Genomic DNA, 93,193 nt, shown 5'->3' with positions numbered 1-93,193 from the left:
CGCCCCGGACGCCGCGGTGCCCGCCGCGCAGCCCCGGGCCGGCGTCGCGGCGGTGACCGTCAGCGGCGCGGTGCCGAACCGGTTGGTCAGGCGCACCCGCACCTGCGCGTTCGCGCCGCTGCCGTAGGTCGTCGGGTGCACGGTCTGGCGCACCGTCTGCCCCGGGAACAGGGAGCCGCCGCCGGAGGCCGTCGCACCGACCGTGGGCGTCGCCGCCCACGCGCCGAGCCATGCCCGCCCGAAGTCGTTCAGCGGCCACACGCCCACCGCGCCCGACGGCGCCCCGCCGCCGAACAGGGAGCTGACATCGGCGGCCGACAACGCCCGCTGATAAGCCCGCACCCCGCTGATCTCACCGCTGAACTGCGCGTTGAACGCGCCGCTGAGCTTGTCCCGGCCCAGGGCGAACGGGCCGGTGGCCGACCACGGGTTCGCGTGCGCCTGCGTCCCGATGAGGGTGCCGTTCACGTACAGGGCCATCGTCGAGGTGCCCGCGTCGTACACGGCCACCAGGTGCGCCCAGGCGTTGCCGGCCGCCGGGGTGGACGACTCGACCGCGTCGGCGTTCCAGCCGCTCGCGTCCGCGGTCGGCATCGCGAACTTCCAGGTACCGGTGCTGCTGACGTACAGCATGAACGCGCCGGTCGTGGTGCCGTCCTGCGTCGCCACGACGCCGTTCACCGCGCCCGGGGCGGGCTTGGCCCACGCCGAGACGGAGAAGCTCTTCGTGGTGTCCAGGACCGCCGCGCCGGTCTTCGCGACCTGACCGGCCTGCCCGGAGAACACCGCGGCGCCGCCCCGGTCGGTGCTGAACCCGAGGTTGCCGGCCAGCGTCAGCGGGTGGCCGCCGCCGGAGGTGTCGGCGCTGGTGGCGAGGTTCGCCGTGGCCGCCGGGCGCACGCCGACGGCCAGCACGTGCAGCGCCGCCGGGCAGGTGCCCGGGACCATCGTCGGGCCCGGATACGGCAGGGTCACGCTGTCCAGCACGCCGCCGGGGTCGGCCGGCAGCACCAGCAGGTACAGCCGGGTCGGCGTCGGGTCCTTCCCGCTCGTGGTGTTGCGGTACGGCAGCGTGTAGGCCGCGGTCTGCGCCGTGCCGGTGATCCAGTCCGGGATGCCCGACGTCGCCGGGCTGTCCGGCGCGGGCAGGCCGTCGGCGTAGCCGATCGTCGCGCCGGAGGGCGGGGTCGCGCCACAGGTGCTCGCCACCAGCAGCCCGACCGCGTCGGCCTGGATCCGCTGGGCCGGGTCCAGCGTGATGGTCTGGCCCATCGCGACCACGTTGTCCGCGACCGTGGCGCCGCTTCCGTCCTTCACGGCGTCCGGCATCGTGAAGTTCATGCCGGACAGCGTGAACGCGGTCCCCGGGGCCAGCCCGGCCGCGGCGAGCGCCTGCTTGGACAGCGAGGCGCCGGAGCCGACCGCGCCGCCGACGTCGCCGTTGGGGTTGCGGCCGCCGAAGTCCATGTCCGCCGCGGCCGTGGCGGTGTCGTCGCTGATGCCGTGGTTGTTCATGGCCGCCGCGAAGCTGGGGAACGCGACGCCGTTGACCGGGGTGGCGCTGAGATAGTCCACGCCGCCCTGGTATTGGAGCTTGGTGGAGCTGTTCGCGGTCGCCGGGTCCGTGCCGGTCACGGTCAGCGTCAGCTTGTGCTTGCCGGGCTTGAGCCGCGTTCCGCCGAGGGAGACGTGGGCCGTGGCGAGCGCGGAGGCGTAGCCGTTGAACGGCGCGGCGTCGGCGCGCAGCGGTGTGCCGTCGACGTCGAACGTCAGCTTGCCGTAGTCGGTAGCCTTCGAAAGTCCGACCCCCAGCGCGTAGTAGGCGTCCAGGCCGGTGGTGAAGGAGAGGCTGAACTTGTCGCCGACCTCACGGCCCGCCAACAGCACCTGCTTGCCGCCGGACCAGGAGTCGGGCGAGAAGTTCTGCACCGAGGTGGCCGGGGCGGGGGCCGGGGACGGGGCGGAGGTGGTGATGGTCACCGCCGCCGTGTCCTCGGCCTCGAACTTCACCGGTCCGGCGTTGTAGTTCGGGGCGATGAAGAACTCGTACCGGGTCGCGGTCGCGGACATGTTGTGGGCCGCGTCGAAACTCTTCACCCACAGCGTGTGGTGGCCGACGGCCAGGCCCGCCGGGACGGTGAGCGCGGCCTTGCCGCCGCTGTCGGAGATCAGGCCGTACCAGGCGCCGCCGGCACTGCGCTGGCTGTCGTAGGAGCAGGTGTCGTTGGTCAGGGCGTCCATCGCGCCGCCGGAGTCGATCGCGTAGGCGTAGCCGACGGTGTTGCCGTTGCCCGCGTTACCGAGGACGAGCTGCCCGTTCACGCCCTGCGGCGGGCCCCAGACCGGGTTGCCGCCGGTGTCCTTCGGGTAGTCGAAGCTCTTCACGGTCGGCGAGGGCATGGCCTCGTTCAGCACGGTGAAGGCGTGGGTCGGCGCGTTGCCGATGGAGGCGGTGTAGTTGCCGTCGTTCTCGCCGGCGGCGTTGGTGTAGGCCCAGGACGGCGGCGCCGGGTCGTTCTGCGGCACGTTCTCCACGGTGGTGCGGAAGCTGTAATCGCCGTTGGGATAGGTGCCGTAATTGGTCTGCCAGGATCCGTAGGCGCCCGAGGAGGTCTGCACCGGGGCGTAGTTCCAGTTCCACGAGATCCTGGTGCCGCTGGAGTTGAGGACCTCGAACCAGTACTTCAGGGGCAGCGGGCTCGGGTTGTTGTCCCAGGCCACGGCGTTGACGGTGAAGTTCGTGTTGTTCGTGACGTAGGTCTTGTTGTTGCAGGTGAACTCACCGGACACGTACTGCCCGCTCGGGGCGCCCGGAGGGTAGTCGTAGTCGATGTCGATGTGCGGGTTGTTCCAGAACTTCTTCCACTGGTTCTTGTCCCCCTCGTTCGGCGCGTGCAGGCCGAAGGAGATGGCCGGCCAGTTGTACCAGATGGCGTCCTGGATGCCACTGGTCACGTTGAACCCGATCTGGGCCGCCGACTTCGGGCACGACGAGTTGCCGCCGGCGTCCGAGCTCTGCGTGTCCAGGTCCCGGTCCAGCGGACCGGGCCACGTGGTGCTTCCGGTCACCCAGCCGGCCTCGCTGATCGTCGTGGGCTGCGCGGTGCAGCCGCCGACGTGGTCCTGCGTGAGGTAGAACCAGGCGCTCGTCAGGTTGGGCTTGACGCCGTTGCGCGGTTGGACCCCGTCGATGTTCATGTCGAAGTAGGTCCGGAAGACGTCGTTGTTGCAGTCGCTCCAGCCGCAGTAGCCGACCCGGGTCTCCGAGCCGCTGTTGTAGGTGCTGTCGAAGCCCTTGGTGGAGATGCTGATCCAGTAGCTGTTCCAGCCGGTGAACCAGGGGTCGATGAACACCGGGTACTTCACGCCGGGGCCGGTGAGGGCGCCGTCCGGGGCGGTGAGGGTGACGTCGACCTCCGAGGAACCCGCCTTGGCGGCGGCCGCCTTGGGGGTTTCGGCCGACGTCTTCAGCTTCGCGACCTTCCCAGAACCCTGGTTCATCGGGGACGGCTTGTCGGAGGCTTCGCCGGACGAGGTCGAGTCCCACATGGTGGCCGCCGGGGCGTGGAAGGCTTCCCGGCCTCGGGCATCGAGCGCGGTCAGCCCTCCGTCGGCGTCGGTGCGGACCGTCACGTCGGTGCCGGTGACGCGCAGGCGCACCGCCTTCAGCGCCGGGTTCGTGGCGGCGGTGGCGTCGTGGACGACCAGGACCTCGCTGTAGGCGGTGTCGGTCGCGGTCAGGACCAGGTCCACGCCGGGCAGAACGTTCGGGTATGTGGCGGCCGGACCGTCGAGGACCGGCGCCGGCAGGGGAGCGGGCCAGGAGACGGAGATCTTCTCGTCCCCCTTGGCGATCGTGACCGCGGGCCCCGAGCCGCCGCCGGAGAAGACCGCGCCGCCGGACGCGGCCTTCGGGCCGACGGTGCCGTCGGCACGGCGGACCAGGGTCGTGTCGACGGCGGTCCATGCGCCGTTCTGTTTCACCCGCACCGGGCGCGCGTAGGTCTCGTAGCGGTAGCTGCCGTCCGGCTTGACCAGCACCTGGCCGGTCTCCGTGGTCAGCGAAAGGATCGGCTGCTCCTTGCCGCTGGACTTCGCCGCGGCGGCGGCCGCCGGCTCGTCGGGGGCGAGGGGCTTGGTGTTCGGCGCCGAGGGCGCCTTCGGCGCCGTGGCGGACGCCGGGGCGGAGGCGGGAGCGGACTCGTGGGCGGACCCGGGAGAGGGCGGGGCGGCGTGCGCGGACGGAGCCGCGACCGCGACGGCCGTGACCGCCGCGAGCAGGCCCAGACTGGCGCGCACGCGCGCCCCCGTGCGGGAACGTCTCATCTTCAACAAATTCCTCGGATATAGGCCGGGCCAGCCGTGGTCCGGCTGGCGCGGGGTCAGGCTAGCGGCGCGTAATTCGGCCGAACAAATATCGCGCAAATGTCACCAACAAAGCTCTAACAAATCACCAAGATCACGGCGTGGGCCTGGGGGTTTTCCGTGTTAAAGGCGTTCTGTGGGGCGTTGTCGGCTGCTGTTCGCGTAGCTAGTATCGGCCTCGCCGAAGTGGCGAAAGTGTCCTTTTTATCCCCAACGATCGGGAAACTCTCGTGATTTCTCCAGGAAGTCGGCCCGCACATTCCCGCGGGGTGCGGGCGGCGGCCGTGCTGACCGCCGCGGCCCTCGCGGCGGTGCTCGGCCAGCAGACCGGCGCCCAGGCGGCGCCCGGCGGTGGATGGCGGCCGCAGCCGCCGCCGGACCACCGGATCCCCAGCACGCCGTTCGTGCCGCAGCGGGCCCCGGTGGTCCGGGGCGGACTGCCGGGCGGCGGCGCGGTGCCGGCGCCGGTGTGGCCGGCGGCGGCGACGGCCGACCTGACGGTCGGGGCGCCCGACTCGGCGACCGCGCGGACGGCGGGCCCCGATCAGCCTGCGAAGACGCCGCTCACCCTGCGCGCCGCCACCGGATCCGCCGCGGGCCGGCCGGCCCGGCCGGCCCCGGCCGGTGGCACGACGGTTCACGTCCGCGTGCTCGATCACGCCGCGGCCGCCCGCGCCGGGGTGACCGGTGTCCTGCTGGCGATGACACCGGCCACCGCGGCGCCGGTCGACGCCACCGTCGACTACTCCGCCTTCCGCACCGCCGCCGGTGCCGACTTCGGCAGCAGGCTGACGCTGGTCCGGCTGCCGGAGTGCGCGCTGACCACCCCCGACCGGCCCGAGTGCCGTACTCAGACCCCGGTGCCCGGAACAGCCAACGACACCGGTCGCCACACCCTGACCGCGAGCCTCCCCCTCACCGCCTCCACGACCCTGCTCGCCGCGACCACCCAGGCCTCCGGCCCCGGCGGCTCCTTCACCGCCACCTCGCTAAGCCCGACCGGCACCTGGGCGGCCGGCGGCTCGACCGGCGGCTTCACCTGGACCTACCCCGTCGCCGTGCCCGCCGTCGCGGGCGGTGTGGCGCCGCAGGTCGCACTGTCCTACTCGTCCAACGTGGTGGACGGGCGGACCGGCACCACCAACAACCAGTCCTCGTGGATCGGTGAGGGCTGGGACTACTCGCCCGGCTTCGTCGAGCGGACCTACCGCACCTGCTCGTCGCTGACCGATCTGCCGGTCGCCTCGCAGACCGGCGACCAGTGCTGGGCCGGGCAGATCCTGACCATGAGCCTCGGCGGCCGCTCCACCGTCCTCGTCTACGACGACGGCACCCACACGCTGCACGAGCAGAACGAGTCCGGCGACCGCGTCGAACTGCTCACCGGGGCGTCGAACGGTGCCCGCGACGGGGAGTACTTCAAGGTCACGACGCCCGACGGCACCCAGTACTTCTTCGGCCGGAACGGCGGCCCCGGCGCGGGCGCGCAGAACGCCACCAACTCCACCTGGACCGTTCCGGTCTACGGCGCGCACTCCGGCGACCCGTGCTACTCGTCCTCAGGGTTCGGATCCTCCTCCTGCACCCAGGGGTGGCGCTGGAACCTCGACTACGTCGAGGACGTGCACGGCAACGCGATGCTGTACACGTACACCCCCGAGACCAACTACTACGGGGCGAACGGCGCCACCACCGGCACCGCCTACACCCGCGGCGGCACCCTCACTCGCATCGACTACGGCCTGCGCGTGTCCGGCGGTTCCGTCTACGGCGACCCCGCCGCCGGCCAGATCGTGTTCACCGTCGCCGAGCGCTGCACCCCGGACGCCTCGTTCACGTGCGACCCCGCGCAGATGGCGGCGAACCCGACCAAGTGGCCGGACGTCCCGGTCGACCAGCTGTGCGCCGCCGGCGCCACGTGTTCCACGCACGCCCCCACCTTCTGGTCCACCAAGCGCCTGGCGAACATCACGACCCAGTACCGGAACGCCGCCGGGGCCTCGGTCAAGGTCGATTCCTACGACCTCGCTCAGGCCTTCCCCTCCGACGCCGATCCCGAACTGTGGCTCTCGGGCGTCAGCCGCACCGGCTATGACGCCGCCGGCACCGCGCTGGCCGCCCCGCTGCCGACCACGTTCTACGGCCAGGCCATGGTGAACCGGGTGCCGAACGTCAACGGCCTGTCCGGCATGCCGCACTGGCGGCTGACCTCCGTGTCGACCGACATGGGCGGCGTCGTGAACGTGTACTACAACACCACCTGCGCCCAGGCGTCCTTCCCGCAGGACCCGTCGCAGAACACGTCGATGTGCATGCCGACCTACTGGTCCCCGCCGCACTACTCCGACCCGATCCTCGACTACTTCGCGAAGTACGTCGTCTCCGAGGTGGACGAGCAGGACCCGAACGGCCTGACCCCGGTCAAGAAGACGTTCTACACCTACACCGGCGATCCGGCCTGGCACTACGACGACAACGAGGTCGTCAAGCCCGAGAACCGCACCTGGGGCCAGTTCCGCGGCTACGGCGAGGTGCACATCAAGACCGGCAACCCGTCCAACGGCGAACAGCTCACCGACACCGCGACCAAGTTCCTGCGCGGCATGGACGGCGACACCCTGCCCGGCAACGGCAAGCGCAGCGTCAGCGTCACGAACTCGCTGAACGAGACGCTCACCGACGACAACGCCCTCGCGGGATCCGAATACGAGAAGACGCAGTACAACGGTGACGGCGGCGCGCGCCTGAGCCGCACCCTGACCACTCCGTCGGTGCTGGCGACCACGGCGACGCGGGCCCGCAGCGGCCTGCCCGCCCTGACCGCCACCGTCGTGCGCCCGGTGAAGGCCCGCACCATCGCCGACCTGGCGGCCGGAGGCGTGCGCACCGCGACCCGCGTGAGCGGGTACGACGCCGTGGGCCGCGTCATCAGCGTCGACGACAGCGGCGACGGCGTCCCGGAGCTGTGCACGACCACGGCGTACGCGGACAACACGACCACCTGGGTGCGGAACCGCGTCTCGGAGACGGTCACCGCGCAGCAGGCGTGCCCCGCGCCCGGGACCGCGCTGGGCACGGCGCTGTCGGATTCCCGAACGTACTTCGACGGCTCCTCCACCCTGGGCGCGCTGCCGGGGGCGGGCGACCCGACGCGCGCCGACCAGCTGAACAACGGCGCGTTCTTCACCTCCGCGACGACGACGTACGACGCCCTCGGCCGGGTGCTGACCGTCGCGGACGCCCTGGGCCGTACCACGTCCACGGCCTACACCCCGGCCGGCGGCGGTGTGCTCACGCAGAAGGTCGTCACCAACCCCCTGGGGCAGAAGACGACGACGGTCCTCAACCCGGGCCGGGGCACGACCGCGTCCGTGACCGACATCGCCGGCCACGTCAGCAGCGCGACCTACGACCCGCTCGGCCGGACCACGCAGGTGTGGCAGCCGGGGCGGACGCAGGGGCAGGCGACGCCGAACCTGACGTTCACGTACGCGATCCAGGCCAAGTCGCCGCAGGCCGTCATCACGAACCAGTTGGTGGACTACGGGACCGGCACGAACTACGTGACCTCGGCGCAGCTGTACGACGGTCTGGGCCGCACGGTCCAGACACAGAAGGCGGCGGCGGGCGGCGGTTCGCAGGTCTCCGACACGTTCTACGACGGCCACGGCTGGACCGTCGACTCCTACGACCACTACCTCATCCAGGACGTGCCGAGCACGACGCGCCGCCAGGTGCAGCCGTCGGCCGTGGACAGCCGCACGGTCACCGGGCACGACGGGAGCGGCCGGGTCACGGCCACGACCACGTACCGGGGCAACGTGAAGGTGAAGTCCGGTTCGACGGTCTACGGCGGTGACCGGGTCACGGTGTTCGCGCCGACCGGCGGCACCACGCAGACAGTGGTCACCGATGTGCGCGGGCACACCCAGGAGCTGGATCAGTACACGAGCCAGCCGACGGTCTCCGGCACCGTGGTCAGCGGCGGCGTCGCGCAGGCGACGAAGTACACGAACGACGCCTTCGGGCGGCCGCTGAGCATGACGTCGGGCGGCGGGACGTGGACGTTCACGCTGGACACGCTCGGCCACCAGATCGCGAACACGACTCCCGACGCCGGGCGAACCAGCACGGTGTACGACAACGCGGGGCAGGTCCTGTCGACCACGGATGCGCGCGGGCAGACGCTGGCGTACACGTATGACGCGGTCGGCCGGCGGACGGCGGAGTACGCCGGTTCCACCTCGGGGACGAAGCTGGCGTCGTGGCTGTACGACACTCTGCAGGCGGGCAAGGAGACGAACGAGACCCGGTACACCGCGCAGGGGAACTACGTCACCGGCGTGAGCTCCTATGACGGCCAGGGCAACGCGCTGGGGCAGGTCACGTCGATCCCGACGACGGAGACCGGGCTCGGCAAGAACTACCTCACCCGCTACACCTACAGCAGCACCGGGCTCAACCTGACGGTGACTCCGGCGGTCGTCTCGGGCATGCCCGGGGAGACCGTGACGAACAGCTACGACAACCTGGGGAACCCGATCGGCGTGCGCGGCACGTCGGTCGTCGCCACGCAGGCGCTGTTCGGGTACGGGAACCCGTCGCAGATCACGTACGGCGGGGCCACGAACAACGCGTACCTGGGCCTGACCTACGACCAGCAGTCGCTGCGGGTCGTCGAGGCGGCTCTGAGCGCGCAGCTGCCGGTGCCGCAGCTGGACGACACCAAGTACGGGTTCGACGACTACGGGCACCTGACCTCCGTCGTCGACACCCGCGGCCCGGCCGGCAGCAGCCCGGTGGACGCGCAGTGCTTCGGCTACGACGCCTTGGAGCGGCTGGGCCAGGCCTGGACCAGCGCGGCGGCCGACTGCACGAAGGACCCGGCGGTGCAGGGCAACGCCGTCGTCGGCGGGCCCGACGCGTACTGGACCACGTGGACGTTCGACGGGGCGGGCGACCGTGCGTCGCAGACCTCGCACCTGCTGCCCGGCGCCACCGGGTCGGACCGGACCACCGCCTATACCTACAACACCACCAACGGCGGCCACACCCTGACCTCGACCTCCGGCGACGCCGCCGGACCGACCTCCTACACCTACGACAAGGCGGGCAACACCCTCACCCGCGTCCTCCCCTCCGGACAGCAGACGCTGGACTGGAACGAGGAGGGCAAGCCGGTCAAGGCCACGACCCCGACCGGTATCACCTCCTGGGTCTACACCGCCTCCGGCTCGGAGCTGCTCCGCCGCGACCCGGCCTCGGTGACCCTGTACCTGCCCGGCCAGGAGGTGACCCGCGACACCGCGACCGGCACGCTGACCACCAAGCGCTACTACCAGCTGGGTGCGACGCTGGTGGCGGTCTCCGACGGCACCGCCGCCGGCACCGACTACCTGACCGGCGACCAGCACGGCACCCAGCAACTGGCGGTCAACACCACCACGCTCGCCCTGACCCGCCGCTCCCTGGACCCCTACGGCAACCAGCGCGGCACCGTCTCCGGCGGCGCCTGGCCGGACAACCACGGGTTCCTGAACAAGGCGGTCAGCACCGGCACCGGCCTGGTCGACGTCGGCGCCCGCGAGTACGACCCGACCACCGGGCGCTTCATCAGCGCCGACCCGAAGCTCGACTCCAACGACCCGCAGTCGATGACCGGCTACGCCTACGCCGACAACCGGCCGACGGCCGACAGCGATCCCAGCGGCCTGATGCTGGCGCCGGTCGGCGACGGCAGCGACTGGTCGGACTCGGCGGACAGCTCGATGCGGGACAGCTGGTGGGACGATCCGGGGTCGAACCCGCAGGTGATCCCGACGTGGCACGACACGAGCGGGTCGGGGAACAACTTCCCCGGGGACCGGTGGATGGACGAGGACAGACCGCGCCACTACTGCGACGGCTGCGAAGAGCTGCCGCGGCGGGTCCTCTCGGGCGACGAGCAGGACAAGGTCCAGCCTCCGGACGACACCAGCGGCAACAAGGACCTGGTCAGCCGGCTGACCGTGGTCCTCAGCGAAGGTGCTGAGACGGATACGACCACCGTCTGGGGGATGTTCATGAACAACACCAACACCCCTTACAGCGAGGGCGTCGCGACATCGGAGAGTCTGAGCCACACGTTCGCGAAGATGATGGGGGCGGGCTTCAACGCCGACGGCAAGATCTTCAAGGTCAGCGTCAACGGCAACCTCCAGTGGAGCGACACGGACTCGTCCACCACGACGAAGAGCCTGACCGTCAACGTCGAACCGACCAAACCCGATGAATACATCGGCTTCTCGCCCGCGGGCTGGAGAACGAACTACCGCACGTACTACACGTACAAGGACGGAACGACCACCTCCAAGGACTGGACCACCTTCGACATCAGGGGAGTCACGAAGAACTACTACAAGCTCAGTTACAAGCCGGCGTCGTGGGACACCGCGCTGCAGATCATCCCGCCCGACCCGTCGGCGCCCGCGGTCGGGGGCGGCGACCCCGCCACCACCATCGTGCCGGGTCTGTGAGCATCAGCGAACAGTGACCGGTCACGGGCCGGGCGAATGAAGAGGGCGCCTTCCCTCCGGAAGGCCCCCTCCTTCCACCGACCGGATCCGCCGACCGGCCTCAAGACGTTTTCAGAAGCTAACATCGAACATCTGCTCGGCGCGTGTGACGGCCGCCGACTCGGTGCAGCAGTCCCCTCCTCGTTCTCCAGGAGTAGTCAGAGTGTTGCGATTCGGCGTTCTCGGTCCCATCGAAGTGCACGCCGAGGGGCGTCGTGTCGACGTTCCGGGGGCGAAGCTGCGGGCGCTGCTGGCCGTGCTGCTGTTCCACGCCGGGGAGGCGGTGCCGCCCGGGACGCTGCGGCAGGCGCTGTGGGGCGACCGGCCGCCGGCCAGCGCGACCGCGTCGTTGCAGAACCATGTGGCGCGGCTGCGGCGGCTGCTGGACGCGGCGGAGAGCGGACAAGCGCCGCAGGACGGGGCGGGCGGGGAGGACTGCGCCGCCCGCATCGACGCCGTCGGCTCGGCCTACCGCATCCGGGTCGCCGAAGGGGAACTGGACGCCGCGGTGTTCACGCGGCTGGCCGGGTACGCGCGCCGGGCGCGGCAGGCCGACGACTGGCCCGCGGTGAGCCGGTGGACCGCGGAGGCCCTGGTGCTGTGGCGGGGGACGCCGCTGGCCGACACGCCGGTGGAGCTGCTCGGGCCGGCGGTGCGGGAGCTGGTCGAGATCCGGCTGGAGACGCTGGAGTGGTACTTCGACGCGGCGCTGAGGTCGGGGCGGCAGGAAGGGCTGGTGTCCCGGCTGACCAAGGCCGCCAGCGAACACCCGCTGCGCGAGGGGCTCCACGTCCAACTGATGGAGGCGTTGCACCGGGCCGGGGGCCGTGCCGAGGCGCTGGACGTCTTCCGGCGGCTGCGGCGCGCGCTGGTCGACGAGTTGGGGATCGAGCCGTCGGCGGTGGCGCGGGAGATGCAGCGGCGGATTCTGGCCGCCGACTGTGACGCTGACTGTGACGCTGACGGTGGCGCGAGAGGGGAGGCGAAAGGGGAGGCGGAAGGCCCCGAGCCGGAGGATCCCCTCACCCCGGAAGCCGCCGCGAACGCCGGCCCGCCGGGCGAACCGGAGCCGGAACTCGCGGATCAAGATGCTGCGAGCCCCAGTCCCGGGAGCGGAGGCCCGGGAACGGTCGGCTCGCAGAACACTGTCGCCGGGCCTGTGGGCGAAGCCACCGAAGAACCGCCCGTGCCGGCGCACCTGCCCCGCGACGTCTCCGGCTTCACCGGACGCGACGCGGAGACCGCGCGGCTGCTCACGGCGGTGCGGGAGACGACCCCCTCCGCCTCCCCGCTGATCTTCAGCGTCGACGGCATGCCCGGTGTCGGCAAGAGCGCGTTCGCCGTCCACCTGGCGCACCGCCTCGCGCCGCACTACCCGGACGGGCAGGTCTATCTCACGTTCCAGGGCCACACGCCCGGCGCGCAGCCCATCGCGCCCGCCGACGCCGCGGCCGCGCTGCTGCTCCAGGTCGGCGTGCCGCCCGAACGGATCCCGGCCGATCCGGCGGCGCGCGCCGGGCTGTGGCGTGCGCGGCTGGTCGGCAAGCGGATGCTGCTGCTGCTCGACGACGCCGTGAGCAGCGAGCAGGTGCGTCCGCTGCTGCCCGGCGCCGGGGCCGGCGGCTGTCTGGTGCTGCTGACGAGCCGGCGGCGGCTGATGGCGCTCGACGACGCCGTGCCGGTCACCCTCGACGTGCTCAGCGCCGCCGACGCGGCCCGGCTGTTCGCGACGCGGGCCGCGCGCCCCGGGGTCGACGCCGAGGATCCGGACGTGCGCGAGGTGGTGCGGCTGTGCGGGCGGCTGCCGCTGGCGGTGCGCCTGATGGCCTCGCGCCTGCGGCACTACCCGGCGTGCAGCGCCGCGGATCTGGTCGCCGACCTGGCGGCGGCCAACCGGCGGCGGATGACCGCGCTCAGCGCCGAGGACGTCTCGGTGTCGGCGGCGTTCGACTGTTCCTACCGCGACCTGGCACCCGAGCGGCAGCGCCTGTTCCGGCTGCTCGGGCTGCCGCCGGGCGACGACATCGAGCCCTACGCCGCCGCGGCGCTGAGCGGCTTGGAGCCCGCCGACGCCTGGCGGGCCCTGCGCGACCTGGAGGAGCGGCATCTGGTCGAGGAGCCGGTCCGCGGCCGCTACCGCATGCACGACCTGATCCGGGAGCACGCCCGCGGCCTGGCCGCCGCGGACGAGCCGGACGTGCGGGACAGCGCCGTCCGGCGCCTGCTGCACCACTATCTGATCACGGCCGTCGCCGCCGACCGGATCCTCGTCCCCGGCGGCCACGGCGACCGCCCGCAGCTCCCCGGCGACCACCCCGGCTGCGCCCCGCCCCTGTGCGACGAGCACGAAGCAGTGGCCTGGTTCAGCGCCGAGGCGGCCAACATCGTGGCGCTGGCCGAGACCGCCGCCGCCGACCACCCGGCGGAGACGGTCGCGTTGGCGACCGTGTTCCACGAGTTCTTCCGCGGACGCAGCCAGTGGGGACCGGCCTGGACCCTCAACCGGCTGGCGCTGACGGCGGCACGGCGGATCGGCGACGTCCGCGGCGAGGCCGCGACGCTGCTGCGGGCCGGCGTCCTGCGGCGCTACACCGGCGCCTTCCGTGACAGCCAGAAGGACCTGATGCGGGCCCGGGAGATGTACCAGGCGCTGGACGAGCCGGCGGCGCAGGCCTGGGCGCTGGCCGAGCTCGGCGACGTCCGGCGGGTCCTGGGCGAGTACACGGCCGCCGAGGCGGACCTGGAGGAGGCGCACGCGCTGTACGAGCGCCTGGGGGACAGGACCGGCCGGGCGAAGACCCTCGTCACCCGCGCGCACATCCAGCAGATGCTCGGCGAGTACGCGGCCGCCACCGACAACCTCGGCACGGCCCTGCGCCTCTACCGCGAGGTGGACCACCGACCCGGCCAGGCCACGGCTCTGGCCCACCTCGGCGACCTGAACCAGTCGATGGGCCGCTACTTCGCCGCCGAGGAGATGCACCTGCGCGCCATCGATCTGTTCAAGGCGATCGACAGCCCGCTCGGCCAGGCCAACTCCCTGATCGACATGGCCTACGTGCAACGCATCACCGGCCGCTACTCGGCCGCCGAGGAGGCCCTGACCACCGCCGTCGACCTGTTGCGCGCCGACTCCACTCCGCTGGCCACCGCGACCGCGTTGCTGCACCTGGCGTGCGTCCGGCTGGCCACCGGCGATCCGGCCGCCGCCACCGCGCTGCTCGCCGAGTCGCTGGTGGTGTGCCGCGCGGTGGGCAGCCGTCCCGGCGAGGCGCGGGTGCTGCTGCACTGGGGCGAGGTCGACCGGACGCTCGGCAGGCTCGGGGAGGCGCGTGGGCACATGACGCGGGCGCTGGAGATGTTCACCGAGCTCGATGACCGGGCGGGGCAGGCGGAGGCCCACAACATGCTCGGCTTCTTGCTCCTGGCCGGGGACGCGGAGGAAGCCGGCGGCGCCGGTGCCGCCGCCGACGGCGATCCGGAACGCGCCCGCACGCACCACGCGCGAGCGCTGGCCCTGGCCGAAGCCATCGGCGCCCCGCTGGAGGAGGCCAGGGCATTGGAGGGCATCGGTATGTGTCACTGGCGGCAGGGAAGGCCGGAGCTGGCACGGCCGGTACTGCGGGCGTCGCTGGGGATCCACCGGAGGCTGCGGGACGCGGAGGTGGCGCGCGTCGAGAAGCGGGTGCGGGAGGTGGGGTGAATCCTGCTCCGGCCAGATGAGTCCCGGCGGTTCCAGACGTCCGTGGCCGGATGGCGCTGCCTGGTCCGGCGCTGTCGGCCAGGGCCGGAAGCACTGGACGGGAACTCAGACCCCGCCGACGAACCGGTCTGAACAACCGGAAGCCATCAGAACCACCACCGCCGCCGAGAGCGATGCGGCTGTGCGCGCACCGCCGCGTCGAGCCGGAACGCCGGCCATTCGCGACCCCCGTTTCGCGGCCTCGGCGGCCGCGTTCGTCTGGAAAACGCGGCCCAACCTGTCAGCGGCGTCGGAGATCCCGGGAGCTTCACCGCTCGATAGCATGCCGAGGTGATCGACTACACGGGGTTCGCTGATCGCCTGGCCGCTTGTCCGGATCGTGCGGCGCGGTGGGATCTGCTTCGGGACGTGCAGCGGGAGTGGGGATTCGTCGGGGCCGGGAACGTGTGGACGCCGCGTACCGAACCCGTGACCGAGACCTTCGAAGACCTCTACGACGAGTTCGAGGGCTTCGACGAGGCCGACGACGACCACGGCTACGCCGCGGTCGTGCCGGCGGCCGTCAACGAGTACTTCGCCATGGCGGAGAACTCGTTCCGGCAGGCGCCGCGGCTGTACTGGACGCATCCCATGGACCGTCCATGCCGTTGGCCCACCGCGCGCGACGTGTTCAGGTTGCGGAAACACGGCATCGCCGAGGCGTCGATCCCCCCGTTCCACGGCGAGTTCATGAGCGAATACGAGGCCTGCTTCTCCTGGGGGTACCGCGAGTCCGAGGCGGCCGCCGACGACGACCCGCCGGTCTACGTCCTGAATTCCTCCCGCCTGACCGGGGAGCTCATCGAGGACCTCGCCGAGGGGCCCGACGACCCCGAGAACCAGCTGCGGGTGGCGCGCTCCGTCACCGAGTGGGCCCTGGCCTTCGTCCTGACACGCCTTCCGTTCTCGTCGCAGTACCTGCTGGGCAAGCTCGAGGACGAACCGAACGCCGTCGACCCGAGCCTGTTCGACCACGCCGCCGTCGCCCGGCATCGCGTCAAGGACATCGGCGCGCTGACGGAGCGGCAGCGCTCGGTTCTGGAGTCCTCGTTCCCCGAACTGGGCCTGCTGTTCTGGCACGACGCCGGCGGCGGGCGCCTGCGCGGCGGTCGCGACGTGATCCTGCGGCAATGGAAGGACGGCGACTTGTTCGGCTCCGACTACGAGCTCAGCATCGCCGCCCGGACCCCCGAGGCGATGGACGCGGCGCTCGCCACAATCGGCCTGGAGGAATGAGCACGCGCCTCTCGAGACCGGATGTCCCGCGAGGGGACGGTTCGGAGACGGATTCCGCTCCTGGGCTTTCGCCTGGTTAGCACGAGCCGAAGCTCTCAGGCCCGGGCCGGAGCGCCGAAGCGGTCCAGCCTTGCCCTACCTTAGGGACGTTATAGTTACGAAGTATCCGTTTCCTGCGCACCGAGAGGCGCGTGGGAAAGCATTCCGGACCGAAGTCATGGCGTCCAGCGATTTCCGCCTTCGCCGGCGAGTCGGCGCTCCAGGTCCGCCAGGATCGACGCGGTGGTCGTGGCCCCGAAGCGGGTCGCGCCGAGGTGGTGCAGCGCCAGCAAGGCGTCCAGGGTGCGTACGCCCCCGGCGGCCTTGACCTGCACCGCGCGGGAAACCGTGCGCCGCATCAGGGCGATGTCGGCGGCGGTCGCCCCACCGCCGGCGAACCCGGTGCTGGTCTTGACGAACGCCGCGCCGGCTGCCTCCGCGGCCTGGTAACCGGCGACCTTCTCCTGGTCCGTCAGGTAACAGTTCTCGAAGATGACCTTCACCGGACGTCCTTGCGCGGCGTGGACGACGGCGGCGATCTCGTCCTGGGTGAAGGCGACGTCACCCCCGCGCAGCCGGCCGATGTCGATCACCATGTCGATCTCCTGCGCGCCCGACGAGACCAGGTCCCCGGTCTCGAAGACCTTCGTCGCGGTGGTGCCGCCGCCGTGCGGGAAGCCGACGACCGTGCCGACGGCCACGTCGCTGCCGCGCAGCGCCGCCGCGGCCGCCGCCACGTCGGCGGGGCGCACGCACACGGACGCCGTCCGGTGCTCCAGGGCGACCGCCAGACCCGCCGCCACGTCGGCCGGGGTCAGCTCGGGCCGCAGCAGCGAATGGTCGATCATCTTCGCCACCTGGTCGCGGGTGGGCAGCGGGCCGGTCCAGCGCGGGACGTCGATCGTCGCGGCGGCCATGGGCTCTCCTCGGGGGTAGAATGGATCTGTCTATACAGTCTATACAGATGGGGGATGGAGCTGGTCATGGCAGCCTCGCAACCGCTGTACGAGCGCATCGAGAGGCACCTGCGCCGCCGCTTGGACGCCGCCGTCGACGGCGACCCGTTCCCCTCCGAACCGCGCCTGGCCGAGGAGTTCGGCGTCTCCCGGATGACAGTGCGCGCCGCCTTGGCGCGCCTGGAACGTGACGGCCTGCTGGAGCGGGTGCCGGGCCGCGGCAGCTTCGTGCGCAAAGCCGCCGCCGAGAGGCCGGTCGGCACCCTGCTCAGCTTCCACGACCAAGCCGTGGCCGCCGGGCGCACGCCCCGGTCCCGCGTGTTGCTGGCCCACGTGCGCCCCGCCTCGCCGCACGAAGCCGCCGCCTTGTGGCCGGACGGCGCGCCGCAGCCGGCGGAGGTGGTCGCCATCAGCCGGATTCGGCTGTTCGACGACCTGCCGATGGCCGTCGAACACGCCACGTTCCCGCCGCGGCTGGACGCGCTGCTCACCACCGACCTGGAAACCGGGTCGCTGCACAACGCCCTGCGTCGCCTGGGGGTCCAGCCGACTCTCGGCTCCTCGGTCCTCACCGCGCGCATCGCCGGCGACGACGCCGCCGAACTGGGCGTCACCCCCGACACGCCGATGCTCGTCGAGACCCGGTCCGTCCGCGATCAGAACGGTGATCCGGTCGAGTACACGGTCAGCTCCTACGTTGCGGACCGCTTTGCGTTGAGAGTCGAGTTCGCGGTCGTCAGCCGTTAAGCCAGTCCTCTTCCGTTCCCTAAGGGTTCAACCTCCGAAGGCGCGGACGTCACGTCATCTGCCTACGTTCCTCAAGGCTGACCGAAAGAGGAGCGCATGGAGACGACCGCCGCGGTACGGGGACAAGGGATCACCAAGTGCTTCGGGGACGTCGTCGCACTCGACAACGTCGACCTCGACGTGGCGCGGGGCCAGATCCACGGGCTGGTCGGGCCGAACGGGGCGGGGAAGACGACGCTGCTCGGTCTGCTTCTGGGGCTGGCGGTCGCCGACGAGGGCCGGTTGGAGATCCTCGGGACGCCGGTCGGGCGGGCGCTCGCGGCGCCGGACGGCATCGCGGGCTTCGTGGACGGCCCGGGGCTGTACCCCTCGCTCACCGCTCGGGGCAACCTGACCGCGCTGGCCGGACTCCGCTCCCGCGACGTGCGGGCGGCGGGCGTCGATGAAGCGCTTGAGCAAGTCGGGCTGACCGAGGTCGCCGACGACAAGGTCCGCGGATTCTCGCTCGGGATGCGGCAGCGGCTCGGGCTGGCCGCCGCGCTGCTCACCAAGCCACGGCTGCTGATCCTCGACGAGCCTTCGAACGGATTGGATCCGGCCGGCAAGAAGCATGTGCACGGCGTTCTCAACCGCCTGGCCGCCGAGGGTGCCACGGTCGTGCTGTCCAGTCACCGTATGGACGATCTCGAAGCCCTGTGCTCGGAGGTGACGATCCTCGCCACCGGCCGTGTCGTCTTCTCCGGGCCGCTGGCCAAGCTCTCCGCGGAGAACCGCGAACTCGACTACCGGGTCCGCACCCCCGATCCGCGGGCCGCCCGCCGAACCGCTCAAGGAACGCCCGGTGTGACCGTCGTCGAGCCCTCGGGAACCGGGATGCGACAGGACCCTGAGGTGGTCGTGGTCCGCGCCCTCGTCCCCGCGCTGGACGAGCTCGTGGTGCGGCTCGTGCGCGACGGCGTCGCAGTGCGCGAACTCGCCCCTGTGGTCTCGCCGCTGGAGGCCGCGTTCCTGGCCCTCACCGAGCAGCCCGAGCAGGAGCGGGCCCACCAGCCGGAGCGAACCAAGGAGCAGGCCGCCTCATGACCGCGACCCTCGACCAGACCCCCGTCGCCGCCGAGCCCGCACCGGCCCGCCCGGTCGCCGTCTCCCGCGCCTACCGCTTCGAGCTGGTCAAGCTCTTCTCGCCCTGGCGGGTCCGCCTCCTGGTCCTGGCCTGCCTCCTCGGTCCCGGCGTCGCGGTCTTCGGCATCAAGCAGCAGAGCACGCTGCCCTCGGACACCCTGTTCGGCCGGTGGGCGCACGCCTCCGGCTGGGCCGGTCCGCTGGTGACCCTCGGCTTCGCCGGCACGTGGGCGCTGCCGCTGCTGACCTCACTGGTCGCCGGCGACGTCTTCGCGGCCGAGGATCGGCTCGGCACCTGGCGCCACCTGCTGGTGGCCGTGCGCTCGCCGCGGCGGATCTTCGCGGCGAAGGCGCTGGCCTCGGTCACCGTCATCCTGCTGCTGGTCGTGGCGCTGGCCGCCTCGGGCGTCGCCGGCGGTCTGCTGGCCGTCGGGAACAAGACCCTGATCGGCCTGGACGGCCATCCGCTGTCCGGCGGTGACGCCGCCGGGAAGGTGCTGCTGGCCTGGGCCTGCGTGGTCGCGCCGACGCTGGCGCTGGCCGCCATCGGCCTGCTCGGGTCGGTCGCCCTGGGCCGCTCGCCGATGGGGTTGCTGCTGCCGGTGGTCGCCGCGCTGGCGATGCAGCTCGCACAGATGCTGCCCCTGCCGGTGCCGGTGCGCCTGGCCCTGCCGGGCTACGCCTTCATCGCCTGGAACGGGCTGTTCACCGATCCGCAGCAACTCAGCCCACTGCTGATCGGCATCGCCGTCAGCCTGGTCTGGGCGGTCGTCGCGACCGTGCTGGCGTACCTGTTGTTCCTGCGCCGCGACTTCACCAACCTCACCGTCGACAACGCCGGGCGCCGGGTGCTGACCCTCGGCGTCGCGCCGCTGGCCGCGCTGTTCGCGGTGACGGTCGGCGTGGTCGCCGCCGCTTCCGGGACCACCGGCTCCGGCATCACCCAGGAGAAGCTTCAGAGCTCGCTGGCGGTCGAGTTCGCCCATCTGTACCGGCTGCAGGAACAGGAACTGCACCGGCCGCCGGTCACCGAGGCGCAGTTGCACACCACCGCGGCCTGTAACAAGGGCGACGGCCTGGCCGCGCCCGACGGGCCCGGCAACGACTGGCGCTGCACCGTGACCTGGCACGTCCCGGGAGTCGCGATCACCGGCTCCGCCGTCTACCAGCTCGACGTCACCGCGAACGGCCGCTACATCGCCGACGGCGACGGACCCAAGGAAGTGAACGGCTACTTCCTGCTGCACACCCCCGACGGGGACGCCCCTAACCCGTTGTGGCAGTTCGACGGCAACGTCGACCTTCTTCCTTCGCACTAGGTCCCAACCCACAACAAGAAGGAACGCCTCCATGCAAGTGCAACGCCGCAGAAAGTCCGCCGGCCGGGGCCTCGCCCAGACCGCGGTGTACGGTGGCAGGGGACGGCTGGCCAAGGCGGGCGTGGCCACGGTCACGCTGGTCTTCACCGGCGCCAGCATCGGCTCCGCCTCCACCCGGCAGCTCGGCACCCAGCACGTCGGCGAGTTGACCGCCAAGGGCCAGGTCATCTCCAGCGACCAGTACATCAACCCGATCGGCACCCGCCTGGTGATCAACCAGGGCAAGATCATGTCCTCGGTGGTCAGCCCGGACGGCACGCACGTGGCGGCGATGGTCGCCGACGGCGGCGTCGCCATGGTGATCGTCGACCTGCGCAGCTGGCAGGTCCAGCAGGTGATCGGCAAGAACGCCGCCGCCACGCTGAAGATCGACGGCAACGACGTCGGCCAGGCCGGTCCGGCCTACTCGCCGGACGGCAAGACCCTGATCCTGGGCCGGCAGGACGGCGTCACCAGGTTCACGGTGAACGCCGACGGCACGCTGGCCAACCCGGTCACCATCGCGATCCCGGCTCAGGGCGGCGCGCACGCGCTGACCGCCGGCGCGGCGTTCTCCGCCGACGGCTCCCGGGTCTACGTGGCCGTCAACGGCCAGAACCGGGTCGTCGCCATCGACCTGGCGTCGAACACGGTGACGCAGAGCTGGAACACCGGAGTGGCGCCGCGCGGCGTGCTCCTGGTCGGCGGCAAGCTCTACGTGAGCAACGAGGGCGGCCGCACCGCCGTCGCCGGCGACGCGACGCTGAACTCGTACGGCACCCAGGTGCCGGCCAGCCCGGACACCGGCGCCACCACGACCGGCACGGTCAGCGTCATCGACACCGCCGACGCGGCCGCCGCCGTCGGCAGCATCGACGTCGGCCTGCACCCGACCGCCGTCTACGCCGCGGGCTCCACGGTGTTCGTGACCAACACCAACAGCAACTCGGTCTCGGTCATCGACACCGCCCAGGACAAGGTGGTCCAGACCATCCAGACCCAGCCCTGGCCCCAGGCCGCGGTCGGGTACGAGCCGGACGCGGTCACCCTGACCAAGGACGGCCGCCTGCTGGTCACCCTGGGCCGGGCCAACGCGGTCGCCGTCTACCGCTTCACCTCGGCGCAGCAGCCGGCCCGGTACGTCGGCCTGCTGCCGACCGACTACTTCCCGACCGAGATCACCACGGTCGGCGACCAGGTGCTGGTGTCCAACACCCGCGGCGTCGACGCGCTGCGCCCGGTGGTGGCGGCCGGCCACGGTACCCACGACACCACGTCCAGCCTGCAGAAGTTCACGCTGCCGGACGACCGCGCCATCAAGGCGTACACCGACAAGGTCTTCCAGTACAACGGCTGGACCGACAACTCGGTGACCTACGCCAAGGGCAAGGGCGCCAAGACCCCGGTGCCGGTCCCGGCCCGGATCGGCGACCCGTCGACGATCAAGCACGTGTTCCTGATCGTCAAGGAGAACCGGACCTACGACCAGGTGTTCGGCGACGACCCGCGCGGCAACGGCGACTCGACGCTGACCCAGTTCGGCCAGGCCGTGACCCCGAACCAGCACGCGCTGGCGCAGCAGTTCGGGCTCTACGACAACACCTACGACACCGGCACCAACTCCGCCGAGGGCCACAACTGGCTGATGCAGGCGGACAACCCCGAGTACACCGAGTCCTCGGCCGGCGAGTACCAGCGCAGCTACGACACCGAGGACGACGCGCTGGGCCACCAGAGCTCGGGCACCCTGTGGTCCGGCGCCCAGGCCGCGGGCCAGTCGGTGCGCGACTTCGGCGAGTTCCACCAGTTCCTGGACAAGCCCGCGGACGCGACCTGGCAGAACCTGTACTGCGACGCCAAGACCATGGCCTCGACCCCCGGCGCCACGACCCAGTACCCGCTGGTGTCCTCCTCGCCGATCCCGTCGCTGAACAACGTCTCGGTGCCCGGGTTCCCGAAGTTCGACACCTCGGTGCCGGACATCTACCGCGCCCAGATCTGGAAGCAGGACTTCGAGAAGAACGGCCCGGCCAACCTGAACATGTTCTGGCTGTCCAGCGACCACACCGGCGGCCCGGCCAGCCCCGCCGCCCAGGTCGCCGACAACGACCTCGCGGTCGGCCAGATCGTCGACACCATCACCCACAGCCCGTACTGGAAGGACTCGGCGATCTTCGTCGTCGAGGACGACTCCCAGGCCGGCCTGGACCACGTCGACGGCCACCGCGCGCCGATCCAGATCATCAGCCCCTACGCCCAGCACGGCGTGGTGGACAGCCGCTACTACTCGCAGATCACGATGATCCGCACCATCGAGCAGATCCTCGGCATCCACCCGATGAACCAGATGGACGCCGCGGCCACCCCGATGACGACCGCGTTCACGAACACGCCGGACTACACCCCGTTCACGGCGCTGCCGAACCAGACGTCGCTGACCGGCGGCGTGAAGGTCCCGCCGACCTGCGGCGTGGACACCCCGGCCCCGGCGGCCGCGGGCGCCACCACCACGGCCGCCCCGGCCACCACCACCGCGGCCGCCTCGCCGGCCGTCCCGGCCGGCGAGAAGGCCGTGGCGGACCAGTGGCAGGCGTGGCTGGCCCAGCAGCACACCACCGGCGGGAACGCCCAGCCGGACTACGCCAACCCGCAGCAGATGAACCACTTCACGTGGTACGAGGCCAGCGGCTGGACGAAGCCCTACCCGGGCGAGGACAAGATCTACGCTCCGGACCAGGTGCCGGGCGCGTTCATCCCCTCGTCGGACTCGGACGGCTGACAGCGGTACCAGTTCGTCGAGCCAAGGCGAGGCGACGCGAGGTGAGGTGAGGCGGGGCGCCCGGCCGGATCATCGGCCGGGCGCCGCGCCGCGTTGTGCAGAGGTTTTACTCGCCCTTTGCCGACATGTCCGGATCCGGGTGCCAGACTTCGAAAGGTATAGACCAATCAGAGAGGGCATCCGATGCACACGACAAGGCTGATCGGCTACCGAGCGGCACGGTTGTCGCGGCTGCATCAACCGGCTGCGGCACTGGCGCTGCATCGCCACTCGCTTCGACAAGACCCCGCAAAGCTACGAGGCCGGATTACATCTGTGCGGCCAAGGATTTCATGACCCGGAACGAGCTGGCAGCTCGCGACGGACCACCAAGACCCTGACCGGGAAGTCGGTCATAGCCAGCCGTTGATGGCTGCGATGGTGACGGTGGCCTGGTAGCGGCAAGCGAGTCTGTCGTATCGGGTCGCGACGGCGCGGTGGCCCTTGAGCCGGTTGATTCCGCATTCCGCTGCGTGGCGCTGCTTGTAGCGTTCGGGATCGAAGGCTGGGGGTCGTCCGCGTGCCGATCCGCGTTCGCGGCGGCGGGCGGCTTGGTCTGTCTTGATCGGGATGGTGGCGGGGATCCCGCGCCGACGCAGCAGGTCCCGGTTGGCTACGACGGCGTCCGGCACCTGTTCGCCGCCTACAATCTGATCGACGACAAACTGTTCGGGCACGTCAAGTCGCGCAAGAAGCGCATGCAGTCCTGGAGTCTTGCCGCTACCTGCGCTCCCTGCACCCGCTCGACACCCGGACAGCGATCATCTGTGACAACTACAGCCCGCATCTGGCCACGAAGAAGGACCGCCGGGTCGGAGACTGGGCGGCGGCGAACAACGTCGAGACCGCCTATGCACCGACCGACAGCTCCTGGCTGAACCGCATAGAAGCGCAGTTCACCGCGCTGCGCTACTTCGCTCTCGACGGAACGGACCACCCCGGCCACAAGGCGCAGGCCAGTATGGTCCGCCGCTACATCATCTGGCGGAACAGCCACCCCGCCGACGAACGCCTACGCCAGGTCGTCGCCCAAGCGAACGCCGCCTGACATAGCAATGGCAGCATTCTCGGACGGGACTTGGACAGCCGCCGCTACGGCACGTTCCACCCGAGCACGACCGGCAGCCCGTGCTCATAACCCAGCGTGTTGATCGTTCCCGGATGCGGGTGCCCGAACTGCCGCGCGCCTGACGCGTCGAGCCCGAGCCAGCGCGCGGTGAGGATACGTGATAGGTGGCCGTGCGCGACGACGGCGACGTCGCCCTTGTCCAGCAGCGGCCGGACCCGGTCGAGGAAGGCGTCAGCCCGTACCGTCACGTGCCCGAGGTCCTCGCCGGCCTCGACGCCGTCGCGCCACAACTCCCAGCCAGGCGTGAGCTCCTGAATCTGCTCGGCGGTCAGCCCCTCGTACCGGCCGTAGTCCCACTCGATCAGGTCAGCGTCAGGCTCAGCGTGGCCCAGCCCCGCCAGCTCCGCAGTCCGCACGGCGCGCGTCAGCGGGCTGCTGAAGACGGCTACGAACTCCCGTCCTGCCAGCCGAGACACGAGCGCACGGGCCGCGTCCTCGCCCGCCTCGGTCAGCGGCAGGTCGGTGCGGCCAGCATGCTGGCCGGTCCGGCTCCACGCGGTCTCGCCATGCCGTATCAATATCAACTCGCCCATGGCCGAGGACCATATCTCACGTCGAACACAGGGCGAACGTTGCCTGATACGGCACTAGGACGGTTTCACCACCAGCATGCGTTCTTCGCTGAATCCACTCGGCGTGGCACCGGTGTGGTCGGCTGCTGCGGTCACCATCCACAGATAGACGCCGGGCACGGTCGGAGTGAACGTGTAAGTCGTCGAGGTCTGCCAGGAATTCTGCGTACGGTGGCCGTCGGGGGTTTCCAGCCACAGAGCTGACTTGAAGCCGGTTGTCGTCCATGTAAAGGTCACGGGCTGCCCGACGGTGATTGTCGTCTGGTCCGTGGGTGATACGGGCGTCGGGGGATGAGGGGCGTCCGACAACGGGTTGGCTGTCGCTGCGGCGTCGGGTTCGGCGATCAGCCCACGCTGCTCGCTCCAGCTGCTCGCGATGCCATTCGCCGAGGAGGCGCTCGCCACCATCCAGGTGTAGACACCCGCCGTGGTCGGAGTGAAGCAGAAGGAGCTTTCGGGCGCCCACGGATAGAACTTGAAGTCCCCGTTGTTGAAGCTGATGGCGACCTCGGAGATCTTGCTCGCACCCGTCCACCGGAACTGGACGGGCTGTCCGACCTGTACCTTGGCCTGATCGGCGGGGAACGTCGCGGTCGGGGGATGCGGCGTGGTCGCAGGCGGCGCGCTGGATCCCGGCGCACCCGGTGTCAGATCTACCGGGGATGCCCCCACGCCGGCTGCGCCGGGGCCGCAAGCAGCACCGTCGGTGGTGCCTTTGCTGCTGCCGTGGTGGTGGGTGAACACGACGGGAATGCTCACCCCGAGCCCAGCAGCAATGAGTACCAGGACGCCGGTGACGGCCATCCATCGACGACGTGGCCGGTCGGCACGCCCCTCGCGCTCGTCGGCGGATCCGGGGGCGACTATCGGCGCGGTGACCGTGTCATGCCAGGGTGCGGATATGCCGACCGGCCCCTTGCCGCCGGTCTGGGCGGCCGGTGCCGGGCCGGAATGGGAAGCGGCCTCGATCATGCCGAGTGCCGTCCGGGCGTCGGGCCGCTGCGCGGGATCATTCATCGTCAGGGCTCTGATGAGCTGTCCGATGGTGTCGTCCGGCCGGCACCGGCGCATTTCGGGCAGTCGCGCCGTGAGGACCGCGGCGATCGTCTCGGACCGAGTGTCCTCGGCGAAGGGGTTGTATCTCTCGACCACCTCGAACAGCACTACGCCCAGACTCCACATGTCTGAGGCGGGACCGGCATCCCGGCCCTGAAGCCGCTCCGGGGCCATGTACGAAGCTGTCCCGAGGACGCCGCCGGCGACCGTCAGCGACTGGTCCCCGGCCGCCAGGTCCTTGGCGATGCCGAAGTCGGTGAGCAGGACCCGGCCGTCCGCCGCCCGGACCATGATGTTGGCCGGCTTGATGTCGCGGTGGACGATGCCGGCGGCGTGCGCGAACGCCACAGCCTCCAGCAGCTGCCGTGCCACCTGGACGACATCCGGGACAGCCGCCGCCTGCGCCAGGGACTCGCCCTCGACGTACTGCATCACCGTCCAGGGCACACCGTTCTCAATGACCACGTCGTAGACGGTGACGATGTTCGGGTGGTCGGCGAGCCTCGCGGCGTTGCGGCCCTCGTTGACGGCGCGCGTGATGTATTCGTCCAGGTGCTTCGGCGCGATCAGCTCCAAGGAGACCTCCTTGATGGCGACCGTGCGGTGCAGCGTGGTGTCGAAGCCCTTCCACACCGTGCCCATGCCACCGGATGCCACCGGCTGCACGAGGGCGTACCGGCCGTTGCCGATGGTCCGCTGCATGTGCTCCCCGTTCCTTAGGCACCCCACTACCTGCGACAGGGTAAGGGTACGCATGTGGAACGTGGAGACCACCAGGTTGTTATCCCATGGAGTCGCTCGATCAGGTGGCCACTGCCCCGATCGGCGCTGTCAGCCGGATCCGGCGTTGGGCTTACCGTTGTGTGTTCACTCCCGATGTCGCAGCGCTCTCTCTCGTCCCGCTCGCCGTGGTCGCGTTTTGCCGGGAGTGGTGGGCGACAGCGGCCGTCGTTGCGCGGTCGTGCTCCTCGCCGGTGTCCTTCCTCGCGCGATCGGCGGCGGTCCGGTATGACAGGCCCCGCAGAGCTACGAGGCCGGGCTCCACCTCCGAGGCTCGATCATGTGACTGAAGCTCCTCACCCCAGCCACATGATCCGAACCCCGAACAGCTCCTACCGGCAGACGGTCCCCGACGCCGGCAGCGTCCCGTCGGCCAGATACGCGTCGATCGCGGACGCGGCACAAGGCGAGTTGTCGAACGCGCCGTGGCCGTCGACGTTCGCGATCAGGGTCCTGCTTCCCACGAGGTGCGCGGCCACGTCCAGGGACCAGGGCGCCGGGCTGATCGGGTCACCGGTCGTCGCGGTGACCAGGACGGTCGAGGCCGGCTTCGCGGGCCCGGGCGGCGGCGGGACGGCGGCGATGCTCCAGCCGACGCAGCCGGCCATCGCCTCCCAGGCCAGCGACACCCCGCCGGTGTGCGGGGCGATGCGCGCGACCTCGCGGCTCAGGGAACGTAGACGGACACCGCCCGGCGCGAGGGAGTCGGTGCAGGTCTGGGCGCGGCTGGCCGTGTAGTCAGGGTCTGCGTACGTCATCGCCGCGATGGCCGCCAGTGTCGATCCGTCGCCGGCGGCCGCGTCGGCGATGCCGTGCGACAGTCCGGTCCAGGCGAAGGGGTAGCCGACCAGGAACTGTCCGACCGCGATGCGGACCTCGGCGCCGGTCAGGGAGCGGGGCTCGGTGGATGGGTTGTGCGGGGAGCCGTCAGACACGCCACCGGCATCGGCGAGGGCGACCGCCTGGTCCAGGACCTGGCCCGGGTCTCGGCCGGACAGGGCGCAGGCGTCGGGGCCGGCCTGGGCGCACCAAGCGGTGAAGTGTGCGAACGCTGTCTCCTCGGCGGTGGCGGCGTCGCGGGCCCGGTCGGCGGCCGAGCGGTAGGGGTCGACCGAGGAGTCCAGGACGATCCGTCCGGTGGTGGCGGGGAAGGTGGCGGCGTAGGCGGCGCCGAGTTCGCCGCCGGCCACCTGGCCCAGCCAGTCGAGGTGGGGGCTGCCGAGTGCGGTGCGCAGGGCGTCGAGGTCGCGGACCTGGTCGTGGAGGCCCATGTGGGCGGGCAGGCGCGGTGTCCCGTGGCAGGCGGCGGCCACGGCGGTGTTGTGGGCGAGCAGGTCGGCGTATCCGGGCCGGGAGACGGGGAAGCTGGAGACCTTCGGGTCGTGGCCGGGGACGGTGCAGGCCAGCGGGGCGCTTGCGCCCAGCCCGCGTGGGTCGAAGACCACGATGTCCTTCGTGGCGTGGGTGCGGGGCAGGCGCGACAGGTAGTTCGAGCCGTGCTGGAGGAAGAAGGAGATCTGCGAGCCGCCGAAGCCGGTCAGGTCCTCGGAGTCGGCGACGACGGTGCCCGTGGCCGTGCCGGTGGCCGGGATGCGGAGCAGGGCCAGGCCGATCGTCGGGCCGGCGGGGTCGGCCCAGTCGACGGGGACTGTCAGGGTCCCGCATCGCGCCCCGTAGCGAGCCGCTTCCGGCTGGGGGCAGGGGCCCCAGGTGATCGTCGGTGGTGGAGTCGGTGGCCCGATGACCGCGGCGGCGGAGAGCAGGGCTACTACCATGTTGGCAATCACTTGGTACTTCCTGGCCGCGAAACCCGGGGGCGAAACCCCGCGGCAGCGGCTACGGTCGGGCCCATGCCTGATGTGTCCGACGCGTTGAGCGTCGCCGAAGTCGACCGGAAGTGGGATCCCCTGACGCCTTGGGAGGACCCCGCGTGGCGGGCCCGGGCGCTGGCGTGGGTCCAGGAGCGGCTGGCCGAGCTCGGGCGGCGGGCCGCGCCGGACGGCTGGTGGGTCCGGGTCCGGCCGTGGTCCGTGATCTTCCGGATCCCCCTGGCCGACAGCGACGTGCTCTGGTTCAAAGCGAACCCGCCGGCCTCGGCCTATGAGCCGTCCCTGCTCCGCCTCCTCGCCGAGCACCATCCCGACCGTGTCGTCGCCCCTCTCGCTCTCGACGCCGAACGTGGCTGGTCCCTGCAACCGCACGGCGGCACGGTTTTCCGCACCTACCTGGACCACGATCCCGCCGCCTCGATCCGGGACTGGGAAGCCGCGGTCGGACAGTACGCGGCGTTCCAGCGCGACCTCCTCCCGCACACAGAGGCCATCGCCGCGCTCGGCATCCCACGCTGCCCCACCGCCGCCCTGCCGAAGCTGGTCGAGGAGCTGATCGGCGCCGTCTCCCTCGCCGACGGCGAACACGCCGAGCTCAGGGCCCGCCTGCCGCGCTACGCCGCCTGGTGCGCCGAACTCGCCTCCCTCGGCATCCCGGACGGTCTCGACCACGCGGACCTGCACGACAACCAGATCCTCGGCCCCGACGCCTCCGGCGGCTACCGCTTCTTCGACTGGGGCGACGCCATCGTCGGCCACCCCTTCGCCAGCCTGCGCGTCACCTTCGGCGTGGTCCGCGACCGTTTCGGCCCGGACACCGACCTCACCCGCCTGCGCGACGCGTACCTCGAACCGTGGACCGACGCCGGTCCGTCCCCGGCCGAGCTGCGCCGCGCCGTCACCCTCGCACGCCGTGTCGGCCTTCTGGGCCGCGCCCTGGCCTGGGGCCGGGTGTTCGAGGAACACCGTGCCCGGCTGGGGGGCACGCTGGACCGGAACCTGGCCGAGACCCTGCGGTCGGTGGGGACCGAGGGCGACTAGATCAGAATCCGTGTTCGAAGGTAGGCTGCGTAGCCTTGATCATCGTGACCCGCCGAGGTGATAGCCGTGTCCGCTTCCGTCCAGATCGGCGTTCTCGTCCCGCTGTCCCGGCCCGGCTGGGCCGAGTCGGGCCGGCACCTGCTCGCCGGGCTCGAGCTGGCCGCGCGGGAGGTCAACGCGGACGGCGGGATCGCCGGCAAGCCGCTGGAGCTGATCGTCCGGGACACCGCGGCGGATCCGCGGAAGGCTGAGACGGCCGTCGACGAGCTGGCCGGCCTGGGTGTCGTGGCGCTGGCGGGGGAGTACCACAGCGTCGTCGCCCGCACCGCCGCCGCCCGCGCCGACGCCCTCGGCGTGCCGTTCCTCTGCTCGTCGGCGGTCCTCGACGCGCTCACCGAGGGACCGACGGACTGGGTCGCGCGCATCCCCCCGGCCCAGTCCCGCGGCTGGCGGATCTACGCGGACTTCCTCCTGAAAGAGGGCCACAGCCGGATCGCCGTGGCGGCGCAGGCGAACGTCTACTGGGCCTCCGGGACCCGTATCCTGCGAGAACACCTCGCGGCCCACGGCGGCACCGTCATCGACCTCGACCTGAGCACCCTCACTCCCGAAGCCGTGGGCGACGAACTCGCCGAGAACGGTGCGACCGCCCTTCTCCTGCTGGCCGGCTACCCCGAGCCCGCGGTGTCGATCGTCAGGGCGGTCCGCGGTGATCGGCGCGTCGCCGGGATCCTGATCGGCGCCCCGGCCGGGCAGCCCGAACTCGCGGAGTGGGCGGCGCAGCTGGGCGCCGACGCCGCCGGCATCCCGTTCCTGCGCTACCTGCCGGACCGGTTCGGCCCGCTCGGCGCACGCGTCGGGACCGCCCTGCGCGAGCAGCTCGCCGAAGCCCCCTCCTTCGTCGCCTTCGAGGGCTACGACACCATCGCGGTGCTCGCCGAAGCGCTGCGTGCGCACGGCACCGACCGGGCGCGCGTCGCCGCGTCGTGGCCGCATCTCGCCGTCGAGGGCACGCGCGGCCTGATCCGGTTCTCCCGCGTGCCCGGCATCGGCGTCTGGCAGTGGGCGTGGGCGCCGATCCAGGTCGTCGACCGCGATCCGGTGGAGCCGGCCCGCTTCCGGGTCCGGCACGCGCCCTAGGCGGCGGCCCGTTCGGCCGGCTCGCCGGCCGCCGCGTCGCAGACCACTGACACGTCGCACAGGGACACGTAGAACGCCGTCCCGCCGTCGGCGACCACCTTCACAGCGGCCTGGCACACCTTCTCCGGATGCGGGAGCGACTCGAACACGGGCGGCTGGACCGGACGCGCTATCAGACCTTCAGCGGTCAGGAGCCGCAGGTCCGGGTCGGTGCAGATCCGCTCGACGAGGCGGCGGATGGGTCCGGGGTCGAAGCCCGCCATGGTGGGGTGTCCTCACTCTCCTGTTACCCCCTGCACCATAGCGGCCGCTGTCCTGCGCCGGAGATACTCAGACCATTTATTCACGCGGTCCGGGGAGTTCCTGGGTGGCTCAGGGCTTGCGCGCCGCGCCCGCGTACAGCCAGATCCGGTCGGCGTCGTCCGGGACCGGGCCGTCGGGCCGCCAGCGCTGAACCAGCACGACGCCCGGTTCCATGACCTCCAGCCCGTCGAAGAAGCCGGTGACCTCCTTCAGCGAGCGCAGGGCCACACGCGCGGTCGACTTGTCGTACGCCTTCGCCGCGGCGTCCATCGGCGCGAAGTCGAAGTCGCCGGTGACGTGCGAGATCACCAGCGCGCTGCCGGGTGCGACGGCGTCCATCAGGGTGCGGACCGCTTCGGCCGGCTCGTCGGCGTCCTCGACGAAGTGCAGCACCGCGACCAGCAGGACCGCCACCGGCCGGTCGAAGTCCAGGCGCGCGCGGATCTCCGGGTGCTCCACGATCGCCTCCGGCCGCCGCACGTCGCCGGCCACGACCACCGCCGGGGCCGGGTCGTCGCCGGCGGGGCGGGCGCGGGCGTGCGCCAGCACGATCGGGTCGTTGTCGACGCCGACGATCCGCGCGTCCGGGTGCACGGCCAGCGCGGTCTGCGCGGTGCCGCCCGGGGCCGGCAGCCCGATGCCGATGTCCAGGAACTGGGAGATGCCGTCCTCGGCCAGGTGCCGTACGGCACGGGTGAGGAACCGGCGGTTGGCGCGCGCGAACTCCCGCGCCTGGGGCATGGACTCCAGCACCTGCTCGGCGGCCTCGCGGTCGGCCCGGAAGTGGTCCTTGCCGCCGAGATAGTAGGCGTACATCCGCGCGGGGGTCGCCACCCCGGTGTCCGGCACCGGGGGTACCCAGCCAGGGGAGACCAGATCGCCGCCGAGCGCCTCCGGATCCGACATGCGCGACCTCCACCCTGCCCCGGACAACCGGTCGAACCGAGCAGCCGCATCCTAGCCGACGATCGTCGAGCCCTGAGACGCGGTCTGAGGTCCGGGTCCGCTTCGAGTCCCCTCGCCGATCAGCCGCGCGGATCGTAAAACGCTGAGAAATGTTCACCCGCTGACCCCTTTGCGGGTGATGGGTGCGGTGCTGTCATGACAGGCGATCCCGGGCGAGCGACCCGGGCCCCTATCCGCAGGAGACCTCCATGCGCATGCTGTCCCGCACCGGCGCCGCCGGTTCCGCGTTCGCCCTGGCTGTCAGTGGCCTGATCCTGTCCTCGGCGGCCACCGCCCACGCCGGCACCTGCTCGCACGCCTTCCTGCCGCTTCCGGACTCCGCCTGCACCCCCGGCGCCTACAACCCGAACGTCACCCAGTCCACGATCGGCTCCACGATCTGCGTCTCCGGCTGGACCACCACCGTCCGGCCGCCGACGTCCTACACCAACGCGCTCAAGGCACAGGGCATCATCGACTACGGCTACAGCGACACCTCCATGGCCGACTACGAAGAGGACCACCTGGTGCCGCTGGAACTCGGCGGCGACCCGCGCGACCCGGCCAACCTGTGGCCCGAACCGCACTACGGCACCCCGAACTCCAGCACCAAGGACGGCGTGGAGACGAAGCTGAAGAACGCGGTCTGCGCCGGCCGGATAACCCTGGCCTCGGCGCGGTCGGCGATCAAGACGAACTGGACGACCGCGCTGCAGGTGACCGGCATCGGCTGAGGCCGGGCGGGACGTGGCCCCAGCCGGTCGCGGCCCGGCGCCGTCAGCGCGCCGGGCCGCGCACCATCCGATAAGCGGTGACGAGCCCGGCCGCCGCCGCGGACAGCGTGCCCACCGTGAGCGTGGCCTTGCGGTGGCGGTCGCGGCGCGCGTTGCGGGCCGTCTCGGCCTTGAGGCTCGCGCGGCTCGGATGGCGGTACCGGCTCTGCGCGAGTGCTTCCTGGCGCGACATCTTCACGGTCCCAGCATCACCACCCGCGCTCGGCGGGCGCACGGCCCGCGGACCGGCGCCTACGCCGACCGGGTGACGGACTCCTGATGCCCGCTACCCGCGCGGGAAGATCTCCTGACCCGGGGTGAGGATGCCGTGCGGGTCGAAGCGCCGCTTCGCGGCCTGGAAGACAGACCACTGATCCCCGTACTGGAGACGCCAGTCGTCGCCGGTCATCGGAATCGCCCCTCCCGGATACACCGTCCCGCCGACCGCCTGGCCCTTGAGGAGCAGGGCGCGGTTGGCCGCCAGCATCTCCGCCGCCGACCGCGCGTCGGCGTCCGGCGCCGCCGTCCGCAGCACCGCGAACAGGAACGCCAGCTCCGAGTCCGGCACGCGCAGCATCGGCGCCCGCAGCCGGGCCGTCGGCACCGGATACAGCAGGATGAGTCCGCTCGCGCCGATGTCGGCGGGCGTCAGCGTGGCCAGCGTCGCCCCGACGGAGGACTCCACGGCCTCGTCGGACAGGAACATCTCGAACCACGGGTGCGGGTCGTACCACTCACCGGTCGACTTCAGGTAGGCGATCGCCGGGGCGAGGTCGTCGACGAAGCCCTGATAATCGAACTCCTCGATCCGCGGAGAGCCCTCGCCACCGAGGTCGCCGATCAACGCCTGGTCGTCCGGTGCCGTCGCGTCGAAGTAGACGGCGCCTTCGAGCTGGAACTGCCAGCCGCCGCCGGCCGCCGCGGCCACCGCGCCCTCCAGCCAGTCGAACCGGCCGTCGCGCACCGTCCGCCGCTGGGCCGCGACGAAGGCGGAGAGCGTGGTGTAGGTGAGCGTGTACTTGCGCACGCCGGCGTGCGCCGGCACGAGTGTCAGCACCGCGCGCGTGATGACCCCGACCTGGCCCAGTCCGGCGCGCGCGGCGTGGAACAGGTCGGCGTGGCGGGTCGGCGAGCAGGTCACGACGTCGCCGGTACCGGTCACGACGTCGAGCTCGACGACCGTGTCGACCTGCGCGCCGTGGTGGTGCGCCGCGCCGCCCAGCCCGCCGAGGGACAGCGTGCCGCCGACGGAGAGCTCGATGTAGTCGGTGAACACCGGCGGTGTCAGTCCGTGCGCCAGGCACGCGGTCAGGACCGCGCTCCAGACCGCCCCGGCCTGGACGCTGACCGTGCGGCCGCCGGGGTCGACCGTGATCGCGTTCAGGGGCCCCATGTCGATCACCAATCCGGCCTCGACCTGCGCCTGCCCGTAGCCCTGGTGGCCCTGTCCGCGCGGCGCGACCTCGATGCCGCGGGGGCCGCAGAAGCGGATCATGGCGGCGATGTCCGCGACCGAGCCGGGAAGGAGGACGGCGCGGGGTGTCCGGCCGGTGACGAGGTGGCCGAAGTCCTCGGCGTAGGGGGCGAGGGCCGCCGGATCGGTGAGCAGCGTCCCGTCCAGCCGGGGTAACCCATCGGCTGCCTCGGCCGTGTCGCTCTCCGTGGCCCACGCTCGCGAACCCGCGTCGAAGCCGACGACTGCGGCTCCGATCCCCACGGCTCGAAGGAACACGCGCCGTCCGTGTGCGCCACCGTGGTCCATGCCGGATTCCCCTCGCCGCAGAGTTGACAGACCTCTGATGGTAGAACCGATCCGGCGATCGGGAAGGGGTTACGCGGGCATCGGCAGCAGCATTATCGGTGCGGTCGTGGGCTGTGCCGAGCCGCCGGACGGCTCCACGGTCAGCCCGATCGTCCGCGCGTCGCCGAGGTCGTGGGCGAGCACCGATCCGGAGGTGCCGCCGGATCCGGTGGGCAGCAGCCCTCCGGAGCGGGCGCCGGAGGGCCCCATCATCCACAACTGATACGCCTGCCCCGACGGCAGCCTGGTGAGGCCGGTGAGGGTGATCGCGGCCTCGTCGTGGCTGCGGGACACCAGGACCATGCCCTTGCCGCCGGTGGTGACGGTCACCGAGCCGGTGCGGGTGTCCGGGGCGGCGAGCAGCGCGGCGATCGTGGTGTCTCGCTGGTGCGCCTGGTCGAGCTGGTTCTGCTGGTCGGCGACGCGGACACCGAGGACGGCGACCGTGGCGGCCAGGCCGGTGGCCAGACCCCAGCCCAGGCCGGTGAGCCAGCGGCGGCGGGTGCCGCCGCGGACCGCGGTCCCGGCGGCGGGCTCAGCCTCCGCGGCGGAGCGCTCGACGATCGGCGGGAGCTGCCGGGTCACCGCGATCCGCGCGTCGACCGCGGCCTTCAGGCGTGCCGGCGGCGGCTCGGAGGCAGCCGAGGCCAGCAGCGCCGCGGTCTCGCGCAGCTCGGCGACCTCCTGGCGGCAGGTGGGGCACTGTTCGAGGTGCCCTTCGAACGCCTCCCGCTCGGCCGGCTCCAGGGCGTGGCTGACATACGCGCCGGTCAGCGCGTGGACTTCCGGGTCCATCGTGGTCATCCTCCCACCCCCAGGCAGTCGCGCAGCCGGGCCAGGCCGTCGCGCATACGGGTCTTCACGGTGCCCAGCGGCGTCTCCAGCAGCCGTGCCACCTGCGCATAGGTGTAGCCACCGTAGTAGGCCAGTGTCACCGACTGCCGCTGGAGCTCGGTGAGGGTCTCCAGACAGTGCCGGACCCGTTGCCGGTCCAGGTGCGCCTCGACGGTCTCGACCACGTCGTCGTACGGGGCCTCGGTCATCATCTCGGCCACCCGCGCCTCGCGACGGGCGCCGGCGTCGACGGAGCGGACCCGGTCCACGGCGCGGCCGTGCGCCATCGTCAGCGCCCAGGCCCGGACCGAGCCGCGCGCCGGATCGTAGCGGCCGGCGGTGCGCCAGATCTCCACCAGCACCTCCTGCGCCACCTCCTCGGCCTGCGCCGGATCGCGCAGCACCCGGCGTGCCACGCCGAAGACCGGCCCGGCCAGCTGCTCGTAGACGGCGTCGAAGGCGTCGCGGTCGCCGAGCGCCACCCGGTGCAGACAGGACTCCAGGGTGGGCGCGGGCCGGCCGGCGGCGTCCTTCGAGCTGGAACGTCCGAGCATTGGCTGTCGTCTCCAGTGGTCGATGCCCACGGCGGCGGGATGCCGGACCGAGTCTTCCAGGTCTTTCCTCACGTAGGGGGTTCGACGCACCGGGGGCTTTCGGATTGGTCCGGCGGGCCACCGGTTCGGGCCACCGGTTCGGGCCACCGGTTCGGGCGACGAATCGGATGGCCGGCTCGGATCGTCGCGCTCGTACTTGCGGGTGAAAACGCGGCCCTCGGCGCGGCGATCGGGCGATCCCGGGACGGCGGCGTGCCGAATAGCGGACATGAGGCGTTTCGGCACGGCGGTGCTCCATGCGTTCCGGGCAGTGGGAGGCGCGGCGCGGCGGGCGGCGCCCGGCGCGGTCGTCGGGATGGTCACCGCCGCGGCGGCGGTCGCCGTCGGCGAACTGGCCGCGGTGCTGACCGGGCCCCGGACCGCGCCGGCGATCGCCGTGGGCTCGGCGGCGATCGACCTGACGCCGACCCCGCTGAAGGAGTTCGCCATCCGGAACTTCGGGACGAACGACAAGCTCGTCCTGCTCATCGGCATCTACACGACGCTGGCCGTGATCGCCGTCGTCGCCGGGGTCCTCGCCCTGCGGCGCCTGGCCTACGGGCTCGTACTGGTGGCGTTGTTCGGACTGGTCGGAGCATGGGCGGCGCTGTCGAGGCCGACGGGAAGCTTCCAGGACGTGTGGCCGTCGGTGCTCGCGGCGCTCGCGGGGGCGGCGGTGATGACGCTGATGGCGGCCAGTGCGCGGGCCGCGGGGATGGCGGCTCCGTCATCGAGGGCGCAGGACGTCGGCCCGGGTCCCGTCGACGCGTTCCTCCCGCCGTGGGCCCGTGATCGCCGGGGCTTCCTGACCCTCGCCGCGGGGACCGCCGGAGCGGCCGCGGTGACCGGACTGGCCGGGCGGGTCGCGGTGGACAAGCGGTATGACGTGACCCTGAAACGGTCCCGCGTGCGGATCCCCGCCCCGGCCGTCCCCGCGCCGCCGCTTCCGGCCGGCGTCCACCCGGACGTCGCCGGCTTGTCCGGCTTCATCACAGCGAACCCCGACTTCTACCGCGTCGACACCGCCCTGGTCCTGCCGCAGGTCGACCCGGACGCCTGGCGGCTGCGGATCCGCGGCATGGTCGACCACCCCCTGGAGCTGACCTTCGCCGACCTGCTGGCCCGGCCCCTGATCGAGCACGACCAGACGCTGTCCTGCGTGTCGAACGAGGTCGGCGGTTCCCTCGTCGGCACCGCGCGCTGGATCGGCGCCTCGCTCGCCGACCTGCTGCGCGAGGCCGGGGTCCGGCGCGGCGCGGACCAGCTGGTCGGTCGCTCGGTCGACGGCATGACCATCGGCGCCCCGGTGGAGTCGGTGCTCGACGGCCGCACCGGGCTGCTGGCCGTGGCCATGAACGGGGAACCGCTGCCGGTCGCCCACGGCTTCCCCTGCCGGATGCTGATCCCCGGCTTCTACGGCTACGTATCGGCGACCAAGTGGCTGGTGGACCTCGAACTCACCACGTTCGCCGACTACGACGCCTACTGGGTCCGGCGCGGCTGGGCCCGGCTCGGGCCGGTGAAGACCGCCTCCCGGATCGACGTGCCCCGGCCCTTCGCCCGCGTCGCGGCCGGAACGGTGACCGTCGCGGGCGTCGCCTGGGCCACGCACCGCGGCGTCGACGCCGTCGAGATCCGCGCCGACGGCGGCCCCTGGCGGCCGGCCGGCCTGGCCGCGTCCGACGGCCCGGACACGTGGCGTCAGTGGACCGGCGACCTGACCCTCGCCGCGGGCCCGCACCGGATCGAGGTCCGCGCGACCGACGGCACCGGCGCGGTCCAGACCGAGCAGCGTACTGACACCTTCCCCAGCGGCTCCACCGGATGGCACTCGGTCGTGATCACAGTGGTCTGAGGGACGGGATCCCGACCGATCCGGATCTGCCCGGGACGTGCTGACGCCCCCGGCGAGCTGAGCCCGCGCGCCGCGGGGGAGCCGGCCGGCGGGCCGGGCACCGAAGCCTCGGAGCCCGGCCCGCCGGCGTCCGGCTAGGCCCCGGACTCACTCAGCATCATCGCCAGGTCGGAGGCCAGGTCCTGGTCCTGAGTGAGGGCCGCGGTGACGGCGGCGTGTAACGCCTCGCCCCCGTCGCCCGCGTCCCCGTCGGCTATGGCGCCGCCGACGGCCGCGACGATCGCGGCACCGTGGTCGGGGCTGATCCGGAGCCGGGCGACCAGGTTGCGGGCCAGGCGCAGGGCGTCGTCCGCGCCGCTCGGAGTGGTGGCGGCCAGCACGTCCGAGCCGTATTCGGCGGCGGCCCCCGCGATGGCGGCGGTCGTCGGATCGATGATCGAATTGTTCATGATTACCCCTGTTCGTCGGAACGAGAGGCCCATCGTAGAGTCGGGACGGCCAGGCGCGCGGGCGTTCGTTCAGTCCTTTGCTTTGGGCCGCCGGGGCAGAAAGGAGCTGGTCCTGGCGGCGTAGTCGGCGTACCCGGGGCGCGTCTCTGACAGGTGCGCCTCCACCAGGGGCTTGCCGCTGCCGGCGACCAGCAGCCACGTCATCAGCACCGGCGACGCCACGGTCAGCGCGGCGGGCCACGCGCCCGCGGCGATCAGGAACAGCCCCCACCACACGCAGGCGTCGCCGAAGTAGTTCGGATGCCGGGTGTAGCGCCACAGGCCGGAGGCCATCAGACGGCCGCGGTTGGCCGGGTCGGCCTTGAAGCGGGCCAGCTGCCAGTCGCCGACGGACTCGAAGCCGAGGCCGAGAAGCCAGAGGCCGAAACCGGCGGCGAGCAGCACGGTGCCCACGGCCGATCGCCCCGAGGCGAACATCCCGGCCTGCACCGGCAGCGAGATGAACCAGACCAGGAGGGCCTGAAGCAGGTACACGCGCGTGTATGCGGCCCATGCCGGGTTGCCGCCGGCTCGCGAGAGCATCGCCGCATACCGCGGGTCCTCGGGCGCCCCGCGGCCCCGCCACGCGATGTGCACCGACAACCGCAGACCCCAGATGACGGTGCAAGCGGTCAGCAGAACTTTCCGCGCCGTATCGCCGTGGCCGCCGGACAGCGTCAATGTCACGACGGCGACGAGCGCGAAGGCGCTGCCCCAGACGGCGTCGACATACCGGTGGCGGGCGCGCGCCCACCCGACCAGGAAGACGCCGCTGAACAGCGCGAGCAGGACTGCGGCGTCCAGTGCCGACGTCGCTGGAAACGACCAGCCGGAATCACCGTGCACGCTTACCGCCTCCTCAAGTTGGCCTCGCCGCCGCGGGGCACGACCCGCAGCCCGCGCAAGAACAACCCGACGCCCTGCCGCCGGATCCGCGCCGCCACGGCCCACGGCGCCAGCGGATGACGCGCCGCCATGCGCACGAGCCCCGCGGCGGTGCCTGCGCTCCGCACGCCGTGCACGCTCGCGACGAACGGCGCGGCGCCCGGCACGTCCAGCCGCACCGCCAGGCTCAGCCGCTCACCCGGCTCCGGCAGCCGCATCTGATAGACCCCGCCCTCGACCGGCAGGAAGGGGGAGACGTAGAAGTCCTTCGCGGTCCGGGCCCGGCCCTCGGCGTCGGGGAACAGCAGGTAGGCATGGCGCTGGCCGTACGTGTTGTGGACCTCGGCGATGACACACACCGGACGATCGTCGGCGTCATGGCACCAGTAGACGGTGAGCGGGTTGAACACGTACCCGAAGACCCGGGCCGCGGTGAGCATCAGGATCCTGCCGTCGCCGACGCTGACTCCGCGCTCGGCCAGGAAGCGCTCCACGCCGGCCCGGATCGAGCCCTCGTCACCTGTGAAGTGATCGGCGGCCCGGAACCCGGCGAGCGTCCGCAACGGCCCGGGCAACCGCGGCATGGCGTCGAGGTCGACCAGCCACAAATACGAGCTGTACGTGAAGTCGTTCGCGACCGGACCGTGCCGCACATGCCGGATCCGGCACTCGTACAAAGCCGGCGCGTTCACCACGTCACCCCGAAGGCCGCGGCGGCCGCGACACCCGAGGCGCAGCCGTCCTCGTGGAAACCCCAGCCGTGGTAGGCGCCGGCGAAGGCGGTGGTCGCCGTCGTCAGTTCCGGCAGCCGGGCCTGCGCCGCCACCGACTCCGGTGTGTAAACCGGATGCTCGTACACCATGCGTTCGATCACGGCGGCGGGGTCGATGCGATCCGCGGCGTTCATCGTGACGAGATATTCGGTGGGGGAGTCGAACCGGTGGAGACGGTTCATCGCGTAGGTCACGACCGCCCGATCCGGAACGGCGGGCTTCGTGGAACCACCCGTTGCCGTCGTGCTTCCCCGGCGCGCGTCGCTCCGCGCGCACGACGGCAGCAGGTAGTTCCACGAACCGCGTGCCCGACGCGCTGAGGGCAGCAGGCGAGCGTCCGTGTGCAGCACCGTTTCGTTCGTCGTGTAGCCGATCGCTCCCAGCACCTCCCGCTCGGCCGGGCCGGCGTCGGCGAGGAGTCGCAGCGCCTGGTCCGAGTGCGTGGCGACGACGACGCGCGAAACGGTGTGCACCTCGTCGGCGTCGTCGCGCACCAGGACGCCCTCTCCCGTGCGGTGCACCGCCCGGACCGGCGTGCTCAGGTGCACGGCGTGCAGGTTCTTCACCGCGCGGTCCACATACGTCTTCGACCCGCCGCTGACCGTGCGCCACCGTGGGGATCCGGTGACGGCCAGCATCCCGTGGTGGTTGAGGAACTCGAACAAGTACGCCGCCGGATACCGCTCGGCGGTCTCGCGGCCGGACGACCACACCGCGGACACCAGCGGCAGGATGAAGTGGTCGGTGAAGAAGCGGGAGTAGCCTCCGGCGTCGAGGAAATCCCGCAATGTTCCCCCGGATGCCGCCGACGGTCGGGGAGTCCCGGCCAGCAGGGCGCGCGCGTCGTGATGGAAACGGCGCACCTCCAGCAGCATCCGGAGGAACGGCGGGCGCAGCGCCTGCGCGGGTGCGGCGAACAGCCCGCGCGGACCCTTGGCGCCGGCGTACTCCAGGCCGCAGCCCTCGCACCGCACGCTCATCGACATGTCGGTGGGCTGCGTGGCCACGCCGAGCTCGTCGAACAGCCGGATGAGGTGCGGGTAGGTGCGGCGGTTGTGCACGATGAAGCCGCTGTCGACGGACAGCAGGCGTCCGGTGCGGTCGGTGACCTCGTGGGTGTGGGCGTGGCCGCCCGGCCGGCCGTCGGCCTCGAACAGCAGCACGTCGTAGCGGCGCTGCAACAGCCAGGCCGCGGTCAGGCCGGCGATGCCGGATCCGATGACCGCGACCTGCTCCCGGTCGCTGGCGTGCCGTCTCGTGGTACCGGCCACCGAAACCTCCTGCATGACGTCTGGATGTCATGCATTCGGAGCCGGCGGCCGATCGGATTGGCCGAGGCCGCGTCGAATCAGCGGTGAGCGGGAGGCCGGTCGCCCGTCACCCGCTCCGGCAGCGGCACCTTCACCGAACCGAGCACCCGGTGCACCTCGATCTCGATGACCACGCGCAGCGGGTTCTCGCCCGGCTGGCGGTAGCGCTTCGCGTACCGGCGGACCGCGTCGGCGACGGCGTCCGGGTCCCGATTGACCCGGGCCAGGCCCTCCAGGGTCGTCCAGCGGCGGCCGTCCACCTGCGTCACGGCGGCCGGCACCGGGCCCTCCGCGGCGATGCGGCGGGCTTTGGCGCTGGTCGAACTGGTGATGATGCGGGCCAGGCCGGTCTCCGGATCGTAGGTGGCGCCCACCGGCACCAGGTGCGGCGTGCCGTTCTTCCGGACGGTCGCCAGGGTGCACAGGTGGCGCTCGCTCCAGAAGCCCATGCCGTCGGGGTCGGTCAGCTCGGCGTCGGACATCGGGCCTCCATCTGCGAATGCGGATATGATTCGCAATCGTCGCATATTGCCATCAGGACGGGGTCAGAGGGTCATGAAACCATTGGCGGTGGTGACGGGCGCGACCGGGTACATCGGCGGGCGGCTGGTCCCCGAACTGCTGGACGCGGGGTTCGCCGTGCGGTGCCTGGCGCGCGATCCGGACCGGCTGCGGGACTACCCGTGGGCCGACCGGGTGGAGCGGGTGCGCGGCGATGTGCTGAAGCCGCAGACATTGGGACCGGCGCTCGCCGACGGCGACGTCGCCTTCTACCTGATCCACTCCCTGGCCACCGGTGCCGGGTTCGAGCAGACCGAGGAGATCGCGGCGCGCAGCTTCGCCAGCGCGGCGAAGGAAGCCGGGATCGGCAGGATCGTCTATCTGGGCGGCATGGCCCCGGAGGGCACGCCGCCCGCTGAGCTCTCCGCACACCTGCGGTCGCGGCTGCGGGTGGGGCGCGTGCTGCGGGACAGCGGCGTGCCCACCGTCGAACTGCGGGCCGCGGTCGTGATCGGCTCCGGGTCCGCGTCGTTCGAGATGCTGCGCTACCTCACCGAGCGCCTGCCCGTGATGATCACCCCGCGGTGGGTCCGGACCCGGATCCAGCCCATCGCGGTGCGCGACGTGCTGCGCTATCTGGTCGGCGCGGCCACGGCATCGTCCGAGGCCGTGGGCTCCGGCGGCGTGTACGACATCGGTGGGCCGGACATCCTGGACTACCGCGCCATGATGCTGCGCTACGCGCAGGTGGCCGGGCTGCCACGACGGCTGATCATCCCGGTCCCGGTCCTGACCACCGGCCTGTCGAGCCACTGGGTCGGCGCGGTGACGCCCGTCCCGGCGTCCATCGCCCGCCCCCTGGTGGAGTCGCTCCGGCACGAGGTGGTGTGCCGGGACCGGAGCATCCGGGACCTGGTCCCCGACCCGCCGGAGGGGCTGATCGGCTTCGACGAGGCCGTCCGGCTGGCGCGGACCCGCGTGCAGGAGGCGAACGTGACGACCCGGTGGTCGTCGGCCTCGGTCCGCGGCGCGCCGAGCGACCCGCTGCCGACCGACCCGTCCTGGGCCGGCGGCAGCCTGTACCGCGACATCCGCCAGACCGAGGTCGACATCCCGCCGGAGCGGGTGTGGCGAGCCGTCGAGGCCATCGGCGGAGAGACGGGCTGGTACTCCTTCCCCCTGGCCTGGGCCGCGCGCGGCTGGCTGGACCGGATGGTCGGCGGCATCGGCCTGCGGCGCGGACGCCGGGACCCGCACTCGCTGCGGCTGGGCGACACGCTGGACTTCTGGCGCGTCGAGGCCATCACCCGGGGCAGCCTGCTGCGGCTCCGTGCCGAGATGAAGCTGCCCGGTTTGGCGTGGCTGGAGATGCGCGTCGAGGCGACGGCCGACGGCCGGACCCGCTACAGCCAGCGTGCGCTGTTCTATCCGCACGGGCTGTTCGGCCATGTGTATTGGTGGGCCGTCGCCCCGTTTCACGCCGTCGTCTTCGGCGGGATGATGCGCAACCTGCTCCGTCATGCGGCCGAAGACGAGGATCAGCGCGAGGAGTGAGGATGGCGGGCTCGGTAGTAGGGGTTGTCGTAGGGCAGGTACAGGCTGACGCGGCCGTACATGCCGAACGTCATCATGATCAGACCCACCACGAAGCTGAAGAACACGTTCGACAACCCGAACGCCAGGATGTTGGCGTGCGTCTCCATCACCGCCAGCCCCAGCAACCCGGCGACGATGAACACGATGCCCATCACCATGTTCACGGTCGACGCGAAGTTGCCGCCGATCCGGGCCGCGACCAGCAGGAGCGAGGCCACCAGGATCGACAGGACGGATAACAGGCCGTTGCTGGAGAGGCCCATCACCCGGTGCCCCGCCGTGCTGAAGAACGGGATGTCGTCAAGCAGCCCCAGCACGCCGAACACGAGCAATGTCACGGCCGAGAGAATCGCGCCCCAGCGATAGACCTGGCCGAGGCGGTGGTCGACGGGGAGGTGGTCCTGCAATCGCGCCATGGTGATGCGCCGCCTTTCGGTGACCGGGAGCGTCCCGGTGGCCGGCCGCCCGGTTCTTGAGCGAGCGGTTTAACCGACTGCTCAAAGTCTGTCACGGGAAGGACGATGGCGCAGGTTGAGTGGGGTTCGGGTCGCACGGAGGGGCTAGTGGGGCCTGGGAGGGCGTTGAGTGAGTCTTCGGCGCTCAGGTGCGGGAGGCGGACCACCAGCCTTCGCGTGCGCGGTGACGCCCACGGAGGTGAAAGGCCGGAGCGGCCGGTGGTCGTGCGCCCCTCGGTCCGAATCCCGAGTCATGCGCTCCGAGGGGCTGTGACCGTCTGGCTCCCCCAAGAAGAGTCCGCGCGCTCCATCTCGGCATCCCGCAGGGCCTGCGTGCTGACCCGGGAAGCGAGCGGAACGGCGGCGAGCGCCAGCCCGACCGCGGCCACGCCGAACGTGGCCCGCACCCCGAACCCGCGTCCGAGCAGTCCCCCGGTGAGGGCTCCGAACGGCACGACACCCAGTACCACCAGCCGATAAGCGGCCGTGACACGCCCCAGGAGCTCGTCGGGTACCACCGCCTGACGCAGGGTGCTGACGACGATCTGGTTCAGCGAGGCGGCGACCGCGGCGCAGAACATCGCCGCCAGGGCGAGTGCCGCGCTGTGCCCCCATGCGAGGACGGCGTAGCCGCCGGCCGGTGCGAGCGCGGCGAGCCAGGTGGTGGGGCCGCCGCCGATGCGTGGCACGACGTGTTCGGCGAGCAGCGAACCGGCGATCGCGCCGGCGGCGGGGACGCCGATGAACAGTCCGTACCGCGACATGGGTATCCCATAGGGGCCGGTGATCAGCAGGACGAGCAGTCCGCCGGTCGCCGAGCTGAAGAAGTTGATCGCCGCCGAGATGAACGCCACGCGGCGCAGCAGGTCGTGATGCCAGAAGCGGGTCCATCCGGCGCGGATGTCCTGGGTGATCGTGGTCGGTGTCGCGTGGTGGCGCGGCTGGTCCGCGCCGGTGGGGTGCAGGGCGGGCAGCAGCATCGCTGTCAGGCCGGCCAGGGCGAAGCCGGCGGCCCCGGTGTAGAAGGCTGCTGACGCCGCGAACGCGAACAGCGCGGCGCCGGCCGGTGGGCCGATGAACGTGTGGATGACGGACTGCGTCGCGAACAAGCGGCCGTTGGCGCGTTCGAGCTGCTCGCGGGGGAGCAGGCGGGGCGGGATGGTCAGGGCGGCGTTGTCGACCAGGGTCTCGGCGCAGCCGGCCAGGAACACGGCGGCGTAGAGGAGTCCGACGTGGCGCCAGCCGTTCGTCAGGGATGCGGCGAGCAGGGCGAATCCGGCTGCCCGCAGCCAGTTGCCGGCGGTCAGGACCCGGCGGCGGTCCACCCGGTCGGCGATCGCGCCGGCGGGCAGGGTCGCGACCAGCCAGGGCAGGAACTGCACCACCGTCATGCCCGCCACCACGAGCGGATCGCGGGTCAGGGTGGCGACGAGCAGTGGTGCCGCGGCCTGCAGCAGCCCGTCGGCGAGGTTCGAGGACGCTTGGGACGCCCACAGCGCCGTGAACGCTCCGCGGGGGGTGGCGGGCACGATCGGCCTCCTGGCGGTTTTCTCATGGGTGATCGGCTTGTTGGGAATGAGCATGCCAGGGCGATCTTCTCACATGCAATACTGGTTTCAGTCATGAGAGGAGCTGGGCGTGAAGTTCGGCCACATCGCCGGCGACGGCATGCTCGACCTGGTCAACACCGTCGACTGGCGCCTCGGGGGTCCCGACCGTAATGAGCGGCTGAAGAGTTATGCCGACGTCGTCGACTGGTGCCTCGAGTCCGGTCTGATCACCGAGGACGAGGCTGCGACGGTGCGCGATCTCGCCGAGCGCGACGGGGCGCGGGCCGAGCGCGAGCGGCAGCAGGTCGTCACCGCGCGCGAGCGGGTCTACGCCGCTCTCTTCGAGGACGATCACGCGGCCGCGGCGGATCTTGCGGGAATGTACCGAACGGCCATCGCCGCGGCCGATCTGGTCCGCGCGGACCACGGGTGGCAGTGGCGCGACCGGGAGGCGGGCCTCGGCCTGCTCCGCCACCGGATCGTCCGAGGGCTCGTCGACTTGACCCGGCGCGAAGACCTGGACCGTCTCCACCAGTGCGAAGACGCAAAGTGCGGCTGGGTCTACCTCGACACGTCACCGCGCCGGAACCGTCGCTGGTGCGACACCAAGGATTGCGGCGACCGCAATCGGGCCCGGGCCTACTACGCCCGCCAGAAGGCGCGGAGCGCCGGAGCCTGACCGCCGCCTGGCTGGTCCAGGCCGGCGTCGACCGGCGCTGACCTGGCTGTTCGGCTTCCTCGCGGCGAATACGAAAAGCTGTCACCTAGGTGGCGGAACCGTCAAACCACGAGCATTGCAGCCCTCTGGCACGGCTGGTAGACCGGGCGGCGGGGGATCCGTTCGTTCACGCCACCCGAGCCGGCCGACACCCAGGCCGCTCGGTTCTCCGGCGTGCGTATTTCCGGATGCGGTCCTTTCCGACACCCGTCCTCTCAGCGCGGTCAACGGAAAGTGAGGGTTCGCACATGCGTCCCACGGAGCACAGAGTCCTGCACTACGACCTGTCCCACCTGGGTCACCCGGAGCGGGAGTACACGTTCCGGCACGGTGCCCACCGGCTGCCGCTCAAGCGGCACACCGCCCACACCCGGGCCGAGGCCCGGGCCGCGGACCCGGTGCTGCGGCTGATCCCGGACCGGCATCTGACGCACTTCGTCGCCGCCGACCTCTACACCGACGCGATCGGGATCAACGCGGTCAGCGTCAAGAAGCGCGTCGGCGGCGAGCTCGTCGACCGCGTCGTGCACATGGCGGTGCACATCCCGGCCGAGGGCCGGCGCCGCGGGAGCGCACGCTACTGGCGGCACCGCGTCGAGGTGGCCCGCAAGCGCGGGGTCGAGCTGCCGCGCACCGTGCACCCCAAGCTCGCCCGGCACGGCGTGACCTGGGAGCAGTGCGAGGAGGTGCTCGGCAGTGCCGACGGCGGGGACGGCATCCCCACCTTCCCCAAGCACGTCGACAACTTCTACACAGCGCTCGACGCCGCGGTGACCCTGCTCTACCACCACCAGAACCTGATCAACCTCGACACCACCGACGGCGGCAGCACGCCGCAGTACCTCGTCGACTGCATCACCACCGCCTGCCTGGCCACCGATGACTTGGTGCTGGAGATCCAGAGCGAGGGCGACGACTGGCTGGTCACCACGCCGATCGCGGGTTCGCCCGGCGCCGACAGCACCGTGCCCTCGGCCACCGTCCAGGCGCTGACCACCGGCCCGTTGCAGCAGGTGCTCGCCGACACCCAGAACGACACCGAGCTGGAGAACGTGGTCTGGCGGCCGCGCTACGGCTTCACGTCCTCGACCTACAACGCCACCGACGACGGCCCGCCGCCGAACGCGCAGCAGCCGGACAGCGGCGAGCACATCCCGCGCGGATCCTTCGAACTGGGCGCCGGCGCCGCCGCCGGGAACTGGTCGGCGAAGAACCTGACGCCGTCCAACGGTCTGAGCATCGACAGCTCCAGCATCCGGTACACGGCCCCGCCGGCCACCACCACGTGGACCGGCACCGGCCTGTGGTCGATCAACGACGCGATCCCGCTGCCCTACGCCGGCACCGGCACCGATCCCGGTGACCTGCCGGACCGGATCGCGCAGGGCCAGCTGTCGATCGTGATCAGCTCCCAGAAGTACCCGAACGGGTTCCTCACCGGCGTCCTGGTCCCGAACGGCACCGACCCCGACACCTGTCAGGCGCTGTATTCGGTGACCTTCGCGCCGACCGCGCCGGGCATCGTCACGCCGGCCGTGGCGGCCGCGTCGTGCTCGCTGAACACGGGTGTCAGCGGCCTGAGCTACGACATCAGCGTCGCCCTCGACGGCGAGGCGGGCCCGATCGCCGCCGGGTTCCAGTACCCGGACCCGAACGGCGGCAAGACGCCGGGCACCGCGCCGCTGCAGATGTCCGACGCGACCGGCTACGGGACGCTGTCCATCGAGTGCACCAACAACTGGCTGCGGCATCTGTCCGCCTGCGTGCAGTACATCGGCGACGACGGCGGCGTGCTCGACCCGCCGGACGACTGGGTCGACCAGATCCCCGAGTTCCTGCGCGGCGCCTTCGAGCCGGACCCGCAGACCAAGTTCGTCAAGCTGGTGCAGCCGGTGGCCACGGTGTTCGGCGTCCCGATCCCCGACAAGCCGGTCCGGATCTCGGTCCCGGTGTGGGACGAGGTCGCCACGGTGCGCTTCCTGTGGGGCGGGCTCGGCACCGGCGCCTACAACGCGGCGGTCGCGCCGATCGGCCTGACGATGACGTGTATGGCCGAGCTGGCGCTGCCGGTGTTCCTGATGTGGGCCACGGCCGCGGTCATGAACTCGAACACCGTGAAGTCCATCATGGCCGACACCGACGTGCTGCTCGCGACCTGCGCGGCCGGGTCCTTCCTGGTGGCCGGCCCGACCGCGGCCTACATCGCCACCGCGCAGGACCCCGGCGCCGCGGCCTCGGGTCTGGCCGAGAAGTTCGGCCCGATGTTCCTGGACCCGGCGACCTCGCTCGGCAAGTGGGTCTACAAGCAGGTCGCGGAGGCCGAGATCGAGCAGGCGATCCCGTTCATCGACACCGCCCTGGACGTGCTCAACGCCGCGGTGACCGCCGCGCAGCTGGCGCAGACCACGGTCGAGGTGCTGCAGTCGCCGTTCTGCTACGAAACCGACTTGTCGCGCTCGGTCGAGCTGGACGTGACGTTGAAGCCGGACCCGAGCGTCAACATCTTCCCGGAGTATCACGACCACTACACGGTCACGGTCACCTACGACACCGGGGCCACGGCCGCCGTCGTCACCGACTACCTGCCGCCGCAGACCCTCAGCGACCCGATCACCGTCACGTTCCCGGCGATCCCCTCCGGCGGCGACATCAAGGTGGTCGTCGCCTTCTACTCCGACGACAACTGGCAGTCCGGGCAGGGCAACAGCGACTGGGTCGACACCGTCGTCGACTCCGGGCGGCTGGCGTTCGACGTGTACGTGCAGACCAACGAGGTCCCGCTCGGCGCCACCAGCGTGTACGCGCACGACGAGAAGATCGTCCTGCTGACCGATGGCTCCAACCAGCTCGGGTGGCAGGCCATGCCCGGCAAGCCGCCGACGGCGACGCTCACCACTCCGCCGCCGTACTCCTCGAAGGGCATGGTGGTGCAGTACCTGGCCGGGATCACGGTCGCGCAGTCGCCGGAGATGATCGGCTACTGCTGGCAGGCCACCGGGCTGAACCTGCCGCCCGACACCCCGGACCAGCCTCCGCAGAACTATGCGATGTGGACTCTGCAGAACCTGTCGGTCATGCAGCACCCGTCGCAGGGCCTGTCCTACCCGAAGGTCGGCTTCACCGGCCAGCCGCTGATCGACTACGACCTGGCCAGCGCCGACGACGGCACCGGCCCGAACTTCTTCCTGGACCCGACCCGCGGCACCTTCGACCCCGACACCAACCCCGGCGGCGGCCTGCACCTGCGCAGGCTCGCGCTCACCCACGCCAGCGCTCCGGAATTCGACGTCGGGAACAACCAGAGCTACGGCCGCTTCCCGCTGCCGATGGACCGCTGCATGCTGCACCCGCAGGGCTTCATGGTCGGCGTCAACAACGCGACCCACAAGATCTTCATCCTGAATGTGCTCGACCAGCCGGTGACCGACGACACCGCCCCGATGGCCACTCAGGCCGCCGGCCAGGGCGACCGCGACGGCCTGGTCTATGAGCCGGTGGCGATCTGCACGGCCTTGGACGGCCGCGTGCTGGTCCTGGAGGCCGGGAACCAGCGGGTGCAGGCGTTCGACACCTTCGGCAACCCCGTCAACTACTTCAAGAACCCGGACTACGATCCCGACGACCCGGACAGCACCGAGACCATCCCCACGATGGCGCTGGTCAGCCGACCTTCCACGACACTGCAGGACCTGGCCGTCGAGTCCAAGGGCTTCATCTACGTCCTCTCCTACACCGGCGACGGCAGCAGTCCGAAGCAGTACTGGGTCGACCTGTTCAACCCGGATGGGACCCTGCTGGTCTCCACGCAGAACGTGACCGCCGCGCGGTTCACCGTGGATCTGCTGCGCAGTCTCTACACCCTGAATTACGAGACGATCGTGGACGCCGACTACCGGGTGCAGCCCTCGGTCAGCAAGTGGCTGCCGCCGGCGCCCGCGGGTCCGCCGCCGAGCGCCGTCGAGGGCAGCCACCACTCGCGCCACCACCACGAGGCCGAGCGATGAGCGCCGCCACTCCCTTCCGCGGCAAGTGGAGGGTGCGAGACGACGTCCACGACTACGTCCTGCGGATCGACGGAACCCTCGGCTCCGGCACCGCGCTGCTGCTGTATCGCGTGGGCGGGACCTACAACGGGTTCGAATACGTCTACTGCGCGCTCCAAAGCGACACCGCCGAACCGACGCAGCCGTCCGGACTGGCGGACTGCTACCTGTCGCCGGTGCCGTACAGCGGGAACGCCTACAAGGCGAATGGTGTGGGCAACACCTCGCCGACCGCACAGCAGAAGGCGGTGAAGTTCCTCTTCAAGGACGACTACGGCGAGAAGACGACCGACTTCGCCGCGGCCGAAGGCCCGAAGAACGGCCTGTTCGGCTTGTGGGCGTACACCTCCGGCGGCCAGTACTGGGGCTGGACGACGGCGAACCAGCCGCCGACGAGCTACGTCTACTCGGCGCGGGTCGACGTGCCGTCGGCGAGCCACGCCCGGACCTGGCTGAACAACGTCGTGCCTCAGGGCGCTGACTACTCGTGGGTGGACATCTCCGGCGAGGACTACACCGGTATCTCGATGGTCGGGGCGAAGTTCCCCGGAGCGGATCTGTCGAAGGCGGATTTCCGGGGCAGCGACCTTTCGACGGCCGACTTCCGCAACGTCCACACTGTCGCGGGCGCCAACCTGACCGGTATGACTCTGGCCGGCGCCGTCTTCACCGGTGTCGACCTGAGCGGGATCGACTTCACCGGCAGCAACCTGTCCGGCGCCGACTTCCGGGGCGTCAAGTCCTTGCACGGGACGGTCTTCACCGACACCGACCTCACCAACGCGCACTTCGAGAACCTCGACCTGACCGGGATGGTCTTCAGCGGCGCCACGCTGCCCGGCGTGCACTTCAACGGGACGAACCTGTCCCAGACCACGTTCTCCGACAGTGCCGACAAGAAGGCCGACCTGTCCGCCGTCGACTTCACCGTGTCCAAGACCATCCACGGCGCCCGCTTCTCCTGCGAGCTACTGGACTCCGACCTCTCGGGGATGGACCTGAAGGATGTGGACTTCACCGGCGCGATCCTGAAGGGGACGAACTTCCACGGCTGCGACCTGCGGCCCGCGACCTTCTCGTCCCCGCCGACGTGGTCCGACGACGCGAACCACCTCACGAACCTCAGCCAGGCCGTCGTCGACTACTCGACCCTCGGGTTGAACTGGTCGTTCATGAACCTCATCGAGGCGAAGATCCTGAACCGTCCCAAGGATCTGACCGGGCTGAACGCCCAGTCCTCGCTGATGCAGGGCTGGGAGCTCTCCTCACACAACCTCGCCGACGCGATCCTGTCCGACACCAACCTCTGCGGCGCCACGCTGTCCTACTGCAACTTCAAGCTGGCGAAGATGGACGGCGCCCAGCTCCAGAAGTACGACGCGAGCGACCGGGCGGCCGTCCTGACCGGCTCGCAGATGGAGGACGTGAACCTGAGCGGCGCCAATCTCACAGGCACGTCTCTCAGCGGAGTGTATCTGTACGGGCAGAGCGCCAGCCTGTCCAAGGCGATCGTGCAGGACACCGACTTCTCCGGTGCGTATCTGGAGGGAGCGGCCTTCCGCAGCGTCGCCGACAACCAGTGCGAGGGCGTGAACTTCGATTACGCCTGCCTGGTCAACGCCGACTTCACGGGCACCAAGCTGATCACGTCGCCGAACGGCGAGTCGGTGCACATGAACAAGGCTTGCCTCCAGGGCGCGAACTTCACCGACGCGCAGCTCTACGGCGCGGACCTGTCCGCCGCGGCCGTGGACGAGAACCCCGGCGTGATCATGGTGACCATCCCGACTTCGTGGCCCGACGAGGGCAAGGGCGAGACCGTCCCGATCGAGTACTCCCAGGGCACGATCGGGATCGAGACCGCGACGAACAGCTCGACGACCTGCCCGGCGGGCAGCCTCGGCCCGTGCTCCGGGGCCGCACTGCATTCTGATCAGGCCCCGAGGAAGTGGCCTGTGAAGCAGTAGCGATACCGCGACGAGGGCGGCGGCCGCGAGCGATGCTCGTGGCCGCCGCCATGCGCTCGGTGATCCAGGCCGGCTCGACCTTCAGGTGCGCTGAAGCGCTTGCGGCCTGATTTCGGCGCTTCGTTATTGATCTGCAAGGTTTCCGGCTCATGTCCCCTCGCATTTGCGCGCTACGCTGAGCCCCGTGACCGTCTACCGCATCGGCGAGGCCGCCGAGCTCCTCGGCGTCAGCGTGGACACCGTCCGCCGCTGGGCGGACGCGGGCAAGCTGAGTGCCGAGCGTGACGACGCCGGCCACCGGGTCATCGCCGGCGCCGAGCTCGCCGCCTTCGCGCGTTCGCTCGGAGAGGGACCGGAGGAGCGCTCGGAGCTGTCCTCGGCGCGGAACCGGCTGCGGGGGATCGTCACCGCCATCGTCAAGGACACGGTGATGGCGCAGGTGGACATCCAGGCCGGGCCGTTCCGGATCGTGTCGCTGATGAGCCGGGAGGCGGTCGAGGAGCTGGGTCTGGAGGTCGGGTCGACGGCGGTCGCGGTGATCAAGTCGACGACGGTCGTCGTCGAGCGTTCGTCGCCGTCGGGCGGCGGCAAGGGGAGGGGTTTGTAGTGCGGAACCGGACTATGGCAGCCGCTGTGACGGCTGCGGCCGTCCTGCTCGGTGGCGCCGCTTGCGGCAGCGACAGCTCGAAGCCTTCCGCGTCGCCGACGACGGCGGGCGGTTCGACGGGGTCCTCGACCGCCGGTGGCGCGGCCACCTCGGCCACCGGTGAAACCGGCAAGCTCACCGGCAGACTCACCGTCCTCGCCGCGGCCTCGCTGACCGGGACGTTCACCCGGATCGGCAAGGACTTCGAGGCCGCCAACCCCGGTGTCAAGGTGACTTTCAGCTTCGGCGCCAGCTCCACCCTGGCGCAGCAGATCATCCAGGGTGCCCCCGCCGACGTCTTCGCCTCGGCCGCCCCGGCCAACATGAAGCAGGTCTCCGACGCCGGGGACGTCTCCGGCACCGCCGCCACCTTCGTCCGCAACCAGCTGGTCATCGCGGTGCCCAAGGGCAACCCGAAGCACATCGCCTCCTTGGCCGACCTGACTAAGCCCGGGGTGAAGGTCGTCGAGTGCGCCGCGCAGGTGCCGTGCGGCGCGGCGGCGAACAAGGCGCTCACCGCCGCGAACGTGAAGCTGACCCCGGTCAGTCTGGAGGCCGACGTGAAGTCGACGCTGGCCAAGCTCACCCTCGGTGAGGCCGACGCCGCGCTGGTCTACCGCACCGACGCGCTGTCGGTCGCGGACAAGGCCGAGGGCGTGGAGTTCCCCGAGTCCGCGCAGGCCGTCAACGACTACCCGATCGCCGCGCTCGCCCACTCGTCCAACCTCGCCGCCGCCCAAGCCTTCGTGGCGTTCGTCCAGTCCGCCCCGGAGATGTCGGTGCTGACCGCGGCGGGCTTCCAGAAGCCGTAGCGACGCGCCATGACCGGGTCTGCACCGGAACCCGCGACGGCCGGAGGCCCTGAGCCCCTCCGGCCGTCGCGGCGATCGCGGGGGCGGATCCGAGGCGGAGCCGGAACCGGAGCCCGGGCCCGAGCCCGGACACGGTCCCGCACCCGAGTCGGCGCCGGCGTCCCGCTCGGCCTCCTGCTTCCGGCCGCGGCCGGCCTGGCCTTCCTCGTCCTGCCGCTGGCCGGGCTGCTGGCCCGCACACCCTGGTCCACCCTGTTCTCCCGCCTCGGGGCACCGGGCATCCTGGACGCGCTGAAGCTCTCCCTCTTCTCCGCCACTGTCGCGACCGCGCTCTGTGTGCTCTTCGGTGTGCCGCTCGCCTGGCTGCTCGCGCGCGTCGAGTTCCCCGGCCGTGCCCTCGTCAGAGCCGTGGTGACGGTGCCGCTGGTGCTGCCGCCGGTGGTCGGCGGGGTGGCGTTGTTGCTGGCCTTCGGCCGACGCGGGCTCCTCGGTCCCTGGCTCGAGTCGGCATTCGGCATCACGCTGCCCTTCACGACCGCCGGAGTGGTCGTCGCCGAAGCCTTCGTCGCCATGCCGTTCCTGGTGATCGCCGTCGAAGGCGCACTGCGCGGTGCGGACGTCCGCTACGAAGAAGCGGCGGCCACCCTCGGCGCCGGCCGCTGGACCGTGTTCCGCCGCGTGACCCTCCCGCTGATCGCGCCTGGAGTGGTGGCCGGTGCGGTGCTCTGCTGGGCCCGAGCGCTCGGCGAGTTCGGTGCGACCATCACGTTCGCCGGCAACTTCCCCGGCCGTACGCAGACCATGCCGCTGGCCGTCTACCTCGCCTTGGAGCAGGACCTCCCCTCGGCGATCGTGCTCAGCCTGATCCTGCTCGCGGTGTCCGTCACGATTCTCGCCTGCCTGCGTGACCGGTGGATCGCCGCGCCATGAGACCGATGCTGGACGCCCACCTCGTCGTCGACCGCGACACCTTTCGCCTCGACGCTTCCCTGACCATCGCCCCCGGCGAAGTCGTGGCTCTCCTCGGCCCGAACGGCGCCGGCAAGAGCACGGCTCTCCGCGCCCTCGCCGGCCTCCTCCCCGTCTCCGGCGGGCACGTGACCCTGCGCGGCAAGCGCCTCGACGACGCCGCCACGCGGACGTTCGTCCCCGCCGACCAGCGCGACGTCGGTGTCGTCTTCCAGGACTACCTGCTCTTCCCCCACCTGTCAGCCCTCGACAACGTCGCCTTCGGCCCGCGCTGCCACGGCGCCTCGCGCTCCCACTCCCGCAGCATCGCCGCCGACTGGCTGGCTCGCGTCGGCCTCGCCGACCACGCGCACGCGAAGCCCCGGCAGCTGTCCGGGGGCCAGGCCCAGCGCGTCGCCCTCGCCCGGGCCCTGGCGGTCGGCCCCGACCTGCTCCTGCTGGACGAGCCGCTCTCGGCGCTGGACGCCGGCACGCGCATGGACACCCGCGCGCACCTGCACCACCACCTCGCCGACCACCCCGGCGCGACCCTGATCGTCACCCACGACCCGCTGGACGCCTTGATCCTGGCCGACCGCCTCGTCATCCTGGAGGCGGGCCGCGTGGTCCAGGAAGGCGACGCCGCCACCATCACGGCCCGCCCCCGCACCGATTACGTCGCCCGCCTCGTCGGCCTGAACCTGTTCCGCGGCCAGGCCCGCCGCGACATCGTCACGCTGCCCGGCGGTTTCACCCTCACCACCTCCGAACCCTGCGAAGGCCCCGCGTTCGTCGCGTTCCCCCCGACCGCGCTGGCCCTGCACCCCGAGCGTCCGGACGGCAGCCCGCGCAACGTGTGGTCCGCGACCGTCGCCGGGCTGCAACGCCATGGCGACCATCTCCGGATCCAACTGTCCGGACCGCTGGACACGACCGCCGACATCACCCCGGCCGCGGCGGCGGCGCTCCGCCTGGAACCCGGGTCGCAGGTGTGGGCGGCGTTGAAGGCGACGGAGACGCGGGTGTATCCCGACAGCGCCGAGTGAGACAGGCGGGCGAGCCGCGACACGCGACGCGCTATGCCCCGGGCACCGCCCGAACCAGCACCAGCGACCCCTGAAAATAAGGCTGTTGACGAAGTCTCCCGTGCTTCTCGTCCCACGCCCCGGACTCCAGGTCACGCCGCAAGTGTCCGGTGTACTCCTCGCAGACCTCGGCATCCACGAAGCTCCACGCCGAACATGCCTTCCGCGCCGCCGGATCGAGCAGCATCTCACTGAACGTCGTCATCGCCCCGTCGAAGGCGCCGTCCGGGAACGGCAGATTCTCGGCGACGGCGTCGACCGCCGCGGGCAGGTGCGCGGGACGCTGCGCCCGCATCGACTCCGACGGCTCGACCGCGGTCATCTCGAACAGTGTCGACTCGTACGAACCCGCCCCGGCACCGATGTTGAGCACCGTCCGCGAGCCGGCGAGCGCCGCCTCGATCAGGGCCGCGATCCGCGGCTCCGGCCTGCGGTAGCCGCTGTAACCCGGGCCGATGGTCCCGTAGTCGGCGTCCCCGGCACTGCCGTCGGTGGTCCGTCGCATCGTCGACCGGCTCCCCTCCATCGCCCTCTGCTTGACATCCAAGATCCTAGTATCAGCACTGGTCGACAGGCTAGGCACCGTTAACCATCCCTGATACGGTCGCTGCCAGTCCGGCGCCCCGACCCCGGCTCCCAGCCCCTCCCAGCGTCCCAAGGAGTCCCCATGGTGTTCCGCCGTTCCGCCGTCGTACTCGGCGTTTCCGGCATCGTCGTCGTCGCGCTCGGCGCGGTCTTCGAACCGGTGGCGGGGCCGATGGTGAGCAAGCTGCCGTCCAACACGGACCTGACCGTGCACTACTCCGGGACGGCTTCGCTGATCGACCAGACCGCGGTGGCCAAGGGCGATCTGCTGGGGGCGCTCAAGAACGGCGTGCCGCTGGCGCTGGACCGGCGCATCCACGTCACCTCCACGTCCGGGAACACCGCGATCGTCGGTGACGACCAGACTCTGAAGATCACGGGCATGCCGCCGATGCCGGACGACCACGTCTACGCGCTGGACCGCAAGACGCTCGAGGCCGGCCCGGCGCCCGCGGGCAAGACCGCCGATCCGGCCTCCGGGATCCCGATCGGGTGGCCGATGTCGCCCAGCGCCCATCACCCGTACAGGTACTACGACCCCACGACGCAGACCTCGTCAGACTTCACCTACACCGGTGACACCGAGGTCAAGGGCCGCGGCGCGCTCAGCTTCCACTCCCAGTCCGCGGCGAACCCGGTGAAGGACAAGACGCTGCTGGCGACGCTGCCGACGGCGTTGCCCAAGACCGTGGCGCAGGCGCTGGCGAGTTCGCCGCTCCCGATCCTGCCGAAGGAGACGAAGGCGCTGCTGACGCCGGAGGCGCTGGCCGCGCTTCCGGACCAGATCCCGTTGTCCTACACGGCGGTGACCACCGCCGACGGCGCCGCGGACAAGGAGGTCGGCTTCCCGATCATGCAGCACCTGCAGCAGAAGGTGATCCTGAACGTGGCCCTGCCCGGCCAGCCGCCGATCCCGCTGATTCCGGTGCTGAGCACCGATCTGACGCTCACGCCGGAGTCGCAGCAGTATCTGGTCGACAAGGCGGACACCGCCTCGACGCAGCTGTTGGTGATCAAGGTGGTCGTGCCGGTGGCGCTGGTCGCGATCGGGGTGGTGCTGCTGGTGATCGCGTTCCTGAAGCGGAAGCCGAAGGCGGTCGTCGCGGCTGCGCCGATCGAGGCCGGACCGGCCGGCGCGGAGACGGCCGAGCCCGCCGCGGACTCCGGCGAGTCCGAGAACTAGCGCACCGGCCGGCGGTGACGAGTCGCAGCGCCGCGCGGCGACGGCAACTGACGACGGTCGCGGGCGGATTGTTCGCCCGCGACGGCTATCCCAATGTGACGGTCCGGGACATCGCCGCGGCGGCGGGGGTGTCCGGACCGGCGATCTACCGCCACTTCGCGGGCAAGGACGCGATCCTCGCCGAGCTGATGCGGGCCGGGTTCGACGAGATCGACACGATCGGCGCCGTGGCGCTCGGGGGGCTGGAATCGGCCACCGCCGGTGAGCGCCTCGACGCCGTCGTGCGCGCCATGGCCGCCTTCGTCGTCCGCAACCCCGAGTTCGGCGTGCTGTGGCGGCGGGAGTTCCGGCATCTCGCGGCGGCGGACGCCGTGGAGCTGACGAGGCGGATGAGCGCCGGGCTGGTCGCGACGATCGGCGAGTTGCGCCGTGTGCGGCCCGAGCTCGGCGCGGCCGAGGCGCGGTTGGTCGTGGGGGCCGCGCTGAGCGTGCTGGGCAGCATCTCCGATCACCGGGTCCGCCTTGGCCGGCGGGCCCTGGAAGATCTCCTGGCGGCTGTCGCCGCGGACGTCTTGCGGGCGCAGCTGCCCGAGCCCGGCGGGTCGCCACCGACTGAGCCTTCAGCGACCCCGCCTCCCGCCACCCGGCGCGAAGAGCTGGTGGCCCATGCCGTCCGCCTTTTCCAGCAGTCCGGCTATCACCGGGTGACCATGGAGGACGTCGGGGCCGCCGCGGGAATCGCAGGGCCCAGCGTCTACAAGCACTTCGCGGGCAAGACCGACCTCCTGCGGGCCGTGGTCCGGCGCCTCAGGGATCGCCTGCAAGCCGCCCTCGACGCCCCTGCGGGGCCCGGTTCGGCCGACGACCAGCTCGCGATGCGGGCCCGTTCTTATGTGGAGACCGTCGTCGCCGAGCGCAGCCTCGTCTTGGCCTTCCATGCCGAGGTGCACAATCTGCCGCGCCGGGACCGCGTCGAGATCCGGCGGCTGGTCGCCGCCTATGTCCAGCGGTGGACGGTTCTGGTCGGGGCCGCGCTGCCCGGTCGCGGCGAGGCGGAAGCCGGGATCCGGGTCCAGGCGGCGTTCGCGGTCGTCAACGACTCGGTCCGCAGCCGCCGCCTGGCCCGGCAGCCCGAGACGGTGCCGAAGCTGACGGCTCTCATGCTCGCCGTCCTGACGCCGCGATCGTGATCGACCACGGCACATCGCGCTGCTCCCGACCGCGGCCACCCGGCCGCGCAACCGCAAGCGCCGAACGCGAATAGCGGACTCCGGGAGCGCCGCCGCTTGACGACGCCCCCGGAATCAGAACCCTGCCCCGTCAGCAGGCCCCGTTGTCCGTCCACACGGCCCACGACTGCGGCGCACCCGGGGTGGCGCCGGTCGAGTACCAGGTCGACGTGTACTTGTGCCCGTTGTAGGACACCACGTCGCCCGGCACGTACGACGTCGTCGCGTTCCACGGCGTCAGGCTGCCGCAGCCGCCGGACGAGCCGGTGATCGTCCAGGTGAAGCTGGTCGAGCCGCTGGCGGTGCCGGAAGACGCGGTCACCGTCACGGAATACGTCCCCGCGGTGGTCGGCGTTCCGGAGATCAGCCCGCTGGAGCCGATCGCCAAGCCCGGCGGCAGGCCGGTCGCGGAGTAGGTCAGCGTCTTGCCGGCCGAGTCCGTGGCCTTGATCTGCAGGGAGACCGCGGATCCGGCCGCGGAGCTCTGGTCGTCGGGGTTCGCGACGGTCACCGTGTCGCTGCCGCCGCCGGTGATCGTCCAGGTGAAGCTGGTCGAGCCGCTGGCGGTGCCGGAGGACGCGGTCACCGTCACGGAATACGTCCCCGCGGTGGTCGGCGTTCCGGAGATCAGCCCGCTGGAGCCGATCGCCAAGCCCGGCGGCAGGCCGGAGGCCGAGTACGTCAGGGCCTTGCCGGTCGAGTCCGTGGCGGAGATCTGCAGCGACGCCGTGGAGCCGACCGTGCCGTTCTGGTTGCCCGGGCTCGTCACCGTCACCGTCTCGGTGGACGAGCCCGCGCTGAAGCCGCTCGTGCCGTTCGGCGTGCCCCAGCCGGTCGGGCCGTCGTAGCCGGTGCCGGCGGTGCAGAAGTAGGACGGCGAGCAGCTGCCGTTGTCGCCGCTGGTCACGTCGTTGAAGCTGCCGGTGTGGTTGTACGGGTACTGCGCCGTGCGGTCGCCCGCGTTGGGCGCGCCGGCCAGGGCCCACACCGAGGCGATGATCGGGGACGAGGCCGAGGTGCCGCCGTACACCGACCAGCCGCTGCCGCCGTAGGTCTGGTACACCGCCACACCGGTGGCCGGGTCGGCGACCGCCGAGACGTCCGCCTCCATCCGGCGCGAGCAGCCGGTGTCGTGCTGCCACGACGGCTTCGGGTCGTACGAGGAGCACCCTGAGCCGGTGCCCTCGGACGAGCTGGTGTGCCACACGGTCTCGGTCCAGCCGCGGCTGCCGCCGCCCTGGCTCAGCCGGGTGCCGCCGACCGCCGTCACGTACTGCGAGGTCGCCGGGTATTCCGCGCCGTAGGCCGAGTCGCCGGTGCTGACCGTGATGGCCACACCCGGGTGGTTGAAGTAGGAGGCGTCATAGGACGTGTCCGCCGACTCCTCCGAGCCGCCATAGCTGTTCGACACGAACTTCGCACCCAGCGACACGGCGGTGTTCACCGCGGTGCCCAGGTTGGTCATGTCCGCGGTGCTGGCCTCCACCAGCAGGATGTGGCACTGCGGACAGGTCGCCGAGACCATGTCCAGGTCCAGGGAGATCTCCCCGGCCCAGCCGGTGTCCGGCGACGGGTAGTCGCTCCCGCCGTTCTGGTCGACCTTCCGGAAGCAGCCGTCGGCCGTGGTGCACGCCGGCAGGCCGAAGTTGGACCGGTACGCCGCCAGGTCGCTCTCGGCGTTCGGGTCGTCCTGCGCGTCGACGATGGCGACGGTCTGCCCCGCGCCGCCGGACGGCAGGTTGTACGCGCTCGCCAGATCGGACGGGCCGTAGCCGGAGACCGCGACGGCCGGCGCCAGATGGGGAACGATGTCGGTGCGCCGCAGCGCCAGACACGCCATCTGCCCCGGCCGCGTCGGGGCGGCGCAGGAGTGCACGTAGTTGGTCGCGGAGGAGGGGGTGGGGGTAGCGGCGGGGGCGGCGGCTGCCGAGGCTGTCGTCGTGACGCCGCTCCACACCAGCGCGGCCGCGGCTGCCAGGGCCGCGAACCCGGCGGTCCAGGACCGCCGGCGTTTCGCCGAGCGAAGCATGTCCACTCGGACTCCTTTCCATGACAGGGGACGACGGGCGCGCGGGAGACCGCAGGCGCCCTGTTCAGCGGCACCGTATTAACCCCGACAGGTCTAGACAACGTGTCAGTGCCCTCGGTCGGTCCTTGACTTGGCCTCGTCGCGTCCCTTCCCGGGCGGAACCCCACCCTTGCCCAGGGCCTGTCAACCCCCAACGAGCCGACGGCGGGTCACTGATACAGAGCCTCGCCCTTGATCGTCCTCGCATACAGCACGACGCGGCCGGTGCGGTGCGGCGCGACCAGACCCGCCCGCGCCAGCCGGTGCAGCTGCGCTGACACGCCGCCGGGAGCCAGTCCGGTCCGGTTCGCCAGCTGCTGCGTGCTGGCCGGCGTCTCCAAGAGCCCGAGCAGCAACGCCCGGGTGGCGCCGAGCGCCGCGGCCAGATCGCCGGCGTCGGCGGCCGGCTCCCACAGCGTGCCGATCCCGCGGACCGGGTAGCGGATGACGGGCACCCACGGCTCCGACGTCTTGACGTACAGCCGCGGCCACGCGAACGCCGACGGCACCAGGACCAACCCGCGCCCGTCGAGCGAACGCCGCGCGTGGGGCGGGCCCGCCGACCGGTTGGCGATCCGGAGCCGGCCGGAAGCCGGGTCGAAGTCCAGATCGGGGTGGATGTCGGCGAACATCGCGGCCGGGCCGCGCTCGGTCAGCGACCGCGCGCGGTAGTGGATGTCGGACTCCAGCAGGGAACGGATTCGGGGCCACATCGGCGCCAGGGCCCGCTGCCAGTAGCCGCGCAGTTCCGTGACCACTCCGGCCAGCTCGCGCCGCGGGGCCCGCAGCATCGGCGCCAGGCTGTCCGGCAGGTCGTCGCCGAACACGTCGGGAAGCTCCCGCCGCACGACGGCGGCGGGGGTGCGGCGCACCTCGTCGAGTTCGTCGTCGAGGTCGGTCAGGGGTGAGAGCGGGGTGGGGGCCAGAAAACCGGGCAGCAGGCGCGGCGGCCCGGCGGTGAGGTCGCGGGCTGCGGCGGCTCCCGGCCGGGTCAGGAGGGCGTCGCGGCGGTGCTCGGCCAGCCACGGCATGTGGATCGCGTGCGCGGCGGGCTGGGTCAGCGTCCGGATCGAGGCCAGCAGCTCCCAGGCCGGCGAGATGGCCCAGCGGAGCTGGCTGAGGTCCGCGGTGCCGAGGGAAAGGGTGAGCGTGGTCGCCACGAGGATTCACAGTAGCGTGAATCCGTTGAGGCCCAGGGCGCCGTTCCCGCAGGCTGCCTGCCATGATCGTGAATGAGACGACTGAAACCGCGCCGACCGGGGCCGCGCCGACGGCCCCCGTGAAAGAGGCGACGCGAGCGGCCGGGCCCGAAGCCGCCCCGCGAGACCGCCTCCGGTACCTCACCGCGTCCGGCGTCGCCGTGTGGGGAGCCCAGATCGGCCAGATGGCCGTGCCCCTGACCGCCGTCACCGCGCTGCACGCCGGAGCCTCCGGCACCTCGCTGCTCCGGACCGCGCTGACGGCACCGTTCGTGGTGCTCGGGCTCCCGGTCGGGGCGTGGCTGGACCGGGTGCGGCGCCGCCCGGTCATGATCGGCGCGGACCTGGTGCGCGCCGCCGTGCTGCTGACCGTTCCGCTCGCGGCGTGGACCGGGCACCTGACGATGGCCCAGCTGGTCGCCGTGGTGCTGGTCCAGGGTGTGGCGACGGTCTTCTTCGACCTGGCCACCCAGAGCTTCGTCAAGGACCTGGCGCCCGGCGCCCGGCTCGCGCACACCAACGCGCGTCTGGCGACGATCACCCAGACCGCGCTCATCGCCGGGCCTCCATTGGCGGGATGGGCGGCCGGGCTCCTCTCGGCGCCCACGGTCCTGCTGTTCATGGCCGGTGGCTATCTGTGGTCGGCGGGGTGGCTGTCCACCCTTTCCGTCCGCGAGCATCCGGCCGGCGGCGCAGCGCGCCGGCCGCTGGTGCGCGAGATCGCCGAAGGCGTCGCGTTCGTGGCCCGGCAACCCGTGCTGCGGACCGTGGTGCTGGCCGGCTCCCTGGTCAACATCGGCATCGCCGGCGTCATGACCCTGCTCCCGGTGCTGGCCCTGACCCGGCTCGGCTGGAGCCAGGGCCATCTCGGGACGTTCCTCGGGGCCGGCGGCCTCGGCGGCCTGGCCGGCGCGGCGTCGGCGGTCCGGCTCACCGCCCGGTTCGGCGCGGGCCGCGCGGTGCTGCTGCTCGGCGTCGCGGTCGCGCCGCTCGCCGTCACCCTGCCGTTGCTGGGCCGGCCGGTGCCCGGACCCGTCGCGGCCCTGGGGTGGGCGCTGGTGATGCTCAAGGTCGGCTTCGACGCGGTCGTGATGACGACGTTCCGTCAGCAGGTCACCCCGCCCGGTCTGCTGGCCCGGGTGAACGGCACGATGCGCGTGCTGTTCAGCGGCGCGGTGGCGCTGGGCGCGGCCTCGGCCGGTGCCCTGGCCGCGGCGGTCGGCCTGCGGTGGGCGCTGGCCGGGTCCGCCGCGTGCCTGGCGTGCGTCTGGATCCCGATCGCTTTCTCCCCGCTCCGTCGCATGACCGTCCTCACAACGGAGAAAGGATTCTGAGCGTGCGAACAGTCATGCGCCGCCACGATAGGGTTGAACTTCCATTGTGCCGCGCACCCGTGCCTTGGCGGGGGGACAGATAAGGGAACTGCCATGACTGCCGACCCCGACGAGGGGCAGCCGACCGCGGCGAGCGACGGGGAGACCACCGACCGGGACGGTTTGATCGCCGGCCGGTACCGCCTCATCTCCGAGCTCGGCGGCGGGGCGATGGGCGTGGTGTGGCGGGCGCGGGACGAGGTGCTCGGCCGGGACGTCGCGGTCAAGCAGCTGCGGCCGGACACCGGCATGAGCGGCGCACAGGTCCGGCAGTCCCACCTGCGGGCGCGGCGCGAGGGCCGGATCGCGGCCCGGTTGCAGCATCCGAACGCGGTCACCATCTTCGACGTCGCCGAGCACGACGGCCGGCCGTACCTGATCATGGAGTACGTCCCGTCCAGCAACCTGGCGGACATTCTCGGCACCGGGACCGTCATGGCCCCCGGCGAGGTCGCGCGGATCGGCGCGCAGCTGGCCTCGGCGCTGGCCGCGGCGCACGCCGTCGGGATCGTGCACCGGGACATCAAGCCCGGCAACGTGCTGATGACCTCCGACGGCACCGTGAAGCTCACCGACTTCGGCATCTCCCGGGCCACCGGCGACGCGACCGTCACCGCCACCGGCGAGATCCTCGGCACCCCGGCCTACACCGCGCCGGAGGTGGCGCAGGGACACGCCGTCGACTCCCCGGCGGACGTGTTCTCGCTCGGGGCCACGCTCTACGCCGCGGTCGAGGGCACGCCGCCGTTCGGCGACGACGTGAACGCCATGGCGGTGCTGCTGCGGGTGGTGCGGCACGAGATCCGGATGCCGCGGCGCACCGGCATGCTGACCGACACCGTGATGCGGATGCTCAGCCCGGAGCCGGCGGACCGGCCGACGATGAAGGAAGTGGCGCAGGCCCTCGGTGCGCTGGGAACCGAGCCGATGCCACCGGTGGCGGAGGCGCGGCCGGCGCGGCCGGCGGGCGGGCGTGCGGCCGGGGGTTCGCGAGGCGCTGCCGCCGCGGCCTCGGCGGCGGATGTGACCGAGGCGCTGGCGCTTGACGCGATGCCGGTTCCCTTGCCGGCGCCCGCTCCGGCTTCCGGTCCCGCGTCGATATCGACACCGCCGTCGACACCTCCATCGACACCGACACCGACACCGACACCGACACCGACACCGACACCGACACCGACACCGACGTCGGCGCCGACGCCGACGCCGACGCCTCTGGTGTCGTCCGCCGCGCCCGAATCTCCGTCGGCGGGCACCGCGACACCCGCGACACCCGTGACGCCCGTCGTGACGCCGAAGCCGACTGCCGCGCTGCCGCCCGCGACGGCGACGACCGCGCTTCCGGGCGCTTCGTCGACCGGTCCGGTGGCTTCCCCAGGACAGGCGGCGTCCACCGGTCCGCAGCCGGAGGTCTCGCCCACGACCGCGCTGTCGAGCGCGGGTGGTTCAGAGCTCGGCACGACCTCGCTGACACAGGCGCAGAAGCAGTCGCAGTCGCAGTCGCGCAAGCGGATGGTGCTGGCCGGCGGCGCCGTCGGCTCGGCGGCGGTGATCACCGCCGCCATCGTGGCCCTGAGCGGCGGTGGCAAGGACAACCCGTCCGCGACGCCGGCCGCCCAGCAGTCGTCCACCTCGCACGCGTCGTCGGCGCCGACGACCCCGGCGGCGTCGAGCGCGCCCACGACGAGCGCCGCCGCGCCGCCCGGCAGCTCCGCCTCGAAGTCGCCGGCGTCGTCCTCGCCGCCTTCATCGTCCCCGTCCTCGTCCCCGTCGTCTGCATTATCGAGTGCTGACGTTCCGGCCCAGTTGTCTGCGGCGATCACGAACTACTACAACCTGGTGCCGGGCAGCCTGCCTCAGGCGTGGGCCCTGCTGACGTTGGACTACCAGCAGAGCAAGGCCCTCGGCTACGACAAATACCAGAGCTTCTGGAACGGCATGCAACGCGTCATGGTGTCCGACGTCCAGGCGAAGGCCCCCGACACCGTCGTCGCGACGATCGACTACTACCCCAAGAGCGGCCAGGCCACCGAGGAGCGTACGAGCTTCACGCTGGTCCAGGACGGCGGCGTGTGGAAGATCGCGCACTCCTCGGTGATCAGCAGCAAGTCCATCTAGGGCGGTCTTCGTCTCCTGATCGCACGGACTCTGAGACTTGACTCTCAGAATTCGTGAGAGAACACTCTCAGAACATGGCGAAGGGCAACCCGTACGGCGACTTCGAGATCGACGATCCCAAGGCGATGCGCGCGCTGGCCCACCCGGTGCGGCTGGCCCTGCTGGAACGGCTGCGGCGCCACGGGCCGGCCACGGCTTCGCAGCTCTCGCCGCAGGTCGGCGCCACGCCGTCGGTGGCGAGCTGGCACCTGCGGCACCTGGCGGAGTTCGGCCTGGTCCGGGACGCGGAGCCGGGTCCGGACCGGCGGGAGCGACGGTGGGAGGCGGTCGCGAGCGGGTTCCGCTTCGGCGGCGTCGCCCAGACACCGGAGGGCCGGGACGCGGCGCGGACGCTGATCGAACAGATCATCCTTCGGGCGCGAGATCTGCCGCAGCGCTGGGCGTCGGAGGTCGCTCCCGAGCTCGAACCGGAGTGGCAGGACGAGGGCGGCATATACGACACCCGCATCTACGCCACGGCCGAGGAAGCCGCTCAGATCGCCCAAGCCATGGAGATGGTGCTGGCGCCGTTCGTCCTGCGTGGCGCGGAGAAGGCGCCCGACGGTGCGCGCCCGGTGCGGTATCTGCGCTACATCCTGCCGGAAAGCGGCGATGATGAGTGAGGCTTCCGCGATACCCGCGACTGCCGCGCCGGCACCCGCCGTCCCGGCTGACGCCGCCGCATCGCTCCGCCGCAACCGGGGGTTCATGCTCTTCTGGGCAGGCCAGTCGGTCTCCCAGTTCGGCGACCAGATCACCGCGCTGGCCCTGCCCCTGATCGCCGTCGCCCGACTGCACGCCTCGACGTTCGCCGTGAGCGTCCTGACCGCCGTGAGCTGGATGCCGGCGCTCTTCGGCGCCGCGGCCGGCACGTGGATGGACCGCAACCCGAACAAGCGGGCCCTGATGCTCGGTGCCGACCTCGGCCGGGCCGCGGTCCTGGTCAGCCTTCCCGCGGTGGTCCTGTTCGGCCACGTCACGCTGCTCCAGCTGTATCTCGTCGCCCTGCTGGTCGGCATCTTCTCGATGGTCTTCAACACCACCCACTCGGCCTTCTTCGCGCGGCTCGTGCCGCGGGAGTCGTACATCGCGGCCAACAGCCGGCTCAGCGCCAGCCAGTCGGCGGCCTACGTCGCGGGCCCGGCGATGGGCGGCGCGCTCATCCAGGCCCTGAGCGCTCCGGTCGCCGTCCTCGCGGACGCGGGCTCGTTTCTGACGTCCGCCGCCTTCATCTGGCGGATCCGGTCGGCCGATCCGACGCCGGACGCTGCGACCGACGCAGTGCCGGACGAAGCGCCGGACGCCCGAGCCGAAGAAAAGACGCCGCGTTCCTTCCGGGGAGAGCTCAAACAGGGTTGGGCGTTCGTCACCTATGACCCGGTCGTGCGGGCCAGCCTGGCCGGCACGACGACCATCAACTTCTTCACCTTTCTCGCCGGAACCGGCCTGGTCGTGCTGTTCGCCACCCGTACTCTCGGCTTGTCCGCCGGAACGATCGGCGCCACCCTCGGTGTCGGGGCGACCGGTTCTCTCGTCGGCGCGCTCGTCGCGAGCCGCGTGGCCGCCCGGCTGGGCGTCGGGCGCACGGTGGCCGTCGGGGCGGTCCTGTTCCCGGCGCCGTTCGCCCTGGCCGCCCTGGCCGGCGGGCCGATCGTGCTGCGCGTCGGCCTGATCGGCGCCGCGGAGTTCTTCATCGGCCTCGGCGTCATGCTCTTCGACATCAACCAGAACGCGATCCTGACCGCCGCCGTCCCGGACGGTATGCGCAGCCGCGTCTCGGGCGTCTACAGCAGCGTCAATTACGGCGTCCGCCCTCTGGCGGCCCTGATCGGCGGCCTGCTCGCCGCCCACGCCGGCTTGCGCGCCACGTTCCTGACTGCAGCCGTCGGGGGCAGTTTGTCAGTGCTCTGGTTCCTGGCGTCCCCGATCCCGCGCATCACCACCCTCGACGCTCTCGGCGCGGCCTCCACCCGGACTCCATGACGGTGTCGATACTTGACACCAGCGTCCCGCGACCCACCGCCTAGGAGGCGATCATGAACGGTCACACGGACAACCGCGGCGCCACCCGCCGCACCACGGAGCCCGGCACGCGCACCGTGGCCGCCGGCCGCCGCCGGGTGCGGATCCGCAAGACGTCGGGGCGGCGTCTGCGGGACCTGCCGGAGCTGGACCTGCGGACGCCGTCGGGGCGGTTGCTGCCGTACTGAGAGATGGCCCGCCTCCGAAGAGACGGGCCACCGGTCAACCGCACTGAATCAGAACGCGCCTATGCCGTTCGGCGTCCCCCAGCCCGTGGGGCCGTCATACCCGGCGACCCCGTTGCACTGGTAGTCGCCGCCGCAGTCCATCCGCTCGGCGTTGGTGCCGCTCGTCACGTCGAACAGGCCGCTGTGGTCGGTGTAGAACGCGGAGGCGTCCGCGAACTTCTGCGGGTGGCCGGCCAGCGCGATCACGCCCGCTATGTAGGGCGAGGAGGCGCTGGTGCCGCCGACGACGCCCCAGCCGGTCAGGCCGTCGACCGTGCCGTAGACGGCCGGGCCGGTCTGCGGGTCGGCGTCGGCGGCCACGTCGGCGACCATGCGGCCGGGGCAGTTGGCGTCGTGCTGCCAGGCCGGCTTGTCGATCCAGGCCGAGCAGCCGCTGCCGGCACCGGACCACGCCGACTCGGTCCAGCCGCGGGTGTTCGCCGCCTTCGTCAGCGAGGTGCCGCCGACGGCGACCACGCTCGGGAACACCGCGGGGGCGCTCGGGATTCCGTAGCCGTAGTCGCCGCTGGAGGCGACGATCGCCGTACCCGGGTGCGCGTAGTGCACCGCGGACGACAACACGTCGCCGCCTTCGTCGCCGCCGTAGCTGTTCGACACCTCGCCGGCGCCCAGCGCGACGGCCTCGTCGACCGAGGCGCCGAGGTCGTCGAACGAGGCCGAGTCGGCCTCGACGAGCAGGATCTTGCACTGCGGGCAGGCCGCGGAGACCATGTCCAGGTCCAGGGCGATCTCCACGCCCCAGCCCTGGTCCGGGGGCAGCGGGGTCGCCGCGCCGCGCTGGTTCACCTTGTGGAAGCAGCCGTTGGCCGTGGTGCAGGCCGGCAGGCCGTACGTGCTCCGGTAGACCGCGAGGTCCGCCTCGGCGGCGGCGTCGTCGCCGACGTCCGCGATGGCGACGGTCTGGTTCGCGCCGCCGGTGGCCGGCAGGTGGTACGCGGCCCGCAGATCGGCCGGGCTCAGGCCCTGCGGCAGCGCGGCGGCGGCCCCGGCCATACCGGCGGCGGCCCCGCGGACGCCCTTGCCGCCGTGCACATCGGTCCGCAGCTCGGCGAGGCACCGCGCCTGGTGCGCCTTCGCCGTGCCGCACACCTTCGTGACGTTGCCCTTCCCGTGACCGGCGGTCGGAGTGGCGCTGGCGGTGGTGGTGAAACCGGCCATCAGCGCGCCCGCCGCGGCCAGCACCGTCATCAGGCGCAGCCGGCCGGCGGTCCTCGGACTTCTCGTGTTCATCAGGCTCCTCATGGCGTTCGCGGCGTCAGCCGACGGTGTAGGGGTCGGTCACGGTCTGGGTGATCGACCCGCCGAGGCAGTCGGTCGCGGTCACCCGCAGCTCGACGTGGCCCCCGGGCGCCGGGTTCGACCAGTGCGCGGCGTAGGTCCCGCCGCCGCCGTGGGTCGCCACGTCCTGCCAGGTCGCGCCGTCGTCGAAGGACACGGACACCTTCGCCGAGTCGATCCCGGCCCGAGAGCCGACGTCGCCGTAGGACATGTGGCCCACGTGCAGCACCAGGTTCTGCACCGGGGATTGCGAGCCGTTGCGGTTCGTCAGGGAGTTGAGCTGGTAGTTCAGCGTCAGCGCCGGCAGCACCTGGCACGGTGCCGTGGGGTCGCCGGAGACGTCGGCCGCGGCGCAGTCCGTGCCCGCCGGCAGTTTCATCGACGGGTCGTCCTTGCCGGAGATCGGGATCGTCACGTCGGTGTGCGTCTTCGTGGACTGCGTGATCCCGCTGGCCGTCCGATCGAAGTCCAGGACCATGCGCAGCTTCGCCGGCCCGGCCGGCACGTTCTGCAGCAGGTAGCCCAGCCGGTTCGTGTCCGAGGAGAGCAGCTGCCCGTTCCAGTACAGCTGCCCCGTCCCGGCCGCGCTGAAGTCCAGCCCGGTGGTGTCCTTGTTGCCGTCCCCGAGCATCCCCAGCAACACGCCGACGTTCCCGGCTCCGGAGCACGCCTGGCAGCCCATGGGGTCCAGGGCGCCGGCCCGGTGCTGCCCGAAGTTCGGCACCATCGGCGCGTGGCCCCAGGTGCGGGCCACGGTCTCGCCGGCGTCGTACTTCCGGGCGTCGTCGTCGAGGATCCCGAACGCGAAGACCGGGTTGTTCGGGTCGAAGATCAACGGCAGCGCCATCTCGCTCGCCCACGTGCCGCCGCCGGTCACGTACTCGGTGACCGCGCCGTTCGGGACCGGCAGCTCGGCCATCTGGTAGCCGTCGGGCGTGACGTAGCCGCTGCCCAGCAACGCCTGCGCGGTGCCGTAGTGGGGATCGAGGTTGACGGTGTGCTTCAGCGTCGCCAGCGAGCTGTCGGCCGGGGTGTAGCTCTGGTTGGCGTCGATGCGGTCCGAGACCTCTTCGAGGTTGTACCGGTACGAGTCGGCGTCCGATGCCGGGCCCGCCCCGACCCAGCCGAGCGAGTAGGCCAGGCTCCCGACCGCCGGCTTCGGCGTCGGCGTGACGAAAGCGGCGATGTTCCCGCTGCCGGACACTCCCAGCCCGACGCCGATACCGGTCGCGCTCTTCCGGATCACCTGGACGTCGAGGGACTGCGTCGTCGCGGGCTTCTGCGTCGTGAAGCTGATGGGACTGGTCGCGGTGCGCGCGTCGACCGTGGCCGCCGGCACCGTCCCGCTGTCCGGCACGGTGATGCCGTCGGAGGTGACGAGGTCCATCTTCGCGGTGTTCGCCTGCGGGTCGAACGCGAAGGTGAAGGCGAGCGCGGCGTAGTGCCCGGCCGGGACCGCGACCTTGGCGACACCCTGGTACGAGAACGTCTCCGCCGCGAAGGCGCGCGCGTCGTCGGTGTTCACCAGGATGATCGGCATGTTCGCGGCCGCGCCGGTGTCGTCCAGGGTGTTCACCTGCAGGATGTGCAGCGGATAGTGCGGCTGGACCGGCGTCGAGGCGCCGGCCTCGGCCATCGACGTCAGACCGCCGAACAGCGCCCCGGTGCCGGCCGGCCTGCCCGCCGCCAGATCCGCCTTGATCGCGTCCCGCAGCGCCTGCGCGAACGCCCGGCCGGAGTCAGGGGTCAGATACCCCGTCGCCGTCTGCCCGCTGACCGAGGTGAACGTGACGCCGGCCGGCGCGGTCGGCGTCACGCCCGCGGCGTAGCGCAGCACCACCGGGATGTGATGGCCCTCGGTGCTGGGCATCGGGGCGAGCCTGGTGGTGTCGAACAGCGACAGATCCAGGCCGTGGCCCAGATACGGTACGGCTTCGGACGGGACGACGTAATGGTCGCCGCCGACGGTGAAGGTGGCGAAGGCGTCGGAGGCGCCGGCGCCCTTCTCGATGGCGACCCCGGCGCTCGCGCCGGTGTGCACGACGACGCGGTCGCCGGTCGGCAGGACGACGGGGACGGCCCCCGAGCCGGCCGGCGTCACGGGTGTCACGGTGGGCGTGGCCGCGTCGGCGGCGGTCGGCGCGCTCGCGTCCGCGGCCGCCGGGGAGCAGAGCGCGGCGGCCGTGACCAGCACGGCGAGCGTCGAGGCGGATCGGGATCGGCGTGATCTCACGGGTGAGTCCTCCGAAGTCCGGGAATACGGTCAACCCAGTTACTAGCGTGGATCCACCACCGGTGTCAGCCCTCTGATGTGTCGGTAATACGACACGACGGGGATGCAACCTCGCGGGGGGTCCAGGGGGTCTACGAGGAGAAGGGAGATTCCTACGGACGGAAGGCCCGATGCACGATTCGGCGACCTGGTCCCGGCATTTGGAGCCGGAATACGCGGGGACCTTGGACAATCTGGTCTCCGGCATGACCGACCGCGCGAACGCGCATCGGCTGGGTGTGAGCGAACGGACCGTCCAGCGCCGGATCCGGGAGCTGATGGACTGGTCCGGGTCCGGGAACCGGATGCAGCTGGGACGGCACGCCGCCCTGGCCGGGCTGGCGGGCGCCAGCAGTCCGGTCGACGCGGCCGACCTGACCGAGTCGTACATGTTCGGCGACCGGCCGCCGCGCTGCGGCCGCTACCCCGACGCCGACGCCCGGCACCTGCTGCGGCTGCTGCTCGTCGACGCGGCGGCGGATCGGCTGCTGGGTCTGAGCCCGCGCAGCGTCGAGCGGCGGGTCCACGAGCTGATGACGCTGGCCGGGGCCCGCAGCCGGGCACAGCTCGGATGGCGGGCGACATGGCGCGGCTGGATCTGACCGTGTGAGGCGGCTCACTGATACGTGATCGAACTCCGGCTCGATACCGACGTCTTCTCAGGTGACGAGTCACGATCACGCTTGGGAGTCACCATGACCGACCTTTCCGCCTCCGGCCCGCTGGACCAGGGCGCACACTCCATGGACGCCGACGGCCTGACCCTGCGCTACCGCGTGCACGGCACCGGGCCGGCCGTGGTGGCGCACCCCGGCGGCCCGGGCATCCTCGATCAGAGCTCTGACGTCCCTTCGGAAGGCCGGAGGCCGCACGGCGCGGCCGCCGTCCCCGGTGCTGCGGGGACGGCGGCCGCGCGCGTCGATCTGCCGCGTGTCGATCCGCGGCGCGCACCGTGGGTCAGTACTGCGTGCTGACGGTCACGCCGCTGAACGCCTGTGCGGCGTACAGGCTGATGTACCGGTAGCCGGCGGTCTTGTTGGTGACCGTGATGCTCTGGTCGTTGCCGGCACCGGTGGAGGCGGCGGAGTGGTGCTGCTTCGTCGCCCACGTGTCGGCGGCGTAGTAGAGGTCTGCGTTGCCGGTGCCGCCGGTGGTCGTGACGTGCAGCGTCACCTTGCCGGCGGGCAGGTAGATCCAGAGGTGGTCGTAGTCGCCGGTGTTCGCGGCCTGCCCGCTACGGGAGCAGTTGCGGTCCATGGCCTGAGGATTCGCCTCGGGGCACGGCGGCGGCGCGGCCGGGCCGCTCACGGTGACGCTCTGGGCCCAGGTAGAGCTCAGGCCCTTGGCGTCGGTGACGGTCAGCGCGATCGTGTAGGTGCCCGGGGCGCTGTAGGTCTTGGTCGGCGTCGGGCCGTCGGTGGAGGAGATGGTGCCGTCGCCGTAGCTCCAGCGCTCGAAGGTGATCGGGCTGCCGGTGTCGGTGGAGACGTCGGCCAGGTGCACCTTCAGGCCGTCCGGCTGCGCGGTGAAGGCCGAGGTCGGCGCGCCCGGCGCCAGACAGGCGCCGGCCGAGCAGGCGTCGAGCCAGGCGTCGAAGTCGGCGTCGTACCGGGTGCCGATGGAGTTGTAGACGGCGTAGCCGCCCTGGTAGTCGCCGACCCGGAACTTGGCGAGCATGGCCTGGACGTCGGCCGGGTGCTTCTCGAGCATGTACCGGACGGCCAGGTAGCCCCAGTCGTAGGTGCGGGTGCCGGTGGTGTTGTCGTACGTGGTCTGGAACAGGGTGCTCAGCGGGAACGAGTGCTGACTCGCCTCGTTGATCGCCTGGGTGTCGTTGATGCCGCGGTAGGCGTAGGAGACGTACTCCGCCTGGCCCTCGATCCACCAGATGTCCGGAACGGAGATCTGCGTGCCGAAGTCGCCCTTCATGTCATAGGCACCCTGCAGCAGGTGCGTGTACTCGTGGTTCAGGTTCCACACGTTCGCCGGGAACCCGTCGCCGACGAACTTCACGTACATCACCGAGACCGGCTGGTTGTCCGGGTCGGTGATGTCGCCGCTGAGCGTCTCACCCCCGTTGTCGGTGTCGTTCCCGAACAAGGCGTTCGAGTACATCGTGTAGTCCCACTTGGTGGCGAACACCGCGAGCCGCACGTTGGTCTCGTACTGGCCGGGGATCGGCCCGGGATCCTTGGTCACGTCGTGGTAGAACGCGTCCTGATTCTGCAGGCTCGTGCACGCCGCGTTCAGGTCGGCGGCGGTCATCGCCTGCGCGAGGATCGTGTGCGTGGTGCCGCAGGCGTAGGTCGTCGGCATCTTGGCGGACTTGAGCGTGGTCAGGTAGTCGCAGACCTTGAACGCGCCGCATTCCGCGCCGTCGACGTAGTTCACGACGGTCGCGACCCGCAGCCATATCGGCCCGTTCGGCCCCGCGAGCGGCGACGTGCTGATCAGGTTGGCGGCGATCGGGTGGACCTTGGCCTGGAGCGCCGGCGTGTCGAGGAAGCGCACGGCCTCGGCGGCGGCGTTGGTGTCCAGCGCGTAGTTCGCTCCGCTGAGCAGCGCCGTATGGTTCAGCGCGAAGGTGTTCAGGGCGTCGATCAGGCTCGGGTCGGCGGTGACCGCCGCGATGTAGGCCGGGAAGAAGTGACCGCGGTAGATCGGCGTGAACACCGCGTTCACGGCCGCTTCCATGCTCGGGAAGGCGTCGTAAGCACTGGTGTAGCCGGTCAGCACCCGCTTGTAGACGGACAGGTAGCGGGCCTGCTCGTCGGCGCTGTCGGACAGAGTGATGACATTGCCCAGGATGTCGCCGTTGGCCGCGCTGATGTCGGTGGACCGCGGCTCGGCGAAGAACGCGTCGAGGCCGCCCTCGACGGCCGTGGCCAGGGTCGGACCGTATGAGCCGACGGCGGCGGCGTTGTTGTACTGGACGTAGTAGCCGGCGGTCAGGAAGCGGCTGAGCTGCCAAGCGCCGGTGGAGTCGTCGCCACGGTAGTTCCACACCGCGCTCTTGAAAGCGTTGGCGACGGCCACCATCTGCGATTCCTTGAAGACCGCCCCGGCGTCGGCGCCGGTCAGGGAATACAGGGTGTTGAGGCAGTCCAGGGTCGAGGCCCTGACGTAGGCGGCCAGGGCTTCACCGCTGCGACTGCCGAAATCGGCGGCGGTGCAGGACTGCGAGGAGGGCGCCATCGCCGCTGCCGCCTGGCCGGTCACGCCCCTGGGCCCGGAGGGGGAGGTCACGTTCTGTGCCGCGGACGCGCGGAGGGCGAGCGGCGCGCCGTCCACGGAGCGCTTGGGGACGGCGCCCCGGACGCTGTGGTCGTCAGCGTTCGACGCGGCGTGACTCACGGCGGTGGCGCCGCTCGGCGTGGAAGGCGCGGGCGCAGCGGCGCCGGCGGGGCCGGTGGCCAGCCCGACGGTCGCCGCACAGACCGCGAGGCCCACGGCCAGGATTCTGGGCAGGGCGGATCGGTGGCGCATCAAAGTGCTCCTTCGTGAACAAGGGAGGGCGCCTCGAAGAAAGTCCGGGGAGGCGTGCCATGAAACTCTCATCCGGGCGCGGCGCTGACAATGGAGCACGCGATAGAGAAATTGCAGTGAGCTGATAACACTCACAGCTGGGAACTCGCGCACCGAACCCGGATCGGCACCGTCCTGAACCGGCCTGACCAGCTCCGGCTATCGCCGGACACGGCTCATCCGTCGGCGTCCGCGCGCCGACGGAGCACTATTATGACGGCCGGTTCCCGCGATTGTCTTTGACCTCAGCGGTACTGGTGGCGGCCACGTATCAGATTCCTGACGGAACTGTGCCGCGTGTCGCCGAAGTGCGCACCGGCCGCACCATCGGCATGTGGGGCTGCCACGTGGCGCGGCCCTGGGGGCACGCCGCACTGCACGACCACATGGCGCCCCAACTGAGACGGATGCTGCGGCGGGTGCCGCAGCTGGTCGTCACCTTGATTCCGTTCCGCCTGTGACAGCGGCGCTACTGCCCCGCGAACGGATCCGCGATCCCCACGTACCGCGTCTCCAAGTACTCCTCGATCCCCTCCAGCCCGCCCTCGCGCCCGACCCCCGACTGCTTCACCCCGCCGAACGGCGCCGCCGGATTCGAGACGATCCCGGTGTTGATCCCGATCATCCCGGTGTCGAGCCGCTCCGCCAGCCGCAGCCCGCGGTTCAGGTCGCTGGTGAACGCGTACGCGACCAGCCCGTACTCCGTCGAGTTGGCCAGCCGCACCGCCTCGTCCTCCGTGTCGAACACCACGATCGGCGCGACCGGCCCGAAGATCTCCTCGCGCAGGATCTCCGCGTCCTCGGGGATGTCGGTGAGCACCGTCGGCTGGTAGAAGTACCCGGCGCCCGGGACCTTCTCCCCGCCGGTCACCACCTTCGCGCCGGCCTCGACCGCCGACGTCACCAACCGGTCGACCTTGTCCCGCGTGTCCTCGTCGACCAGCGGTCCGATCTTCGCGTCCGGGAGGGTCCCGCGGCCCACCGTGTACTGCCCGAACCGGTCGGCCAGGCGCCGCGTGAACTCCTCGGCGACCGGCCGCTGCACCAGCAGGCGGTTCGCGGCGGTGCACGCCTCGCCGCCGTTGCGCAGCTTCGCCAGCAGCGCGCCGTCGACGGCCTTGTCCAGGTCGGCGTCCTCGAACACGAGCAGCGGGGCGTTGCCGCCGAGCTCCATCGACACGCGCAGCACCTGCTCGGCGGAGTCGGCGATGAGCCGCCGCCCGACCTCGGTCGACCCGGTGAACGACAGCTTCCGCAGCCGGCTGTCCTTGATCAGCGGACCGGTCACGGCGCCGGCGTGCCGGGTCGGGATGACGTTCACGACCCCGTCCGGCACTCCCGCGTCGATCAGCGTCCGTGCCAGCAGAAGGGACGTCAGCGGGGTCAGCGTCGCGGGCTTGAGGATCAGGGTGCAGCCGGCGGCGAGCGCCGGGCCGATCTTGCGCGTCCCCATCGCCAGCGGGAAGTTCCACGGCGTGATCAGCAGGCAGGGTCCGACCGGCCGCTTGGTGACCAGCAGCCGGGCGGCGCCGTCCGGGGCGACGGAGTAGCGGCCGGTGATCCGGTTGGTCTGCTCGGAGAACCAGCGCAGGAACTCGGCGCCGTAGGCGACCTCGGCGCGCGAGTCGGCCAGCGGTTTGCCCATCTCCAGAGTCATCAGCAGAGCGAAGTCGTCGGCCCGGGCGGTGATGAGCTCGAAGGCCTTGCGGAGGATCTCTGCCCGCGTCCGCGGCGCGGTCTTGGCCCACCCTTCCTGGGCGGCGTGCGCGGCCGCCAGGGCCGCCTCGCCGTCGGCGGGGCTGGCGCTGGCGATGGTGGTGAGCAGGTCGCCGGTCGAGGGATCGTGCACGTCGATCGTCTCGCCGGTGCTGGAGGGCCGCCATTGTCCGGCGATGAGCAGTCCGGTGGGGACGGAGTCCAGCAGCCGGCGTTCCTGGTCCTGGGAAATCGTCACGCTCATCACCCCAGCCGACCACGGACGCCGGGTCAAGACAACCACCCGGCGTCCGAACGGCGGGGGGTTCGGCTGACGGCGGCATCGAGGCGCGCGTCCGCGAGGCGATGTGGGGGCCCGTCCATCCGGAGGTCGCCGGGCTGCTCCCGTGACGCATGACCTTCTACTGCCGGTCGCGAGTGGGGAACACGACCTCGTCCAGGATCAGGCTCACCGCGGTCGCCGCCGGGACCGCGACCAGCGCGCCGACGATGCCCAGCAGCGCGCCGCCGACCAGCACCGCGATCATGGTGGCGACCGGGTGCAGGCGCACCACGTAGCGCATGGTCAGCGGGGTGGTGAGGTGGTCCTCGGTGAAGCGGAACGCGGTGTAGAAGATCGCGGTGGCGATCGCGACCGTCCAGGACACGGAGAGCGCCACCAGGGAGACCACGACTCCGCCGATGGTGGACCCGATGATCGGGATCAGGTCCATGATCGCGACGAAGAAGCCGAGCAGCATGCCGTAGGGGATGCCGGTGGCCCAGGCCCAGACCGTGGTCGCGACCCCGGCCAGCGCCGAGGTGGCGACGTTCGCCAGCATGAACCGGCCGACCTGCCGCATGATCTGGTCGGTGAGTTCCTCGGCCCGCGGGCGCCGTGAAGCCGGCAGCAGCCGCAGCGCGAAGCCCTTGATCGACGGCAGGCTGACCATGAAGTAGATGGTCAGCGTGATGACGATCAGGGCGCCGGTGAGCAGCCCCAACAGGATCCGGCCCGCGCCCAGCACCCCGGAGGCCAGCCTGCCGCCCAGGTTGCCGGAGGACAGCTGCTGCTGCACCTTCTCGATGACGTGGTAGCGGTCCTCGATCTTCCCCAGCTGCGAACTGTGGTCGCGCAGTTCCCGGAGCCAGATCGGGATCTGGGTCCTGAGCTGGTCGATCTCCTTGCTCACCGGGGGGATCACCAGCGCGATGAACAAGGCGGTCAGCGCCACGGCGGCGAACACGACGACGGTCACCGTCAGGCCTCGGGGCAGACGCCACCGCCGCAGCAGCGCCACCACCGGCTCCAGGCTGACCGCCGCGAAGAGCGACAGCAGCACCAGGGTCAGGATCTGCGCGGTCTGCAGGACCGCGTGGCCGAGCGTGTACGCGGCGAGCAACCCGATGCCCAGGCCGAAACCCACCCGGATCCACGAGGCCGAGCCCGAGCCCGAGGCGGATCCGCCGCCGCGGCGCATCTCACCGGGGAGCGCCGGTCGGCGGGGCACCGGAAGCGCCGACCGCGCCGGCCGCTTACGTCGCACTCCTGATCGCCTGCCCGGGGGAGATGGCCACGAGGTGATCGTCGTCTGATCCAGCGCGGCGAGCACGTCGGGAAGGCCATCCGCTGGAGGCGGCGTCCTGCTGATAGCCCGGATCCGAGTCCGTAAACGTCCCATCCCGGCCGTTTCGCCCGTTGATACCCGGGTAGCCGGGGGCGACCGTGGACGACGGGGGAGCGTCCGGAGAGGAGAGCGGATGGGTGCCGGAGCGGGTCGGCCGCAGTTGGACATCCCCCTTCGCCTGACGGCGGGCTCTGTTGTCGCCGGGCGCTATCGGGTGGGGGAGCGGGTGGGGGCCGGCGCTGCGTCGGAGGTGTTCGCGGCGGTGGACCAGACGGCGGAGCGCCAGGTGGCGGTGAAGGTGCTGCGGGAGGGGATCGGCGAGGTTCTGCGGCAGCGGTTCTTGGAGGAGACGCGCATCCTGTCCGGGTTGGAGCATCCGCATCTGCTGCCCCTGCTGGACGCCGGGGTGGACGGCGGTCTGCCGTTCCTGGTGATGCCGCTGGTGGAGGGGACGAGCCTGGAGCAGGTGGCGGGGCCGAAACCACCGGACTGGGTGCGGCGGGTCGGGGCCGCCGTGGCCGACGCGCTGGCCTACATCCACGCGCGCGGCATCGTGCACCGTGACATCACGCCGGGGAACGTGCTGCTGGACCGGGACGAGCACGTCTTCCTCACCGACTTCGGCATCGCGAAGGCCTGGGACGGCCCCGCGCTGACCGCCGAGAACTTCGTCGCGGGCACCGCCGGATACCTCGCACCCGAGCAGGCCGAGGGGCGGGGCGCGTCGTCCGCGTCGGACGTCTACGCGCTCGGGCTGGTGCTCCTGGAGACGTTGACCGGCGTCCGCGAGTACTCCGGGACGCCCTTCGAACGCGCGGTCGCGGCCGCCACCCGGTCGCCGCGCGTACCGCCAGCGCTCGGGGCGCCGTGGTGCACGGTACTGCGACGGATGACGGCCCGCGACCGGCGCAGGCGGCCGACCGTCGACGAGGTCAGGGCTCTCCTGCACGGCCGGACACCGCCCGCCGTCCCGGTCGCGGAGGCGCGCCGGACGGTGGCGGTCGCGGTGCCGCTGGCCGAGCACCTCGGCCTCGCCGGGTAGCGCCGGGTAGCGCCGGGTAGCGCCGGGTAGCGCCCGGATAGTGCCGGTCCGCCCGGTGCCGGCGGTGGTCCGCCCGCCCACGTTTACCCCTCCCGATCCCGGGCACACCGGGCCGGGATCGCAGGTCACCGTACCTGCGGGGGAGCAGCCCGGCTCCTCCCTCCCCGAGGTGACGAGGCGGTGAGACAGGATGTTCGGCTTGGCGTCTTGGCGCCGACGCCACGAGGCGAAGGCCGAAGCGGCGCGTGCGCGCCTGATCAGCGACCTGCGCGGCCGGGCGGCCGTCCGCGAGGCGGAGAGCCTCGTGGGGTCCGCCTGGATCGACGGTCTCGACCGCGCCGAGCAAGCCGACCCGACCGTGCGCCACCTGCTGGAACGGGAGCGCGACGCCTTCGTCCGCGCCACCCGCCGCCGGACCGCCGAAGCCGAGAGGGACCAGCACCGGCTGGCGGCCGTCGTGGAGGAACGGGCCCGGTCGGCATGGTCGGCATGGTCGGCTCCGCCGTCCGGGTGACGGCGACTCCGATGGCGCGTCCGCCCGGCCTCGACCATCCTGACCACGACGGACGGAGACCGATCAGGCGGACGAACCGTGCCTGCGCACGTCCGGCCCCCGGCACAGTAGCGTGGGGCTGGAAGGCATCGCCGAATCGATGCGCTACAAGGATGATCTGCGCGCCTTCGGCCTGGCCGACGGCGACCAGGTCGACCTGGTGAGCGTCTACGCGGACGGCGAGCGCCGCGCGCCCGGGTTCCGCGCCGTGCCGAACACCAAATCCATCGTCATCCGGTTGGAGCCGGCGCCCGCGTCCGGCTAGTCGTACCGACCGCTGTGATCGGTCAGCGAAGCCGGGTCCTCGAGGTCGACCGGCGGCAGGTCCCGGATCTCGTCCTTGGCCAGCCGGACGCTGACGCCGGACTCGTCGACGCCGCTGACGGCGCCGACCGGGATCGCGACCAGCTTGCGGCCCCACAGGTGGCCCTCGTCGAGCAGCACGTGGGTGACCATGCCGTCGAAGCGGTCCACCGCCAGGCCGCGCACCTTGCCGATGCGCCCGTCGGTGGCGCGGACCGGATCGCCGCGGCGGATCGGTGCCTCGCCCGGCGGCAGCCGGTACTCCGGCTGCGGCTCGGGCAGCATCGGGTACTCCATCGTGGTGATCCCGGTGCCGGCGGGTGCCAGACCGAAGAACGGCCAGGCCAGCACCTGGTCGCTGCGGTATCCCCAGTCGTTCTCCGAGCCCTGCAGGAAATGCTGCCGCACCGCCGGCTCCAGGGCCTCGAACTCGGCCATGGTGCAGGTCAGGTCCATGCGCCCGGGGCTCAGGCGGGCCAGCTTCACCGGAACCAGCCGCGCCGGTCGCGGCGGCTCCGGCTGCACCACCAGGTGCGTGAGCCGGCGGGCGACGGGATCCACGACCACGAACTCCACCGTTCCGCATTCCTCGCCCGCGCAGCGGACGTCGGTCCCGATCACGAATTCGACGGTGTCCCTCATGACGTGCTCCTTTTCCGGACCTCGCGTAACCACTCGAAGCCGCGTCAAACATCCTTCGCGCCGTGCTCGTCGCCGTGTTCCCGCCGCCAGGCCCGGTACGCGTCGACAGCCGTGGGCAGGGTGGGGAAGATGAGGTCCTCGCCGATCGACGCGGTCAACCCGTAGGCGTCCAGTTCGCCGCGCAGCTCCTGTTTCACTCGGGCGAGCGCGAACACGGCGCCGCGCCGGACCAGCTCCTTGCGCAGCTCCTCCAGGGCGTCCAGCGCCGTGATGTCCACCTCCACGTTGGCCTCGGCGTTGAGGAGGAACCAGCGCAGGGGACCGTCCGCCCGGCTCGCCGCGGCCAGGGCACGCCGCTTGAAGTCCTGGGCGTTGGCGAAGAACAGCGGCGAGTCGTAGCGGTAGACCACGAGCCCGGCGATGGTGTCGGCCTGCGGGTAGTCCTCCACGTCGTGCATCCCGGCCAGGTCCGGCACGATGCCCAGGACCGCGTCGTGCGGGCGCGCCACCCGGGTCAGCAGCTCGGCCACCGACAGGCCCACCGCGATCAGGACGCCGTAGAGGACGTTGAGCGCGAGGACACCGGCCAGGCAGGCCAGGGCGAGCAGCAGCTCGCGCTGCCGGAACCCGGCCAGCCGCCGGAAGCCGCGCAGGTCGACCAGGTGCGCGGCGGCGAAGACGACGAGGGCGCCGAGCAGGGCCGAGGGCGTGTCGGCCAGCAGCGAGTGCAGGAACAGCAGGACGCTGAGAACCGCGACGCCCGCGGTGAGCGCGTGGATCTGACTGCGGGCTCCGGCCTGCGCGGCGAGCGTCGTCCGGCTCGCGCTGCTCCCGACGGGGAACCCGTGGAACAGCCCGGCGCCGAGGTTCGCCGCGCCCAGAGCGAGCAGCTCCTGGTTGCCGTCCAGGCGCCCCGCGTCCTGGGGCTCCTCGAAGGCCCTGGCGGTCAGGATCACGTCGGTGTACCCCATGATCAGGATGCCGGCCGCCGGCAGGATCAGCTGGCTGAACTCACCGAGGTCGGGCATGGCCGGCGCGGGCAGACCGGCCGGGATCTCGCCGATCACCGAAACCCCGTGCGCTTTCAGCCCGAGCACCGGAACCGCCGCGGTCGCCAGCACGATCGCCAGCAGCGGCCCGGGCACACGCGGAACGAAATGCTCGACGAGGAACAGGAACACCAGCGTCGTCGCCGCGACGGCGACGGTCGCCGGGTTCACCTTGTCGAGGTTCCGCGCGAAGGAGCTCAGCTGATCGAAGAAGCTGCCATGACCGGCCGGAACACCAGTGAGCACAGGAAGCTGATCCACCATCATGGTGAACGCGACCCCCGCGAGAAAACCGAGCAGCACCGGCCGGGACAGCAGGTCCGCGACGAACCCGATCCGCACCAGCCAGCCCACCAGACACATCAGCCCCGCCACGAACGCCAGCGCGGCCGCCAGGACCGCGTACCGCCCGGCGTCGCCCCCGGCCAGCGGCGCGATCACCGTGGCGGCCATCAGAGCGGTCGCCGACTCCGGGCCCATCTCCAGCAGCCGCGAGGAACCGAGCAGGGCGTAGGCGACGATCGCGGGAAGTACCGCCCACAAGCCCGCCACCGGTGGCAGCCCCGCGACCGTGGCCAGCGCCATGACCTGCGGCACGATGAGCGCGGTGACAGTGAGACCGGCGACCAGATCGCCGCGTAGTCCGCTCCGCAGCTCGCCGCGCCGGTACCCGGTGACCAGCGCGGGTCGGGGAAAGGTGGGCAGTGTGCGCCGCCACCAGGGCTGCGCCGTCATGCGCGCTCCCGAACAGCCGGAATCCGCCTCCGAGCGCCTTGTGCGTCTCGGGGGCTCCGGGCCCGTGTGCCCCCAGCCGTATGATCCAAACCGCGCCGGTTACTGTGAGCCGAATGACTGATCTCCTCCCGCCTTCGCCGCTCTAGCGTGGTCATGGGCCGTTCGGCCCGGACCCCGCTCGAAAGGCCTCCGACCATGCCCGCAATCACCCTGCGCGACGGCTCCCAGAAGCACTACAAGGACTGGGGGACGGGTCGCCCGGTGGTCTTCTCCCACGGCTGGCCCCTCAACGCCGACGCTTGGGACGCCCAGAGCCTGCTGGTGGCCCGCAACGGCTTCCGGGCGATCGCCCACGACCGCCGCGGCCACGGCCGCTCCACCCAGACCTGGACCGGCAACGACCTCACGACCTACGCCGACGACCTGGCCGAACTCCTGGAGCAGCTGGACCTCCGCGACGCAGTCCTGGTGGGCCACTCCACCGGCGGCGGAGAGGTCGCCCGCTACCTGGGCAAGTACGGCACCGACCGGGTGTCGAAGGCAGTCCTCCTGGGTGCCATCACCCCCTTGATGCTCCAGACCCCGGCCAACCCCGAAGGCACCCCGATCGAGGTCTTCGACGGCATCCGCGCCGGCGTCGCCACCGACCGCTCGCAGTTCTTCTACGACCTCAGCGAGTCCTTCTACGGCTTCAACCGCCCCGGAGCACCGGCATCGGACGGCAAGCGACGTGAGTTCTGGCTGCAGGGAATGCAGGTCGGCCTGAACGCGGCCCTGGAGTGCATCAAGGCCTTCTCCGAAACGGACCTGACCGAGGACCTGACGAAGATCGACATCCCGGTCCTGGTCGTGCACGGCGACGACGACCAGATCGTGCCGATCCAGGCCGCCGCGGAGAAGGCCGTGAAGCTGCTGCCGCAGGGGACGCTGAAGGTGTTCCCGGGCGGCCCGCACGGGCTGGTGGGGGAGTACGAGGAGTTCTTCAACACGGAGCTGTTGGCGTTCCTGCGGCCGGAGTGATCCCGCTGGGAGCCGGACCCCGGGATCGTGGGGTGAGGGCGCGGACTTCACTCCCGGGGTTCGGGGCTGTGCCCGTAGCCACCTATGCTGACAGGCGCGCGACCCTGATCGCCGAAGCCGGACAGAGCTCCACCGCATCCTCGACGGCGTGATGAAGCTCCTGGGGCGGCTCGGGATCGAGCACGATGACCAAACCCTCGTCCGGGTCCTGATCGAACACGTCCGGTACGTTCAGCGTGCACATCCCCGAGCCGCAGCACTTCGTACGGTCCGCCGCCACCCGCAGCCTTTCCCCGTCTGCGTGGCTCACCCCACTCACCACGCCACCGGCAGACTGCGCACGCCATACACCAACATGTCGTGCCGGAACGGAATCTCCTCGAACGGCACAGCCAGCCCCAGATTCGGCAACCCCTCCAGCAGCACCTCCAGCGCGACCTGAAGCTCGGTCCGCGCCAAAGGCTGCCCCAAGCACTGGTGCACCCCGAAGCCGAAGGCCAAGTGCCGCCGCGCGTCACGGCCGACATCCAGGACGCCGGCGCCCGGGAAGACGCGCTCGTCGCGGTTGGCGGCATTGATCATGCACAACACCCCCTCCCCGGCCCGGATCGTTCGCCCGGCGATCTCGACGTCCTCGGTGGCGACGCGGGCCACGCCCGTATGCACGATCGTCAGATAACGCAGCAGTTCCTCGACCGCGCCGCGGATCAGCGTGGGATCGGCGCGCAGGCGTCCGAGCTGAACCGGATCGCGGAGCAGGGCCAGGACCGACAGCGCCGTCATGTTGGCGGTGGTCTCGTGCCCGGCCACCAGCAGGAGCATGCCCATGGCGGCGATCTCGTCGTCGGTGAGGTCATCGTGGCGGATCAGGCGGCTGAGGATGTCGTCGTCCTCATCGCGCCGGCGCTTCGCCTCGGTCAGCTGCTTGATGTACGCGTTCAGATCCGCCCGGGCTGTCCGGACCTCGTCGAGGCCCGCCGTGTTGCTGAGGATCGTGCTGCTGCGCTGCTGAAAGTACGCGTGGTCCTCATAGGGCACGCCCAGCAGCAGGCAGATCACCAGCGACGGCAACGGCAGCGCGAACTCCCGCACCAGGTCGGCGTGGCCCGCACGCTCCCCGCTACGTCCCTGGGTCATGGCAGCGAGCAGATCCTCGGCGATGGCACGGATCCGCGGCCGGAGCGCCTCGGCCCGCTTGACGATGAAGTCGCCGGTGAGCATCCGGCGCAGCCGCGCGTGTTCCGGGTCGTCCATCCTGATGAAACTGGCGTTCATGGTGGCCAGCGCCCGGCGCCCGGCGCTGAGGAACGGGAACCCGGGCCGGTTGGCGTCGGCACTGAACCGCCGGTCGCCGAGCACCGCGCGGATGTCCTGATGCCGGGTGAGCATCCACGTGATGGACCCGTCCCACAGCCGCACCGGGGCCGCCGGCTCCTCCTCACGGGCCCGCTCGTAGGCGGGCGGCGGGTCGAACGGGCACGTCCCGCGGCTGGCGGGGACGGCGAGGATGGCGGTGGCGGCGGTGGGGTCGGCGGTGGCGGGGTCGGCGGTGGCGGTCTGGTCGGCGAGAGTCATGCGCCTGATCCTTTCCCGGTGGCATGGGAAGTTAGCTTTCGTACGCTAACTAACTCAGGGCTCAGATTAACTCACGTATCGTGATGGATGAAGGGGAGGATCGGTATATGAGTACCCTTGTATAGATGGACACCCCGGGGCACGTGCTGGAACCGATCGCCGCGGTGTGGGACCGGGATCCGGACCGCCCGGCCGTCACCGATCCCGACGGGACGCTCGACTACGGAGGCATGAACGAGACCTCCGCCGCCGTCGCGGCTCTGCTGCGAGAACAAGGTGTCCAGGCGGGGGAGCCGGTGGCGGTCCACATGGCCGCATCGCGATGGGCGATCGCCGCGCTGATCGGGGTACTGCGTGCCGGGGCGTGCTTCGTCGCGGTGGACCGAGCGTTCCCGCCGGGGCGGCAGGAGGCGATGCTGGAGGCGTCCGGGGCGCGGGTCGTGCTCGACGGCCACGCGATCCGGCAGCTGAAGCCGCACTCCGATAACCCCGACAACCTCGACAAATCTGACAACCCCGAACCCGAACCTGAACCTGAACCTGACTTCAACCTCGACCCGGCCGACCGCTGGCAGTCCACCGAGGCGTCCACCCCGGCCTACATCTGCTTCACGAGCGGTTCGACCGGCGTCCCCAAGGGAGTGGCGATCTCGGTCTCAGCCTTGGCGTTCTCGACGGCAGCACGCCCCGCCTACTACAGCGAACCGGTACGCGGCTTCGTCCTGTGCAGCTCCCTGTCGTTCGACAGCGCCTATGCGGGAATCTTCTGGGCGCTCATCGACGGCGGCACGCTCCACATGCCCTCGCCCCGGCCCGGCGACCTCCTCGCCATCGGCCGCGCCGCACGTGAGCAGGCAGCCTCGCACCTCCTGATGATCCCCTCCCTCTACGGCGTCGCCTTGAAGGGCGGACTCGCCGAGAACCTCCGCGGCCTCGACGCGGTGATCGTCGCCGGAGAAGCCTGCCCGCCATCGCTTGTGCGTGCGCACTTCGAGGCACTACCCGAGGTGGCTCTCTACAATGAGTACGGTCCGACCGAATGCACGGTGTGGACCACGGTGCACCGGTGCTCGCCGGAGGACGTGGACACCACAAACCCCACCGACGCCGCCGACACCGCCGTCCGGACCGTACCCATCGGCACCCCGATCCCCGGCGCGCGCCTTCACATCAGTGCCGAGGACAGCGAGCTCTGGATCGGCGGCCCAGGCGTCGCGCTCGGCTACACCGGTCCCGGCGTCGACGACGACGACCGAGCACGCTTCTTCACCGACGAATCAGGACTCTGGTATCGCACCGGCGACCGCGTCACCCTCCGTCCCGACGGAGCCTTCGCCTTCGCCGGCCGCGTCGACCGCCAGCTCAAGGTCGGCGGCGTCCGCATCGAACCGGAGGAGATCGAAGCCGTCGTCAGCGGCCACGAGAGCGTGATCGCCGCAGGCGTGACCGCCGTCCCGCCGATCCTGGTCGCCGTCCTCGAAACCGCGGACGGCGCGCCGGTCCCTCTCGGACGTTTACGCGCGCACCTGAGATCCCGGCTTCCCGCCGCCGCGATACCCTCCGAGTTCGTGTTCGTCGACGCCCTTCCGAGGCTGCCCAACGGCAAGCTGGACCGCAACGCCCTGGATCAGCTCGTCCCGGCCCGGACCGGCAGCGTCCGGAAGCCGTTGAGGAACACGGACCGCAGCCGCTCCGCCTGACCGGCCGGCTCGAACCCGCCGAACCGGCCGAACAAAGCCTCGAAGAACACCGCCAACGTCATCCGGGCCAGCGGCGCTCCGAGACAGTAATGACGACCCGCCCCGAACGCCACGTGCCGGTTGGGCTCCCGATCCGGCACGAAACGGAACGGCTCGCCGAACACCGCCTCATCACGGTTCGCCGACGGCAGCCACGCCACCACCGCGTCCCCCGCCCCGACCCGCACGCCGCCCAGGTCGACCGGCCGCACCGCGTGCCGCATGAAGTGCCCCGCCGGACTGGCCCAGCGCAACGCCTCCTCGACGAACAGTTCGATCGGGCCCCGAGGCTTGGCGCCCTCCGCCCGCCGGCTGTCGACCATCAGCTCCGCCATCGTCGACACGATGACCGTCGGCACGGTCGCGCCCGCCCCGAGCGCCAAGCTGTAGCAGTTGGCCACCACCGCGCCGGGATCGAGCCGGACGCCACCGACCTCCACCGAAAGCAGGAGGCTGACGAGATCCTCCCCGGGCGCGCGCCGCCGCCTGTTCGTCAGGTCCAGGAAGTACGCGAACAGCTCCCGATGTGCTCGCCGCAACGTCGCCTCCGGCCCGCGCGGCAGGGCCACCGCCGGGTCCTCCTCCGCCGAAGCCATCATCACCAGCGTCGCGAGCCGATCCCAGTCCGCCTCCGGGATCCCCAGCATCGGCCCCGCCGCGGCGAACGGAACCGGCCGCACCAGCTGCGCGAAGTCCACCGCCTCGCCGTCGCCCAGCGGCTCCAGCAGCGCATCGAACCACGCACGCAGCCGCTCCCGATGCGGCTGCACCGAGCGCGCGGTCATCGCGTGCTGCAACGGCGCGCGCATCCTGTCGTGCCGGGGCGGGTCGGTCGCGGCGAGCTGGCTGTCGGACGCCGGATCCGCACGGCCCAACAAGTTCAGCAGCGTGCCTCGCGACGACGTGAACGCGGCATGGTCACGCAGCACGCGGGAGACGTCCGCATGCCGGGTCACCGACCAGAAACCGCCCCGATCAGCGGCCTGGGCGTCCTGCCACCGCACCGGCGCTGTGCGGCGCATCGCGGTCCACACGTCATGCGCCTCACCCCGCGCGAACAGGTCTGGATCCGACAGGTTCCCGCCCTCCGGCAGGTTCCCGCGTCCCGACGAGCTCACGCGACTCCCGCCTCCGCCAATGCCTCAGCGATCCCCGCAATCGTCGGCTGCAAGAACAACACCCATGAAGGAACCTCCACTCCGAACCGCCGCTCGATCTCCAGCTGGAGCCCGGCCGCCAGCAGCGAGTGCCCACCGAGCTCGAAGAAGTCGTCATGGATCCCCACCGGCGCCACGCCGAGCTGCTCACTCCACAGCTCCGCGAGATCGGCCTCGGCCGCGGTGCGCGGCGCCGTGTACTCGGACTCCAGCTCGCGCTCGTCCCGGCTGGCCCGCCGGGGGCCGAGGCCGGCCAGCGCCGCGTCCGGATCGCGCACCAGCTGATCCAGGATCCTGCGATACTCCTGGGTCTGCCGCTCGATCGTGGTCGCACCGAACGTCTTCGGGTCGGAGTACACGCGCCCGACCAGACGGTCGCCCAGCTCCAGCGTCCACAGGTAGTCCGGCAGTTGCGCGTTCGCCGAGTCGCCCGGCATCTCGATCGGCCGCGCCTGGACGTCGGGGCCGAACGCCTGACCGCCCCGGCCGTCCGGGAACTGGATCAGCTGGAACATCGGGAGCGCCCGGTCCGGGTCGACCACGAGTTCCGCGGCCCGCGGCACCTCCTCCAGCAGCCGCAGCAGCGGAATCTCGTGCCGGTAGGCCTCCGCGCACACGGCGTGCACCGTGCGCAGCACGTCCCGGCCGGTGACGGCGGCGGCCAGGTCCGCACGCATCACGATCGAGTTCGAGAACAGCCCCACCGTCTCCCATTCCTCGGGTAGGCGGCCGGCGGTCACGATGGGGACGGCGATGTCCTCGCTCCCGGTCGCGGCGCGCAGCCACAGCATGAACGCCGACAGCAGCACGACGAACGGCGTGGTGCGGTTCCGGCGCGCGCACGCCAGGACCGCCTCGAGCGACGCCTCGCCGGGACCGCCCAGCACGAAGGTGTGCTCGGCCTTCACCCCGTCGCGGATCTCCGAGTACGGATTCTCCGGCCGCAGCGGCGAGTCCATGTCGGCCAGCCGCTCCCGCCAGTAGCCCAGCCGCTCGTCGATGCGCTCCCGCATCCGCGGCGACCGGTCGTCCTCGGCCACGGCCGCGTAGGCCATCCCCTCGCTGAGCTCCGGGACCTCGCCCTCGGCGCGCGCGGCGTAGGCGGCGGCGAGGTCGGCCAGGATGACGCGCATCGACCACGCGTCGGACCACAGGTGGTGGGTGACCAGCACCAGCACCCAGTCATCGGCGGCCAGCCGGCCCAGCGCCGCCCAGAGGGTCGGCAACTCGTCGGGCGGGAACCGGCCGGCGACGGTCTCGGCGACGAAGGCCGACGCGACCCGGTCTCGGCCGGTCTGGTCGCGGTGGGGCTGGTCTCGGCCGGGCTGGTAGCGGTCGGCCTGGTCGCGGTCGGCTTGTTGTCGGCCGTTCCGGTCCCCGCCGTGATCGGCGTCCTCCAGATCCCGCACCGTCAGCCGCACCGGCGTCGGCGCCTGGACGCACTGCCGGATCTCCGGCTCCAGCGTCAGCGTGCTGTGAAGCGCGTCATGGTTGCCGACGACGTCGTCCAGCGCCTGCCGCAGCACGTCCGGATCGACAGGTCCGGACAGCCGCACCGCGGCCCGGATGGTGAAGGCGGGGTCGAAGACGGCGGCGCGGCCGAGGGCGCCGAGCAGGCAGAAGAGTTCGAGGGCGTAGGTCGCGGGGGCGTCGGTTACCGCGGTTTCCTTGTCGCTGGGCATAGGACGGATCATCACAGCGGGCCGCCCGAGGTCGCGTCCTCCGGAGGTGCGGTCTTGGAAGGACCACGTGGACCTCAGTACTACGGCGCCAGTCCCCGTAACAATGCCCGCAATCCGTACTCGAACTGCGCTTCCAGGGTCTCCGTCGTCTGCGGCGCCATCGCCTCGTTCAGCTCCGGGTAGTCCGCGTAACGATCGGGATCCGCCTCCCGCGGCCAGACGGCCCGCCCTTCCGCGTAGTCCTGCTCCTCCTGAACAGCTCCCACGATGTAGTGCTTGACCGCGGTCAGCGCCCGCAGCGCGTCGGCCGGGGCGAAGCCGGCCGCGGTCAGCGTCGCCACCATCGCCTCGGCCTCCGGGCGGCGGTCGGTGGTCGGGCGTGAGGCGGCCACGAGGCGCGCGCCGTCGCGGGTGGCCAGGACCGCGGTGCGGAAGGCGCGGGCGCGGGCGGCCAGCCACGCGTCCCAGCTCTGGCCGGGCCGGGGGCGGACCAGGTCGGCGAGCGGTCCCTCGACCAGCGTCGCAGCCATCTGATCGAGCAGCTCCTGTTTGTTGGCGAAGTGCCAGTAGAGGGCTCCGGGGCGGACCCCGAGCTCGGACGCCACGTTCCGCAGCGACAAGCCGTCCAGCCCGTTGTCGGCCAGGAGCTTCATCGCCGCTCTGATCACGGTCTTCCGGTCGAGGGTGGTCCGCACCCTTGACAGCCTAGCGGCCGCACGCCAACCTGAACACTGTTCAATTGGACGGTGTTCAATTCATGCCCTGATGACCGTCCCCTGATCCAGTCCTGATACATCCGGGATCCACCCGTTGCGTCTCTGATGTCGTCCCCTGATTCCCGAGGAGATCACGTGGCCCGCAGGCCGAGCCTTCGCCGAGTCTTCATAGCCGCCGTTCTCGCCGCCGCGACGGCGATCCCCGCGCTCGCCACCCCCGCGAACGCCGCCGTCCGACCTTCCTGGACCACCGGCTCCGCCGCCGGCTGCGGCGCGACCGCCCAGGTCGTCGCCCCGACCGCGACGGCCGATCCCTCCGACAACGCCATGTCCCCGGCGCGTCGCAGCCTGCTGAAGCAGATCAAGGCCAGCGGAGTGCGGATGCTGACGTCGGCCTCGTGCCGAGATCGCGGGCCGGGCCACCCGGCTCCGGCGCGGCGTTCCGCCGCCGGCCGGTCGACCGCCGCGCCCGACGGCACCGCGCACCCCGACACCGTCTACTCCGAGACCTCGAACAACTGGTCCGGCTTCGAGAACTACGACAGCGTCTCCTACACCCAGGTCACCATGGCCTGGACCGTCCCCACCGCGAACGCCCCGGCACCCGCGGAGTACCACGCGGCGATCTGGCCGGGCATCGGGTCGGGCGACAGCTCCAGCAGCGCCTTGATCCAGGACGGCACCGACTCGGACGCCTACTGCAACGCCGCCGGCTGCACGCGCCACTACGACTTCTGGTACGAGGTCTATCCCGCCGAGTCCTCCAAGACCGTCTCGGGCCTGTCGGTCAAGGCCGGGGACAAGGTCCAGACCTCGGTGATCTACGACCCGAGCAACAAGTCGGTGCTCTTCTTCTTCGTTAACGCCACGACCCAGAAGGGCCTGTCGATCACCCAGAGCGTCTCCGGCCTCGGCGACAAGGTCGACCAGTCGCAGGTCGAGTGGATCGTCGAGCGGCCGTCCGTCAGCGGCACCCTGACGGCGCTGACGAACTTCGGCACGATGACGTTCTCGCAGACTCAGTACACGGACAGCAGCTACCCGGACTGGGTGCCGGGCGGCTACGCCGGCGCCGAGAGCCAGATCACCATGACCAACTGCAAGGACACCCAGAACCTGGCCGTGCCCTACGGCTGGACTTCCGATCTGCTGACTTGGTACGACGTCTGGGTCAACGCCGGAAAGTGGGAGAGCTGCTGATCCCGCGCTGACGGGAACGGCGGGAAACGGCCGGAGGCGGGCCGGCGGTTTCCAGAAAGGTCAGGCATCCCTAATATTATGGATGCCTGACCTTTCTTTTTCGCGATTGTCAACGGCCGTCGGCTCCGACTACATGGAAACGACTACAACGACTCTCTGGGTCGATCCCCGGAGCGCCCATATCATCGATTCGCGATGGACCCGACACCACCCGCGCCACGTTCTTCGGCACTCCGGTCGGCGACGTGCCGCTGGACAAACCGGTGGTGAGCGCCGAGCACACCCTGTCCGCCGACCCGGCGCGCGCCGCCGCCCGGACCGTCCGCCACGACCTGGTGGCCGCGGACCGGCGGGACGCCTTCGTGACCGGCGCCTGGCTGAGCGGGGCCGTCGCAGGGCTCACGCTCGCCTTCGCGGGGCAGGCCTTGTCTCGCTGAATGCCGCCGACTCCCGTCAGGAGCAGCCTTGAAGCGCACGAGCGCCCGCACCGCCGCCCGCTCCAGGGCCGCCTTCGCAGCCCTGGCCGTGACGGCGCTCGCCGCCGGCGCGCTCGCCGGATGCGGATCGTCCACCTCCGCGAAGCCTTCAGGCGCCCAGCCCGCCGCGGCCACGTCGAGCACCACGGCCGGCGACCCGCACAAGGCGGTCGTCACAGTCACCGCCGCCGGGGGCTGCGCGGTGGACCACGCCGACTTCCAGGCCGGCCAGGTCACCTTCGAGATCACCAACAAGGACGCGACCGCGGTCAGCGAGATCGAGCTGCAAACCGGCCAGCGGATCATCGGCGAGAAGGAGAACCTGCCGCCCGGCTTCAACGGCTCGTTCACGGTCGCCCTGGAAGCCGGCTCCTACAGCCTGGTCTGCCCCGGCTCCGGGCAGCCGACGCGGACGATCACGGTCACAGGCAACGCGACAACGTCCGCCGACGCCGACCTGACCACGCTGCTGGCCCAGGGTGCGAAGGAGTACAAGACCTACGTCGACACCCAGGCCGGCTACCTCGTGCAGACGACGCAGGCGCTCGCCAGTTCGCTGAAGGGTGCCGACCTGGCGGCCGCGCAGAAGGCTTACATGATGGCGCGGCCGTACTACGAGAAGATCGAGCCCGTCGCCGAATCGTTCGCCGTGGGCAGCGACGACCTCGACAAGTCCCTGGACGCGCGCGCCGACGACGTGCCGCCCGCCGAGTGGGCCGGGTTCCACCGGATCGAGAAGGGCCTGTTCGAGGACGAGAACCTGGCCGGGTTGGCCGCGTACGGCGACGCGCTGGTGGCGAACGTGCAGAAGCTGCGGACACTGACCACGGCGCTGGAGTACAAGCCGTTCGAACTGGCCAACGGCGCACAGGAACTGCTCGACGAGGTGTCCAAGACGAAGGTCACCGGCGAGGAGGAGCGGTACTCGCACATCGACCTGCTCGACTTCCACAGCAACGTCGAGGGGTCGGAGCAGGCGTTCGCCGACCTCAAGCCGGCGCTCCAGAAGATCGACCCGGCGCTCACCGGGTCGATCGCGGATGCGTTCACGGCGCTGGACAAGCTGCTGGACACGTATCGCACCGGAGACAACCCGTCGGGGTTCGTGCTGTATGGCACGTTGAAGGACACCGACAAGCCGAAGCTGGTGGCGGCGGTGAAGGCGGTGCAGGAGCCGTTGTCCCAGGTGGCTGCGAAGGTCGCCAAGTCCTAGGCCACGGCATCTCAGACACGAGATAGGGAACGTAGTGGACGAGCAGCCTGCGGGGCAGGAGACGGCGAGCGAGGCACGCGTGACGGCCGCGAACGCCGCCTCAGGAGGCACTGGCACTGGCACCGGCACCGGCACTGGCACCGACGACGGCACCGGCGCCCCGGCGCGGGCCAGCCGACGGCAGCTGCTGGGGCGGGCGTTCGGCGTGGCGGCAGGCGCCGCCGCTTCGGGCGGCGCGGGCTTCGGCGTCGCGCGGGCCACCGAGCC

General features: G+C 71.4%; 70 protein-coding genes and 4 pseudogenes. 40 read left to right on the top strand and 34 right to left on the bottom strand.

Features of this window, described 5'->3' with window-relative positions:
* A partial coding sequence (locus tag ABD466_RS31180) for a LamG domain-containing protein (protein ID WP_344660785.1) occupies positions 1-4,326 on the bottom strand: 4,326 nt, incomplete at its 3' end.
* Positions 4,327-4,634: 308 nt separating this feature from the next.
* Here ABD466_RS31180 and ABD466_RS31175 point away from each other — a divergent pair.
* The 3 genes from ABD466_RS31175 to ABD466_RS31165 all read left to right on the top strand — a co-directional run bounded on the left by ABD466_RS31175 (position 4,635) and on the right by ABD466_RS31165 (position 15,897).
* Positions 4,635-10,880: an RHS repeat domain-containing protein gene (locus ABD466_RS31175; protein ID WP_344660784.1), complete on the top strand. Its 6,246-nt coding sequence runs from the start codon at positions 4,635-4,637 to the stop codon at positions 10,878-10,880.
* Positions 10,881-11,082: 202 nt separating this feature from the next.
* Positions 11,083-14,622 (top strand): AfsR/SARP family transcriptional regulator, encoded by a 3,540-nt coding sequence (locus ABD466_RS31170; RefSeq protein WP_344660783.1) that lies wholly within the window; start codon positions 11,083-11,085, stop codon positions 14,620-14,622.
* A gap of 330 nt (positions 14,623-14,952) precedes the next feature.
* Complete coding sequence (locus ABD466_RS31165; protein ID WP_344660782.1) at positions 14,953-15,897, top strand: hypothetical protein; 945 nt, start codon at positions 14,953-14,955, stop codon at positions 15,895-15,897.
* 215 nt (positions 15,898-16,112) lie between these two features.
* Here the strand turns inward: ABD466_RS31165 and deoC are convergent, their stop codons facing one another.
* On the bottom strand, positions 16,113-16,853 hold the full coding sequence (gene deoC, locus ABD466_RS31160; protein ID WP_344660781.1) for a deoxyribose-phosphate aldolase: 741 nt from the start codon (positions 16,851-16,853) through the stop codon (positions 16,113-16,115).
* 66 nt (positions 16,854-16,919) lie between these two features.
* Here deoC and ABD466_RS31155 point away from each other — a divergent pair, with 66 nt between their 5' ends.
* From ABD466_RS31155 to ABD466_RS31140, 4 genes are all read left to right on the top strand, one after another.
* Positions 16,920-17,639, top strand: coding sequence for a GntR family transcriptional regulator (locus ABD466_RS31155; RefSeq protein WP_344660780.1), 720 nt, complete (start codon positions 16,920-16,922; stop codon positions 17,637-17,639).
* A gap of 96 nt (positions 17,640-17,735) precedes the next feature.
* Positions 17,736-18,722, top strand: coding sequence for an ABC transporter ATP-binding protein (locus ABD466_RS31150; RefSeq protein ID WP_344660779.1), 987 nt, complete (start codon positions 17,736-17,738; stop codon positions 18,720-18,722).
* A complete protein-coding gene (locus tag ABD466_RS31145) occupies positions 18,719-20,080 on the top strand; it encodes an ABC transporter permease (RefSeq protein WP_344660778.1) in 1,362 nt (453 codons plus the stop codon). The genes ABD466_RS31150 and ABD466_RS31145 overlap by 4 nt, the downstream gene beginning before the upstream one ends.
* Before the next feature lie 31 nt (positions 20,081-20,111).
* Entirely contained in the window at positions 20,112-22,898 is a 2,787-nt protein-coding gene (locus ABD466_RS31140; protein ID WP_344660777.1) for a bifunctional YncE/alkaline phosphatase family protein, read from the top strand.
* 392 nt (positions 22,899-23,290) lie between these two features.
* On the opposite strand, the pseudogene ABD466_RS31135 reads toward ABD466_RS31140, so the two are convergent.
* Positions 23,291-23,551, bottom strand: a pseudogene (locus ABD466_RS31135) (IS5 family transposase); the annotation flags it as partial.
* Between the two features lie 6 nt (positions 23,552-23,557).
* On the opposite strand from ABD466_RS31135, the pseudogene ABD466_RS31130 reads away from it, so the two are divergent.
* Positions 23,558-23,985: pseudogene (locus tag ABD466_RS31130) on the top strand (transposase); the annotation flags it as partial.
* Between the two features lie 44 nt (positions 23,986-24,029).
* Here ABD466_RS31130 and ABD466_RS31125 read toward each other — a convergent pair.
* The 3 genes from ABD466_RS31125 to ABD466_RS31115 form a co-directional block, all read right to left on the bottom strand.
* Positions 24,030-24,599, bottom strand: coding sequence for a histidine phosphatase family protein (locus tag ABD466_RS31125; RefSeq protein WP_344660776.1), 570 nt, complete (start codon positions 24,597-24,599; stop codon positions 24,030-24,032).
* 54 nt (positions 24,600-24,653) lie between these two features.
* Complete coding sequence (locus ABD466_RS31120; RefSeq protein ID WP_344660775.1) at positions 24,654-26,396, bottom strand: serine/threonine-protein kinase; 1,743 nt, start codon at positions 26,394-26,396, stop codon at positions 24,654-24,656.
* Positions 26,397-26,806: 410 nt separating this feature from the next.
* Complete coding sequence (locus ABD466_RS31115; protein WP_344660774.1) at positions 26,807-28,261, bottom strand: alpha/beta fold hydrolase; 1,455 nt, start codon at positions 28,259-28,261, stop codon at positions 26,807-26,809.
* Between the two features lie 63 nt (positions 28,262-28,324).
* Between ABD466_RS31115 and ABD466_RS31110 the strand changes: the two genes are divergently transcribed.
* On the top strand, positions 28,325-29,344 hold the full coding sequence (locus ABD466_RS31110; protein WP_344660773.1) for a phosphotransferase family protein: 1,020 nt from the start codon (positions 28,325-28,327) through the stop codon (positions 29,342-29,344).
* A gap of 66 nt (positions 29,345-29,410) precedes the next feature.
* On the top strand, positions 29,411-30,484 hold the full coding sequence (locus ABD466_RS31105) for an ABC transporter substrate-binding protein (RefSeq protein WP_425558797.1): 1,074 nt from the start codon (positions 29,411-29,413) through the stop codon (positions 30,482-30,484).
* On the opposite strand, the gene ABD466_RS31100 is transcribed toward ABD466_RS31105, so the two are convergent.
* Both ABD466_RS31100 and ABD466_RS31095 read right to left on the bottom strand, forming a co-directional pair.
* A complete protein-coding gene (locus ABD466_RS31100; protein ID WP_344660772.1) occupies positions 30,481-30,747 on the bottom strand; it encodes a hypothetical protein in 267 nt (88 codons plus the stop codon). The two genes, ABD466_RS31105 and ABD466_RS31100, sit on opposite strands and share 4 nt — an antisense overlap.
* 109 nt (positions 30,748-30,856) lie before the next feature.
* Positions 30,857-31,693 (bottom strand): SAM-dependent methyltransferase, encoded by an 837-nt coding sequence (locus ABD466_RS31095; protein ID WP_344660771.1) that lies wholly within the window; start codon positions 31,691-31,693, stop codon positions 30,857-30,859.
* A 248-nt stretch (positions 31,694-31,941) separates the two neighbouring features.
* Here ABD466_RS31095 and ABD466_RS31090 point away from each other — a divergent pair, with 248 nt between their 5' ends.
* Positions 31,942-32,466: a hypothetical protein gene (locus tag ABD466_RS31090; protein WP_344660770.1), complete on the top strand. Its 525-nt coding sequence runs from the start codon at positions 31,942-31,944 to the stop codon at positions 32,464-32,466.
* A 43-nt stretch (positions 32,467-32,509) separates the two neighbouring features.
* On the opposite strand, the gene ABD466_RS31085 is transcribed toward ABD466_RS31090, so the two are convergent.
* The 4 genes from ABD466_RS31085 to sigK form a co-directional block, all read right to left on the bottom strand.
* Positions 32,510-32,704, bottom strand: coding sequence for a hypothetical protein (locus ABD466_RS31085; protein WP_344660769.1), 195 nt, complete (start codon positions 32,702-32,704; stop codon positions 32,510-32,512).
* An 87-nt stretch (positions 32,705-32,791) separates the two neighbouring features.
* Positions 32,792-34,222: an FAD-binding protein gene (locus ABD466_RS31080; protein WP_344660768.1), complete on the bottom strand. Its 1,431-nt coding sequence runs from the start codon at positions 34,220-34,222 to the stop codon at positions 32,792-32,794.
* 114 nt (positions 34,223-34,336) lie between these two features.
* Entirely contained in the window at positions 34,337-35,110 is a 774-nt protein-coding gene (locus tag ABD466_RS31075) for an anti-sigma factor (protein WP_344660767.1), read from the bottom strand.
* Complete coding sequence (gene sigK, locus ABD466_RS31070) at positions 35,107-35,694, bottom strand: ECF RNA polymerase sigma factor SigK (protein WP_344660766.1); 588 nt, start codon at positions 35,692-35,694, stop codon at positions 35,107-35,109. The genes ABD466_RS31075 and sigK overlap by 4 nt, the downstream gene beginning before the upstream one ends.
* Before the next feature lie 268 nt (positions 35,695-35,962).
* Here sigK and ABD466_RS31065 point away from each other — a divergent pair, with 268 nt between their 5' ends.
* Positions 35,963-37,588 (top strand): molybdopterin-dependent oxidoreductase, encoded by a 1,626-nt coding sequence (locus tag ABD466_RS31065; protein ID WP_344660765.1) that lies wholly within the window; start codon positions 35,963-35,965, stop codon positions 37,586-37,588.
* 134 nt (positions 37,589-37,722) lie between these two features.
* Here the strand turns inward: ABD466_RS31065 and ABD466_RS31060 are convergent, their stop codons facing one another.
* From ABD466_RS31060 to ABD466_RS31040, 5 genes are all read right to left on the bottom strand, one after another.
* Positions 37,723-38,037, bottom strand: coding sequence for a hypothetical protein (locus tag ABD466_RS31060; protein WP_344660764.1), 315 nt, complete (start codon positions 38,035-38,037; stop codon positions 37,723-37,725).
* Positions 38,038-38,106: 69 nt separating this feature from the next.
* Entirely contained in the window at positions 38,107-38,922 is an 816-nt protein-coding gene (locus ABD466_RS31055; RefSeq protein ID WP_425558796.1) for a DUF1295 domain-containing protein, read from the bottom strand.
* A 2-nt stretch (positions 38,923-38,924) separates the two neighbouring features.
* Complete coding sequence (locus ABD466_RS31050; protein WP_344660763.1) at positions 38,925-39,656, bottom strand: DUF1365 domain-containing protein; 732 nt, start codon at positions 39,654-39,656, stop codon at positions 38,925-38,927.
* Entirely contained in the window at positions 39,650-41,005 is a 1,356-nt protein-coding gene (locus ABD466_RS31045) for an NAD(P)/FAD-dependent oxidoreductase (protein ID WP_344660762.1), read from the bottom strand. The genes ABD466_RS31050 and ABD466_RS31045 overlap by 7 nt, the downstream gene beginning before the upstream one ends.
* A gap of 77 nt (positions 41,006-41,082) precedes the next feature.
* Entirely contained in the window at positions 41,083-41,526 is a 444-nt protein-coding gene (locus tag ABD466_RS31040) for a pyridoxamine 5'-phosphate oxidase family protein (RefSeq protein WP_344660761.1), read from the bottom strand.
* Between the two features lie 73 nt (positions 41,527-41,599).
* On the opposite strand from ABD466_RS31040, the gene ABD466_RS31035 reads away from it, so the two are divergent.
* Positions 41,600-43,099 carry an SDR family oxidoreductase gene (locus ABD466_RS31035; protein ID WP_344660760.1) on the top strand — a complete coding sequence of 500 codons (1,500 nt, stop codon included), beginning with the start codon at positions 41,600-41,602 and terminating at the stop codon, positions 43,097-43,099.
* Here the strand turns inward: ABD466_RS31035 and ABD466_RS31030 are convergent.
* Together ABD466_RS31030 and ABD466_RS31025 are read right to left on the bottom strand one after the other, a co-directional pair.
* Positions 43,084-43,557: a DUF4383 domain-containing protein gene (locus tag ABD466_RS31030; RefSeq protein WP_344660759.1), complete on the bottom strand. Its 474-nt coding sequence runs from the start codon at positions 43,555-43,557 to the stop codon at positions 43,084-43,086. The two genes, ABD466_RS31035 and ABD466_RS31030, sit on opposite strands and share 16 nt — an antisense overlap.
* A 290-nt stretch (positions 43,558-43,847) precedes the next feature.
* Positions 43,848-45,128, bottom strand: coding sequence for an MFS transporter (locus tag ABD466_RS31025; RefSeq protein ID WP_344660788.1), 1,281 nt, complete (start codon positions 45,126-45,128; stop codon positions 43,848-43,850).
* A 106-nt stretch (positions 45,129-45,234) separates the two neighbouring features.
* On the opposite strand from ABD466_RS31025, the gene ABD466_RS31020 reads away from it, so the two are divergent.
* The 8 genes and pseudogenes from ABD466_RS31020 to ABD466_RS44525 all read left to right on the top strand — a co-directional run bounded on the left by ABD466_RS31020 (position 45,235) and on the right by ABD466_RS44525 (position 55,326).
* A complete protein-coding gene (locus ABD466_RS31020; protein WP_344660758.1) occupies positions 45,235-45,825 on the top strand; it encodes a CGNR zinc finger domain-containing protein in 591 nt (196 codons plus the stop codon).
* A gap of 287 nt (positions 45,826-46,112) precedes the next feature.
* Complete coding sequence (locus ABD466_RS31015) at positions 46,113-49,868, top strand: NHL repeat-containing protein (protein ID WP_344660757.1); 3,756 nt, start codon at positions 46,113-46,115, stop codon at positions 49,866-49,868.
* Entirely contained in the window at positions 49,865-51,874 is a 2,010-nt protein-coding gene (locus ABD466_RS31010; protein ID WP_344660756.1) for a pentapeptide repeat-containing protein, read from the top strand. Before ABD466_RS31015 ends, ABD466_RS31010 begins: the two co-directional genes overlap by 4 nt.
* A gap of 184 nt (positions 51,875-52,058) precedes the next feature.
* On the top strand, positions 52,059-52,481 hold the full coding sequence (locus ABD466_RS31005; protein ID WP_344660755.1) for a TOBE domain-containing protein: 423 nt from the start codon (positions 52,059-52,061) through the stop codon (positions 52,479-52,481).
* Positions 52,482-52,495: 14 nt separating this feature from the next.
* Positions 52,496-53,332, top strand: a complete 837-nt coding sequence (gene modA, locus ABD466_RS31000) for a molybdate ABC transporter substrate-binding protein (RefSeq protein ID WP_344660754.1) — start codon at positions 52,496-52,498, stop codon at positions 53,330-53,332.
* A gap of 9 nt (positions 53,333-53,341) precedes the next feature.
* Positions 53,342-54,262, top strand: coding sequence for an ABC transporter permease (locus tag ABD466_RS30995; RefSeq protein ID WP_344660753.1), 921 nt, complete (start codon positions 53,342-53,344; stop codon positions 54,260-54,262).
* Positions 54,263-54,318: 56 nt separating this feature from the next.
* Positions 54,319-54,741, top strand: a pseudogene (locus ABD466_RS44530) (ABC transporter ATP-binding protein); the annotation flags it as partial.
* Positions 54,742-54,777: 36 nt separating this feature from the next.
* The gene (locus tag ABD466_RS44525; protein ID WP_425558798.1) at positions 54,778-55,326 is read left to right on the top strand and encodes a TOBE domain-containing protein; all 549 of its coding nucleotides are present in this window, start codon (positions 54,778-54,780) and stop codon (positions 55,324-55,326) included.
* A gap of 31 nt (positions 55,327-55,357) precedes the next feature.
* Here the strand turns inward: ABD466_RS44525 and ABD466_RS30985 are convergent, their stop codons facing one another.
* The gene (locus tag ABD466_RS30985) at positions 55,358-55,870 is read right to left on the bottom strand and encodes a class I SAM-dependent methyltransferase (RefSeq protein WP_344660751.1); all 513 of its coding nucleotides are present in this window, start codon (positions 55,868-55,870) and stop codon (positions 55,358-55,360) included.
* A gap of 162 nt (positions 55,871-56,032) precedes the next feature.
* On the opposite strand from ABD466_RS30985, the gene ABD466_RS30980 reads away from it, so the two are divergent.
* Together ABD466_RS30980 and ABD466_RS30975 are read left to right on the top strand one after the other, a co-directional pair.
* Complete coding sequence (locus tag ABD466_RS30980; RefSeq protein ID WP_344660750.1) at positions 56,033-57,133, top strand: porin PorA family protein; 1,101 nt, start codon at positions 56,033-56,035, stop codon at positions 57,131-57,133.
* A gap of 14 nt (positions 57,134-57,147) precedes the next feature.
* Positions 57,148-58,323 (top strand): TetR/AcrR family transcriptional regulator, encoded by a 1,176-nt coding sequence (locus ABD466_RS30975; RefSeq protein WP_344660749.1) that lies wholly within the window; start codon positions 57,148-57,150, stop codon positions 58,321-58,323.
* A gap of 130 nt (positions 58,324-58,453) precedes the next feature.
* On the opposite strand, the gene ABD466_RS30970 is transcribed toward ABD466_RS30975, so the two are convergent.
* A complete protein-coding gene (locus ABD466_RS30970; RefSeq protein ID WP_344660787.1) occupies positions 58,454-60,391 on the bottom strand; it encodes a putative Ig domain-containing protein in 1,938 nt (645 codons plus the stop codon).
* Between the two features lie 209 nt (positions 60,392-60,600).
* A complete protein-coding gene (locus tag ABD466_RS30965) occupies positions 60,601-61,590 on the bottom strand; it encodes an ArsR/SmtB family transcription factor (protein ID WP_344660748.1) in 990 nt (329 codons plus the stop codon).
* 62 nt (positions 61,591-61,652) lie between these two features.
* Here ABD466_RS30965 and ABD466_RS30960 point away from each other — a divergent pair, with 62 nt between their 5' ends.
* The 5 genes from ABD466_RS30960 (at position 61,653) to ABD466_RS30940 (ending at position 67,366) form a co-directional block, all read left to right on the top strand.
* Entirely contained in the window at positions 61,653-62,963 is a 1,311-nt protein-coding gene (locus tag ABD466_RS30960) for an MFS transporter (protein WP_344660747.1), read from the top strand.
* Between the two features lie 93 nt (positions 62,964-63,056).
* A complete protein-coding gene (locus tag ABD466_RS30955) occupies positions 63,057-65,117 on the top strand; it encodes a serine/threonine-protein kinase (RefSeq protein ID WP_344660746.1) in 2,061 nt (686 codons plus the stop codon).
* A 74-nt stretch (positions 65,118-65,191) separates the two neighbouring features.
* The gene (locus ABD466_RS30950) at positions 65,192-65,779 is read left to right on the top strand and encodes a helix-turn-helix domain-containing protein (RefSeq protein WP_344660745.1); all 588 of its coding nucleotides are present in this window, start codon (positions 65,192-65,194) and stop codon (positions 65,777-65,779) included.
* Entirely contained in the window at positions 65,769-67,139 is a 1,371-nt protein-coding gene (locus tag ABD466_RS30945) for an MFS transporter (RefSeq protein ID WP_425558795.1), read from the top strand. The genes ABD466_RS30950 and ABD466_RS30945 overlap by 11 nt, the downstream gene beginning before the upstream one ends.
* 53 nt (positions 67,140-67,192) lie before the next feature.
* Positions 67,193-67,366, top strand: coding sequence for a hypothetical protein (locus ABD466_RS30940; protein WP_344660744.1), 174 nt, complete (start codon positions 67,193-67,195; stop codon positions 67,364-67,366).
* Positions 67,367-67,414: 48 nt separating this feature from the next.
* Here ABD466_RS30940 and ABD466_RS30935 read toward each other — a convergent pair whose 3' ends face one another.
* On the bottom strand, positions 67,415-68,656 hold the full coding sequence (locus ABD466_RS30935) for a S53 family peptidase (protein ID WP_344660743.1): 1,242 nt from the start codon (positions 68,654-68,656) through the stop codon (positions 67,415-67,417).
* A 25-nt stretch (positions 68,657-68,681) separates the two neighbouring features.
* The gene (locus tag ABD466_RS30930) at positions 68,682-70,937 is read right to left on the bottom strand and encodes a hypothetical protein (RefSeq protein ID WP_344660742.1); all 2,256 of its coding nucleotides are present in this window, start codon (positions 70,935-70,937) and stop codon (positions 68,682-68,684) included.
* Positions 70,938-71,107: 170 nt separating this feature from the next.
* Here ABD466_RS30930 and ABD466_RS30925 point away from each other — a divergent pair, with 170 nt between their 5' ends.
* Both ABD466_RS30925 and ABD466_RS30920 read left to right on the top strand, forming a co-directional pair.
* Entirely contained in the window at positions 71,108-71,578 is a 471-nt protein-coding gene (locus ABD466_RS30925) for a hypothetical protein (RefSeq protein WP_344660741.1), read from the top strand.
* 93 nt (positions 71,579-71,671) lie between these two features.
* On the top strand, positions 71,672-71,950 hold the full coding sequence (locus tag ABD466_RS30920; protein ID WP_344660740.1) for a hypothetical protein: 279 nt from the start codon (positions 71,672-71,674) through the stop codon (positions 71,948-71,950).
* Here the strand turns inward: ABD466_RS30920 and ABD466_RS30915 are convergent.
* Positions 71,934-74,462, bottom strand: a complete 2,529-nt coding sequence (locus ABD466_RS30915; protein WP_344660739.1) for a collagenase — start codon at positions 74,460-74,462, stop codon at positions 71,934-71,936. The two genes, ABD466_RS30920 and ABD466_RS30915, sit on opposite strands and share 17 nt — an antisense overlap.
* A 329-nt stretch (positions 74,463-74,791) precedes the next feature.
* Here ABD466_RS30915 and ABD466_RS30910 point away from each other — a divergent pair, with 329 nt between their 5' ends.
* Positions 74,792-74,962, top strand: coding sequence for a hypothetical protein (locus tag ABD466_RS30910; RefSeq protein ID WP_344660738.1), 171 nt, complete (start codon positions 74,792-74,794; stop codon positions 74,960-74,962).
* Between the two features lie 8 nt (positions 74,963-74,970).
* Here the strand turns inward: ABD466_RS30910 and ABD466_RS30905 are convergent, their stop codons facing one another.
* Together ABD466_RS30905 and ABD466_RS30900 are read right to left on the bottom strand one after the other, a co-directional pair.
* A complete protein-coding gene (locus ABD466_RS30905) occupies positions 74,971-76,461 on the bottom strand; it encodes an NAD-dependent succinate-semialdehyde dehydrogenase (RefSeq protein WP_344660737.1) in 1,491 nt (496 codons plus the stop codon).
* A 157-nt stretch (positions 76,462-76,618) separates the two neighbouring features.
* Positions 76,619-77,707 (bottom strand): AI-2E family transporter, encoded by a 1,089-nt coding sequence (locus ABD466_RS30900; RefSeq protein ID WP_344660736.1) that lies wholly within the window; start codon positions 77,705-77,707, stop codon positions 76,619-76,621.
* A 250-nt stretch (positions 77,708-77,957) separates the two neighbouring features.
* Between ABD466_RS30900 and ABD466_RS30895 the strand changes: the two genes are divergently transcribed.
* The 3 genes from ABD466_RS30895 to ABD466_RS30885 all read left to right on the top strand — a co-directional run bounded on the left by ABD466_RS30895 (position 77,958) and on the right by ABD466_RS30885 (position 79,684).
* Positions 77,958-78,866, top strand: a complete 909-nt coding sequence (locus tag ABD466_RS30895) for a serine/threonine-protein kinase (RefSeq protein WP_344660735.1) — start codon at positions 77,958-77,960, stop codon at positions 78,864-78,866.
* A 199-nt stretch (positions 78,867-79,065) separates the two neighbouring features.
* A complete protein-coding gene (locus ABD466_RS30890) occupies positions 79,066-79,380 on the top strand; it encodes a hypothetical protein (protein WP_344660734.1) in 315 nt (104 codons plus the stop codon).
* 112 nt (positions 79,381-79,492) lie between these two features.
* A complete protein-coding gene (locus ABD466_RS30885) occupies positions 79,493-79,684 on the top strand; it encodes a hypothetical protein (protein WP_344660733.1) in 192 nt (63 codons plus the stop codon).
* On the opposite strand, the gene ABD466_RS30880 is transcribed toward ABD466_RS30885, so the two are convergent.
* Positions 79,681-80,364, bottom strand: coding sequence for a PRC-barrel domain-containing protein (locus ABD466_RS30880; RefSeq protein WP_344660732.1), 684 nt, complete (start codon positions 80,362-80,364; stop codon positions 79,681-79,683). The genes ABD466_RS30885 and ABD466_RS30880 overlap by 4 nt on opposite strands.
* A gap of 44 nt (positions 80,365-80,408) precedes the next feature.
* Positions 80,409-82,148, bottom strand: coding sequence for a SulP family inorganic anion transporter (locus ABD466_RS30875; protein WP_344660731.1), 1,740 nt, complete (start codon positions 82,146-82,148; stop codon positions 80,409-80,411).
* A 195-nt stretch (positions 82,149-82,343) separates the two neighbouring features.
* On the opposite strand from ABD466_RS30875, the gene ABD466_RS30870 reads away from it, so the two are divergent.
* Positions 82,344-83,168, top strand: a complete 825-nt coding sequence (locus ABD466_RS30870) for an alpha/beta fold hydrolase (RefSeq protein WP_344660730.1) — start codon at positions 82,344-82,346, stop codon at positions 83,166-83,168.
* Between the two features lie 82 nt (positions 83,169-83,250).
* On the opposite strand, the gene ABD466_RS30865 is transcribed toward ABD466_RS30870, so the two are convergent.
* Both ABD466_RS30865 and ABD466_RS30860 read right to left on the bottom strand, forming a co-directional pair.
* Positions 83,251-83,448: a ferredoxin gene (locus tag ABD466_RS30865; RefSeq protein ID WP_425558793.1), complete on the bottom strand. Its 198-nt coding sequence runs from the start codon at positions 83,446-83,448 to the stop codon at positions 83,251-83,253.
* A 35-nt stretch (positions 83,449-83,483) separates the two neighbouring features.
* Positions 83,484-84,743 carry a cytochrome P450 gene (locus tag ABD466_RS30860; protein ID WP_344660728.1) on the bottom strand — a complete coding sequence of 420 codons (1,260 nt, stop codon included), beginning with the start codon at positions 84,741-84,743 and terminating at the stop codon, positions 83,484-83,486.
* Between the two features lie 125 nt (positions 84,744-84,868).
* On the opposite strand from ABD466_RS30860, the gene ABD466_RS30855 reads away from it, so the two are divergent.
* Positions 84,869-86,443 carry an amino acid adenylation domain-containing protein gene (locus ABD466_RS30855; RefSeq protein WP_344660727.1) on the top strand — a complete coding sequence of 525 codons (1,575 nt, stop codon included), beginning with the start codon at positions 84,869-84,871 and terminating at the stop codon, positions 86,441-86,443.
* On the opposite strand, the gene ABD466_RS30850 is transcribed toward ABD466_RS30855, so the two are convergent.
* The 3 genes from ABD466_RS30850 to ABD466_RS30840 form a co-directional block, all read right to left on the bottom strand.
* Complete coding sequence (locus ABD466_RS30850; protein WP_344660726.1) at positions 86,371-87,600, bottom strand: cytochrome P450; 1,230 nt, start codon at positions 87,598-87,600, stop codon at positions 86,371-86,373. The genes ABD466_RS30855 and ABD466_RS30850 overlap by 73 nt on opposite strands.
* Entirely contained in the window at positions 87,597-89,321 is a 1,725-nt protein-coding gene (locus tag ABD466_RS30845; protein WP_344660725.1) for a condensation domain-containing protein, read from the bottom strand. The genes ABD466_RS30850 and ABD466_RS30845 overlap by 4 nt, the downstream gene beginning before the upstream one ends.
* Before the next feature lie 80 nt (positions 89,322-89,401).
* A complete protein-coding gene (locus ABD466_RS30840) occupies positions 89,402-90,016 on the bottom strand; it encodes a TetR/AcrR family transcriptional regulator C-terminal domain-containing protein (RefSeq protein WP_344660724.1) in 615 nt (204 codons plus the stop codon).
* A 156-nt stretch (positions 90,017-90,172) separates the two neighbouring features.
* On the opposite strand from ABD466_RS30840, the gene ABD466_RS30835 reads away from it, so the two are divergent.
* The 4 genes and pseudogenes from ABD466_RS30835 to ABD466_RS30820 form a co-directional block, all read left to right on the top strand.
* Entirely contained in the window at positions 90,173-91,237 is a 1,065-nt protein-coding gene (locus tag ABD466_RS30835) for a G1 family glutamic endopeptidase (protein WP_344660723.1), read from the top strand.
* A gap of 245 nt (positions 91,238-91,482) precedes the next feature.
* On the top strand, positions 91,483-91,674 hold the full coding sequence (locus tag ABD466_RS30830) for a hypothetical protein (protein WP_344660722.1): 192 nt from the start codon (positions 91,483-91,485) through the stop codon (positions 91,672-91,674).
* 28 nt (positions 91,675-91,702) lie between these two features.
* Positions 91,703-92,926, top strand: a complete 1,224-nt coding sequence (gene efeO / locus ABD466_RS30825; protein WP_344660721.1) for an iron uptake system protein EfeO — start codon at positions 91,703-91,705, stop codon at positions 92,924-92,926.
* Between the two features lie 34 nt (positions 92,927-92,960).
* Positions 92,961-93,193 (top strand): annotated as a pseudogene (locus ABD466_RS30820) (photosystem reaction center subunit H); the annotation flags it as partial.

It is taken from the genome of Catenulispora subtropica, from assembly GCF_039531675.1.
Classification (GTDB): Bacteria; Actinomycetota; Actinomycetes; order Streptomycetales; family Catenulisporaceae; genus Catenulispora; species Catenulispora subtropica.
This window is presented reverse-complemented; position numbering and strand designations above follow the sequence as displayed.

Excerpts from the sequence above, each read along its gene's own strand:
- ABD466_RS30945 (WP_425558795.1), top strand. The coding sequence starts at position 65,769 with ATGATGAGTGAGGCTTCCGCGATACCCGCGACTGCCGCGCCGGCACCC.
- ABD466_RS31090 (WP_344660770.1), top strand. The coding sequence starts at position 31,942 with ATGCGCATGCTGTCCCGCACCGGCGCCGCCGGTTCCGCGTTCGCCCTG.
- ABD466_RS31030 (WP_344660759.1), bottom strand. The coding sequence starts at position 43,557 with ATGGCGCGATTGCAGGACCACCTCCCCGTCGACCACCGCCTCGGCCAG.
- ABD466_RS30845 (WP_344660725.1), bottom strand. The coding sequence starts at position 89,321 with ATGCCCAGCGACAAGGAAACCGCGGTAACCGACGCCCCCGCGACCTAC.
- ABD466_RS30960 (WP_344660747.1), top strand. The coding sequence starts at position 61,653 with ATGATCGTGAATGAGACGACTGAAACCGCGCCGACCGGGGCCGCGCCG.
- ABD466_RS31065 (WP_344660765.1), top strand. The coding sequence starts at position 35,963 with ATGAGGCGTTTCGGCACGGCGGTGCTCCATGCGTTCCGGGCAGTGGGA.
- ABD466_RS31110 (WP_344660773.1), top strand. The coding sequence starts at position 28,325 with ATGCCTGATGTGTCCGACGCGTTGAGCGTCGCCGAAGTCGACCGGAAG.
- ABD466_RS30935 (WP_344660743.1), bottom strand. The coding sequence starts at position 68,656 with ATGAACACGAGAAGTCCGAGGACCGCCGGCCGGCTGCGCCTGATGACG.
- ABD466_RS30980 (WP_344660750.1), top strand. The coding sequence starts at position 56,033 with ATGGTGTTCCGCCGTTCCGCCGTCGTACTCGGCGTTTCCGGCATCGTC.
- ABD466_RS30880 (WP_344660732.1), bottom strand. The coding sequence starts at position 80,364 with ATGAGGGACACCGTCGAATTCGTGATCGGGACCGACGTCCGCTGCGCG.
- ABD466_RS31100 (WP_344660772.1), bottom strand. The coding sequence starts at position 30,747 with ATGGCGGGCTTCGACCCCGGACCCATCCGCCGCCTCGTCGAGCGGATC.
- ABD466_RS31075 (WP_344660767.1), bottom strand. The coding sequence starts at position 35,110 with ATGACCACGATGGACCCGGAAGTCCACGCGCTGACCGGCGCGTATGTC.
- ABD466_RS31125 (WP_344660776.1), bottom strand. The coding sequence starts at position 24,599 with ATGGGCGAGTTGATATTGATACGGCATGGCGAGACCGCGTGGAGCCGG.
- ABD466_RS30985 (WP_344660751.1), bottom strand. The coding sequence starts at position 55,870 with ATGCGACGGACCACCGACGGCAGTGCCGGGGACGCCGACTACGGGACC.
- ABD466_RS30860 (WP_344660728.1), bottom strand. The coding sequence starts at position 84,743 with ATGACTCTCGCCGACCAGACCGCCACCGCCGACCCCGCCACCGCCGAC.
- ABD466_RS30920 (WP_344660740.1), top strand. The coding sequence starts at position 71,672 with ATGACCGACCTTTCCGCCTCCGGCCCGCTGGACCAGGGCGCACACTCC.
- ABD466_RS31095 (WP_344660771.1), bottom strand. The coding sequence starts at position 31,693 with ATGTCGGATCCGGAGGCGCTCGGCGGCGATCTGGTCTCCCCTGGCTGG.
- ABD466_RS31120 (WP_344660775.1), bottom strand. The coding sequence starts at position 26,396 with ATGCAGCGGACCATCGGCAACGGCCGGTACGCCCTCGTGCAGCCGGTG.
- ABD466_RS44525 (WP_425558798.1), top strand. The coding sequence starts at position 54,778 with ATGGACACCCGCGCGCACCTGCACCACCACCTCGCCGACCACCCCGGC.
- ABD466_RS30855 (WP_344660727.1), top strand. The coding sequence starts at position 84,869 with ATGGACACCCCGGGGCACGTGCTGGAACCGATCGCCGCGGTGTGGGAC.
- ABD466_RS31040 (WP_344660761.1), bottom strand. The coding sequence starts at position 41,526 with ATGTCCGACGCCGAGCTGACCGACCCCGACGGCATGGGCTTCTGGAGC.
- ABD466_RS31015 (WP_344660757.1), top strand. The coding sequence starts at position 46,113 with ATGCGTCCCACGGAGCACAGAGTCCTGCACTACGACCTGTCCCACCTG.
- ABD466_RS30875 (WP_344660731.1), bottom strand. The coding sequence starts at position 82,148 with ATGACGGCGCAGCCCTGGTGGCGGCGCACACTGCCCACCTTTCCCCGA.
- ABD466_RS30970 (WP_344660787.1), bottom strand. The coding sequence starts at position 60,391 with ATGCTTCGCTCGGCGAAACGCCGGCGGTCCTGGACCGCCGGGTTCGCG.
- modA (WP_344660754.1), top strand. The coding sequence starts at position 52,496 with ATGGCAGCCGCTGTGACGGCTGCGGCCGTCCTGCTCGGTGGCGCCGCT.
- ABD466_RS30870 (WP_344660730.1), top strand. The coding sequence starts at position 82,344 with ATGCCCGCAATCACCCTGCGCGACGGCTCCCAGAAGCACTACAAGGAC.
- ABD466_RS31060 (WP_344660764.1), bottom strand. The coding sequence starts at position 38,037 with ATGAACAATTCGATCATCGATCCGACGACCGCCGCCATCGCGGGGGCC.
- ABD466_RS30940 (WP_344660744.1), top strand. The coding sequence starts at position 67,193 with ATGAACGGTCACACGGACAACCGCGGCGCCACCCGCCGCACCACGGAG.
- ABD466_RS31010 (WP_344660756.1), top strand. The coding sequence starts at position 49,865 with ATGAGCGCCGCCACTCCCTTCCGCGGCAAGTGGAGGGTGCGAGACGAC.
- ABD466_RS30955 (WP_344660746.1), top strand. The coding sequence starts at position 63,057 with ATGACTGCCGACCCCGACGAGGGGCAGCCGACCGCGGCGAGCGACGGG.
- deoC (WP_344660781.1), bottom strand. The coding sequence starts at position 16,853 with ATGGCCGCCGCGACGATCGACGTCCCGCGCTGGACCGGCCCGCTGCCC.
- ABD466_RS30905 (WP_344660737.1), bottom strand. The coding sequence starts at position 76,461 with ATGAGCGTGACGATTTCCCAGGACCAGGAACGCCGGCTGCTGGACTCC.
- sigK (WP_344660766.1), bottom strand. The coding sequence starts at position 35,694 with ATGCTCGGACGTTCCAGCTCGAAGGACGCCGCCGGCCGGCCCGCGCCC.
- ABD466_RS31140 (WP_344660777.1), top strand. The coding sequence starts at position 20,112 with ATGCAAGTGCAACGCCGCAGAAAGTCCGCCGGCCGGGGCCTCGCCCAG.
- ABD466_RS30925 (WP_344660741.1), top strand. The coding sequence starts at position 71,108 with ATGCACGATTCGGCGACCTGGTCCCGGCATTTGGAGCCGGAATACGCG.
- ABD466_RS31155 (WP_344660780.1), top strand. The coding sequence starts at position 16,920 with ATGGCAGCCTCGCAACCGCTGTACGAGCGCATCGAGAGGCACCTGCGC.
- ABD466_RS31035 (WP_344660760.1), top strand. The coding sequence starts at position 41,600 with ATGAAACCATTGGCGGTGGTGACGGGCGCGACCGGGTACATCGGCGGG.
- ABD466_RS31145 (WP_344660778.1), top strand. The coding sequence starts at position 18,719 with ATGACCGCGACCCTCGACCAGACCCCCGTCGCCGCCGAGCCCGCACCG.
- ABD466_RS30995 (WP_344660753.1), top strand. The coding sequence starts at position 53,342 with ATGACCGGGTCTGCACCGGAACCCGCGACGGCCGGAGGCCCTGAGCCC.
- ABD466_RS30895 (WP_344660735.1), top strand. The coding sequence starts at position 77,958 with ATGGGTGCCGGAGCGGGTCGGCCGCAGTTGGACATCCCCCTTCGCCTG.
- ABD466_RS30915 (WP_344660739.1), bottom strand. The coding sequence starts at position 74,462 with ATGCGCCACCGATCCGCCCTGCCCAGAATCCTGGCCGTGGGCCTCGCG.
- ABD466_RS31150 (WP_344660779.1), top strand. The coding sequence starts at position 17,736 with ATGGAGACGACCGCCGCGGTACGGGGACAAGGGATCACCAAGTGCTTC.
- ABD466_RS30950 (WP_344660745.1), top strand. The coding sequence starts at position 65,192 with ATGGCGAAGGGCAACCCGTACGGCGACTTCGAGATCGACGATCCCAAG.